Source organism: Microbacterium sp. bgisy203, from assembly GCF_057706945.1.
In genome coordinates, this window is the sequence record NZ_JBYIPF010000006.1 from 1 (window position 1) to 112,776 (window position 112,776).

A 112,776-nucleotide genomic window follows, 5' to 3' on the forward strand; every position below is an offset into this window, starting at 1 on the left:
GCACCCGGCTCATCCGCCGAACGTTCGATCACCTCGTTGTCTGTGCTCACGTCTGTATTGCTCATTCCTCCCGTTCGAGTTCACGATCCACCACCTGGACCCGATCTGATGACACGACGTGCCGGTGCGGACAACGCGACGACAGCCGCCGACGGCGCGAGCACAGCGAGCGGAAGCGAGCGCCCGAGCGGGCACGCCGAGTCGGGGAGGAGACGGAGGGATTCGCGCGCTCGGTCTCACCCTTGAGTAGCCGCAACCATGCGCCGAGCAACTCACAGTGAGCAGAACGCTCAGCAGAATCCCGCAGAACCGCAAGATTGCTCAACGCCAACCACATCGAAAACGTGGCAGAAATGGCAGATTTCGTGGCAGAAGCGGAAGAAAATTGCCTCTGCTCAGGACTTTTCTTGGCGGAGACGGAGGGATTTGAAATCGCGCCGATGGTAACCGAGACCCGGTGAAACCGCGTGATTCCGCGGATTCTGACGCCGCCGGCATCCGCATGGATCAGGTCGATTCGGTTCCATTCGTGGCAGAAACGTGGCAGCGATTAAGAGCCTTCACTCCGCTATCACGCGAGCAGGGTTTCCCCGATGTACCCGCCCTCGGCGCAGCCCGGCGGCACGGCGAACACCGCCGATCCGATGGGAGTTGTCCATTCGTTGAGCAGGTCGAGGTCGTCCAGTCGGCGCTGGATGGGCGTGAACTGCGCATCGACGTCGGCCTGAAACGAGACGAAGACGAGTCCGGAGTCGGAGACTTCGGACCCGGCGGGTCGCTCGTCGTAGTTGTAGGCGCGTCGGAAGATGCGCTGCGTCGTGTCGTCGGGTCGCGCGCGCCGCATGTGGGAGAACTCGGGGATCACCGGGAAGCCGATCGACGTCTTCGCCTCGAAGTCGGGTTCGTCGTGCTCACTGGTGCCGGTGAGCGGCGCACCGTTGGAGAGCGAGCGCCCCACGGACTGCTCGCGGCCGGAGCGGTCGAGCTTGTCCCACTTGTCGAGGTTCATGTGGATGCGGCGCACGACCATCCCGGTCCCACCCGCGAGCCATCCCTCGTCCGCCCAGACGACCGTGTCGAACTCGGTCGTCCCGGGCTTCGGGTTGGATGTCCCGTCGACCTGACCGAACAGGTTCCGCATCGTCGTGCCGGGGGCGACGGATCCGTAGGCGCGGCGGAAGCCCTGCTGCGTCCACCGGACCGTCGCGAAACCGCGCGCATCCTTCAGCAGCATGCGCGTCGCGTGCGCGACGGTGAGTGGATCATCGGCGGCCACCTGAATCAGCAGATCACCGTGGCTGAGCTCTTCCTGCAGCCGGTCCACCGCGAACGCCGGCAGGGGCTGCAGCCAGGCTGGCGCCGTGCCGGCGGCGCGGGCGACGAATGCGGGGCCGAATGCGAACGTGACCGTGAGCCGGGCGGGCGTCAGAGCGAGCTCGGGTTCGGAGTCGGCGAGGGCGCCGCGACCTTGAGTGAGCCGCTCGGCGTCGTCGGTGAGGATGCGCATGAGGCGTCGCAGGCCGTCACGATCGACCTCGTCGCGGAGGTCGAGGGCGACGAAGGTGCCGTGGGCCTGGGCGTCCGTGTCGATGCCCGCCTGCTGGATACCGTGAAACGGCACGATCTCGGCACCGTTCAGCGGGGTGGAGGGCGCGGCGGTCGTGCCGGAGGGCGCGGTGAGGGCGAGGTCGATGCCGACGGCAGCGGCGGCGCCGACACCGGCGACAGCCCCTCCGAAGAGGAACTGCCGCCGGGTCGACCCGGATCGACGTGCGCCCCTGTCGGGCGCGCCCATCAGTTGCTCGGCGTCGGGGTGGGCGACATGTCCATGTCCATGTCGCCGCCCTCGTAGGTCTCGTTGGCGCCCGAGTAGTCCTTGATGGGCGCCGTGAACTCGTAGGTCGAGTCGTCGGAGAAGGTCAGCGTGAAGGTCGCCTCGTCACCCGCCGCCAGCGGCGCGCGCCCACGCGCGCAGATCGCGCGCGAGCTCGAGCAGCACACGGACGGCGCGCTCTCCGTGGTAGAGCGCGACGATGGTGACTGCCGCAGCGATGCCGTGACCGATCCACATCCACGGGTCGGCGCATAGCGCGGCCACCGTGGGATCGGTGGCCGCGGGGATGGTCGTCATGGCGCCGTGCATGTGCTGATGCATCGTCATCGACGTGACCCCCGCGGACGGAGCACCCATCACGAACAGCGCGTGGAAGAACAGCTGACTCGCCCCGACGCTCAACGCCAGCCGCACGCGAGAGAGGTTCCTACCCGCCAGCAGGCTGCTCACTGCTACGGCAAGCACCCACGGCGTGAAGATTCCGGCCCAGCCCGGGACGACACCCCCGGCGACCACGTGCGACAGCAACGCCGTGAAAGTTGCGATGGAAGCGACCGACACCCCGCGCGCGACGCGTTGTGTCCGATCTGCTCGCATACCTTCAGCCTGCCAGCATGTTCACACGGCCGGAACCAGGCCTCTGGCGCGCGCCACACGAGCGGAACGCTAGCGACACCTCCGCAGAGCCGTACGACTGCTCAACGCGGACCACATCGAGAACGTGGCAGAAGTGGCCGACTACGCGGCAGGGATGTGCCGTCCTATTGTGATCACACCCATGGTCCCTTAGCCGGCGACCGTATTGCGCGGCACGTCGAGAATCCAGCGAGGGTTCAGGCCGCGATATCCGCATGGCCCGCCTTCGCGGCGCGACGAAGCCGGGCGGCGCCGAGCAACCCGAGCAGCAGGAAGACCGACGCGACGAGCAGCGACCAGCGGGTCGCGTCCGCGAACCCTGCCGCGAGGGCATCCGCAGCGCCGGCGGCCTGGTCGCCGAACGAGCCGGCGTCACCGCCCGCCCGCAGTTGAGTGATCGTCGTGCCGGCCGACTGACGCGTCGCGGCGGCGAGTTTGTCCGCTGCGTCACCCGTCAGTCCCGCCGCGTTCAGGGCGGCGGGCAGCGTCAGCGCGAGCGCGACGGAGAGCGTCGCGCCCGCGAAAGCGGTGCCGAGCGCCGATCCGATCTGGCGCACCGTGCTCTGCGTAGCCGAGCCCTGCCCCGACACCTCGACGGGCACGTCGCGCAGCACGGTCCCTGTCAGCTGAGCGGACGCGAGCCCGAGGCCCAGTCCGTAGACGACCAGGGGGAGCGCGACGAGCCAGCCTGGCGTTGTGGCGCCCATGAGGAAGGCGAGTGCGACGACGCCGATCACCTCGAGGCCCAGTCCGATGAGCACCGTGCCAGGAGATCCGAACCGTGCGGCCACGTGACGCGCGACGGCACCGGAGAAGAACGCGCCGATCGCCATCGCGGCGAGCACGAGGCCCGCCCCCATGACGTCGAGGCCGAGCGCGTTGACGAGGTACAGCGGCAGCACGAAGATGATCGCGAACTCACCGACGGCGACCATCGCGGCCGTGACGTTCCCCCACGAGAACGTGGGGAGCGTGAACAGGTTGAGGTCGAGGAGCGCCGACCGCCGCACCTTCTCGCGGTGCCTCTCCCAGAACACGAACAGGGTGAGGGCGGTGACGGCGATCGCCATCGCGACCGGCACGACCGAGATCGCGGCATCCGCCGGCCAGGTCCAACCGAGCATCTTGAACGGGCCCTGCGGCTTCCACCACCCGAGGTCGGGCCCCTCGATGACCGCGAAGACCAGTGCGCCGAACCCGATAGCCGACAGAAGCGCCCCGTCGACGTCGGCCCCGGGCCGCCCCTTGGCACCGCGGGTCTCGGGCACGACGAGGATGCCGGCGATGAACACGAGGGCACCGAGCGGAACGTTCACCCAGAAGATCCAGTGCCACGACCCCCATTGAGTGAGCGCACCGCCGGCGAGAGGTCCCACGGCGGCGGCGCCCGAGATGACTGCTCCCCAGACCCCGAAGGCGGCGGCCCGGTAACGGCCACGGAACACCGCGCTCACGGTCGACAGCGTCGAGGGCATGATGAGCGCCGCGCCAACAGCCTGCACGGCGCGCGCGCCGATGAGCGGGCCCGCCGCGTCGGACATGCCTGCGAGGATGCTGCCGCCGACGAACACGACGAGACCGACGAGGAAGAGGAGTCTGCGCCCCCACCGATCGGCGAGCTTGCCCGTGGACAGCAGCAGAGCCGCGAGGAGCACCGCATAGAGGCTGTTGACCCACTGCGCGTCGGTCAGGTCGAGGTGGAGGTCTTTGATGATGTCGGGCAGGGCGACGCCGACGATCGTTCCGTCGAGGACGATCATGCCCAGACCGACCGACAGCACCGCGAGGGCGAGCCACTCGCGACGCGTGGGAGCGGTCACTGCGCTGTCGGCCGCGGCACTCATGAGGCGACGGCGCCCAGGTCGGCGCGGAGCGGGGTGGATGCCGTGCGCGGCGGGTCGGCGACGATCCTGCCGTCGACGAGGGTGACGACGCCGTGCATCTGGGGAAGGTGCACGAGGTCGTGGGTGACGAGCAATGTCGAGGTCTTCAGGTCGCCGGTGAGTCGCAAGATCAGCTCGATGATGCTGGCGCCGCGCTCCTGGTCGAGGGCGCTCGTCGGCTCATCGATCAGCAGGACGCTGGGCTCGTTCATCAGCGCGCGGGCGATGTTGACCCGCTGCCGCTGGCCGCCCGAGAGTTGGTGCGGGCGCTTGTCGGCGTGGGGGGCGAGTCCGACGGCATCCAGCAGTTCGCGCGAACGCTTCGCCACGGCGGTGCGACGCCCGCGAGAGTGCCGCGCGCCGAGCTCGTTCATGACGGTCAGCTGCTCATGCGCCGTCAGCGAGGGGATCAGGTTGGACTGCTGGAACACGATGCCGATCTGGTCCCGCCGCAGCTCGGTCGCCTCACGGGGAGCCAGGGCGGCGGCATCCACGCCGTCGATGAGGACCTGCCCCGAGTCGGGGCGGATCAGTGTCGCCGCGACGGCCAGCAGACTGGACTTGCCCGACCCACTGGGTCCGGTGACCCCGGTGACCGTGCCCGGATGGGCCGTGAGGGAGACGTTGTCGACGGCGGTGATGCGCTCGTCTCCGTCGGGGAAGGTGAGGGTGATGTCGTTCAGGCTGATCATCGGTTGCTCCCGAGTGCGGTGAGGGGGTCGGCGGAGGTGACGGAGCGAAGAGCGAAGGCGGCTCCGGCGAGACCCAGGGCGATCATGATGACGCCGGGCAGCAGGGTCGTGACCGGGCTGAGCAGGAAGGGCAGAGCGGTTCCAGCGAGCGTACCGAAGAGAGCCACCACGCCGATCCCGATGCCGATTCCGAGCACCAACACGACCAGAGCCTGTCCGAGTGCATCGCGCACGAGCGAGGGGGTGCTCGCACCGAGGGCCTTGAGCGTGGCGATATCGCCCTTGCGCTGCATCGTCCAGACGGTGAAGAACGCGCCGATCACGAGCCCCGAGATGCCGAACAGCATGGCGACCATCAGCAGCAGCGACCCGATCTCGGAGCGGAAGGCACTGAGCGCGGTCAGCGAACCGAGGATCGACTCCGAGACGGTCTCGTTCGCGGAGTCGGCGGCGGCCCAGTCGGGACCTCCGGTCACGGCGAGCACCGTGGCGTACGCTTCGGGGTTGCCCGTCGCGGCGGAGTAGGCCTGCCAGTCGGTCAGCGTCATCTTCACGACGGGTGTGTGGCTGTACCATTCGTCGCCTCCGATGGTCTCGACGGTGAAGACAGTGCCGGCGATGGTGACGTCGTCGCCGACGGCGACGTCGAGGTCCTTCGCGGCGGGGGCTGACACCGCCAGGTGGCCGTCCGTGGTCGGCGCGTCGGCGCTATAGCCGCTCTGCACGCCGAACGCGGCGATGGCGATACGCCGGTCGCCGGCCTCGGCGCGCGTCTGCGCGATGCCGATCGGTTGGGAGTCGGTGACGCCGTCTGTGGATGCCCACTCGGCGGCTTGCCGCTCGGTGATGGCGGAGTCCGCGAAGCTGGCGCTGCCTCCAACGGACGGCGTCGAGAAGACGATGCGGTCGCCGGGCATCGCCAGCACGGCGGAGATGTTCTGTGTGGCCAGCCCGCCGGTGAGTCCACTGAGAAACCCGACGAGGATGGTGATGAGGGCGACCACGGAGCCGATGAGGACGAATCGGCCGCGGGCGAAGCGGAGGTCGCGAAGCGCGACGAACATGAGGGTCCTTTCTGGTCGCCGGTTCTGGTGACGCTTCCACTCTCCCCACTTCTCCCTGGCGCGTCATCGGCCGTCGGCACACCATTCCAAGGCCGAACGATGGCGTGCAGGATCCTCCTTTCGGACGATGCTCGCTGACCCACGACGCGTAGGATTCGGACCATGCCGCATACCGCGCTCACGCCCGTCTTCGTGGGCCTGCGCACCGGTCTTCACATGCTGTTCGTTGCACTCACCGTCCTCGTGATCGTCCGGGCGGTGATCGCGCCGACGCAGGCGAGCATCGCCGCCATCTGCCTCGCGGTGATACTGCTCGGCACCTATGCGGTAGGAACGCTCATCACTTGGGCGCCGCGCAGCCGCCGGGTCGCGGGCGCCGTGTGGCTAGGTGTCATCACGCTCGAGTGGATCGCTTTGCTGTGGCTCACCCCTGAGGCGGCCTATCTCGTCTTCCCGCTGTTCTTCCTCTACCTGCATCTCTTGGGCAGGCTGTGGGGATCGGTCGCCATCGTGGTCGCAACGGCGATCGCGATCTGCGCCCTCGGCATCCACGGCGGATGGACGGCCGGGGGCGTTGTCGGGCCGATCGTGGGCGCCGGGGTCGCACTGCTTATCGGGCTCGGCTACGAGGCACTCGCCCGCGAGGCGCAGCAGCGCGAGGCGCTGATGCAGGAGCTGCTCGCGACGCGTGGACAGCTCGCCGCGACGGAGCGCGAGTCGGGGGTGCTCGCCGAGCGCGCCCGGCTCGCGCGAGAGATCCACGACACCGTGGCCCAGGGGCTCTCGAGCATCCAGATGCTGCTGCACGCCGCCGAGCGGGCCGATCCCGATGGTGCCGGGGTCGAACACGTCGCCCTCGCCCGCGAGACGGCGGCCTCCGCGCTCGCCGACGCGCGCCACTTCATCCGTGAGCTCACCCCACCCGACCTCGACGGACGCGGTCTCGGCGGAGCGCTTCGCCGCCTCGCGTCGACGCAGTGGGCCGCGCAGGGGTTGCCGGTGGAAGTGCGGGTGTCGGATGCCGTCGACCTTCCGATGCACGTGCAGACGGCGCTGCTGCGCATCGCGCAGGGAGCGATCGCCAACGTCATTCAGCACGCCGACGCCGACAGCGCGACGATCACTCTGACCGTCGGTGGCGACCGGCTGCAGTTCACGATCGCCGACGACGGCCGGGGGTTCGACCCCGCCCAGTCCCCGGGCGCGCCGACCGGTCGATCCGACTCGTTCGGACTTCGGGCCACCCGAGAGCGTGTCGATCAGCTGGGCGGCACGCTCACCGTGACCTCCGCACCAGGCGAGGGCACCGCGCTGACGATCGATCTCACCCTCGAGGAGGCGGCATGATCCGCATCGTCATCGCCGACGATCACCCCATCGTCCGAACCGGCATCATCGCGCTGTTCGCACCCGAGGACGACATCGACGTCGTCGCGGAGGCGGCGACGCCCGATGAAGCGGTTGCAGCTGCCGAGCGGATGAGTCCCGACGTCGTGCTGATGGACCTGCAGTTCGGGGCATCCGCGAATTCCGGCGGAGCAGATGCCACGCGCCGCATCCGCGCGCTCGATGCCGCTCCGTACGTGCTCGTGCTCACTAACTACGACTCGGACCGCGACATCCTGGGCGCCGTCGAAGCGGGCGCCAGCGGATACCTGCTCAAGGACGCTCCCCCTCACGAGCTCATCACTGCCGTCCGCGCAGCCGCGGCGGGAGAGAGCGCGCTCGCACCCGTCATCGCGACGCGACTGATGGACAGGATGCGCGCGCCGCAAGCCAGCATGAGCGCGCGAGAGCTCCAGGTGCTCGAGCTCGTCGCCGCAGGACGCTCGAACTCCGATATAGCCGCGGAACTGTTCGTGAGCGACACAACCGTGAAGTCGCATCTCGCCCACATCTTCACGAAGCTCGGGGTCTCATCCCGCACGGCCGCGGTCTCGCGCGCGCGCGAGCGCGGCATCCTGCGTTGAATGCGTCCCCCGTACGCGACCGGTACTGCAGGACCGACTCGGGGAGCCTACCCGCGCTCTCGACTCGCCGACGTTTGGCGAACGCTCCATTGCTCGGATCGCACAGGAGACGGAGGGATTCGCACTCTCGGTCTTGCGCCTGAACGCGCGAAACGACGATAGGGCCGAGCTCGGAATCAGCAGACTGCTCAACGGTGCGAGCCCTGGTTGGCGATCTGCCGAACGCGGACTCCGCCGGGACCGTGGCAGGAATGGCAGATCTCGTGGCAGAAGCGGAAAGCAATAGCCCCTGATCAGGCTTTTTTAGAGCGGAGACGGAGGGATTTGAAATCGCGCCGATGGCAATTGGGCTGATCGAAATCGCATGAATGCGCGGAATCTGATGTCGCGATAGGCCCCTCGATCAGGTGAGTTGAGTTCAATTTGTGGCAAAAACGTGGCAGCGGTGGCGCCACCTACGCCCGCGGTCCCTCACGGCCGAGCAGATCTGGTCCCCCGGCATCTGCTAGCTCCTCGAGCACGCTAATGCGCTCGTCGTCCACGTCATGTTCCTCATCTTCAACGACTCGCATATCGATCGGGGCTTCTGCGATCAACTGTGGATACTTCTCGGCGAGGAATCGGCGCCTGTACGCGACGTCCGCCGCGTCGAAGATTCCCTCCAACGTCGCCCAGTTGAATGTACCACCGAGCAGGATGCCCACGACCGGGACGAACTTGCCCAAACTCTTCTTCGTGAGACGAACCCCGAATGCCTTCGCGAACTGTCCACTGACTTTGGAGATCACGCTCTTGTTGAGTGCGTCCCACGTCTTGCCACGCACGAGGGCCTGGGTGAGCCGAGAGACATCCGCCAGGGCTGCAGTCTTGGCGGTCGCAGAAACGGCGGTCCCGGTATTCACAACCGATAGAGCAAAGATTTTCTCGTTCGGGTCTTCGGGGTCGTAGCCATACAGCAGGGCGACGTGTCCGACGGCTCGCGTGGCGAGCGTGAGGACGGCGGCCGCATCGGCGGCAACCGCACCAACGACCGCTCCGGCAGAGGGTGCGGCTCCCGCGCCCGCGGACGCGCCACGGTGACCAGCTGACCACCCGAGATTACGAGTCCGGTGCCCGCGCCTGAGAGCGCCGCGATACCTGGATAGTAGAGGTCCGTACCGTGGCGGCCGACCTTGTCTACCTGCTTCAGATCCAGACGTCGTACATCCGCCAGATCCTCGACCTCGTGCCCCTTGCGCTTGTGGAGATCGACCACTCGCTTTGCCGACAGGCCCGCGCGCGAAGCACGCGCGGCCGTTGTCTTTGCGGAATCGAGCGCCGCCCCAGCCCAATCCGCGACACCATCGGGCACCGCATCGCTCACCCTCGCCGCTGCGGCTCCAACCTTCCTAGCGCCCTTCGCAACGGTCTTCCTGCTGTGAGCAACGGCGCTCGCGACCTTCGGGCGATCCTCAAGGTAGTCGGTCGCCTTGCCCCCGACGGAGATCGCACCCTTCACCACCTTGTCGTTGAAGTCTCGAAGCGTCGCAGACAGCGGCCTCCCCTTACTGGTAGGTCCGATTGTTGAAGAGTGCACTTTTCGCGCCTTTTTCATCGATGATGCGGAGGTCACGCGCGAAGGGTGTTGGCGGCCCCTGCCTGAGCCGGTAGGTGAACATCCGGTGACAAAGCCATCGCGAACTCGCGGATTGATTCGATAGATGTCAATATAGAAGCATGTCGAATCAAGAAGTCGAACTGGTCATCGTCGGGTCCGGTCCCGCCGGATACACGGCGGCGGTCTACGCGGCGCGTGCGGGTCTCGCGCCGGTCGTGATCGCGGGCTCGGTGACCGCGGGCGGTGCGTTGATGACGACGACGGAGGTGGAGAACTTCCCGGGCTTCGTCGATGGCGTGCAGGGACCGGAGCTGATGGAGTCGATGCGGGCGCAGGCCGAGCGATTCGGCGCTCGGATCGTCTACGACGACGCGATCCGCCTCGAGCTCGACGGCGACGTGAAGACCATCGAGACCGGTGCCGGGGCGACGTACCGGGCGCGGGCGGTGGTCCTCACGATGGGTTCCGCGTACCGCAAGCTCGGCCTCTCCGAAGAAGAGCGGCTGTCGGGGCACGGAGTGTCCTGGTGCGCGACGTGCGACGGGTTCTTCTTCCGCGAGCAGGAGATCGTCGTGGTCGGCGGCGGGGACTCCGCGATGGAGGAGGCCCTGTTTCTCACCCGGTTCGCGTCGAAGGTGACCGTCGTGCACCGCCGGGACGAGTTCCGCGCGTCGAGGATCATGGCGCAGCGCGTGCTGGAGGACCCGAAGATCGAGGTCGCCTGGAACAGTGAGGTCGCTGCGATCCTCGGCGATGAGCAGGTCACCGGGCTCACGCTGCGCGACACCGTCACCGGGGCCGAGCGCACGCTCGACGCGACGGGGGTGTTCGTCGCGATCGGGCACGACCCGCGTTCCGAGCTCGTGACCGGGCAGGTCGACACCGACGCGGACGGGTATGTGCGGGTCGCGCACCCGTCGACGCGGACGAACCTGGCCGGGGTGTTCGCGGCCGGGGATCTCGTCGATCACACGTACCGGCAGGCGATCACCGCCGCGGGCACCGGCTGCGCGGCCGCGCAGGACGCCCAGCACTACCTGTCGAACCTCGCACCCGCCACCGTTTCCGAGCTTGCTTTGGAGGTCTCCGCATGAGCACCGTCACCCCTGTCACCGACGCTACTTTCCGGGCTGAGGTGATCGAGTCCGGGCTGCCCGTCGTGGTCGACATCTGGGCGACCTGGTGCGGCCCGTGCAGGGCGATCGCCCCGATCCTGGACCAGCTCGCCGTCGAGTACGCGGGCCGGGTGAAGATCGTGAAGGTCGACGCCGACCAGAACCCCGAGACCGTGGCCGCGGCAGGGGTGACCTCGATCCCGACCCTCGGGTTCTACCGGGACGGGGAACGCGTGGACGTGCTGATCGGCGCGCACCCGAAGCCCGTCTACATCGCGAAGATCGAGGAGCTGCTCGCATGACCGACACCTTGACCCGGACCGCCCCGAAGCGGCTCTCCACCCTCGACAAGTGGCTTCCGCTCTGGATCGGCCTCGCGATGGTCGTCGGCCTCCTGCTCGGCCGTTTCGTGCCCGCGCTCTCGGACGCGCTGTCCGCGATGGAGGTCGGCGGGATCTCGATCCCGATCGGGCTGGGCCTGCTGGTGATGATGTACCCGGTGCTCGCGAAGGTCCGCTACGACAAGATCGCCGCCGTGACCGGAGACAAGAAGCTTCTTGTCTCCTCGCTGCTGCTGAACTGGCTGGTGGGGCCTGCGGTGATGTTCGCGCTCGCGTGGATCTTCCTGCCGGACCTGCCGGAGTACCGGACCGGGCTGATCATCGTGGGTCTCGCCCGCTGCATCGCGATGGTCGTGATCTGGAACGATCTCGCGTGCGGTGACCGGGAGGCGACCGCGGTGCTGGTCGCGATCAACTCGGTCTTCCAGGTCGTGATGTTCTCGGTGCTGGGCTGGTTCTACCTGACCGTGCTGCCGGGCTGGCTGGGCCTGGACGCGCAGGGTCTGGAGATCTCGGTCTGGCAGATCGCCTTGAACGTGCTCGTGTTCCTCGGCATCCCGCTCGTCGCGGGCTTCGCGTCCCGGTTCATCGGCGAGAAGCGCAAGGGGCGCGACTGGTACGAGGAGAAGTTCCTCCCGAGGATCGGGCCGTGGGCGCTCTATGGGCTGCTGTTCACGATCGTGCTGCTGTTCGCCCTGCAGGGCGAACAGGTCACCTCCCACCCGATGGACGTCGCCAGGATCGCGCTGCCGCTGCTGGTCTACTTCGCACTGATGTGGTTCGCCGGCATCCTGCTGGGCAAGGCACTCGGTCTGGGCTACGCGCGCTCCACGACGCTCGCGTTCACCGCCGCGGGCAACAACTTCGAGCTCGCCATCGCGGTCGCGATCGGCACCTTCGGCGCGGCATCCGGCCAGGCCTTGGCCGGGGTCGTCGGCCCGCTCATCGAAGTGCCCGTGCTCGTGGGCCTGGTCTACGTCTCACTCTGGGCCGCGAAGGCCTGGTTCCACACCGATCCCTACGCCACCGAATCGAGGACGTCATGACCGACACGACCGTCATCTCTGACGCCGACGCGTGCGCACCGTCCACGGCGCACGCGATCGGCACCGAGGCCGCCACGACCGTGGCCGGGGCACTGAAAGCGCTCGCTGACCCGCTGCGGCTGCGGATGCTCTCCGCGATCGCGACCGACCCGCGCGGCGAGTCCTGCGTGTGCGACCTCGCGGACCTCGCCGAGGTGTCGCAGCCGACCGTTTCGCACCACTTGAAGGTGTTGAAGGAGACCGGGATGCTGCTGTCCGAGCGGCGCGGCACCTGGGTCTACTACCGCATCGCCCCGGGCAAGCAGCGCGCCGTCGCGGCCCTGCTCGACGCGTTCGCTCCCGCCGCGGCCGTCACCGACGAGCCCGAGGACACCGCAGCACGGGCCGAGGCCCTGCAGCAGATGGACGCCCGCGTGACCCGCCTCGCCAATGAGCTCGCCGACGAGCTGACCGGGCTGAACCGGGATCTCGTGATCGCGATCGTGCGCGAGTCCTACGCCGGCCTGGTGCGTTCGGCGAAGCTGACGGCGCACATGATCCCGCTGACCGAACGGTTCGCCCGGCAGCGCCTCGCCGACCTGACGCGGGACCGCTCGGCCGGGGTGCCGCAGGTGCTGTTCGTCTGCGTGCAGAACGCGGGCCGCTCGCAGCTCGCCGCCGCGATCGTCAACCAGCTCGCAGGTGGCAAGGTCGTCGCGCGGTCCGCTGGGTCGACGCCGGCGGTCGACGTGCATCCGCACGTGAGGTCGCTGCTCGTAGAGATCGAAGGCGAGCAAGACGCCGGGGATGCGTTCCCGAAGCCCCTCACCGACGACGCTGTGCGCGCGGCCGACGTGGTGGTCACCATGGGCTGCGGGGACGTCTGCCCGATCATCCCCGGGGTCCGGTACGAGGACTGGGCCGTCGGCGACCCGGCTCTCGCTTCCCCGGAAGGGGTCGACGCGATCCGCCACGACATCGAGGGCCGCGTCCGCGACCTCCTCGCCACCCTCACCGACTGAAAGAAGCGAACAACAATGACCGACCAGAAGCCCTCCGTCCTCTTCGTCTGCGTCCACAACGCCGGCCGCTCCCAGATGGCCGCCGGTTATCTCCGCGAGCTCGCGGGCGACCGCGTCGAGGTCCGCTCCGCCGGGTCCATGCCCGCCGACCAGATCAACCCCGTCGCGGTCGAGGCGATGCGCGAGGAAGGCATCGACATCACCGCCGAGCAGCCGAAGGTGCTCACCACCGAAGCGGTGCAGGACTCCGACGTCGTGATCACCATGGGTTGCGGCGACGCGTGCCCGTTCTTCCCGGGCAAGCGGTACGAGGACTGGAAGCTCGAGGACCCGGCGGGGCAGGGCATCGAGTCGGTGCGCCCGATCCGCGACGACATCAAGGCCCGCGTCGAGACTCTCCTCGCCGAACTACTCGCCTGACGAGCTGCGAGCACCGGAGGGGCAGAGGCCAATGGCCCTGCCCCTCCGGTGTGTTTCCGGGTCCGCGAACTTTACGGCGAACACCGCTTTGCCGTGAGGTGTGACCCAGTGATCGCGTCACCGGTCGTTCTCGCTCTACCGGGATGCGCCTCGCAGCGCTGCTTCGATCTGCTCCTGCGTGGGCGCTCCGGCGTACCCGCTTCCTGTCGCGTAGACCCGGCACGCCAGCGAGCGAGCCGGGGTCGTCGGGAACAGGTCGACGCCGTCGAGGAGGATCGTGGGCGAGCCTCCGAACTGGGTGTTCGCCGCCTCGGCCTCCGTTCGGATCGTCACCAGCTCTACAGGAACGCCCCCGAGCCCGAGAGCGTCCAGCGCTGCGCGTGCGTTGGTTTCGGCGATGTCCGTGTTCGGGCAGTCGACGATGTGCAGGAGTTCGACCTTCATGCGCTCGGCTCCTTCCGAGTCCCGGCGGCGCGCAGGCCGTTGAGGATGACGACGACCTCGGCGATCTCGTGCACCAGGACCACGGCGGCGAGGCCCAGGACGCCGAACAGGGCCAGCGGGAGCAGCACGGTGATGATCAGCAGCGACAAGATGATGTTCTGGTTGATGATGTGCCGCCCCCGACGGGCATGGGCGAACGCGCGCGGGAGAAGCCGCAGATCGTGACCGGTGAAGGCCACGTCGGCCGACTCGATCGCGGCGTCGGAGCCCGTCGCGCCCATCGCGATCCCGATGTCCGCGGCGGCCAGCGCAGGGGCGTCGTTGATGCCGTCGCCGATCATCGCGACCGGCCCCTTCGCACCGAGCTCTGCGATCGCGGCGGCCTTGTCCTCCGGGCGCAGCTCGGCGCGGACGTCATCGATCCCTGCATGCGCAGCGAGGGCGCGGGCGGTGCGGGCGTTGTCGCCGGTGAGCATGGTCACCCCGATGCCCTGGGTCGCGAGGGTGCGGACCACTTCAGGGACCTCGGGGCGCAGCTCGTCGCGGACGCCGATCGCGGCGACCGGGACGCCGCCGCGGTGGACGATCACGACTGTCATGCCCTGCTCCTCCAGCCCCGCGACCCGGTCGTCGAGCGTGCCGGCGTGCAGCCAGCGGGGACTGCCGACGGTGATCCGCGCGCCATCGAGCTCGCCCTCGATGCCGTGCCCGGCCTGCTCGGTCACGCCCTCCGCCGCAGGCGCATCCGGCGCTGCGGCGGTGATCGCGGCCGCGAGCGGGTGGGTGCTGCGCTGCTCCAGGGCGGCCGTCCACGCCAGCGCCTCCGCCTCGCTCACACCGTCCACGGTGAGGACGGCGGCGACGGCGGGCTCGTTGCGGGTGAGGGTGCCGGTCTTGTCGACGGCAACGTGGCGGATCACGCCGAACCGCTCGAACGCGGCACCCGACTTGATGATCACGCCGAACTTGCTCGCCGCACCAATCGCAGCGACAACAGTGAGAGGCACCGAGATCGCCAGCGCGCACGGCGACGCCGCCACGAGCACCACGAGGGCGCGGGTAATCCACAGCTCCGGGTCACCGAAGAGCGAACCGATCACGGCGACCAGGACGGCGAGGATCAGCACACCCGGCACGAGCGGGCGGGCGATGCGGTCCGCGAGACGAGCGCGGTCCCCCTTCTCCGCCTGTGCCTGCTCCACGAGCTCGACGATGGTGGTCAGCGAGTTGTCGGTGCCCGCCGCGGTCGTCTCGACCTCCAGCGCTCCCGCGGTGTTGATCGCGCCGGCCGACACTGAGTCCCCAGGCTCGACCTCCACCGGGATCGACTCCCCGGTGATCGCGGAGGTGTCCAGGCTGGAGCGGCCCGTGCGGACGATCCCGTCGGTCGCGATCCGCTCGCCCGGGCGCACCAGCATCAGCTGGCCGACGGCGAGGTCCTTCGCGGCGACCTCGACCGAGGCCCCGTCGCGCCGGATGGTCGCGGTCTCGGGGACGAGCTTGAGCAGCGCCCGGAGCCCGCCGCGGGCGCGGTCCATCGCCTTGTCCTCCAGGGCCTCGGCGATCGAGTAGAGGAACGCCAGTGCCGCGGCTTCTTCGACGTAGCCGAGGATGACCGCACCGATCGCGCTGATCGTCATCAGCAGACTGATGCTCAGCTTGCCCGTGAACAGCTTCCGGATCGCGCCCGGCGTGAACGTCGACGCACCCAGCAGCAGGCCGACCCAGAACGCCACCAGCGCCGGGATCTCCATCCCGGACCACTCCAGGACGAGACCGGTCAGGAAGGCGACGCCGGAGAATACCGGGACCATGATCCCGCGGTCCCGCCACCAAGGGCGCTCCGCCTCCTCAGCCTCTTCGGCGACAGTGGCCGCAGGCTCGTCGTGCTCGTAGCCGCACGCCGCGCTCACTCGCCCGCTCCCGTCCCGCAGCAACCGGGCACGGCGCACTCGGCGTCGACGCACGGCGCGTGCTCGTCGACGGCCAGCGTCACGTCCACCAAAGCGGTCAGCGCCGCCGCCAGGTGCGGGTCGGCGATCTCGTAACGCGTCTGCCGCCCCTCGGGCTCCGCGACCACGATCCCGCAGTCGCGCAGGCATGTCAGGTGGTTCGACACGTTCGAGCGCGTCAGCTCCAGCTCGCGCGAGAGCACGGCCGGGTAGCTCGGGCCCACGAGCAGGGTCATCAGGATCCGAGAGCGCGTCGGGTCCGCCATCGCCCGGCCGAGCCGGTTCATGACGTCAAGACGAGAAGCAATAGTCAGCACACACTGACTATACAGCCTACACTGACATGAGCCGAATAGGCAGTGAACCTACGATGCCGAACCCACGCCGAGCTGGATGAGCTGCGAGGCTGGAGCGCAGCACGATCCCGCGCTGGCGGACTCGTCGGGCGCGTCGAAGAGGCCGGAGCCGCCGCACACGCCGGTGTCTGGCAGGGCGAGCTCCACGCGCTCGGCGGCTTCGCTGTCCCCGGCGATCGCGGCGACGACGCTGCGCACCTGCTCGAAGCCGGTCAGGGCGAGGAACGTCGGCGCACGCCCGTAGGACTTCGCTCCCACGATGTAGAACCCCGGCTCGGGCTGCTCGAGGTCGGCCGCGCCGGTGGCCCGGACGGAACCGCAGGAGTGCACGTTCGGGTCGACCTCCGCGGCGATCTTCGATGGGGCCTGCAGGCGCATGTCGAGGTCGAGACGGATCTCGGAGAGGAAGGACAGGTCGGGACGGAAGCCGGTGGTGACGAAGACCCGAGCGGCAGGCTCGAGGCAGCGGCCGTCCTCTGCCACCAGCACCGCCTGGCCGCCGTCGACGACGACCTGCTCGGTGCGGAACCCGGTCACGAGATCGACGAGCCCGTCCTCGACGGCCTTCTTCGCGCGCTGGCCCAGAGCCCCGCGCTCGGGCAGCTCGTCGGCGCTGCCGCCGCCGAAGGTGTTGCCGACCGCGCCGCGGCGCAGCACCCACGTGATCCGCGTCCCCGGCTCGCGCTTGGCCACCCGCGACAGGATCCCGATCGTCGTCGCCGCGGAGTGCCCGTTGCCGACCACCACGACGTGCTGGCCCGCCAGGGCACTGGCGTCCTCGATCGCGGGCATGCGGTGCTCCAGGAGGCCTGCGCCTGTCGCTGCGCTCTCGCCGAGGGCAGGGAGCCCGTCGGCTCCGGCGGGACTGGGCGTCCGCCAGGTGCCCGAGGCGTCGACCACGGCACTCGCTTCGATCCGCTCCTCGGTGCCGTCCGCGCGCTCGACGTGGACGACGAAGGGCTGCTCGGCGCGGCCCGCGTCGACGGAGAGGTCGCGGCCCTTGCGGCCTACGCCGACCACTCGCGCTCCGTAGCGCACGCGGTCGCCGAGGGCCTCTGCGAGGGGCGCGAGGTACTGCTCGATCCACTGCGCACCCGTCGGGTAGCCCTGAGTCGGGGCCGACCATCCGGTGGGCTCCAGCAGGCGTCTCGACGCCGCGTCCGTGAGCTCAGTCCACGGAGAGAACAGGCGCACGTGGCCCCACTCGGCCACCGAGGAGGCAGCCGTGTCGCCGGACTCCAGGACGATTGGGGCGAGCCCCCGCTCGATCAGGTGGGCTGCGGCGGCCAGTCCCTGCGGACCGGCACCGATGACGACGACAGGGTTCACTGCGACCTCCATGCATTGACGTTCTTCGATGTGAGACAAGACGATCCTGACGCTCATATCGACAGATGTCAATATGTCGGGCAGAATAGAGCCATGAACGCACTGCCCGTCACCATCGCCTCTACCACTAGTGCCTGCTGCACCCCCGGCCAGGCGATGGACGACGGCACCGCCCACGACCTCGCGAAGGTCTTCAAGGCCCTCGGCGACCCGACGCGGGTGAAGCTGCTCTCGATGATTGTCGGCAGCAGCGCAGGCGAGATGTGCGTCTGCGACCTCACCGAGCCCGTGGGCCTGTCGCAGCCGACGGTCTCTCACCACATGAAGCTGCTCGTCGAAGCAGGCCTGGTCACCCGCGAGCAGCGCGGGAAATGGGCCTACTACCAGCCGACCACCGGCACGCTCGCCGACGCGGCGAAGGCGCTGCTGGGGTGAGCTTCGTTGTCAGTCGGACACTGCGCGGAGCTTTGGGTAGTCGGACCAGTCCCCACTGGCGAGGCGCGACCACGCGGCGGCCGACGCAGGCGTTATGCCGAGCAAGTCGGACACGATCCGCGGGTGCATCTGCCGGGTGAGTTCGATGAGAGCGGTTGTCCGCGCGCTTTCGGAGCGGAGCCCTTCGGCGCGGAGTCGGCGGCTGATCAGCCCTGGGGTGAGGTGGAGTCCCGGGTTTCTGCCGGGGAATAGCCATCCTTCGGGGTAGCGCATCGACGCGTCGACGAGGTCGACGATCGCGTCTCCGAGGATCTTGGGGAGCTCGATAGGTTCCGCCCCGATAGTGAGCTTCACGGGCGGGGATGTCGCGTCGACCTGATCGCGGGTGAGGGTGATGATGCGGGTGAGCTGGATGCCGTAGAGGAGCACGAGCAGGCCCGCAGCACGGGTCTTCGAGTCCACGTCTGCGTCGGTGAGGAATCGGCGGGCCATAGTAGTGCCCCGTATCGTGGTGTAGCCCGCGGTGGCCCGCCTCGTCGCTATGACGTGAGCGCGGTCACCGTGTGATCCTTCGAGGAAACTCTCACATCTCACTCGAAAGGCATCATCACGATGACCGCACCTCATATTATCGACCCTGCGAGCGTGCTCGCTGAAGCCCTGTCCGACGCGTCGCCGGATCTGATGCGCAGTCTGCTGCAGACCATGATCAACGCGCTGCTGTCCGCTGACGCGGACGCCGTCGTCGGCGCGGAATGGGGCAAGCCCTCACCCGACCGCACCGCGCAACGCAACGGCTACCGGCACCGGGACCTGGACACCCGCGTCGGGACGATCGATGTTCAGATCCCGAAGCTCCGGCAAGGGACGTACTTCCCGGAATGGCTGCTGGAGCGCCGCAAACGGGCCGAGACCGCGCTGATCACCGTTGTCGCGGATTGCTATCTCGCCGGAGTGAGCACCCGCCGGATGGACAAACTGGTGAAGACTCTCGGGATCCACTCGCTGTCGAAGTCGCAGGTTTCACGGATGGCCGCCGACCTCGACGAGCACGTCGACCAGTTCCGGCACCGCCCGCTCGGCGACGTCGGCCCGTTCACGTTCGTCGCCGCCGACGCGCTCACGATGAAGGTCCGCGAGGGCGGCCGGGTGATCAATGCGGTCGTGCTGGTCGCGACCGGCGTCAACGCCGACGTGCGCCACGAGGTCCTCGGCCTGCGGGTGGCGACCAGCGAGACCGGGGCGGCCTGGAACAGCTTCTTCGCCGACCTCGTCGCCCGCGGCCTGGGCGGGGTCCGCCTCGTCACCAGCGACGCCCACGCCGGACTGGTCGAGGCGATTGCTGCGAACCTGCCCGGCGCTGTCTGGCAGCGCTGCCGCACCCATTACGCCGCGAACCTGATGTCGGTGACGCCGAAGACCATGTGGCCGGCGGCGAAGGCGATGCTGCACTCGGTCTACGACCAGCCCGACGCCGATGCCGTCAACGCCCAGTTCGACCGGCTCCTGGACTACGTCGACGGGAAGCTCCCCGACGCGCACGAGCACCTCGACGCCGCGAGGGAGGACATCCTCGCGTTCACCGGGTTCCCAGAGGGGCTCTGGCAGCAGATCTGGTCGAACAACCCCAACGAGCGCCTCAACAGGGAGATCCGCCGCCGCACCGACTCGGTCGGCATCTTCCCCAACCGCGACGCGATCATCCGCCTCGTCGGCGCCGTCCTCGCCGAGATCACCGACGAATGGGCCGAAGGCCGCCGCTACCTCGGGCTCGAGATCCTCACCAAGAGCAGGCTCACCCTCATCGCCGACTCCGACATCGAGGAGGTGACCGACACCGTCCTCGAACTCAGCGCCTAACCCCTCAAATCGAAGGACGCCGCGCTACACCACTACGCGGGACTTGACCGCGACGCTCCGAGCGGTAGCCAGGTCTGCTGTCACCGAGACCTGACCCTTGTACATACGGCTGGTGGTGCCGTGCCACGCGTTTCGATCGCGGAGCACGACAAACGTCTTGGCCGCCTGGACAGCGAGTAGTTCGCTTGCGAGCATTCGCTTGTCATCCTGCGTCGATATCGGCCGCACGGCTGTTCCTTTCAGGCCTGGCTCAGCGCGTATCCCTTTGTGAACGCGAGCCGATGCCACGATACCCAGATGGTCTGACACTCAGAACAATCGTTGGCCGTCGAGGGGGGATCGCGTCCAACCACCGCGTCGGGAGCGAACAACCAATGGGCGAGGGTCAGCGTGGGGCCTCCGCGCCATGTAGTCCATTGTCATGTCTCAGGACTTCGGTGACACTTCGTGGCAGAAACGTGGCAGAAGCGCCCTCGTCGCCTCGCCCGACAAGCAGAAAACCCGCGGAATTCCGCGGGTTTCGAGGCTGGATCTCAGAGCGGAGACGGAGGGATTTGAACCCTCGGTCCCCGTAAGGGGACTCCACCTTAGCAGGGTGGTGCACTAGGCCTGACTATGCGACGTCTCCCGGCATCCGGCGACGAAACCGCACGGAGGCACCCGGCAATCATAGCCGCTCGCGCCCCGCGCACCGAACCGACAGCGGCACCAGGATGCCTCACACCCGCGAGACGGGACGTTCTTGCTGAGACGGGACGCGCGACGTGCCGTCTCAACACAGACGTCTCGTGTCACGGGCAGGCGCGGCGGGGCAGGCGCGTCGGGCCCGATGGGCGGCCAGGCGCGACAGGCGGCCAGGCGCGACGGGCGGCCAGGCGCCCCACCCGGCGCCCCCCGCCGCGGGTCAGCGCTGCTTCTGCGTGCAGGTGACGTCCTTGGCCGTCTGACCGGGGATCGTCGAGGGCAGGGCGACAGACGTGGACGTCGGCTCGGGTGTGGTGGCCGGGTCGGCCGGCGCTTCCGTGGCGCCCGCGTCCGCCGTGGGGGTCGGCGCGGGAGTCCCGACGCCCGGATGCTCGGCCTGGCCGACCACCTCGGTTCCGTACCCGTCGCTCGTCGAGCCCGTGAGCTGCAGCGGCTGGTTGTTGGCAAGCGCCTCGAACAGCACGTCACCATCCGCCGTGAGCGGGACGACGCGATCGCCGCCGTCGGCGTAGGCGGTGGGGTACTGAACGAACACGATGTCCTCGTACGGCACGCTCTTCACAGCCATCGCGATCTGGACCATGCGCTGCGGGTTCGCGAGGGACTGGCTGAGGATGAGCTGCTTCTCGTTGACCTGCGTGACGGCGGTGGTGGCGAGGTTGAAGAGCGTCGCAGGATTGCTGAGCACACCGTCGGACTGGAGCTTGCGCACCATCGAGCTCATGAACTGCTGCTGGTTCGAGATGCGACCGAGGTCCGACCCATCGCCGATCCCGTGCCGGATGCGCAGGAACTGCAGCGCCTCGGCCCCCTCGAGCGTGTGGGTGCCGGCAGTCAGGTTGAGGCCCGTGTGGGTGTCACTGATGTCGTCGGCGACGCACACTTCGACACCCCCGATGGCATCCGACATGTTGATGACGCCGGTCCAGCGGATCGCTCCGGCGAACTGGATGTCGATGCCCGTGAGCTTCTCGACCGTCAGAACGGTGCAGTTCATGCCACCGTACATGTACGACGCGTTGAGCATCTGCGCGCTCATCGCGGAGTACTGCCGCCCGTCCTCCCCCGTGCACGCGGGGATCGGGACGATCATGTCGCGCGGGAACGAGACGACGGTGACGCGGCGCGGCTCGTCACTGATGTGCACGAGCATCGTGACGTCGTTGCGCTCGCCTTCGGTGGTCTTCGCCTGACATGCCCCCGACAGTGCGGCGTTCGCGCCCTCGCACGAGTCCGTACCGATGATGAGCATGTTGACGCCGCCCTCGATCTCGCCGATCGACGGCGGGAGGGTGGAGGCGTCGTCGCCGTCGAGCGCGACCGCATTGTCCTCGACGGCACGCGCGGCATCCCATACGTAGAACGCTCCGACAGCAGTGACGCTGAGCACCACGACGACGACCATCGCACCCAGCACCGTCAGGACCTGGACGAACGGGTTCGGAGACGAAAGAACGCCGTGACGCGCGACGGGTTGCCGCCGTGCGCGATCGGTGCGTGCGCCCACGGGAATCCTTTCGAAAAGCCCCGGATGCGGTTTCGCCACATCCGGCAAAGCGGAGGGTGTGGGATTCGAACCCACGGGACATTGCTGCCCACTGGTTTTCAAGACCAGGTCCATCGGCCGCTCGGACAACCCTCCCTGCGGTGGCGTCGAGTCTAGTCGAGGACGCTCCATCATCCCGCCGACGCCTGAGCACACCCTGTATGGCGCGCCAGGAATGGGTTCGTGGATGGAGCTACAGAGCGCGCAACACGTCGGCGACGCCGCCGGCGTGCACGGATGCCGTGACCTCGCCCGCCTCGCCGCGGACCTCGTCGGGGCCCTGCCCCATCGCGATCGCGCGTCCGCCGTTCTCCCTCGCCCACCGGAACATGCCGACGTCGTTGCGACCGTCGCCCATGACGAGAACGCGCTCGGGCGGAACGCCCAGCCAGGTGCGCACGCGCTCGAGAGCGGTCGACTTGTCGACGCCCTCCGGCGCGATGTCGAGCCACGCCGACCACCCGACGGCGTACGAGACCTCGCTGAGGCCGATGCGCCCGACGAGCGCCAGGAAGTCCTGATCGGTCTCCTCCGGCGAGACGACGACGACGCGGCAGACGGGCTGCGCCGAGAGTCCCTCGAAGGTGACACGGCGGGCGTGGACGAGGTTCCAGTCGTCCATCGGCTCGGTGTAGAGCCGCTGTCCGTCGGCGAGTTCGACGAGGTAGCGGCCGTGCGGAAGGTGGTCGCGGAGCAGCCCCAGCACCTCGGTCGGGTCGAAGGTCTCGACGTGGAAACGTTCGTAGACGCTCTCTTCGCCGAGGTCTCCCCCGACACGCTTCATGATGACGGCGCCGTTGGAGCAGACCGCGTACTCGGGCGCGAGGGCGAGGACGTGTTGGATGCCTCGGGTGCTCTCCCACGACCGGCCGGTGGCGAGCATGACCTCGTGCCCCGCGCGGTGCGCGTGGGCGACGGCCTCGACGACCCCGGGGCTGAGCGTCTCGTCCTCGAGGAGCACGGTGCCGTCGACGTCGAGCGCGATGAGGAGCGGCCCGACTCCGACGGCCGGATCACCGGCATCCTCCGCGATCTCCTCGACGATCGCCGCCGCCTCGCGCTGCGGGACGACCTCGACCGATCCGGTCTCGGGAAGCGATTCGGGGAACTCGTCGGAGGTCACGCGACCGGCTCCGCGACCTCGAGCCCTCCCAGGTACGGCCGCAGCACCTCGGGGATGACGACCGAGCCGTCGGCTCGCTGGTGCGTCTCGAGGAGCGCGACGATCCAGCGGGTCGTCGCGAGCGTGCCGTTGAGGGTCGCGACGGGCGCGGTCTTGGCGTCGGGTGCAGGACGGTAACGCACGTCGAGACGACGTGCCTGGTAGGTCGTGCAGTTCGAGGTCGAGGTGAGCTCGCGGTAGGCATCCTGCGTGGGAACCCACGCCTCGATGTCGTACTTGCGCGCCGCGGATGAGCCGAGGTCGCCGGCGGCGACGTCGATGACGCGGTAGCTGAGTCCGAGGTCCTGCAGCATCTGCTCCTGCAGGGCGACGAGGCGCAGGTGCTCGGCCTCGGCATCCTCGGGCGTCGTGTAGACGAACATCTCGAGCTTGTTGAACTGGTGCACGCGGATGATGCCGCGAGTGTCCTTGCCGTACGACCCCGCCTCGCGCCGGTAGCAGGTCGACCAGCCGGCGTAGCGCTTGGCGCCGGCGGCGAGGTCGATGATCTCGCCCATGTGGTATCCGGCGAGGGGCACCTCGCTCGTTCCGACGAGGTAGAGATCGTCTGCCTCGAGGCGGTAGATCTCGTCGGCGTGCTGGCCGAGGAATCCGGTGCCGCGCATGACCTCGGGGCGGACGAGCGTCGGCGGGATCATCGGGATGAACCCGGCGTCGACCGCGCGCTGGAGCGCGAGCGACATCAGGGCGTACTCGAGGCGTGCGCCGATGCCGGTGAGGAAGTAGAAACGCGAGCCCGACACCTTCGTGCCGCGCTCCATGTCGATGGCGTCGAGCTTCTCGCCGAGGGCGAGATGGTCGAGCGGCTCGAAATCGAACGTCGGGGTCTGCCCGTGGGTGCGGAGCGTGACGAACGCCTCCTCACCGCCGGCGGGAACCCCGTCGATGACGATGTTCTCGATGCGCGAGAGCGCGGCATCCGCTGTCTCTTCCGCCTCGGTGACGGCGAGCTGCGCGGCCTTGACGCGGTCGCTGAGGTCCTTCGCCTGCGCGACGAGCGCCGGCTTCTCGTCCTTCGGCGCCTGCGCGACCTTCTTGCCGTGCGCGTTCTGCTCGGCGCGGAGCTCTTCGTACGCCGTGAGAGCCGCACGGCGGGCGCGGTCGGCGGCGACGGCCTCGTCGACGGTGTCGGGCGACTCGCCGCGTGCCACCTGCGAGCGCTTGACGAGGTCAGGGTTGTCGCGGAGCAGTGCCAGATCGATCACGGGTCAATCCTAGTTAGGTGGATGCCGACGATCGCGGGCGGTCGATCCGGCGTAGACGCCCGGCCATCCGCCTCACGTCGGGTCGGCGTTCATCTCCCAGTGCGTCGGCGAGCGCCACAGCGCGCTCGTGGTCAGCGAGCGCACCCCTTCCATCTCCTTCGGCAGCCGGTTGTACAGCTTCATGAAGAGGGCCTCGACGTCGAGCAGCTCGTCCGACCAGTCGCGCCGGTTGATCGCCATGCACTGGAAGAACTCCTCCTCGGAGAAGTCGAGACCGGTCCAATCGATGTCCTCGTACCGCGGCATCCACCCGATGGGGCTCTCGAGCCCGAGCGCCCGCCCCCGGGAGCGGGCGACCATCCACTGCAGCACGCGCATGTTCTCGCCGAACCCGGGCCAGAGGAAGTTGCCCTCCTCGTCGCGGCGGAACCAGTTGACCTGGAAGATGCGGGGAGGGTTGCGGAGCTTGCGCCCGAACCCGAGCCAGTGGTTGATGTAGTCGCCCATGTGGTAGCCCGCGAACGGCAGCATCGCGAACGGGTCACGGCGGACGACGCCCTGCGCGCCCGCCGCAGCGGCGGTCGTCTCCGAACCCATCGTGGCGGCCATGTACACGCCGTAGGCCCAGTTGAAGCTCTGCACGACGAGCGGGATCGTCCCCGCACGGCGCCCGCCGAAGACGAACGCGCGCACCAGCACGCCCTGCGGGTCGTCCCACGACTCGTCGAGGGCGGGGTTGAGGGTCGCGGGCGAGGTGAACCGCGAGTTCGGGTGCGCCGCCTTGGTGCCCGACTCGGGCGTCCAGTCGTTCCCCTGCCAGTCGATGAGGTGCGCGGGCTTCTCCTTCGTCATCCCCTCCCACCACACGTCGCCGTCGTCGGTGAGGGCGACGTTCGTGAAGATCGTGTCGGAGCGGAACGATTCCATCGCGTTCGGGTTCGTCTCGTAGGACGTCCCCGGAGCGACGCCGAAATACCCGGCCTCGGGGTTGATCGCGTAGAGCCGCCCGTCCTCGCCCGGCTTGATCCAGGCGATGTCGTCGCCGACGGTCGTGACCTTCCATCCGGCATCCGTGAACGCCGGCGGCGGCACGAGCATCGCGAAGTTCGTCTTGCCGCACGCGCTCGGGAACGCCGCCGCGACGTAGGTCTTCTCACCCTCGGGGTCGGTCACGCCGAGGATCAGCATGTGCTCGGCGAGCCACCCCTCATCGCGCGCCATCACGGACGCGATGCGCAAAGCGAGGCACTTCTTTCCGAGGAGCGCGTTGCCGCCATAGCCCGACCCGTACGACCAGATCTCCCGCGTCTCGGGGAAGTGCACGATGTACTTCTCGTCGTTGCACGGCCACGGCACGTCCTCCTGGCCCGGCGCGAGCGGCGCGCCGACGGAATGCACGCAGGGGATGAACTCGCCGTCCGCGCCGAGCACGTCGAGTGCGGGGCGACCCATCCGCGTCATGATCTTCATGCTCACGACGGCGTAGGGCGAGTCGGTGACCTGCACGCCGATCTGGGCGATCGGCGAACCGAGCGGACCCATGCTGAAGGGGACGACGTACATCGTCCGCCCTTCCATGCACCCCTGGAACAGGCCCTTGAGGGTCGCGGCCATCTCCCGCGGGTCCATCCAGTTGTTGGTGGGCCCGGCGTCCTCCTCGCTGCGTGAGCAGATGAACGTCCGCTCCTCGATGCGCGCCACGTCGCCGGGATCGCTGCGCGCGAGGAAGCTCCGAGGCCGCTTCTGCTCGTTCAGGCGGATGAACGTCCCCGCCTCAACCAGCTCCTCGCACAACGCGGCGTACTCCTCGTCGGAGCCGTCGCACCAGTGAATCGCCTTCGGCGTGCACAGGCGCGCCATCGATGCGACCCAGGCGACGAGCTCCTCGTTCTCGACCCAGTCCGGTGTGTCCATGCCTCGAGCATCCCCCCGTAGCGTGCCCGCGCGCCACCGTCAACGGCGGAAAAATCCGGAGTTCTTACCGTTCCGTTCCCGGTAGGGTGGCCGCATGCCCCGCTCCGACACGGACGACACCGCGCCGGGCGCGGTGCGTCACGCGGCACTGATCTACAACCCGATCAAGGTCGACGCCGACGCACTGCGCGCCCTCGTCACGGAGCACGCCGCCGAGGCGGGCTGGGGTGAGCCCCGCTTCTACGAGACGACCGTGGAGGACCTCGGCGACGGCGTGACGCGCGAGGCGTTGGATGCCGGAGCGGAAGCGGTCCTCGTCGCCGGCGGCGACGGCACCGTCCGCGCAGTGAGCGAGGCGATGGTCGACTCCCCTGTGCCGCTGACGATCCTCCCGAGCGGCACCGGTAACCTCCTCGCCCGGAACCTGCACCTCCCCCTCGACGACGTCGCGATCATGGTCGCGGCGACCTTCGCGGGCGACGTGCACGGCATCGACGTCGGGTTCGCCGAGTTCACCCGGCCCGACGGCGAGCGTGAGGAGCGCGCCTTCGTCGTCATGGGCGGCATGGGGCTGGATGCCGCGATGATCGCGAACACCTCGGGGGACCTCAAGAAGAAGGTCGGCTGGGTCGCGTACGTCGACGGGGCGGCGCGATCGCTCGTGAAGGCGAAGCCGTTCACGCTCATGTACCAGGTGGAGGGGCACCGCATGCACCGCGCGAACGTGCAGAGCGTTCTGTTCGCGAATTGCGGGTCGCTGCCGGCGGGGCTCGAGCTGATTCCCGAGGCATCCGTCGCCGACGGCGACCTCGACATCGTCATCTTCCAGCCGAAGACCGCGTTCGGCTGGCTCGCCGTGTGGCGGCGCGTCGCGTGGGACAACAGCGTGCTCCGACGCTTCCGCGCGGGGCGGAGCATCCTGCGCCTGCGCACGAAGGACAACTCGGTGCGCTACGCGAAGGGCCCCGCGGTGCAGGTCGCGACCGGCGAGCCCCAGCCGGTGCAGCTCGACGGCGACGAGTTCGGCGAGGCGACGGCCGTGAACGTGAGGCTCGCGCCGCGCGCCCTGCAGCTCGCGGTACCGTCGGGCCACACGTCGCCGAACCTCTGACGCACCGCCGTCAAGGGGGTGCGGGCGCGTGCGCCGCCCCGGCACGATGAGAGCATGAGCTCCCCCTCGATCGTCTGGTTCCGCGATGACCTGCGCCTCGCCGACCACCCGGCGCTCCGAGCCGCCGCCGACCGCGACGAACCGGTGATCGGCGTGTACATCCTCGACGAACAGTCCCCCGGCATCCGCCCGCTCGGGGGCGCCGCGAAGTGGTGGCTGCATCATTCGCTCACCGAGCTCGGCGAGAGACTCCGTGAGAAGGGCGGGGGGTTCGTCCTCCGCCGCGGCGCCGCCGCCGATGTCCTTCCGGCTCTCGTCCGTGACACGGGCGCGGGAGCGGTCTTCTGGAACCGCCGCTACGGCGGCGCCGAGCGCGATGTCGACGCCGGGCTCAAGGAGTCGCTGCGTCGGGACGGCGTCGAGGTGTCGTCGTTCCAGGCGTCGGTCCTGTTCGAGCCGTGGACCGTCCGCACCGGCGCGGGCACGCCGTACGGCGTTTTCACCCCGTTCTGGAAGGCGTGCCGACAGCTCCCCGCGCCGCGGAACCCGGTGTCCGAGCCGCGCGAACTGGCGCGGCCGCGGAGCCTTCCGGCATCCGACGACCTCGACACATGGCGCCTGCTGCCGACCGATCCCGACTGGGCCGGCGGCCTGCGCGAACGGTGGACGCCGGGCGAGGTCGCCGCGAAGGCACGACTGCGCGAGTTCCTGCGCGAGGATGCCGCAGGCTACGACCGCGCCCGCGACGAGCCGTCCGCCGGCGCCACCTCGCTCCTCTCCCCTCGTCTGCGCTGGGGCGAGCTCAGTCCCTTCGAGGTCTGGCACGCCGCCGTGGCGTCAGAGGAGAGGGTCGGCGGCTTCCTCTCCGAGCTCGGCTGGCGCGAGTTCGCGTGGCACACGCTCTTCCACTTCCCCGACCTCGCGACGAAGAATCTCCGCAGCGCGTTCGACGCGTTCCCGTGGCCGCGCCTGAAGCCCGCGATGCTCCGCGCCTGGCAGAAGGGCGAGACCGGCGTCCCGCTCGTCGACGCCGGGATGCGAGAGCTCTGGAGCTCGGGCTACATGCACAACCGGGTGCGGATGGTGACGGCATCCTTCCTCATCAAGAACCTCCTCATCGACTGGCGGCGCGGCGAGGAATGGTTCTGGGACACGCTCGTGGATGCCGACGAGGCCAGCAACCCGTTCAACTGGCAGTGGGTAGCCGGATCGGGCGCAGACGCGGCGCCGTACTTCCGGATCTTCAACCCCGAGCTGCAGGCGCAGAAGTTCGACCCGCAGGGACTCTACGTGTCGGAGTGGGCGCCGGACTCCGCCGATCGCGAGCCGATCGTCGACCTCGCCGAGACCCGCCGAGCCGCCCTCGACGCCTACGAAGCGGTCAAGCGCGCCGGGTGAAGGCCGGGTGAAGGCCGGGTGAGCGGGGGTGATCCGGCCGAGGCCGGCGGAATTCCTGGGGAGGCGCGCGGGTTGGAATCGGTGATGACCCCCGCACTCTCCGTCCTCGACCTCGTCTCCGTCCGCACCGGGCAGACCAGCGCCCAGGCGATCGCCGCCTCGCTCGCCCTCGCTCAGCGCGCCGATGCGCTCGGCTACACCCGCTACTGGTTCGCGGAGCACCACAACATGCCCGCCGTCGCATCCACGACGCCGCCCGTGCTGGCCGCTGCGGCCGCGAGCCGCACCGAACGGATTCGCGTCGGGTCGGGCGGCGTCATGCTGCCGAACCACTCGCCGCTCATCGTCGCGGAGCAGTTCGCGGCGCTCGAGGCGATCGCCCCCGGCCGCATCGACCTCGGCATCGGGCGCGCGCCCGGCAGCGACCCGGTGATCACGCAGCTCCTCCGGATGTCGGGGACGACGAGCGAGGTCGACCGGTTCCCCGACCACGTCCGCGACATCCTTGCGCTCACGTCCCCCGAGGGGGCCGGGTACCGCATCGGGGGACGCCCCGAGGGGAACGACGAGTATCGCGTGCATGCGACCCCGTCGGCCGAGGGACGCCCCGAGCTCTGGCTGCTCGGATCGTCGGACTACTCGGCGCAGCTCGCCGCGGCGTTCGGCCTGCCGTACGTTTTCGCGAACCACTTCTCCGGCGAGGGCCTCGACCGCGCGCTCGATCTCTACCGCCAGAACTTCCAGCCGTCGGCGCACCTCGACGCGCCCCGCACCTTCCTGACAGCGAACGCCGTCGTCGCGCCGACGCTCGACGAGGCGGAGGAGCGCATGCTTCCGCAGGCGCGGATGATGGCGCGGCTGCGCACCGGCCGGCCGCTCACGGCCCTTGAGGCGGTGGAAGAGGCGCGGGATGCCGAGGCGAGCGACCACCTCGCCGCGCCGGTGCTCGGGGCGATGCGCGAGCGCTGGTTCGTCGGCGAGCCCGCGGAGACCCGCGCCCGTCTGGTCGCGTTCGCCGCGCGTCACGGCGTCGGCGAGATCATGATCTCGCCGGTCGCGGGGGCGTACGCGTCGGAGCCGCTGGATTCCGCCGACGGCCGCGTGCAGACGCTGGAGCTCCTGGCGGGTTAGGGCGTTTCGACGCGCTCCGCTCGCTCGACGACCGGAGGGACGCGGGGCGTCAGTCCTGCGGCGCGCCGGAGATGAGGCCGCGCAGCCAATCCCGCGCCTCGATGAACACCTCGTCGGAGTACCGCTCCGGGTAGTGCACGATCTGCCGGTCGGCGCGCGGGTACGACCCGAGGTAGATGACCTTCGGGCTGAAACGCCGCAGGCCCAGGAGCGCGTCGGCCATCCGCTCGTCCTCGATGTGCCCGTCGGCGTCGATGACGAACCGATAGCGGCCGAGGGCGTCGCCGACGGGGCGCGAGGCGAGGAGCGACAGGTTGATGCCGCGCGTCGCGAACTGCTCGAGCAGCTCCAGCAGCGCGCCCGGGTACTCCTCGGGCAGCTCGACGATGAGCGACGTCTTGTCGGCGCCGGTCGGCGCGGGCGCCGGCACGGTGCGGCTCACGAGCACGAAACGGGTCACGGCGTTCGCGTTGTCGCCGATCTTCTCGGCGAGAAGCTCCAGGTCGTAGTGCTCGAGGATGCCGGGGGGTGCGATCGCGGCATCCGCATCGCTCACACCGTCGACGATCCCGACGGCCGACGCCACGTTGGATGCCGCGGGCAGGTGCGCGTGCTCGGGCAGGTGCTCGGTCAGCCAGTGCAGGCACTGGGCGTAGGCGACGGGGTGCGCGGCGACGAGCTTCACGTCCTCGATGCGCACGCCGGGCCGCGCGACGAGCACGAAGTCGACGGGCACGAGGTACTCCCCCACGATCCGCAGGCCCGGCATGGTCGCGAGGGCGTCCTGCGCCGTCGAGACCCCGCCGTCGACGGAGTTCTCGATCGCGATCATCGCGGCATCCGACCGCCCCTCGACGACGTCCGAGAGCGCCTCGCCGACGTTGCGCACCGGTCGCCAGATCTGGTCGCGCGCCTCGGGCACCTGGCTGAGCGCGGCCTCCGTGAAGGTTCCGGCGGGCCCGAGGTAGCTGTAGGCGCGGCGGGTCGGGACGGATGCCGCGGCATCCACAGGCTCGGGGGTCACCCGCTCAGCCTAGTCAGGGCATCCCGTACTGTGGAGCGCATGACCGGCCGCCTCGCCTCCGCGCTCGCTGTGACCTCCGCCGCCCTCCTCGCGCTCACCCTCGCCGCGTGCGCGCCCGAGGCGTCGCCGAGCCCGAGCGGTTCGGCGTCGGGGACGACGAAGCCCAGCGCGACCGGCTCGGCGAGCGCGAGCGGATCGGCGACTCCCTCGGAGGCTCCCACCTCGGCCCCGCCCGCCGCCGCCGACTGCCTCCCCGGCACGTGGGTCATGGACCAGGCGAGCCTCGACCGCTTCTACGGCGACGTCAATGCCGCCCTCTCGGGCGCCGGCGTGAGCTTCACCCCGAAGGGGTCGGCGGAGCTCACCCTCGGCGCCGACGGCGCCTTCTCGTGGGCTCCCGCGCTCGAGCTCACCGCCGAGGTCGCCGGCACCCCGATCGTCGTCACGGTCGGCGGGTCGACCTCGGGCACGTACACGGCGACCGCCGACCGACTGACGAGCGACACCGTGTCGGCGGACGGACTGGAGGTCTCCGCCACGATCGACGGTGCCCCGACGGATGCCGGTGAGCTCAGCGACCAGGTCGCGAGCGCCCCCGTCGCCGATTCGGCCTACACGTGCGAGGGCGACACCCTCACCCTCGTGTCCGAGATCGGCGGCTCGCCGGCGAACTCGGTGTTCACCCGGCGCTGAACCGGCCGCGCCCGCGAGGTTCGGTCGTGCCCGCGAGCCGCGTCAGTGCCAGACTGAAGCCATGAGCCGCGCAGGACAGCCCGCCGAAGCATCCGACCTCATCGACATCGATGAGCTGATCGCCGCCTACTACGACCGGAAGCCCGACGTGTCGATCCCCGCGCAGCGGGTCGTCTTCGGCACGAGTGGCCACCGCGGCTCGAGCCTGTCGACGAGCTTCAACGAGGACCACATCCTCGCGACGACGCAGGCCATCGTCGACTACCGCACGTCGCAGGGGATCTCCGGCCCCCTCTTCCTCGGGCGCGACACGCACGGCCTCTCCCGTCCCGCGGAGCGGACGGCGATCGAGGTGCTCGTCGCGAACGGCGTCGATGTGCGCGTCGACTCCCGCGATTCGTGGGTACCCACCCCCGCGCTCAGCCACGCGATCCTGACGTACAACGCCGACCACGGCAACCACGATCCGGGGCGCGCCGACGGCATCGTCGTGACGCCGTCGCACAACCCGCCGCGCGACGGCGGGTTCAAGTACAACCCTCCGCACGGCGGCCCCGCCGACACCGACGCGACCGGGTGGATCGCCGACCGCGCCAACGCCCTCATCGCCGCAGGCCTCGGCGGCGTGCACCGCACGCGCTTCGCCGACATCGACACCGAAACGCTCGGCACCTACGACTTCCGCGAGCACTACGTCGCGGCGCTCGGGAGCATCATCGACGTCGCGGCGATCCGGAAGGCGGGCGTCCGCATCGGTGCCGACCCGCTCGGCGGTGCGTCGGTCGAGTACTGGGCGCTGATCGGCGAGCGGTACGGGCTCGACCTCACGGTCGTGAACCCCGAGGTCGACCCGACGTGGCGCTTCATGACGCTCGACTGGGACGAGAAGATCCGCATGGACCCGTCGTCGCCCTCGGCGATGGCATCCCTCATCGCCCACCGGCATGACTACGACATCCTCACCGGCAACGACGCCGACGCCGACCGGCACGGCATCGTGACGCCCGACGCGGGTCTCATGAACCCGAACCACTACCTCGCCGTCGCGATCGACTACCTGTACGGCCACCGGCCGCAGTGGTCGGCGGATGCCGCGGTCGGCAAGACCCTCGTCTCCTCGATGATCATCGACAAGGTGGCGGCGGCCCTCGGGCGGACGCTCCTCGAAGTGCCGGTCGGGTTCAAGTGGTTCGTGCCAGGTCTGCTCGACGGGTCGGTCGCCTTCGGCGGCGAGGAGTCGGCGGGTGCGTCCTTCCTCCGGTTCGACGGCACCGTCTGGACGACCGACAAGGACGGCATCCTGCTGTGCCTGCTCGCCTCGGAGATCCTCGCGGTCACGGGCAAGTCCCCGTCGCAGCGCTATGCGGAGCTCGAGACCGAGTTCGGCGCGTCGGCCTACCAGCGCGTCGATGCGCCCGCGACGCCGGCGCAGAAGGCGCAGCTCGCGCAGCTGTCGCCGGATGCCGTGACCGCGACCGACCTGGCCGGTGAGCCCATCACGGCGAAGCTCTCGCACGCCCCCGGCAACGGCGCACCGATCGGCGGCCTGAAGGTGCAGACCGAGCACGCCTGGTTCGCCGCGCGCCCGTCCGGCACGGAGGACGTCTACAAGCTGTACGCCGAGTCGCTCCGCGGCCCCGAGCACCTCGCCGAGGTGCAGGCCGAGGCGCGCGCCGTGGTCGCCCAGGCACTCGGGGATCAGTGACGCGCGCGTGACCGGCACCGCGGCCGACGCCTGGCGTCGGGTCTGCTTCTGGATCCTCGGCGTCGGCGCCCTCTCCTACTTCGTCTTCGAGGCGGTGACCGCCGCCGCGTGGCCCGCGCCGGGCTACAGCTACCGCGACAACTACGTCTCCGACCTCGGAGTCCCGCCCGCCGCCGTATGTGGCGAGACCGGCGACCGGTTCGTCTGTTCCCCCGCGTACGGCGTGATGAACACCGGATTCTTCGTCGTCGGCGCGGCGACCCTCGTCGGGCTCCTCGCCCTCGGGACGCTCTTCACCGGGGCGCGCCGCGTCGTCACGATGGCGTTCGCGCTCCTGCAGGGTGTCGGCGTCGCAATGGTCGGTTTCGCACCGGGCTCGTTCGCCGAAGACCTCACGAACGACCAGGTGCAGATGGTCGTCCACTCGCTCGGCGCGCTGTTCGGCATCCTGGGTACAGCCGTACACGCGATCGTGTTCGGCGTGTGGGAGCTGAGCCGCCGATCCGCCGCGCGGCGCGGGTTCGGCATCGCGAGCCTGGTGCTCGGGCTCGCGGCACCCGTGGGCCTCGTGCTTCAGGGCGCCAGCGGGGTGGTGAACCTCGGGCTCGGGCGCGGAGGCTTCGAGCGGATCGGCGTCTACAGCGCGATCCTGTGGCTCGCGCTCATGGCGGCGTACGGGCTTACGGCGCTGCGGCGGCGAGTCGCGCACCGGCGACACGCAACCACCTGACGGGGTCGAGCAGGCTCGCCTCCGCCGACCCGGCGAGATCGGTGAGCGAGAGGGATGCCGTGAAGACTCGGGTGTCGGCATCCGCGGCGATCCGCCCGATGACGACGCGGCGCGTGCTCCGGCGATCGGTCATGTGGCGATCCTACGAGGCGCCCCGGCAGGGCGGCCGGCCCCCATCGGGCAGGATGGACACATGAGTTGGCTGGTCACCGGCGGCGCCGGGTACATCGGAGCGCACGTCGTGCGCGCACTTGCGGCGGCGGGGATCGACCCGATCGTCGTCGACGATCTCTCGAGCGGCCACGCGTCGTTCGTGCCCGACGGCGTGCCGTTCGTGCGCGGCACGATTCTCGATCGCGAGCTCCTGGTCGCCACGATGCGCGAGCACGACGTGGAGGGCGTCATCCACGTCGCCGGCTTCAAGTACGCGGGGGTCTCGGTCGAGCGGCCGCTGCATACCTATGAGCAGAATGTCGAGGGCACACGGGTGGTGCTGCAGGCGATGGCGGATGCCGGCGTGCACAACATCGTCTTTTCTTCCTCCGCCGCGGTCTACGGCACCCCCGACTTCCCCCTCGTCACGGAGGACCTGCCCAAGCGCCCCGCGTCGCCGTACGGCGAGTCGAAGCTCATCGGCGAGTGGCTGCTGCGCGATCAGGGCGTCGCCACGGCATCCTCCGCCCACCCCCTCCGCCACACGTCGCTGCGCTACTTCAACGTCGTGGGCTCCGCGGACGAGAGCGTCTACGACACGAGTCCGCACAACCTCTTCCCGATCGTGTTCGAGAAACTGCTGGCCGGGGAGACGCCGCGCATCAACGGCGACGACTACGACACCGCCGACGGCACGAACGTGCGCGACTACGTGCACGTCGGTGACATCGCCGCCGCCCACGTCGTCGCGGCGCAGCGCCTCGCGGCGGGCGAGCCCGTCGAGCCGGCGTACAACCTCGGTTCGCAGAACGGCCTGAGCGTGAAGCAGATCATGGATGCCATGGCGCGGGTCACCGGCATCCCCTTCACCGCGGAGATCGGGCCGCGGCGCGCGGGCGACCCCGACCGGATCGTCGCGACCGGCGAGCTCGCCGCCCGTGACCTGGAGTGGCAGAACCGCTACACCGTCGACGAGATGGTGCGGACTGGCTGGGAGGCCCGGCGCGCAGCGCTCTGACCTCCGCTACGCACTCGCGCGGCGGACCAGGGTGGGCGTCAGGATCACCGGTGACGCGGCCTCGCCGGCGATCCGCGCGACGAGCGCAGCCACGGCCGCAGCCCCCAGCGCGTCGAAGTCCTGACGGACCGTGGTGAGCGGCGGGCGGTAGTCGGCCGCGTCGGCGACATCGTCGAAGCCCACGACGGCGACGTCGTCGGGAACCGCACGGCCCTGCGCGGCGAGCGCACGGAGGGCCCCGAGCGCCATCTGGTCGTTCGCGACGAAGAGGGCGCGGGCATCGGGCGGCAGGGAGAGCGCCGCCGCGTATCCGGAGGCCGCCGTCCAGTCGCCGGGGAGCGGATCGGGGGCGCTCATCCCGGCATCCGCGAGGGCCTCCCGCCACCCGCGCTCGCGCTCGGACGCCGCATACGACCCGTCCGGGCCGGCGAGATGCCACACCGCTCCCCGGCCGAGGGAGAGCAGGTGCGCGGTCGCGGCGCGCGCTCCCGCCGCGTGGTCGGTCTGGACGATCGCGTACCGACCGTCGGGCGGCGAGTCGACGACGACCACCGCGAGCCCACCCGGCACCGCGACTTCGCGAGCCGCGCGCGTCGCCTCGTTGAGGATGATCGCGCCGTCGACCCCCTGTTCGCGCAGACGCGCGAAGCCGTCGGCCACGGCATCCGGGCCTTCCGCCGTCACGACCGTGAGCGCGAACCCGCGCAGGGATGCCGCCGCCGCGATCGCCTGCAGCATGCGCGAATTGCCGACGGTGGCGAGCGTCGACACGAGCAGCCCGATCGTGTCGCTCCGGCCCGTGCGGAGGGCCCGCGCGGCGCGGTGCGGGCGGTAACCCAGGCGCTCCATCGCCGCCGCGACGCGGGCGCGCGTGACGGGGTCGACCCGCGGGCTGTCGTTGACGACCCGTGAGACGGTCTGGCCGGAGACGCCGGCGGCGGCGGCGACGTCGGCCATCGAGACCCGTCGGTTCATCGGTCGCTCCGTTCACAACTCAGGAGAACTGCTCTGTGTTGACGATAACACGGCGAGAATCTACGATGTTGACGTGAACAAGCCTCCGTTGTTTCCGTCGGATGCCGCCGACCCGACCGCCGAGACGACGCCATCCGCGCGGCTCGGTGCCGGTGTCGTCAAGCGCGTGACGCACCTCGCCGACGGCCGCGAGCTGATCTACTACGACGACCCGGACACGACGCTCGGACCTGAGCGTGCCGCCGATACGCGCGTGCTCGATGCGCGGCCCGAGACCGCGACGATGCGGCGCGACGTGCTCACCGGGGATTGGATCTCGATCGCCGCGGCGCGGCAGGGCCGGGCGTTCCTGCCTCCCGCCGAGCTCGACCCGCTCGCCCCGCAGACGCCGTCGAACCCGTCGGAGATCCCGTCGCTCTACGACGTCGCGGTCTTCGAGAACCGCTCCCCCTCCTTCGGTCCGGCGCTCGGCGACCCGGCCGATGCCCGCGACGACGACACCGGCGACACGGCTCTCGGTCTCGCCCGGCCGAGCGTCGGGCGCTGCGAAGTCGTCTGCTTCTCCCACGAGCGCACCGGGTCGTTCGGCACGCAGTCGGTCACCCGCGCCCGCACCGTGATCGAGGCGTGGGCCGACCGCACCCGGGTGCTGTCGGAGGTCCCCGGCATCCGGCAGGTCTTTCCGTTCGAGAACCGCGGCGAGGCGATCGGGGTGACGCTGCAGCACCCGCACGGGCAGATCTACACGTACCCGTACATCACCCCGCGTACGCAGCGCCTGCTCGAGCAGATCGACAGCACCCCGCCCGACCTGTTTCAGCGCATCCTCGAGTTCGAGCAGCGGGGTCCGCGGGTCGTGCTGCGCGGTGAGCACTTCACCGCGTTCGTGCCGTTCGCGGCCCGTTGGCCGATCGAGGTGCATGTCCTCCCTCACCGGCACGTCCCCGACCTCGCGGGTCTCACAGACGCCGAACGCGACGAGCTGGCCCCGTTCTACCTGCGCCTGCTGCGAGGAGTGGATGCCCTGTACGACACCCCGACGCCGTACATCGCTGCCTGGCACCAGGCGCCCGTGCGCGTCGGCCGTGACACCGTGCGGCTGCGGCTGGAGCTCACGAGCCCGCGCCGCGCCGCCGACAGGCTCAAGTTCCTCGCCGGGTCGGAGGCCGCCATGGGCGCCTGGATCGGCGATCTCGTCCCCGAGACCGCGGCCGAGCGCCTCCGCGCGGCCATCGAAGGAGTGACCCTGTGACCGCGACGTCGCCCTCCCCCGCAGTCCCCACCGCCGGCACCTGGTCGGCGCCGGGGCGCGTCAACCTCATCGGTGAGCACACCGACTACAACGACGGGTTCGTGTTCCCCTTCGCGATCGAACACCGCACCCGCGTCGACCTCACCACCGGTCGCGACGGCGTCATCCGCGTGCGGTCCTCGTTCGCGCCGGACCCGGTGGAGCTGCCGCTCGCCGAGCTCGACGCGCTCTTCCCCGCCCGCCGCGACGAGATCACGGAGTGGGCACGCTACCCCCTCGGCGTCGCCTGGGCGCTCCTCGACGAGACGCAGACCGACCCGGCATCCGTCACCGGTGTCGACCTCCTCTTCTCCTCCGACGTGCCCGTCGGAGCGGGGCTCTCATCGTCCGCCGCGATCGAGGGCGCGACCGCCGCGGCCCTGAACGACGTCTGGGATCTCGGCCTCGACTCGGTCGCGCTCGCCCGCATCGGGCGCCGCGCCGAGAACGACGCCGTCGGCGCACCCACCGGCATCATGGACCAGACCGCCGCGATGCGCGGGCGGGCGGATGCCGGCATCTTCCTCGACTGCCGCACGCTGGATGCCGAGATCATCCCCCTCGGGTTCGCCGCGGCGGGCCTCGAGGTGCTCGTCATCGACACGCGGGTGAGTCACGCGCACTCCACCGGCGGGTACCGCGAGCGCCGCGAGGCGTGCGAGCGGGGCGCGGCGCTCCTCGGCGTTCCCGCGCTGCGTGACGTATCCGTCGACGACCTCCCCCGCGCCGAAGAGCTGATGGACGACGTCACCTTCCGCCGCGTCCGCCACGTCGTCACCGAGGATCAGCGGGTGCTGGATGCCGTGCGGACGCTGCAGGGCGACGGCCCCCGTGCGGTCGGGCCCCTCCTCGACGCATCGCACGCGTCGATGCGCGACGACTTCGGGATCTCGACGCCCGAACTCGACCTCGCCGTCACCACCGCCCGCGCCGCGGGGGCCGTCGGGGCACGGATGACCGGCGGCGGATTCGGGGGCGCCGCGATCGCCCTCATCGATCACGAGCTCGTCCCGGCGGCGACGAGCGCGATCGAGACCGCGTTCGCCGACGCCGGTTTCACGGCGCCGCACATCTTCACCGTGCACCCCTCCGACGGGGCACGACGCGACGCCTGACAGGACCATGGGCGCGGCGCGTCAGATGACGCAACCCCCTGGCATCCTCGCGGCGTCGCCCGTAGCGTCGAATCCAGTCGCCGGCATCCGCCCGGCTGTCTCACCACTGCCCGTACACGATCGCCCGCACACCATCACCCGCACACCCCCGAGGGAGCACTGACCATGGCCTACGTCACCGTCGCGACCGAGAACTCGACCGACGTCGAGATCTTCTACACCGATCAGGGCCCCTCGGACGGTCAGCCGGTCGTCCTCATCCACGGGTTCCCGCTGAACGGCGAATCGTGGGACCTGCAGGCGCGCGCGCTCCTCGCGGCGGGCTACCGCGTGATCGCGTACGACCGGCGCGGGTTCGGCGCCTCCTCGAAGACGGCGTCGGGTTCGGACTACGACACGTTCGCGGCGGACCTCCACGCGCTCATCGATGAGCTCGAACTCGAGGATGCCGTGCTGGTGGGGTTCTCGATGGGAACGGGCGAGATCGCCCGCTACCTCCCGCTACGGCGCGGGCCGCATCGCGAAGGTCGCGTTCTTCGGCTCGCTCGAGCCCTACCTGCTCATCACCTCCGACAATCCCGACGGAGCCGGCGATCAGGCGTTCTTCGACGGCACGGCCGCGGCGGTCGCGGAGGACCGGTACGCGTTCCTCACCGGGTTCTTCCGCGACTTCTACAACCTCGACGACCTCCTCGGCGAGCGCATCTCGCAGGAAGCCGTCGACGCGAGCGTGCAGGTCGCGAACCAGGCGGGGAACGCCGCGATCGCCGCCGCTCCCCTCACCTGGCCGACCGACTTCCGCGGCGACATCCCCTCCATCACCGTCCCGACCCTGATCGTGCACGGGACGGCCGACAACATCCTGCCCATCGATGCGACGGCGCGGCGGTTCAAGGACCTCGTGCCCGACGCGACCCCGCTCACCTACGTCGAGATCGAGGGCGCACCGCACGGGCTCCTGCGCACGCACGGCGCCGAGGTGAACGAGGCGCTGCTGGCGTTCCTGCGTTCGTGACGCGCCGCGCGTCCGCGCGTCTGCGGCGGGGGATGCCGTGGTTCGCGGCGGCCGGCCTCGGCGCGGCACTCCTGGGTTTCGGTGAGGCGCAGGCGTTCCGCGCGTCGCGCGCCGACTACCCGACCCCAGCCGACGCGACCACCGGGGCGACCACAGGGCCACGGGACGGGCGGGACGTCGTCCTCGTCCTCGGATTCCGCTCCCGCGAGGACGGGCGCCCGAACGCACTGCAGGCGTGGCGGACGCGCATCGCCGTGCGCTCCGCGCCGCCGGGAGCGCTCTACGTCTTCTCCGGCGGCGCCGTGCGCGGGTCGGCGCCGGAGGCCGAGGTCATGGCACGCTTCGGCGCGGAGCGCCTCGGCATCCGCCCCGCAGACATCGCGATCGAGCCGCACGCGACCTCGACGCACGAGAACCTGACGCTGTCACTGCCGTGGCTGGAGGGCGCGCGGACGATCCGCATCGCGTCGAACACCGCCCACGCGCGACGCGCGCGACAATATCTGCGCGCCCTCGAGCCGCAACTGTGGCGGCGGCTCCGTCCGACGCGCGACTACCGGCCGCTCGAACTCGGCCCTCTCCGCCTCGCGCTGACCTTCTACGACTTCGTCGCGGGGCGGGCGGCCGCGTTGGCCTCGTCGAGGAGCGTCTGAAGGCTCTCAACGGTCACCTCGGGGCCGGTGAAGCCGACGATGCGGCCGACGGGGAAGCCCTCCATCGCCTTCAGCGTGGCCGCGTCGGATGCCTCGTCACCGGAGAGGAACGAGCCCATCGCCTTCCGCGTCGGCGGCCCCGCGACGGGGTCGGCGAGCACGTCGGTGACCGAGGAGTGGAGCGTCAGCGGCACGGAGGTGTCATCGCCGGCGACCGTCACGGTCGTCGTCGCGCGGATGTCGCGGCTCGATGCCCCGACCTCGATCGTGTAGTCGCCGCCCTCGAGCACCCAGCGGCCCTGGCGGACGTCCCACGCGGTCAGGTCGTTCCGGTGAAGCGTGATCTCGACCTGCGCCTCGTCACCGGGCGCGATCTCGACGGTCGCGAAGCCCGAGAGTGCCCGCACCGCGCGCTCGATCGCCGAGCCCGGGAGCGACGTGTAGACCTGCACGATCTCGCGGCCCGGACGATTGCCCCCGTTGCTCACCGGGACCGTGACGACGATGTCGCCGGCATCCGTCACCTCCGCGTGCGCGTCGCCGTAGCGGAACGTCGTGTACGACAGTCCGTGGCCGAACGGATACGCGACCTCGAGCTGCTTCAGGTCGTAGCCGCGGTAACCGACGAAGATGCCCTCGCCGTAGCGGACGTGCCCGGCCTCACCGGGGAAGTTGCCGTACGAGGGGGTGTCCTGGATGCGCAGCGGAATCGTCTCGGTCAGCTTTCCCGACGGGTTCACGGCTCAGAAGAGGACGTCGGCGGTCGCGGAGCCCCCCGCCTGGCCGAGGAGCCAGCCCTCGACGATCGCGGGGACGGCGCCGCGGAAGGGCAGGAGCACGACGCCGCCGTTGGAGAGGACGACGACGGTGCGGGGGTTCGCGGCGGCGACCGCCTCGATCACGGCGAGCTGGTCTGCCGGAAGGTCGATGTCGGTGCGGTCGTAGCCCTCCGATTCCGCCGCGGCCGGCAGTCCCGCGAATACGATCGCAACGTCCGCGGTACCGGCGGCGGCGACCGCCTCTTCGCGCAGGGTGTCGGGGTCGCCGTTCGCGCTGTCGGCGCCCGCGAGCACGAATCCGGGCGCGTAGGTGACGGTGCCCGCGGCGGCCTCCGAGATGGCGTCCCACGCGGTGTCGAGCCGTGTGGGGTTGATGAGGCTGGAACCTGCGCCCTGGTAGCACGGATGCTTCGCGAACGCACCGATGACGGCGAAGGATGCCGCGGCATCCTTCGGGTCGAGCGGCAGCAGATCGCCCTCGTTCTTCAGCAGCACGATCGAGCGGCCGGCCGCCTCACGGGCGAGCGCATGATGGGCGTCGACGTCGATCTCCCCGCCCGCGGCGGGACGTTCCGCCGCGCGGCGCGTCAGCTGGACGGCGCGGCGCGCGGCGGCATCCAGCGCCGATTCGGCGATCTCACCCCGCTCCACCGCCGCGACGATGAGCGCCGGGCTCGCCCCACCCGACGAGGGCATCTCGAGGTCGAGGCCGGCGGGAAGGCCCGCGACGCGGTTGTCGACCGCACCCCAGTCCGACATCACCAATCCGTCGAAGCCCCACTCGTCGCGGAGCACCGTCGTCAACAGCCAGGGATTCTCCGACGAGTAGACGCCGTTGATCCGGTTGTACGAGCACATGACGGTCCAGGGATGCGACAGCTCGATCACCTGCTGGAAGGCGCGCAGGTAGATCTCGCGCAGCGGCCGCTCGTCGATGTCGGCGCTCACGCGCATGCGGTCGGTCTCCTGGTTGTTCGCGGCGAAGTGCTTGACGCAGCCGCCCACCCCCTCCGCCTGGAGACCGCGGATGAACCCCGCCCCCACGACCCCGGCGACGAGCGGGTCTTCGGAGTAGTACTCGAAGTTGCGCCCGCACAGCGGCGAGCGCTTGATGTTGATGCCGGGGCCGAGCACGACCGACACGTCCTGCACGATCGCCTCGTGCGCGATCGCGGCGCCGACGCGGGCGGTGAGGTCGGGGTCGAAGGCGGATCCGATGCCCACCGCGGGCGGGAAGCAGGTCGAGGGCACGCTCGCGCCGAGGCCGAGCGCGTCGCCCGCGCCCTCCTGCTTACGCAGGCCGTGCGGACCGTCGGTCATCATGAGCGACGGGATGCCGACGCGCTCGATCGCTTGGGTGTGCCAGAAATCCGCACCGCTAGTGAGCGAGGCCTTCTCCTCTCGCGTGAGCTGGGCGACGGTGTCGTCGAGGGCGGAGGTGTGCGATGGTGCGGACTGCGAAGCGGTCATGCGGCCATGCTGGCAAAGCTCGGCGCCCAGCGCGAGGGGTGCGATGGGCTGGTCAGCGGACGATCGCGTCCGGCATCCGCCGCCGCATGACCTCGATCGCGTCGGGGTTGTCGTCGACGAGCATCGCGTGGCGCCCGAGCGCCGACGCGACCGCGCCGGTCGTGCCGCTGCCGGCGAACAGGTCGAGGACGCGGTCGCCCGGGCGGCTGGATGCCTGGACGATGCGGCGGAGGATCCCCTCGGGTTTCTGGGTCGGATAGCCGGTCTTCTCTCGCCCGCCGGTCGGTACGATCGTGTGCCACCAGACGTCGGTCGGCAGCTTCCCCCGCGCCGCCTTTTCGGGCGTGACGAGCCCGGGCGCCATGTAGGGCTCGCGGTCGACGGCCTCGGAGTCGAACCAGTAGGCATCCGGATCCTTCACGTACACGAGGATCGTGTCGTGCTTGGTCGGCCAGCGGCGGCGAGACTTCGCGCCGTAGTCGTAGGCCCAGACGAGTTCGTTGAGGAAGCAGTCGCGCCCGAAAAGGGAGTCGAGCAGCACCTTGGCGTAGTGGGCCTCTCGGTAATCGAGGTGGAGGTAGAGCGTGCCGTCGTCGGCGAGCAGGCGCCACGCCTCACGCAGGCGCGGCTCGAGGAAGTCCCAGTAGTCGCCCCACCGGTCGTCGTACGCGCGGAGGTCGCCGCGCAGGCGCGCGTAGCTCGTGCCGCGGAAGCCGGTCTTCACCGGCGCGCGTTCAGAACTCCGGAGATCCGCGTCGCGCGCCGCCGGATCGGGGTCCTGGCCGGGGTCGATCGCGCGATTCTCCGGAGTTATGACCGCGCGCTCGACCGCCCTCCTGCGCGACCGGCCGGTGTTGAACGGCGGATCGAGGTAGATGAGGGTGAACGAGGCGTCGGGCAGACGGCGCGCGACCGCGAGATTGTCGCCGTGGACGATCTCGACCGCCCCGGGCGCGGGCGGGGCGTCGGTCACGGCACGCGGTGCAGCCACGCGTCGGTGGCGAACTTCGAGGCGACCAGCACCTCGGCCTCGGCGTATTCCTCGTCGGTGATCCGTCCGGGCTGGGCGCCGTAGAGGCTCGTGAAGGTCTGCTTCAGCTTCTCGATGATCGCCTCGCGCGGAAGGCCGGTCTGGGCGCGGAGCGGGTCGACGCGCTTCGCGGCCGAGGTCGTGCCCTTGTCGCTCAGCTTCTCGCGACCGATGCGCAGCACCTCGGTCATGACCTGACCGTCCATGTCGTACGACATCGTCGCGTGGTGCAGCACGCCGCCGCCCGCGAGCCGCTTCTGCGCGGCGCCGCCGATCTTGCCCTTCGGCGAGGCGATGTCGTTGAGCGGCTGGTAGGTCGCGTCGACGCCCAGGGCGCGCAGCGCCTGCAGCACCCAGTCGTCGAGGAACGCGTACGAGTCGGCGAAGGTCATGCCGGCGACGAGGGATGCCGGAACGTACAGCGAGTACGTCACGATCGAATCGGCGCCCATCATCATGGCGCCGCCGCCCGAGATGCGGCGGACCACGTCGTAGCCGTGGCGGGCGGCGCCCTCGGGGTCGACCTCGTTGCGGTAGGACTGGAAGGATCCGATGACGACGGCCGACTCGTCCCACTCCCAGATGCGGAGCGTGGGGTTCCGGAGCCCCGCGCCGACGCGCGCGGTGAGCACCTCGTCGAGGGCGAGGTTCATGCGCGGTGAGACCGCCTTCTCGTGGACGATCTCCCACGTGAAGTCCTTCCACCCGGGGGCGGTGACGAGCGCGCGGCGGACGGCGGTGCCGACCGATTCGGGGGTGAAGCCGAGTAGCTGCGCCCCCTCGGGGAGCGCGGCGCGGACGGCGGCGGCGATGGCCGCGGCATCCGATTCCACCGGCAGCCCGGTCACCGCGGCATCGATGTCTGCCAGAGCGTCGTCGGGTTCGAGGAAGAAATCGCCCGCCAGGCGGAAGTCGGCGATGCGGCCGTTCTCGACCTCGAGGTCGACGACGACGAGCTTGCCCCCGGGGACCTTGTACTCACCGTGCATGTCTTCAGCCTAGGTCAGTACACGGTGCGCCTACCGAGCCGCCTCGTCGGTCATCGCCATCACCTCGCGCAGGCGGCGCTCACCGATCACGCCCGCGACGATCATCAGACCCAGCATGACCACCGCGAGCACGCGGGTGGCCCACAGCGCCACGGTCTGCCCCAGCGTGAAATCCGCGGTGTCGGACCAGAACAGGACCTCGACGACGCTCTCGCCGGTGACCCCGATGAGCTGCGGGGCCAGGGAGAGCAGGATGACGTACGACGCCACGGCGGTGAGCATGACAACGAGATAGAGGGTCATGAAGTACCACCACGGGTTGATCGCGCGGCCCGCGCGCCGCGCCGCCCGTGCGCGAACGAGCGTCACGATCGGTATCGCGAGCAGGCCGACCGCGAGGGCGGCGAGGCCGTACGCCATCGACCATACGAAGCCGAAAAGCAGCGGGAGGAACACGATCGCGGACGCGTCCTTCGCGATGACGGCGACCGCGATGCTCACGCCGAGGGTGCCGACGAGCCAGAGGGCGAGGGCCCAGAGGTAATCGCGCAGCACCCCGCGGTATCCCGCCCAGATGGGGGTGTCGTCGAAATCTCCGCCGAGCCGCGGGTCTCCCACATCTCCCCAGGGCAGGAAGAAGAAGCGCAGCCCTCCGGCGATGCCCCCCGCCGCACCGAACGCCAGAACGATCGGCATGACGACGTCGAAGGAGTCCGTCGAAGCGAGCATCGGCAGGAGCCCTGCGAGCGCGCCGACGACCGTCAGGGCGATGATCCACCGCAGCGGCCGCGCCCAGTGGTCCGCGTACCGGGTCGCGAGTGTGCCGGCGCGCTCAGTCACGGACGGGAATCCGCTTGTCGAGCCACGCGAGCAGGTCGTCGCGCACGTCTCCCTGGATCGGCTCGTTGAAGATCTCGTGGCGCGCGCCCGGATAGACGATGACGGTGACGTCGTCGAGCCCGGAGCGGGTGCGGTACACGTCGGCGAGCTTGTTGATGCTTCGCGGTCCGCCGAGCGAGTCGTCCTCGCCGACCATCAGCAGCACCGGGCGCTGGGGGCGGATGTCCCTCGCGGGGCGGCCGAGGATGCGCATCTGGTCGGGCAGGCTGAACAGCCGCTGCATGGGTTCGGTCGTGCCGTACGGGTCGGCGAGAAACGCCTCGCCGACGGCGGGGTCGCTCGCCATCCACTCCGTGCCGTTGGAGGTCTTCGACTCCCACCGCTTGTTGAGGTTGCCGACGTTCATGTAGCCGAGCATGCGGTAGGCGGAGCCGCTGAGCACGACGGCGTCGTAGCTGTCGGTGTGCTTGTCGAACAAACGCTGGGTCATGAACGACCCCCACGAGTGGCCGAGGATGATCAGCGGCAGGTCGGGGTTCTCGGCACGGATCAGCTGGGTGAACTGCCAGAGCGCGTCGACCGTGGCCCGCAGGCCGCCGACGCCGAGGTGCCCGATCTTGTCGGGGTCCCCGCCGTGCTGGCGCTCGCCCGTGCGCCCGTGGCCGCGGTGATCGTCGGCGTAGACGACGTACCCGTCGGCGGTGAGCGCGTCGATGAGGTTGCCGTAGCGACGCGCGTGCTCGCCGATGCCGTGGAGGAGCTGGACGACGGCTCTCGGCTCGGTGGCGGCGGCGTAGTGGTCGAAGACGATCTCGACGCCGCGAGCGTCCGTGTAGGTGCGTTCGGTCGCCTCTGCCATGCTCGCGAGCTTAGAGGAACGGATGCCGTGGCGACGAGCTCGAGCATCCACTTCCGGACGGGAAGATTGCTAGCTAATCTAGCGTTTCGTGAGGGACAAAACATCGCTGCGCTGGTTCGGGCTGGTCTTCATCAGCCTCGCCGTGGCGCTCATCATCGTGGACTCGACGATCGTCAACGTCGCGGTTCCCGCCATCGTCGACGAGCTCGGACTGTCGTCGACCGAGGTCCAGTGGGTGCAAGAGGCGTACACCCTCGTCTTCGCCTCACTACTGCTGCTGTTCGGAAGCCTCGCCGACCGGTTCGGGCGGCGACGACTCCTGCTCATCGGCGTGGTGCTGTTCGCCGCGGCATCCGTCGGCGCTGCGTTCGCGCCGAGCGCCGACCTGCTGATCGGTGCGCGGCTCGTGCAGGGCGTCGGCGGGGCGATGATGCTGCCGAGCACCCTGTCGCTGCTCAACGCGACGTTCCGGGGTCGAGAGCGCGGCATCGCGTTCGCGGTGTGGGGCTCGACGATCGGAGGCATGGCCGCGGTCGGGCCCCTCCTCGGCGGGTGGCTGACGACCGCCTTCTCGTGGCGGTGGGCGTTCGGGATCAACGTGCCGCTCGGCATCCTCATCATCATCGGGGTGCTGTGGGCGGTGAACGAATCGCGCGCGGAGTCGTACGGCCGGATCGACGGGGTCGGCGCGGTGCTGTCGGTGATCCTGTTCGGTTCGCTCGTCTTCGGGCTCATCGAGGGGCGGACCCTCGGCTGGTGGGCGGTGAACGACCCGTTCACGATCGGGGACTGGACGTGGCCGTTCGACGTATCGCCCGTGCCGATCGCGTTCCTCCTCGCGGCGCTCTCGCTCGTCGCGTTCATCGCGTGGTCGCGCAGCCGCGCGAAGGCGGGCAAGCAGACGCTGCTCGACCCCCGGCTGTTCTCGATCGCGACGTTCCGCAGCGGCAACGTGGCGGCGCTCGTCGTGGCGCTCGGGGAGTTCGGGATCATCCTGTCGCTGCCGCTGTGGCTGCAGTTCGTCCTCGGATTCAGCGCGCTGCAGACCGGTCTCGTGCTGCTGGCGCTCGCGATCGGATCGTTCGTGGCGAGCGGCTTCGCCGGCGCGACGAGCGGGAAGGTGAGCCCGGTGCTCGTCGTGCGGATCGGCCTCGTCGCGGAGATCATCGGCGTCGCCGGGGTCGGTGTCGTCGTCGGGTGGGATGCCGGAGCGGGGGATGCCTGGGGCTGGCTCCTGCCGGCGCTGTTCGTCTACGGGTTCGGCGTGGGGCTTGCGACCGCGCAGCTGACGGGAGTCGTCCTGCAGGACGTGCCGGTCGAGCTGTCGGGACAGGGGTCGGGGACGCAGTCGACGGCTCGGCAGGTCGGCTCGGCGCTCGGCATCGCGATCCTCGGGACGGTGCTCTTCTCGAGCACGGCGGGGATCCTGTCGTCGTCGCTGGAGGATCGGGGTCTTCCCGAGGCGCAGCGCGACCAGGTGGTGTCGACCGTGGTCGACAGCGCCGGTGCGGCGATCTCCGGGCTCGCCGACAACCCGCAGACGGCGGAGATCGGCGCCGACGCGAAGCAGGCGTTCTCGGACGGCACCCGCCTCGCGGCGTTCACGGCGGCGGGATTCCTGGTCATCGGTCTCGTCGCGACGATCCCGTTGGGACGCTCGCGGCGCGAGGGAGATGCGGAGGGCGCGGCGAGGACCCGTGGTCAGCCGGGTGCCCGCGGCGCGGGTGCGGGCGCGTCCGAGGCGGGCGCGTCCGATCAGAAGGGCGCGGGGGCTCCGACCGAGTCGTAGGCGGCGTCGAGGAGCCGCCGCCAGGGCGGGTCCTTCACCCTGTTCGTGGCGGCCTGGATCACCGGTGGTGCATTGTTGCGATAGCGCCGCCGGGTCGGGGACGTGAACTCGAGCACCTCGCCGCCGAGGTGCGTGATCGTCCATGGCGAGGCGTGCTTGAGGCGGTGATGCTTCTTGCACAGGATCGCCAGGTTCCCCGCGTGGGTCTTCCCGCCGTCGGAGAACGCGACGGTGTGGTCGGCTTCGCTCCCGACGGCGGGGCGGCGGCATCCTGGCCACCGGCAGCACTGATCCCGCGCATCGAGCAGGCGGCGAAGCCTCGCGCTCGGGCGGTAGGTGTCGAGCCGGAGGGGCTCTTCGGTGAGGGGGTGGATCATCACCCTCTCCCAGCACGACGCGCCCGCGGCCAGGACGCGAGCGGTGTCTGCATCGATGGGCCCATGCCCGTCGAGGAGCGCCGGTTCGTCGCTCTCGCCCATGACGGTCAGGATCGGGACGGTGACCCGCACCGTCGCACGGATCGCGCCTAACGCGCTCCCGTCGTCGTCCGCGTCATTGTGGCCGGTCGGAGCACCGGTCAGCAGGAGATCGAGAGCCACGTCCGCGCGCCGCTGGTCGAGCGTGCGCTCGTCGGGCGTGCAGGCATCCGGCCCGCCGGCATCCGGCCCGCCGGCGTCGCCGTCGGCGTCTGAGTCGCCCCTGTGCTGCCCGTCTCGGCCGCAGGCCTCGTCCCCCTCGCCGTCGCCGGCGCTGTCGTCGCCGGCGAGGGCGGCGGCCAGGTCGGTGACACGCTCGAACACACCCTGGATCAGCGCCGCCGGACCATCGAGCAGCAGTCGGGTGAGCCCGTCGTGCAGAGGGTAGGTCTTCACCTGCCGGGCTGCGAGCGCCTCGCGATGCCGCGCCTCGACGATCTCCGGCTGCAGTCGCGCCGCGATCACCCGGGCGTGCTCCCGCACCGCCGCCGCCGTGTCGACCTCGGCGACCGGCAGGATCAGCTCCTCGAACACGCCACGGTTCCCGGCATCCAATGGGGCACCGGCGTCGATGATCGCCGACGCGTGCCGCTCATCGATCCGCCCCTCCCGGAGCGCCTCTAGCGTGGCCGGGTAGGCGCCTACGAGCGCGGCGCCGTCACCAAGCCACGAGGAGATCGTCCGCTCCCCGATCCGCATCGCCGCGGCGAGCTCCGCCATCACCTCACGCAACGGGATCGAATCACCCACATCGCCGGCGCGCCCCCGACCCGAGCGCGCCGCCTGACGCTGCGCAACCCGCACCGCCACCAGCTCCAGAGCCAGATCGTATTTTTCTTCTATTTTCACCACTCCTCACTCCCGCCCCGCCCTTTACTTAGCAAGGCTAATGAGCTAAGCTAACGAAAAGAATGAGTCCCACTGTCACACCCCCCAGCCCCACTCCTGAGCGCGCCGACACCTCCCCCAACCTCGCCACCGAGGCATCCGACCTGCGCATGGCGACCTTCCGTCTCGCGCGGCGCCTCCGTTCGCAGCGCTCCGTCGACTCGATGAGCGACGGCCAGTTCGCCGTACTCGCCGCCCTCTCCGTGCACGGCCCGCACACCCTCGGCGAGCTCGCCGACCGCGAGCGCGTCTCCGCACCGTCGATGAACCGCACCGTCAACTGCCTCGAAGAGGGCGGCTACCTCAGCCGCACCCCCGACGAGGACGACCGCCGCAAGGTCAACATCGCCCTCACCGACGCCGGCCGCACCGTCGTCGACGAGACCGTGCGTCGCCGCGACGAGTGGCTCGAGGCATCCCTCGCCGCTCTCACGCCGGCCCAGCGCGAGACGCTGCACGACGCCGCCGCGATCATGCGGGAGGTGGCCGCCAGATGAGCGCCATGTTCCGTTCCTTCTCCGTCTTCAACTACCGCGTCTGGTTCATCGGCGCCCTCGTCTCGAACGTCGGCCAGTGGATGCAAGCGACGGCCCTCAGCTGGGTCGTCCTCACCCAGCTGACCGACAACGACGCCGGCGCCATGGGCATCACGATGGCGCTGCAGTTCGCGCCGCCGCTCCTGCTCGTCGGCGTCACCGGGTGGGTCGCCGACCGCTTCGATCGGCGACGGCTGCTGCTCGTCACGCAGTCGCTCCTCATGTCGATCGGCGCCGTGATCGGCGTGCTCGTCCTCACCGGCGTCATGACGCTCCCCCTCATGTACGCGTTCGCGTTCGTGCTCGGCATGGTCGCCGCGTTCGACAACCCGACGCGGCAGGCCTTCGTCTCCGACCTCGTCGCCCGCGAGAACGCGTCGAATGCCGTCGCGCTGAACGCGGCATCCTTCAACACCGCCCGCATGATCGGCCCCGCCGTCGCGGGCATCGTGATCGTCGCGGTCGGCACGGGATGGGTGTTCCTCCTGAACGCCGTCACCTTCCTCGCGATGATCGTCGCGCTCCGCCTGATCCGCACCGACGAGCTCGTCCCGCGCGCGAAGGCGACGGGCTCGAACCGACTCGCCGACGGGTTCCGCTACGTGCGCGGGCGTCCCGACCTCATGGTCACGTTCGCGATGGTGTTCCTGCTCGGCGCGTTCGGCATGAACTTCCCGATCTTCGCGTCGACGATGGCGCTCGAGTTCGGAAAGGATGCCGACGGCTACGGACTCCTCTCGTCGATCCTCGCCATCGGCTCGCTCGCCGGCGCCCTGCTCGCCGCACGGCGCGACCGCGCGCGCATCCGCCTGGTCATCGTCGGGACCGGCCTGTTCGCCCTCGCCGGCGCCGTATCGGCCCTCATGCCCTCCTACTGGCTGTATGCCGTCACGCTCATGTTCACCGGCTTCGCGGTCGTGACGACGATGACCACGGCGAACGGCTACGTGCAGACGACCACCGATCCGGCCCTGCGCGGCCGCGTCCTCGCGCTCTACATGGCGATCCTCATGGGCGGGACGCCCCTCGGAGCCCCCATCGTCGGATGGGTGGCGGATGCCTACGGCCCCCGCGCCGCGATCTGGCTCGGCGCCGGAGCCGCGTTCCTCGCGTGTGCGATCGGATTCGTGTGGCTCGTGGTCTCGGGCCGCCTGCACCGCAGCGAGTCGCGCCGCTTCGCCCTCTCGCTCGACGAGACGCGCCCCCTCACGGTGGTCGCACCCGAGGAGTTCAGCGACGAGGTCGCCGGCACCACACCGATCAGCCTCCCCGAGGTGTCCGTTCCCGAGATCGCACGGGACGAGCGCCGCCGCATGGCCTGACGCTCGGTCGCCGGTCGCGCGGTCGCGCCGGTCGACGATCACCCGATCGCCGCGACCCATCCGATCGGCGGACCGCGCCGAACAGTCTTCATATCCGGCATCCGCCGGGTCAGGACTGAGGAGAGCATCATGCGCACATCACCCAATCGACTGGTCGCCACGATCTTCGGAGCCGTGTACGTCCTCGTCGGACTGCTCGGATTCGCGGTGACCGGCGGGGTAGGCTTCCTCGCGACCGAGGGAGGGCTCCTCCTCGGGATCTTCGCGGTCAACCCGCTCCACAACATCGCGCACCTCCTGATCGGCGGCGCACTTCTGATCGCCGGCCTGACGAGCGTGCGCGCCGCCAAGATCGTGAACATCGTGGTCGGGGCCGCATACCTGCTGCTGGGCATCGTGGGATTCTTCCTCGTCGGGACGAGCGCGAACTTCCTCGCGCTGAACGTGCCGGACCACTTCCTCCACCTCGGGAGCGCGATCGTTCTGCTCGCGGTCGGCCTGGGGGCGGAACGCTCCGACGCCGCCGTCCGCGCGGTCGGCGCGTGACGGACGAGGTGGCGTCGTCCACGGCCCGAGCCGCATGGCGTCGGTCGTGGGCGACTCCGCTCGCCTGGGGCGGCGGCCTCGTCCTCGCCGGGATGGGCGGCGCGAGCGCGGTCCGCGCGTCGACGGCGCTGTCGCTCTCAAGCGGCATCGTCCTCGTCGCGCTCGGGGTCGCCGCGCTCGTCTGGGGCGCCGTCAGCCTCGCGCGCGGGACGCTGATCGCGCCGCGCGCGGCGACCGCTGCGGTGATCACCGCGATCCTCGCGGTCGCCACCACCGTCGCGCTGCAGCCGGCGCGCTCGAGCGTGATCGGCGCGGCGGCAGCAGTCGCGCTGCTGGTCGCGACCGCCGCGCTCGTCGCGATGGAGCAGCGGCATCCGTCCGCGCCGAGCCGCTCCGCCGCTGTCCTCCCGCTCGTCGCGGCCGCTGCGCTGGTCGCCGTCGTCGCAACACCCGCGCTCGGCGCCGTGCAGGATGCCGCATCGGTCCGCGACGACGGTTCCATCGTCGTCATCGACCCGCACGGGCGTCACTGAGCACGCGGCCGCCGAGCGTGCGGCCCCGCATAGGGCCGCCGGGCGTGCGGGCGCCGCAAGGCATAATGGGAGGGCGCCGTTCGGCGCCCGATGATTTGGGGAGAGATGCCTTACCGCAGCAAGGCCACGGTGCAGGGATGGATCGACGACTATCTGGCCGCGCACCCCGCCTACTCGTCGTCGATCACGGTCCTCGAAAAGGACTTCACGCCGGGTCCCGAATCGGGGATGGTGGTCGTATCGCTCAACAACGCGTCGACGGTGACGTACATCCAGGCCGTCGTCGACGACCTGGGACCGCGGTGGCTTGTCACGTTCGAACCGCGGTCGGAGGCGATGGACCTCGATGCCGCAAAGGTAGCGGCTCTCGCCGCCGACCTCGCGGGTCTCGCGGAGTTGTGCGGATACCTGCAGGGACGCACCGAGGAAGCGATGGCGGCCTGACCGGACGCGCCCGACCGGATCAGCGGATGCCGATTCAGCGGGTCATCCTCAGAGCATCGGCAGGGTGAACACCGCCGCGGCGAACGTGCCGATCGCGACGATGCCGCTGAGCGCGGCCGCCGCCTGGAACGCACCCTGGGCGCGACGGGAGAGCACCGGCTGATCCTCGTTGGCCGGGGCCGATTCGACGGCGCGCTGGGCCTCGGCCAGAGAGATGTAGCGGCCGACCGGCGTCGATCGCCCGTCGAAGCCGACGAAGTGGCCGTCGACGGTGCGTTCCGCGTAGCCGACGTACTCGCCGTCCCGCGACGCGACGTGGAAGCCCGGCTCGACGGCCGCCCACGTGACGTGGGACGCCGCGGCCCTCGTGGGCAGCACGCTCGTCACGCGACGACCGCCAGTTCGGGCTTGGTCGCGGCTACCGCGGCGTCGAGGTCGATGACGATGCCCATGGCCGATGCCGCCGCCTGCGCGAGCTCATTGACGTAGGCGGGGTCGAGGCGGATGGGCTCGGCGCTGTCGAAGTCGAATCGGAGAGGGATCGCGCAGTGGACCCACACGGTCGACCGCCCGGCCCGTGCCGACGAGAACGAGACGCTGAAGCCCTCGGACCGGCGGAGCTTGGTCGTCGTCACCATCTTCAGGTGGGCGAGCTCGCGGTCATCGACCTCGATCGCGTCGATGCTGTTGCCGTAGTACAGACGTCCCATGATGATTCCTCGCTCTATGGCCGGTTCGGTCACGAGAAAGGTTATTCCGAAGGAAAGTAGTTAGTCAAGCGAGATATTTTTCGAGCTACGCACCAAGGGAGATATATTGGGTTGACCGGAAGACCATGGGTGAGGACATGACGACATCGAGCGACCCTGCGAGCGTTCTGCACGCCCTGGCGCGTTTCCGGGCCTCCGATGCTCAGATGCACCAGCGCGTACGGACAATCGCGTCTCTGGGCGACAACGAATTGCGCGCACTGCAGTTCCTCCTCCTGCGACGACGCGAAGGCTTCGATGTGAAGCCCAGCGAGATCTCCCGTCATCTCGACATCAGCTCGGCCTCCACGACCGCGCTGCTCGACCGCCTCGAGCGCCAGGGCAGCGTCCAGCGCGTCAGCCATCCGACGGATCGACGCAGCATCCTCATCGCACCGACCGACCGCGCGTTCGACGAGGTCGCCGATCTCGTGGATGCCTATGAGTCGCGCATCGAATCCGCGGTCGACGCCCTCGGCGACGACGGCCGCCGCGCGGTCGTGGCCTTTCTCGACGCCATCACCGCGGCATCCGACGACGTCGCCGCTGCCCCGCTCGCCCGCCGCGACCTCGCGTCCTGACGGGCCTCGCCGCGGCCTGCCCGACGCTACCCGTCGATGAGGTCGACCGCCTCGCGCATCGCGTCGAGGAATCCGATCACCGTCGCGCGCTGGTCGGGGGTCAAGTCGCGGACGACGGACATCATGCGGTCGTGCATCGCGGCGAGCGTGTGACGCACCTCGTCGTCCGACTTCTCGCTCGAAGTGATCACGACGCTGCGACGGTCGCGGGGGTTCGGCGTGCGGACGATGTGGCCGGACTTCTCGAGCCGGTCGAGCAGCGCCGTCGTCGAGGCCGACGTGATGCCGAGGTAGCGACTGAGCGTCACGGGCGTGACCAGCTCGTCGCGGAGGCGCGCGCGTGCCAGGAAGCGGAGGACGAGCAGCTCGTTCTCCCCCATGTCCATCGTCTGCTGGGTGCGGCGACGCATCGCGACCTCGGCGGCGCGGTAGGAGCGCATCGCCTCCATCACCGAGGTCGAGCGCGCGTCGTCGTCGACGTACCAGTAGGACGCGGGTTGTTCGGGGCTCGTGCTCATCCCCTCCATTCTCACCCGAGATCGGCGCGGGAGCCGGCATCCCTTCGAGGGTGGACGGGAGAGCCGCCGCGCGCTACCCTGAGTTCAGTTATCAGTCGATAACCGAAAGAGGATGCCATGTCGATGACGACGAATCCCTCCGCGAATGCGTCCGCCAGTCCGGCGCCGAGCTACCGCGACCTCGTGGACGAGCTCCGCGCACGCCGCGCGCGGGCCGCGGCGGGCGGGCCCGAGGCATCCCGCCTGCGCCACGTCTCTCGCGGGAAGCTCCTCGCGCGCGATCGCATCGACACGCTCCTCGACCGCGGCAGCCCGTTCCTCGAGCTCGCACCGCTCGCCGCCGACGGGCTCTACGACGGCGACGCGCCGTCCGCAGGCGTCGTCGCGGGCATCGGCCTCGTGCACGGACGGCACGTGATGGTCGTCGCGAACGACGCGACCGTCAAGGGTGGCACCTACTATCCGATGACGGTCAAGAAGCACCTGCGCGCGCAGGAGGTCGCCGCCGAGAACCGTCTGCCCTGCATCTATCTCGTCGACTCGGGCGGGGCGTTCCTGCCCCTGCAGGACGAGGTGTTCCCCGACCGCGACCACTTCGGGCGCATCTTCTACAACCAGGCGCGGATGTCGCGCGACGGCATCGCGCAGATCGCGTCGGTCATGGGGTCATCGACCGCGGGCGGCGCGTACGTCCCCGCCATGAGCGACGAGACGGTCATCGTACGCGACCAGGGCACGATCTTCCTGGGCGGTCCGCCCCTCGTGAAGGCGGCGACCGGCGAGGTCGTCACGGCCGAGGAGCTCGGCGGCGGTGTCACCCATTCGCGCATCTCCGGTGTCACCGACCATCTCGCCGAGAACGACGCGCACGCCCTGCAGATCGTCCGCGACATCGTCGCGACCCTCCCGCAGCCCGCACCCCTCCCCTACGACCTCGGCCCGGCCGACGCACCTCGACATGACCCCGAGACGCTCTACGACGTCGTCCCCGTCGACCTCACGACGCCCTACGACGCGCGCGAGGTCATCACCCGGCTCGTCGACGGCAGCCGGTTCGACGAGTTCAAGCGGGAGTATGGCGACACGCTCGTCACCGGCTTCGCGCAGATCCACGGCCATCCCGTCGGCATCCTCGCGAACAACGGCGTCCTGTTCGCCGAGTCGGCACTGAAAGGCGCGCACTTCATCGAGCTGTGCGATCAGCGCGGCATCCCGCTGCTGTTCCTCCAGAACATCACCGGCTTCATGGTGGGCCGCGAGTACGAGCACGGCGGCATCGCGAAGCACGGCGCGAAGATGGTGAACGCGGTCGCCTGCGCGCGAGTGCCGAAGCTCACGGTCGTCGTCGGCGGCTCGTTCGGCGCCGGCACCTACTCGATGTGCGGGCGGGCATATTCCCCGCGATTCCTCTGGCTCTGGCCCGGCGCGCGCGTCTCGGTGATGGGCGGGCCGCAGGCGGCATCCGTCCTCTCCACCGTCCGCGCGGAGCAGTTGGATGCCGCGGGCACCCCGTGGAGCGACGACGACAAGGCGGCGTTCGAGGCCCCCATCCGCGCCCGCTACGACGAGCAGGGCAGCCCCTACTACTCGACCGCGCGCCTGTGGGACGACGGGGTGATCGAGCCGGCGCAGACCCGCGACGTGCTCGGGCTCGCCCTCGACGTCGTCTCCCGCGCCCCGATGCCCGACGCCCGTTACGGCGTCTTCCGGATGTGAGCGTCATGGCGACCTTCGACACCGTCCTCATCGCCAATCGCGGCGAGATCGCCGTCCGGATCATCCGGACCCTGCGCGCGCTCGGCATCCGCTCCGTCGCCGTCTACAGCGACGCGGACGCGGGCGCGCGGCATGTGCGCCTCGCCGACGCGGCCGTACGGCTCGGGCCCGCCGCCGCGGGCGAGAGCTACCTCTCGATCGACCGCGTCCTCGATGCCGCCCGCCAGACGGGCGCGCAGGCGATCCACCCGGGGTTCGGGTTCCTCGCCGAGAATGCCGCGTTCGCTCGGGCGTGCGCCGACGCGGGGATCGTGTTCATCGGACCGTCTCCCGAGGCGATCGAGGTCATGGGCGACAAGATCTCGGCCAAGCAGACCGTCGAACAGCGATCCGTGCCGACCGTTCCCGGACTCGCGCGCCCGGGACTCAGCGACGACGAGCTCATCGCGGGTGCAGAGGGCGTCGGCTACCCCGTGCTGATCAAACCTTCCGCGGGCGGTGGCGGGAAGGGCATGCACGTCGTCGAGGAAGCCTCGGGCCTTGCCGCGGCGGTCGCGGCAGCGCGGCGCGAGGCTGCGGCATCCTTCGGCGACGACACACTGTTCCTCGAGCGCTATGTCACCTCGCCCCGGCACATCGAGGTGCAGATCCTCGCCGATGCGCACGGCAACGTCGTCCATCTCGGCGAGCGCGAGTGCTCGCTGCAGCGCCGGCACCAGAAGGTCGTGGAAGAGGCACCGTCTCCCCTGCTGGATGCTGAAACCCGCGCGCGGATCGGCGAGGCGGCGTGCGAGACGGCACGCAGCGTCGGGTACGTCGGCGCCGGGACGGTGGAGTTCATCGTGCCGGGCGATGAGCCCGACCAGTTCTTCTTCATGGAGATGAACACGCGCCTGCAGGTGGAGCACCCGGTGACCGAGATGGTCACGGGTCTCGACCTCGTCGAGCAGCAGTTGCGGATCGCGGCAGGCGAGCACCTCGCGTTCACGCAGGACGACGTGACGCTCGACGGCCACGCGATCGAAGTGCGCGTCTACGCGGAGGACCCGCGCACGGGATTCCTTCCGACCGGCGGGCGCGTGCTGCGCGTCGTACACCCGCCGGGCGAGGGCATCCGCGTCGACACCGCGCTCGAGGACGGCCTGGACGTCTCGACCGACTACGATCCCATGCTCGCGAAGATCATCGCGTGGGGCCCCGACCGCGACGCGGCGCGGCGCCGGCTCGTGCGGGCGATCGAGGACACCGCGATCTTCGGGTTCGAGACGAACCTCGCGTTCCTGCGCCTGCTCCTTCAGCGGCCGGACGTCGCCGCAGGCGATCTCGACACGGGCCTCATCGCGCGCGTCTTCGACGATCTGCCGTTCCCCGAGGTCTCCGACCGGACCTTCGCCGAAGCCGCGCTCGTGCGGCAGGCGCTGGATGCCTCGGCACACGCCGACGAGGCGCGGGCGGGCGCGAGTCGCGCGCCCGCGACGGGTCCGTGGGTGCGCGCCGACGGCTGGCGCCTCGGTGACAGGGCACCGAGCGTGTACGACCTCGTCAGCGGCACGCAGACCGCGCGCGTGCGGGTGTGGGCCGATCCGCTGCGCGTCGCCGTGGGCGACGGCGACGCGGTGCCGGCATCCGTCCGCGCCGACCCGGGTACGGCTTCGGTCGGGGTGGGCACGGCTTCGGTCGGGGTGGGCGGCCTCGTCCGGACGTTCCCGGTCGCGGCGGAGCCCGGCGGCATCCTGTGGCTGAGCGCCGACGGCGACGCCGTGCGCGTCAGCGAGGCCGTCGCCGAGCACGGCGCGGATGCCGCGGCGGATGCCTCGCCCACCGTCGTCTCGCCCCTCCCCGGCACCGTCGTGATGGTGGCCGTCGCCGACGGCGCGGCCGTCGAGGTGGGCGACCCCGTGGTCGCGGTCGAGGCGATGAAGATGGAGCACGTGCTGCGTGCCGCGGTCGCCGGTATCGTGCGACTCGGGGTCGCGGTCGGCGACCAGGTGAGCCGCGGCGGTGTCGTCGCGACGATCGAGGGGGAGGACGCATGAGCGAGCAGACGCAGGCCTCCACGCCGAGGATCGTCCAGCGCGGGCTCTACTTCGAGGAGTTCGTCGAGGGCGCCGTCTACGCGCACGCTCCCGGGCGGACGGTGACCGAGGCCGACAACGTCCTCTTCACGACGCTCACGATGAACACCCAGTCGCTTCACCTCGATGCCGCGTGGTCGGCGCAGACGGAGTTCGGCGAGCGCCTCGTGAACTCGATGTTCACCCTGTCGACGATGGTCGGGCTCTCGGTGGCGCAGCTGACCCAGGGGACGATCGTGGCGAACCTGGGCTTCGACGCGGTGCGCTTCCCCGCTCCCGTGCGCGTCGGAGATACGCTCTACGCCGAGACCCTCATCGCCGGGAAGCGCCTGTCGTCGTCGCGACCGGGCCAGGGCATCGTCGAGTTCGCCCACACGATGCGCAACCAGGACGGCGTCGTCGTGGCCGAGGCATCCCGCAAGACCCTCATGCTCTGCCTGCCGGGCGCCTGACCCGGGGCGGGAGCCGGGCACTTGTCGCCTGTCCCGGGGCGGGTTCTCGGCACTCGTCGCCTGCCCCGGGGCGGGCTCTCGGCACTCGTCGCCTGCCCGCGAGACCGCCTCCACGCGACGAAACCCTTGGTTACGAACCCGGGTCTCGTCGCGTACCGCGGGTCTCGCGGGGGTCGAGCTCAGCCCCCGAGCGCGCGCTGCGCCATGCCGGCGAGGATGCCGGCGGCATCCGCACCGCTCGCCGCCGCGCTGTGGGGCGTCGAGTTGAGGAGCCCGAAGACACCGAGCAGGCGTGTCTGACGTTCCGCGTCGGAGAGGCCCGGCTGCGCCGCGGCGAGCACCTCGTCCCACGCGTCGACGTAGGACCGCTGCAGGCTCCGCACGCGGTGGCTGGCCTCGGCGCCGAGCCCGGCAAGCTCGCGATCCTGGATGCGGATGATGTCGGGGGCGGCCGTCGCGAAGCCGATGTGGAAGACGATGAGGTCGGCGAGGACGGATGCCGCGGCATCCGCGTCGAGCCCCCGCCCGCCACCGAACCCCCGCGCGGCGAGGATCTCGCGGCATCCCGCCAGCAGGCGTTCGCTCGCGTCGACGAGGAGCTCGGTGAGGATCGCGTCCTTGCTCGAGAAGTGCTTGTAGAGGGCGGGGCCGCTCATGCCGACGGCCTCACCGATCTCGGCGGTCGTGACGGCGGCGAACCCCCGCGCGGCGAAGAGGGCCGCCGCCTCGTCGAGGAGGCGCGCGCGGCGGTTCGCCTTCTGGGTGCTCCGCCACGTCGCCGTCACGATGTCAGCGTACCGAGAGCTCCGCGGGCGCCGGGTCGGCGGCGCACGTCCCGTCCGCGACCGGCGCCGGATCGGCGGCGCAGGCGGGAGGCGTCTCCGCGGACGGATCGGCGGCGCAGGCGGGAGCTTTCCCCTCCGACGTGATCGCGAGCCGGCGGTCGGGGTCGAGTCGGTCGAGCACGGCGTAGGTGAGGCGGGCGAGGTCGTCGACGCCGTCGTCGTCGAGCCCGTCGAGGATCATGTGGCGCACGGCATCCGCATACAGGGGAGCTGCCCCGGCGCGCGCGGCCCGGCCCGCGTCGGTCAGGACGGCGTTCGTCGCACGGCCGTCCTGCTCGCACGGCGCGCGCAGGACATAGCCCTTGCGCTCGAGCCCCGTGACGACGCGCGACAGGCGCGGGAGCGTCGCGTTCGACCGCGATGCGAGCGCCGAGAGGCGCAGGCGCCCGGCATCCGCCTCGGCGAGCGCCTCGAGCAGCGTGTACTCGAAGGAGGTGAGCCCGACGGGTGCGAGCTGCTTGTCGAGCGCCGTCGGCAGAAGCTCCAGGAGGGCATGCAGGCGCGCCACGGCGACCCGTTCGGGGTGGGTCAGAGCCGGGGCCGGCTCCGGATTCAGCGACGTCATAGGAACATTCTACGCCCGAAAGTTGCATCTACAACCAAAGTGTATACAGTGATTGTTGTACCTACAAGCAAACGACTCCGACAGCCCGAGCCGCACAGAAAGGCAGAGCGCATCATGGCTCACATCACGATCATCGGCACCGGCAACATGGCGAACGCGATCGGCGGCGTCCTGGCAGCCGGCGGCAGCACCGTCGACTACATCTCGCAGGACGAGACCGGTACCGCTCCCCTGAACGGCGACATCGTCGTGCTCGCCGTCCCCTACCCCGCACTCGACGCGATCGTCGCCGCCTACGGTTCGCAGTTCGACGGCAAGACGGTCGTCGACATCACCAACCCGCTGAACTTCGAGACCTTCGATGCGCTCGTCGTGCCGGTGGGCTCGTCCGCCGCCGCAGAGCTCCAGGCGAAGCTACCCGCCGCGAAGGTCCTCAAGGCCTTCAACACGACGTTCGCCGCGACCCTCGCCTCGAAGCAGGTCGGCGGCCTCCAGACCACCGTCCTGATCGCGGGCGACGACGCGGCCGCGAAGACCCAGCTCGCCGAGGCGATCACCGCGGGCGGCGTCGGCGCGATCGACGCCGGCGCGCTCACCCGTGCGCACGAGCTCGAGTCCCTCGGCTTCCTGCAGCTCACCCTCGCCGCAAGCGAGAAGATCGGCTGGACCGGCGGCTTCGCCGTCGCCCGCTGACCGCTCGACACGCAGAGGCGTTCACAACTCAGGAAGATCGGCGGCTGGGCCGATGACGACCCGCGGAATTCCGTGGCCGCCCGTGCGCCGCCCCCGCATTCTTCCTGAGTTGTGAACGCGCACCCCGCCCCACACCCGCCCCACCCGAGACCCGAGCCGCCCAGCCGAGCCGCCCACCCGAACCCCGGAGCCACCCATGACCACGCCGCCCACCGCCATGACCGACGACCGCCTCCTCAGCGCCGACACGGCGATGGATGCCGTGACCCTGCGGGTCCGCGACCTCGACCTGATGTCGCGCTACTACGGCGAGGCGTTCGCGCTCGCGCCGATCGAGGAGCGCGCCCGCGGCCGCGAGGTGCACCGCGTGCTCGGGCGGGGCGGCGTGCCCATGATGCGGCTCGTCCACACGCCCGACCTCCCCTCCGTCGACCCGCGCGAGGCCGGGCTCTACCACACGGCCTTCCTCTTCGACGATCAGGCGAGCCTCGCCGCGACCGTTTATCGCGCCGCGCAGGACGGGCGCACCCGCTTCACCGGCTCGAGCGACCACAAGGTGAGCGAGGCGTTCTACTTCACCGACCCGGAGGAGAACGGGATCGAGTTGTACACCGACCGCGCCCGGTCGACGTGGAACCACATCGGCGCCGAGATCGACATGGGCACGATCTATCTCGACCCGAACCAGTACCTCCGCGATCACCTCACGCAAGAAGCGCTGGATGCCGGGCCCGCCCTCGCCGGCCGCGTCGGCCACGTCCACCTGCAGGTCGGCGACCTCGGCGTCGCGCGCGACTTCTACGTCGACACGCTCGGGTTCGAGGCGACCGTCACGAGCTACCCCGGCGCGCTCTTCGCGTCGGCCGGCGGCTACCACCACCACGTCGGCATGAACACCTGGCACTCCCAGGGCGCCGGTCCGCGCGCGACCCGCCTCGGCCTCGGCGACCTCGCCCTGACCGTCCCCGCCCGCGCCGACCTCGACGCCCTGACCGCGCGCCTGCGCGCCCACGGCCTCGCCTTCAGCGACAACGGCACCTCCGTCGTCACCGCCGACCCGTGGGACACGCAGGTCACCGTCGCCGTCGGCGGCACGGACCTCGACGAGCTGATCGAGCGATGAGCCTCTCGTATCGCACGGGTCCAGCTCGCGGCGCGGGTCCGGCTCGCGTCGCGGGTGCGGCCTCGGCCCCGGATGCCGCGGCATCCGCCCCCAGCCTGATCCTGCTGCACGGGTACGGCGCCGACGAGAACGACCTCGCCCGGCTCGCGCCGCTGCTCGCCCCGGACTCCCCGTGGTATTCGGTGCGCGCACCCCAGCGCCTGCCGCACGGCGGGAACGCCTGGTTCCCGATCACGACTCCCGGTCGCCCCGACCCGTCCGCGGTCGACGAGGCGACGGAGACCCTGTGGGACTGGATCGACGGCGCGCTCGACGCGGACACCCCGATCATCCCGGTCGGCTTCTCGCAGGGCGGCCTCATGGCGACGCAGCTTCTGCGCACGCGGCCCGAGCGCATGGCCGCGACCGTCGTCCTCGGCGGCTTCGTGCTCGGCGCACCGCAACCCGCCGACGAGACGCTCGCCGCCAGCCGCCCCGCCGCGTTCTGGGGCCGCGGCGAGGACGACCGCGTCATCGCCGCCGACGCTGTCGCCCGCACCGCCGCATGGATGCCGGAGCACACGACCCTCACGGCGCGGACGTACCCGGGCCTCGGCCACGGCATCTCGCCCGAGGAGATCGCCGACGTGCGGACGTTCCTCGCCGGGTGAGCGCGCGGCACTCAGGGACCGACGGCTGCGAGGATCACGCCTCGCGAGTGATCGTCACCTTCACGTGCAGCTCGCTCTTGAACGGGCCGGCGTACACGCCGCGCAGCGGCGGGACGTCGTTGTAGTCGCGCCCCCGACCGACGAGCACGTGCCGGTCGCCGATCTCGACGTTGTTGGTGGGGTCGAAGCCCTGCCACTCCCCCGTGAACCACTCGACCCACGCGTGCGACTCGCCCGTCACCGGCACGCCGACCTCCGGGTGCGGGCTGGGGTGCAGGTACCCGGACACGTAGCGCGCGGGAATCCCGACCTCGCGCAGCGCCCCGAGGGTGATGTGCGCGATGTCCTGGCACACGCCCTTGCGCTCGACCCACGCCTCGGCGCCGGTCGAGTGGACGCCGGTGATGCCGGGCATGTACTCCACGGCATCCCCGATCGCCGTCGCGATGGCGAGGGCGGCGCGGCCCGGGTCGTCGTGGTGCGCGACGATCGAGCGGGCGATCTCGGCGACCTCCGGGTGCGGCTCGGTGCGGGCGGACTGGCCGAGCATCTCGACCGTCTGGATCGACCGTGCGGCCTCGCGGTGCAGACGCTTCCAGCCGATCTCGGTGAAGTCGATGGGCCGGGGCCGCACCTCGACCAGTGAACGCGCGGTGATGTCGAGCGCGTGGTGCGGCGCGAGCACGTCGAACGCGGCGACGCGGGTGCCGAAGTAGTCCGTGTAGTAGTTGACGCTCGTCGACGGCTCGATGTCGAGCTGCGCGCTCAGGACGAACTGGGCGTCGGTGGAGCTCGGCAGCATGCGCGCCTCGTTGTACGACGCGCCGACGTCACCCTGGTACGAGAACCCGGTCGCGTGCTCGATCCGCAGCCGCATCATGAGGTCTCTCCGATCCAGCTCGGCTCGGCGTGGGTGGGGAAGAACCGCGCGCGGATCGCCTCGGATGCCTGGCGGGTCACCTTCTGCACCTGCTCCATGTGGTCGGGGAGTTCGGCGAGGATCTCGTCGATCGGCCGGTACTCGAGGTCGTTGCGGATGCGCCCGAGCGCGCGCAGCACGCTGTTCGAGTGCCCGACGCGGTCGGCCACGGGGTCGATCGCGCTCATGCACGTCTCGGCGACGGTGATCGAGTGGATGATCGACCGCGGGAAGAGCCGGTCGAGCAGCAGGAACTCGGCCGCGTTGGCGGCGCTCGGCATGCCGCGGTAGGTGCGGAGGTATGCCTCGTAGGCGCCGCACGAGCGCAGGATGGTCGTCCACGACGGGCCGGATGCCTCGGTCAGCGACCTCGTCGCAAGCAGCCGCGCCGTCATGTCGGTGCGCTCGATGGCGCGCCCGAGCGTCAGGAACTGCCACGCCTCGTCGCGGCTCGTCGACGAGTCGGTGATGCCGACGGCGAGCGCCGAGCGCTCACGCACCCACTGGAAGAACTCGTGCGCTTTCTCGTTGTTGATGCGTCGCGGCATCCGGGAGTACGTCGTGTTGAGCGTCTCCCACAGCTCCGTCGAGACGATCTCGCGGGCCCGGCGGGCGTTCTCGCGCGCCGCCTGCACGGCGTAGGCGATGCTCGACGGGTTGGCGCGGTCGACGGCGAGGCTCGTCAACACGTCGCCGCGCGTCACGGCGGCGACGTCGGCGGGCGGAAGCGACCCCATGACGCCCATGAGCGAGCGGCAGGCGGTGTCTTCGTCGATCCACGGGTCTTCGAGGAGCAGCTGCAGGTGGACGTCAAGGATGCGCGCGGTGCCGTCGCTGCGCTCGATGTACCGCCCGATCCAGAACAGGCTCTCGGCGATGCGGCTCAGCACGACGCCACCTCCCCGGCATCCGTCTGCTGCTGCTGTTGCTGCTGCTGTTGTTGCTGCTCCGTGCGGGTGCGCGGGCGGTCCTGCGGGGAGTGGGCTTGCACGTCCTGCGGGTCGTAGATGACGGGGATCGACGCGGTGACGGATGCCTGGTCGGCGACCAGTCCGGCGAGCCCCTCGGGACCGCGGGGGCCGCGCTGCGGCGCGTCGCCGCCGACGATCCAGGTGTCCTTCGACCCGCCGCCCTGCGACGAGTTCACGACGAGCTGCCCCTCGGGGAGCGCGACGCGCGTCAACCCTCCCGGCAGCACCCACACCTCGTCGCCGTTGTTGACGGCGAAGGGGCGCAGGTCCGCGTGGCGCGGGCGCATGCCGTCCTCGACGAGCGTCGGGATGGTCGAGAGCATCACGACCGGCTGCGCGATCCAGCCGCGGGGGTCGGCGATGAGCTTCTTGCGGAGGGTCTCGAGCTCTGCCGGTGAGGCATCCGGGCCCACGACGAGGCCCTTGCCGCCCGATCCGTCGACGGGCTTCACGACGAGCTCGTCGAGCCGGTCGAGCACCTCTTCGAGCGCGGCGGGCTCTTCGAGGCGCCACGTGTCGACGTTCTTCAGGATCGGCTCTTCGGACAGGTAGTACCGGATGAGGTCGGGCACGTAGGTGTAGAGCAGCTTGTCGTCGGCGACACCGTTGCCGACGGCGTTCGCGATCGTGACGTTGCCGAGCCGCGCGGCGAGCATGAGCCCCGGGGCGCCGAGCATCGAGTCGGCGCGGAACTGCAGCGGGTCGAGGAAGTCGTCATCGACGCGGCGGTAGATGACGTCGACGCGCTTGGGTCCGCGCGTCGTCCGCATGAACACCTTGCCGCCCATGCACTGCAGGTCACGGCCCTCGACGAGTTCGATGCCCATGAGGCGGGCGAGCAGCGTGTGCTCGAAGTAGGCCGAGTTGTAGACGCCGGGGGTGAGGACGACGACGTTCGGGTCGTCGACGCCGGGAGGAGCGGCGTTCCGGAGCGCCTGGAGGAGCTTGTTCGGGTAGTCGCCCACCGGCTGCACACGCATCGAGTGGAAGAGCTCCGGCAGGGTCTGCGCCATCACGCGCCGGTTGGAGATGACGTAGCTCACACCCGAGGGCACGCGCACGTTGTCTTCGAGGACCCGCATCTCGCCGTGCTCGTCGCGGATCAGGTCGATGCCGGCGACCTGGATGCGCACGCCGTTGGCGGCGTGGATGCCTGCCGCCTGGCGGTAGAAGTACTGCGAGCTGGCGATGAGCGCCGCGGGCAGCACGCCGTCGCGGACGCAGTACTGGTGGCCGTACGCGTCGTCGAGGAACGCCTCGAGCGCCTTGACGCGCTGCTGCACGCCCTTCTCGACCGTCGACCACTCGCCGTAGTCGATCACGCGCGGCACGGCATCCAGGGGGAACGGACGCTCCTCGCCGGCGAAGTCGAACGTCACGCCCTGCGCGAGATACGAGCTCGCGAGCGACTCGGTGCGTCCGCGCAGCTCCTCCTGCGTCAGCTGCGCGAGCGCCTGATAGAGCTCGCGGTAGGCGGCGCGGGAGGGCGTGGCGATGCCGGCGTCGGCCGGGTGCTCGAACATCTCGTCGAACGCCGGCACTCCCGAGACCGTCTTGCGCGGCGCGAGGGTCGAGCCGTAGCCGTCGAAGAGATCACCCATGCCCCGAGCCTATCCCCGCGCATGTTTCGCGAAGATCACAGGGCCTGAGCCTTGACAGAACAGGGCCTGAGCCTCGACAGCGGCTGTGCATCCGCGCCGGCGTCGCCCGGTCCGCCCCACCGGGGGCGGCGCCGACCTATGATCGGCGGATGGAGACGCCGGATGCCTCCCGCGCGATGCGCGACGAGCCGACGGGATCGCGGGGCGCGGTCCCCGCGGCTCTGGCCGGCGTCGCCTCCGTCGTGTTCGGCGCGGGGGTCGGTGAGCTCGCCGGCGCGCTGTTCGGCGCGAGCCCCGTCGCCGCCGTGGGATCGGCGCTCATCGACATCGCGCCGCCCTGGGGCAAGGACCTCGCGATCGGGCTCTTCGGCACGGGTGACAAGGCCGCACTCATCGTCGGCGTTGCGATCGCGCTGCTGCTCCTGGGTGCGGCCGTGGGACTCCTCGCGCGCCGCTCGCGCGCCGCGGCGCAGACCGTGGTGGTCGTGGCCGGGCTCGCGGGCGTCGCGGCATCCGTCTCGCGGGCCGATGCGTCGGCGCTGTCGGCGGTTCCGGCGGCGCTCGGAGCGGCCGCCACCCTGATGGCCCTCGGCGTCCTGTCCGCCCGAGCCGAACGCGCCCACGACGACGAGGCCGAACTCTTACACGGCGACCTGCCGAGCTCCGGACCGTCGCGGCGCACGTTCCTCGTGTGGGCGGGAGGGGCGACCGTCGTCGGCGCGCTCGCCGCCGTCGGCGGGTGGGCGTTGCAGGCGGGGGCGCGCACGGTCGCGGCCGTGCGCTCGGCGATCACCCTGCCTCCGGCATCCGTTCGCGCGGCGGTGCCCGCGTCTGCCGAGCTGGGCATCTCCGGCCTCGCGCCGGTGATCACCCCGAACGCCGACTTCTACCGCATCGACACGGCGCTCGCCGTGCCGCAGATCGACCCCGCGTCGTGGCGGCTGCGCATCCACGGCCTCGTCGATCGCGAGGTCGAGATCGGCTGGGACGAGCTGCTCGCCCTGCCGCTGGAAGAGAGCGTCACGACGCTGACGTGCGTGTCGAACGAGGTCGGCGGCGACCTGATCGGCACGGCCCTCTGGCTCGGGTACCCGATCCGACACCTGCTGGCGCGGGCCGGCGTGCAGCCCGGCGCCGACATGGTGCTGTCGACGTCGAGCGACGGCTTCACCGCCGGCACGCCGCTGGAGACCCTCACCGATGAGCGGAATGCGATCCTCGCCGTCGGGATGAACGGCGAACCGCTCCCTCCCGAGCACGGCTTCCCCGTGCGGATGGTCGTGCCGGGCCTCTACGGCTACGTCTCCGCGACGAAGTGGGTCGTCGACCTCGAGGTGACGCGCTTCTCCGACGCCGAGGGCTACTGGACGCCGCGCGGCTGGTCGGAGCGCGGGCCCGTGAAGCTCGCGAGCCGCATCGACGTCCCCCGCCGCGGCACCTCGGTCGCTGCGGGCGACACCGTGATCGCGGGGGTCGCGTGGCAGCAGCACGTCGGCGTGCGCGGCGTGCAGGTGCGGGTCGATGACGGTCCGTGGCGGGATGCCTCGCTCGCCACCGCGATCTCGGACGACACCTGGGTGCAGTGGACGCTGCCGTGGGACGCGCCGGCGGGCCGCCACACGATCACCGCGCGCGCGATCGGCGCCGACGGAGAGCCGCAGACCGAGGCCACCGCGCCGCCCGCGCCCGACGGCGCGACCGGCTGGCCGAGCGTCGAGGTGCAGGTCGCCTGACCCCCGGCATCCCGCTCCGCCCTCTGCTCCGGCCGCGTCAGGTGGCGAGCACCAGGCGCAGCTGCTCGACCGCCCAGTCGAGCTCGGTCGCGCGGACCACGAGCGGCGGGGCGATGCGGATCGTCTGGCCGTGCGTGTCCTTGACGAGGACGCCCCGGTGCAGCAGCTTCTCGGCGACCTCGCGGCCCGTGCCGAACGCCGGGTCGATGTCGACGCCGGCCCACAGGCCCGCGATGCGCACCGCCGTGACGCCGTTCCCGACGAGCGGCTCGAGCGCGGCGGCGAGGTGCTCGCCGAGCGCCTGCGCGCGAGTCTGGAACTCGCCCGACGCGAGCATCTCGACGACCTGCAGCCCGACGGCCGCGGCCAGCGGATTTCCCCCGAAGGTCGAGCCGTGCTCGCCCGGCTGGATGACGCCGAGCACATCGGCATCCGCCACCACCGCAGACAGGGGCAGGATGCCTCCGCCGAGCGCCTTGCCGAGCAGGTACATGTCGGGAACGACGCCTTCGCGGTCGCACGCGAACGTCGTGCCGACCCGGGCGAGGCCCGACTGGATCTCGTCGGCGACGAAGAGGACGTTGTTCTCGTCGCAGAGGCGTCGGATCTCGCGCAGATACCCCTCGGGCGGGATCACGACGCCCGCCTCGCCCTGGATGGGCTCGACGAGGACGGCGGCGGTGCTCTCGTCGATCGCGGCGGCGATCGCCGAGGCGTCGCCGTACGGCACCGACACGAAGCCGGGCGTGAACGGCCCGAATCCGTCGCGCGCGGAGGCGTCGTCGCTGAAGCTCACGATCGTGGTCGTGCGGCCGTGGAAGTTGCCGTCAGCGACGATGATCTTCGCCTGGCCGTCGGCGACGCCCTTGACGCGGTACGCCCACGCACGGGCGACCTTGATGCCGGTCTCGACGGCCTCGGCCCCCGTGTTCATGGGGAGGACGAGCTCCTTGCCGCAGAGCTCCGCGAGGGCGCCCGCGAAGGCTCCCAGCCGGTCGTTGTGGAAGGCGCGGCTCGTGAGCGTGACGCGGCCGAGCTGCTCGACGGCGGCCGCCACGAGCGCGGGATGCCGGTGCCCGAAGTTCAGCGCCGAGTAGGCCGACAGCAGGTCGAGGTAGCGCTTGCCCTCGACATCGGTGACCCACGCGCCCTCGCCGCGCGCGACGACGACGGGGAGCGGGTGGTAGTTGTGCGCGACGTGCGCCTCTTCGGCGGCGATGAACTCGCCGGTCAGCGCGTCGGTCGTCGTCATGGGGGTGGTCATCGCTTTCCTCGCAGTTCGAGCGTGCAGCACTTGATGCCCCCACCGCCGAGCAGCAGCTCGGACAGGTCGATGAGCACCGGGTTGTAGCCGCGGGCGCGCAGCTGCTGCTCGAAGCCCGTCGCGCGCGGCGAGATGAAGACGTTGTACCCGTCGGATGCCGAGTTCAGCCCGAACACGGCACCGTCGGCATCCGACACCTCGATCGCGTCGGGGTAGCGCTCGCGGAGCACGGCGAGCGACGGCGCGTCGAACGCGGCCGGGAGGTAGGCGATGTTCGCCCTCTCGACGCCGCCGGGACCCTCGACGGGGTCGAGGACGGAGATCGCGGTGTCGAGGTGGTAGAAGCGCGGGTCGATGAGGCGGAGCGAGATCACCTCGCGGCCGAAGACCTCGGCGACCTCGCGGTGGCTGTCACCGACCGAGCGGAAGCCGGTGCCGGCGAGGATCGTGTCGCCGACCAGCAGGAAGTCGCCCTCGCCCTCCTGCACCTCGACGGGCTCGACGACCTCGAACCCGTGCGCGCCGAACCAGTCCATGAAGGGGCGCTCCTCGCCGCGGCGCTCGTCCACCCGGAAGCGCACGCCCAGGGCGCGCCCGTCGATGATGAACCCGCCGTTGGCGGTGTAGACCATGTCGGGCAGGCCCTCGACGGGGTCGATGAGTTCGACCTCGTGCCCGAGCGCCACATACGTGTCGTACAGGGTCTGCCACTGCGCGACGGCCTTGGCGGTGTCGGTCGGCTTCGCCGGCTCCATCCACGGATTGATGCGGTAGCTCACCGTGAAGTGCTCCGGTCGGCACATGAGGTACCGACGGTGTTGCGCGATGCGGGCGGGGGAAGACGCTGCGGCGGATGACGCCGCGGGTGTGCCGGTACCCAGGGAAGTGGACATTTCGCTCCTCGTAGCTGCGAGTGTCAGAGAGCGGCGGACGCTGTCCAGAGGCCCGGTCACGGGCACGCCGGCATCCATTGTGTCAGACCGGCCGACGCGGGCTCGGTGACACCCCGCCTGGCCGATGTCGGCCCAAGTGAGTAGATTTCTTTTCCATGGTGCGTCGTTCTGGGGACGAGACCCGCGCGCTGCTGTTGCGCGTCGGGATGCAGATGCTGCTCGAACGGGGCGTGTCGGCGGGGGTGCAGCACATCCGCCTGCAGGACGTGCTCCGGCGAGCGGGGCTCACGACGGGTGCCGCCTACCGGCTCTGGGCAGACCAGAACGACTACCAGCGCGATCTCGCGGTGGCGATGGTGCGCCTGCGGCTGAGCAGGCCGACCGATTACGCGCGCGTCGCCGTCGAGGAGCTCATCACGTCGGGAGCCAGCGGCGACGACGTCATCCGCGCCGCCGCCGAGGCGCACGTGCGCACCACCGCCGTCGACACCGACGACCCCGCCGACGCCCTCGACGCACAGCAGTTCCTCATCTGGCTCGCCCTGCGTACGACCGCCCAGACCTGGCCGGAGCTGCGCGAGGCGAGCAACGAGCGGCATCGCGAGTCGATCGCCGCGTTCGCGGAGTTCTACGCCTTCCTCATGGAGTCCTACGGGCTGCGCATGAAATCTCCCCTCACGATCACCGACTTCACCGAGGCGATGGCGGCGATGGGCGAGGGCTTCGCCGTGCGGGCCCTCGAGGGCATCGAGCATCCGCGCGTGCGGGCGCACGACGGGGACGATGTCCCGGCCGGGGAGTGGACGCTGTTCGCCCTCGGAGTGCGTGCGCTGGTCAACGAGTTCATGACGCCCGTGGATGGCGAAGCCGCGGCCCCGGCGGCGGGCGAGGCTCGCGACTTCGTCGATCCGCCCGAGTCCTGACCTCGCGGCAGGCAGGCGGGAGCTCTGGAGCCGAGTGTCCCCCAACTCCAGAGCGACACTCCCCCCGGTGTGTCATTGACGGTCCGACCCGCGGCGTGTGCCGCTCACTGGAACCGGTCTCCGTCGGCGCTCCCCAGATGCGCCACTCATCATCGTGGCCGGTCGCGCCTTCAGGTTCCAGAAAGATAACTTGTTTCTCTTCCGCGCTGACCGGGCGTGGATTGATGGACTCCGTCCACCCTCAGATCACGGCCTCCGACCATGGATCCGGGTTGCCGAAGCGGTGCGCGGTGATGGTGATCGACTGCTCGCGGAGGAACGGCAGAAGCTCCAAACGCCCCGCGGTCGTGACGTCGCCCGCGTAGACGGCCAGGTCAGGGTCGCCGCCGGATGCCTTGGCGAGCGCGGCCTGCAGCGCGCCGACCGACTCGGTGCCGCCGACGAGCCGCGCGCGTCCCGCTCCCCCGTCTGCCTGGCCCGCACGTACGCGGTCGATCCACTCGCCGTCGGTTTCGACGAACACCGGCACGTCGAGGTCGCCGAGCGCGCGGCGGACACCGGCGGGGAGGCCGACGGGCGCACTCAGGGTGAACGCACCGCCGGCGCGGACGCCCGCGACCGCAACGCGGAGGACGGCCTGCCACGCGGCATCCTTCGTAGCGCGCACAGCGACCTCGACGGGGCGGTAGCGGAAGAGGTTCCGCTCGACGCCGAGCTGCGACACGTCGCGCACCTGACCGAACTCGCGGTCCCACGCGAGGGCGTCCGAGAGTGCGGCACGGCGGAGCCACTCGAACTCCTCGTAGCCGAGCGACGGCTGCGCCGCCTCGATGAACGCGCCGATCCGCGAGTCGAGCCCACGCAGGTGCAGCGTCGACGACGGGGCGCCGCCCGACGTCGCCCGCCACGAGCCGAGACCGACGAGGTAGTTCGGGCCGCCGGCCTTCGTCCCCGCCCCGACCGACGAGCGCTTCCACCCGCCGAACGGCTGCCGCTGGACGATCGCGCCCGTGATGCCCCGGTTGACGTAGAGGTTTCCGGCTTCGACGCCGTCCAGCCACGTCGCGAGGTCGCCGGGGTCCTGCGTGTAGAGGCCCGCCGTCAGGCCGTACGCGACGGCGTTCTGCAGCTCGATCGCCTCGGCGAGCGACGAGGCGTGCATGACGCCCATCATGGGGCCGAAGAACTCCTCGAGGTGCGTGCGCGAGCCCGCCCGCACGCCGACGCGGATGCCGGGCCTCCACAGCCTCCCGGCGTACTCCGCCGGCGCGTCCGATACCTCACGCGGCTCGACGAGCCACTGCTCGCCGTCTTCGAGCGTCGTGAGCGCCCACGCGAGTTTGCCGTGCGGGACCTCGACGACCGGCCCGACTTCGCTGCGCGGGTCGGACGGCGGGCCCACGCGCAGCGACTCGGTCGCATCGACGAGCTGGCGGGCGAAACGCTCGGAGCGCGCGACCGGTCCGACGAGGATCGCGAGCGAGGCGGCCGAGCATTTCTGCCCCGCGTGCCCGAAGGCGCTCTTCACGAGGTCGGATGCGGCGAGGTCGAGGTCGGCCGAGGGCATGACGATCATCGCGTTCTTGCCGCTCGTCTCGGCGAGCAGCGGCAGTTCGGGACGCCACGAACGGAACAGCGCCGCGGTCTCCCACGAGCCGGTGAGGATGACCCGGTCGACCGCGTCGTGCGAGATGAGCTGCTGCCCGAGCCCGCCCTCATCGATGTCGACGAGCGCGAGCACGTCGCGCGAGACGCCCGCCTCATCGAACGCCGACCAGATCGCCTCGGCGACGACCGCGGCGCAGCGCCGCGCCTGCGGAGCCGGCTTGAAGACGACGCCGGAGCCCGCGGCGAGCGCGGCGAGCACACCGCCCGCCGGGATCGCGATGGGGAAGTTCCAGGGCGGGGTGACCACTGTGAGCGTCGCGGGCACGAACACGGCGCCCGGCACGCGGTCGAGCTCCTTCGCGGTCGCCGCGTAGTAGTTCGCGAAGTCGACGGCCTCGCTGATCTCGACGTCCGCCTCGGCGAAGACCTTGCCGGTCTCCGAGGCTGCGACCTCGATCAGCTCGCCGCGGCGGGCCTCGAGCGCGCGGGCGGCGGCTTCGAGCACGCGGGCGCGGTCGGCGGCCGGCATCGCACCCCAGGCATCCGCGGCCGTGCGGACGCGCGCGACGGTCTCCTCCAGCGCTTCTTCGCTGTCGAGGCGAGCCGCGGCGATCGTCTCGTCGCCGGTGGTCGAGGTTTCGACGCGGGCGAGGACGTCCGCCGACCAGGCGCGGTTCGCGGGCAGCGCCGGGTCGGAGTCGGGCGTGTTCACGAAGCCCGCAGCGCCGCGCGCGGGCGCGCCCGACTCGCGGCGCGCGAAGACGGCGGTCTCGACGTACCCGTCGGCGAAGACCTGCTCGGCGCCGAGATCGATGTCGTCCTCGTCGCGCGAGGCGGCGCGGGCGATGCCGAGCACGGCCTGGGTCAGGTCGGCCTCGTCGGCCGGCGACGTGCGCAGGCGGCTCGCGGCGTCGCCGCCCTGAGCGTCCTCGGTGCCGCGGTCCTGGCGGCGGTTCGGGCCGACCGGCAGCGCGGGGTCGGCGGCGCGGCGCGTCGAGGCGATGAACCGGTCGCGCTCGCGCGCGAACATCGCGGGGTCGGTGTGCAGCTCGAAGACGGCGGAGAGGAAGTTGTCGCTCGACGCGTTCTCTTCCAGGCGCCGCACGAGGTAGCTGATCGCGACGTCGAACTCGTCGGGGCGGACGACCGGCACGTACAACAAGACGTGTCCCACCTCGCGGGTGACGGCCTCGACCTGCCCCTGCGCCATGCCGAGGAGCATCTCGAACTCGACCGCGTCGCGGACGCCCCGCTCCCCCGCCAGTAGCCACGCGTAGGCGATGTCGAAGAGGTTGTGGCCCGCGACACCGATGCGGACGGCCCGCGTGTGTTCGGGGCGCAGCGCCTCGTCGAGACAGCGGAGGTAGGAGGCATCCGAGTCGAGCTTGGAGCCGTGCGTCGCGAGGTCCCAGCCGTGCATCACGGCATCCACCCGCTCCATCGCGAGGTTCGCGCCCTTGACGAGCCGGATCTTGATGGGGGCGCCGCCGGCATCCACCCGCTCCGTCGCCCACGCGGTGAGTTGCTGGAGCGCCGGGAGCGCGTCGGGGAGGTACGCCTGCAGCACGATGCCGGCTTCGAGGTCCCTCAGGCGCGGGTCTTCGAGGATGCGGGTGAAGACCGCGATCGTGAGGTCGAGGTCGCGGTACTCCTCCATGTCGAGGTTGATGAAGGTGCGATCGGTCGCGGCCGTGAGGTACAGCGGCAGCAGACGCTCGACGACGGTGTCGACCGTCTCATCGAACGCCCACATCGAAATGTGGCTCGCGATCGCCGAGACCTTCACCGAGACGTAGTCGACGTCGGGGCGACGGATGAGGTCGTGGATGCCGTCGAGGCGGCGCAGCGCCTCGTGCTCGCCGAGCACCGCCTCGCCGAGGAGGTTGAGATTGAGGCGCGCACCCGATTCGCGAATGGTCGCGAGCGCCGGGCCGAGCTTGTCGGGGCGGGCGTCGACCACGAGGTGCCCGACCATCTCGCGCAGCACCCGCCGCGCGATCGGCACGACGGGGCTCGGGAGCACGGGCGCGACGGCGCCTCCCGTGCGGACGGCGGCGCGCAGGTACCACGGCAGGAAGTCGGGAACCAGCGGGGCGACGCGCTGCAGGTTGGATGCCGCGGCCGTCAGCGACTCGGGACGCATGACGCCGTCGACGAAGCCGATCGTGAAGGGGAGCCCGTTCGGGTCCTTGAGGACGCCGGCGAGACGCTCGGTAGCGGGGTCGACGGGAACGTCGGCGGACTCGGCGACCCAGCGCTCGGCGAGAGCGACGGCACGGTCGACGAGCGCGGTCGCCTCGTTCAGCTCGGTCAGCTCGGTCGGCTCGGTCGCACCGTCGGCGGGCAGGGAGTCGTCGGTCATCTGACCAGAGTGCACCTCGTTCATCCGATCAGGATGCGGCACGACTATGATTCGAGAAAAGCGATCATCTCCGATCTATACCGTTCGATTCTGTCGATGATTTCGGAGAGCGCGAGACGGATGCCGGTGAGGCCCGCGTGTTCGAGCTGCGCCGCCTGCGCCTGCTGCACGAACTGGCGCTGCGCGGCACGCTCTCGGCCGTCGCCGAAGCCCTCTCCTACAGCCCCTCGACGATCTCGCAGCAGCTCGCGCAGCTCGAGCGAGAAGCGGGGGTCCCGCTTCTCGCGCCCGACGGGCGCCGCGTGCGGCTGACCGAGCACGGCGCCGCCCTCGCCGCGCACGCGGCCCGGGCGCTCGACGCCGACGAGGAGATCCGCGGCGAGCTCGACGAGCTGCAGCCGGGCATCGCCCCCGTGCGGATCGCCGTCCTCCAGACCGCGGCGCGGACGATCGTGCCCGCCGCGCTGTCGTTGCTGGCAGAGCGGGCGCCGACGCTCCGCGTCGAGCTCGCCGAGGTGCCGCCCGAGGAGGGTCTGTTCGAGCTGTCGGCGCGCGGGTTCGATCTCGCGATCGCCGAGCAGTACCCGGGCCTCACGCGCGCGCACCGCCCCGACCTCGTGCGGCACGTGCTCGGCGCCGACCCCATGCGGCTCGCGACGCGCGGGCCGGGAGGATCGCTCCGCGACGTGGCGGACCGCCCGTGGGTCATGGAGCCGGCGGGGACCGCGGCGCGCGAGTGGGCGGTGCAGCAGTGTCGCTCGGCCGGGTTCGAACCCGACGTGCGGTACGAGCTCGCCGACCTCGGTGCCCACGTCTCACTCATCGCCGCGGGCCACGCGGTCGGGCTCCTCCCCGACCTGCTCTGGACCGGTGTCACCCCGCCTGTCACCCTCACGACGCTGCCGGGAGAGCCGGCGCGCGAGATCTTCACCGCCTCACGCCGCGCGAGTGCCGGACGCATCGGCATCCGACTCGCCCGTGAGGCGATCGCCGACGCGTTCGCGGCCTGAGCCGCACGGCACGACGACGCCGCGTCAGCCCGCTTGGCGGCGCAGGCCGTCCAGCAGCAGATCGAGGCCGGCGCGGAACTGGTCGGCGTCGTCGTGCCCGGCGAACTCGTCGACGATCTCGTGGATGAAGGGGAAGGATGCCTCATCCATCGCACGCCACTGATCGGCCGCGCGGGTCAGGTACTCGCTGCGGCTGATCTCTCCCGTGACGACCTCCGCCGGGGGCTCCTGCCCCATGTCCACCGCCGTCCCGAGGACGAACCCCACGACGGCCGATGTCGCGTGGAAGCGCTGGCGCGCCGTGAGCTCGAGCCGCTGCGTCTGCTCGCCGATGCGCTCGTAGAGCGCGAGCCCGTGCGGTTGCGCGCCGGTGTTGCGCAGGGCGTAGGCGCCGAGCCAGGGGCGGTCGACGATCGCGTCGAACAGGGCGACGGCGATCGTGCGCATGTCGTCGATGGGATCGTCGGTGTGCACGTCGGCGACCGCGGCGAGAACGCCCGCGAGCACCGCGTCGGCGGCGAGGTCGAGCAGTTCGTCGCGGCCGGAGACGTACCAGTAGATGCTGGCGGGGCCCCCGCCCAGGCGCGCGGCGAGCGCGCGGATCGTGAGGCCCTGAGCGCCCTGTTCGTCGAGGATCGCCACCGCCTCGGAGAGAACCGAGTCGAGCGAGTGCGAGGCGCGCTCGCGCGTGCGCGCGCTGCGCGCACTCCGGCGGGGGCGGTCGCCGCCGCGCGCGGCATCCGTCGTCGTTGCTTCGGTCACGGTCTCATCCCATCACACGCGGAGCGTCGCTTGCGGAATATCGAACAGTGTTCCAGATTATCGAACGGTGTTCTATTATCGAACAGCGTTCGAGATTTCGACATGACACCGCGGACGCCTCCGCCCGCACGATGAGACGCCCGACGAGAAAGGAAGACCTCATGAGCGCATCACCCCACACCTCCTCCCCGACCGTCACCTCCGGGACCTACGCATCGCTCGGCGCCGCGTGGATCCCCCTCGCGGCGCTCTGCCTCGCGTTCTTCGTGGAGATGATCGACAACACCCTGCTGTCGATCGCGCTGCCGACGATCGGCCGCGATCTCGGCGGGGAGACGACCGCGCTGCAGTGGGTCAGCGGCGCCTACTCGTTGACCTTCGGTGGCCTGCTGTTCACAGCGGGGGCGATCGCCGACCGCTTCGGACGACGCCGCGTGCTGCAGGTGGGGCTCGCGATGTTCGGGCTCGTCAGCCTCGCGGTGCTCGCCGTCAGCTCGATCGGCGAGCTGATCGGCCTGCGCGCCGTGCTCGGCATCGCCGCCGCCGCGATGGCCCCGATCACCAACTCCCTCGCGTTCCGGCTGTTCGACGACGAGAAGCTGCGCATGCGGGGAATCACCCTGATGATGGTCGTCGGGATGTCGGGCTTCGTCCTCGGGCCGCTGCTCGGCGGCACGATGCTCGCGCATCTGCCGTGGCAGTGGCTGCTGCTCATCAACGCCCCGATCGCCCTCATCGCCGCCCTCGGCGTGCACTTCGGCGTGCCCGCCGACTCTCCCGAGGGCCTGACGCACGACCGGCTCGACCTTCCGGGCGCCGTGCTCAGCATCCTGACGATCGGTCTCGCCTGCTACGCGCTCACGAGCGGTGTGCAGTTCGGGTGGTGGTCGCCCGTCACCCTCGGCGTCATCGGCGGCGCCGCGGCATCCCTCACGCTCTTCCTGGTCCACGAGCACCGCGCGGCGGCTCCGATGCTCGATCTGCGCGTGTTCCGCGGAGGCGTCGTCCGCGGCGCCGCGATCGCCCAGTTCGGCACCGCGATCGCGATGGCCGCCGTGATGTTCGCGCTCATCCTGCACTTCCAGTACGCCTGGGGGTGGACGCCTCTGCAGGCGGGCCTGGCGAACCTGCCGCTCATTCTGACGATGATCTTCGCGACTCCGCTGACCGAGTGGCTCGTGAGCCGCTTCGGACATCGCATCGCGTGCCTCATCGGCGCCGCATTCCTCGCCGCCGGGCTCGGCGCGATGGCGTGGGCGGTCTCGCAGGACTACGTCGCGATCGCGGGTGCGATGGTGATCATGACCGTGGGGCTGCGGACAATCATGACGATCTGCGCCGTCGCCCTCGTCGGCGCCATGCCCGAGAACCGCACCTCGATGGGCGCCGCGCTCAACGACACCGCGCAAGAGGTCGGCACGAGCGTCGGCACCGCCGTCGTGGGCACCGTGATCGCCGTGCTCGTCGCGACGGTCCTCCCCGATGGTGCGTGGGCGCCGGAACTGGTCGCACGCTTCTTCTCCGGCGAGCGGGTGCTCTTCGCGATCCTCGCGATCGCCGTCGGCCTCATCACCGCGGCGGGCGCCCTCACGCTCACGAACTCGCGCGACACCGACGAGCACCCGGCGCCGGAGGGCGCTGCTCGGGACGCCTCGGCGTCGGACGTCTCGACGCGCGCCTGAGCCGTCAGTCCCAGCTGCTCGGCGCCGGGGCCTTCGTCGAGGGGAGCGCTGAGCCTTCCGCCCAGGCGGAGATCCACGCCGGCAGCGGCGGCAGGTCGTCGGGGCGGCCGAGCGCGCTGAAGAGCTCCTCATTGCGGACGATGCCGCCGCCGCGCTGCAGGAACCGCGCGCGCACGATCATCTCGGCGTAGACCTCCCCGCCCACGACCGCGCGGTGCACGAGATAGACCGCCTTGTCGTCGTGTCCGTACAAGCGCGACTCGATCGTGAAGCGCTGCCACAGCTGCAGCGACTTCCGGAATGTGATCGTCTCGCTCGCGACGACTGCGTACCACTGGCGCGCGTTCATCGCGTCCCAGATACCGGTGCGCACGAGCAGGTCGAAGCGTCCGAGGTCGAACAGCGAGGCGTACCGGCCGTTGTTCATGTGCATCAGCAGGTCGATGTCGGTGGGGAGGGTCCGCACCCTCACGCGTCCGACCGTCCGCGGCGAGATCGGGCCGTTGCGGCGCAGCAGCACCTTCGCGTGCAGCATCGTCAGGAGGGTCCGCCACCATACGTTCACGCGGGGGATGCTATCGGTTCGACCTCGTCGCACACGAAACTCGTTGTGGACACCCTCCAGCACCGCGGGTTTCTCCCGCCGGCGTCGATTTCGCCTTTCTCGGGCGCAGACGTATATTCAGGCCATGGAAGCCCCCTCCGAGATCCCCACGCAGACCGACATCGTCGTCCGTCCCGTCCGTGACGTGGATGCCGAGGCCCTGGGCCGTGTGCACGCCGCGTGCTGGCACGAGACCTACGACCACCTCATCAGCAAGGCGGCGCTCGAGAACGTGTCGCCCAAGCGCCTCGCCGAACTCTGGACCCACTGGGCCGCACAGGGACCGGATTTTCGGATGTTCGCCGCGCTCGCCGACGGCGAGATCATCGGGTTCTCGGGGTCGGGTCCGGCGCGCGACCGCGACGCCCCGCGCGCCCGTGAGCTGTACTTCATCTACCTGCTGGACGCCTTCCACGGAACCGGCACGGGGCAGCGCCTCTTCGATGCGGTCGTCGAGCCCGAAGAGCCCATCTACCTGTGGGTCGCCGACGACAACCCGCGCGCGCACCGCTTCTACGTCCGCAACGGGTTCACCCTCGACGGCGCGACCCACACCGAGCCGTTCCTCGGCGAGACCCTCACCGAGGTCCGCTTCACCCGCTGACGCCGTCAGCGCCACGTGCCGTCAGCGTCCCGAGACGGTGCCGAACAGGCGCGCGATCGGCGCGATCGTCATGGGCCGCAGAGCCACCCACGCCGCCGCGATGACGACCATCGAGGCTACGAACATCCAGAACCCGGTCCAGTTGTCTGCGTAGGCGTTCGGGTCGACCGAGCCCTGCGCGGCGTACATGTGGTTGAGGTTGCGGAGCGCGCCCGTCGCGAACACGAGGAACACGTGGATCGCGATGAACACCACGAAGTAGAGCATCGTCGGGAAGTGGACCTTCCGCGCCCACTCGATCGGGTACGCCCGGCTGAGCTTCTCGTTCTTCTTCGGCCAGAGCCCGCTCATCCGGAAGCCGGTGATGATCGCGAGCGGCGCCGCGATGAACACGGTCGTGAAGTACGCGATCTGCTGCAGCGCGTTGTAGTTCACCCAGCCGTTCTCGGTCGGCCAGTCGAGCGAGATGTACTGCAGCATCGCGCTGAGGGCGTTCGGGAAGACCTCCCAGCTGGTCGGCACGATGCGCATCCACTGGCCGGTGACGAACAGCAGGACGACGAAGATCACGCCGTTGATGATCCACAGCAGGTCGAGCGACTGGTGGAACCAGATCGTGAGGCTCGTCTTGCCCTTCGGGTCGTTCTTGGGCGTCCAGAAGACGGCGGGCCGCTTCTCGTTCCGGATCGTGAGGCCCGATCGGATGATCAGCACCATCAGGAACACGTTGAAGAAGTGCTGCCACCCGAGCCACGCGGGGAATCCGACCGGCGCCCCTTCGGGCAGGTGGTACTCGCCGGGGTAGGTTGCCAAGAAGTCCTGCAGCGGCTCGAGGCTCAGCAGGAACCGCACGAAGGCCACGGCCATCCCCGCGGCGATCAGCAGGCCGAGGCCGCCGATGATGACGACGCCCGCCCACTGGCCCTTCGTGAAGGGGCCGATGCGGGCAGGTTCCGGTTCGGGCTCGGGGCGATGGCTCGCAGCGCGGCCCGCCCAGACGGTCTTCGGCACGGTGAGCGGCTCGCGCGGCCCCTCGTGCGTCGCGACCGCAGTCGATGCGGCCGGCGCGGATGCGGCGGCCGGCGCTGCGGCTCCGGATGTGGCTGCGGTGGCGGGAACCCCGGCATCCACCGTTCCGGGGGCCGAAACCCCGGCATCCACCGTTGCGGCGCCACTTTCCTGCTCGGGCGCCACAGATTCCTGGAGCCCGGACGCAGACGTGGCGCCCACACGCGACACGGTGCCCGCGGGCGGCCACGGCTCGCCCTCGGCGGTACGCGGCAGTCCGCGGCGGAGGGGCTCGCCCGAGCCGGATGCCGCCGCAGCCGCGACGGAGGCTGCCGACGCCGACCCGACGGGTGTGGCGCCTGCTTCCTGCACGGGCGCCACAGATTCCTGGCGCCCGGACGAAGAAGTGGCGCCCGTCGCAGCGGCGGGCAGGTCGGATGCCGCGGCTGCAGCGGGAGAGGCAGCGGTGACACCGCTCGCGGACGCACCGGCGGGCGGCCACGGGTCGCCCCCGGCCCGACGCGGAAGCCCGCGCCGCAGACTCACGGATGCCGCGGCGGGCGCGGCCGGCACTGCCGGCGCCGACGCGACGGGCGTTACGGGCACGTTCTGCTCCGATACGGCCTCTGCCGCAACGGATTCCGCCCGTGATGCGTCCGGCGCGGCCGCCGCAGCGACCCCGGAATCACTCGGCACCGAACCACCCGGCGCCTCGCCCGCCGGCACGACACCTTCCACCGCCGATCCGGCGGGCGGCCAGCCGTCGCCGCCCTTCGTTCGGGGAAGCCCGCGGCGGAGCGCGGATCCGTAGGTCGCCATGGGGCTTACGCCTTCTTCGCGCGGTCCGCCTGCAGGGCGGCGATCAGCTGCGGCACGACCGTGAACACGTCGCCCACGACGCCGTAGTCGGCGATGTCGAAGATCGGCGCGTCGCCGTCCTTGTTGATCGCGACGATCGTCTTCGCCGTCTGCATACCCGCCTTGTGCTGGATCGCGCCGGAGATGCCGAGCGCGACATACAGCTGCGGCGCGACGGATACGCCCGTCTGGCCGACCTGGTGCGCGTACGGGATGTACCCGGCATCCACCGCCGCGCGCGATGCGCCGACGGCGGCGCCCAGCTCGTCGGCGAGTTCCTCGACGAGCACGAACTTCTCCTTCGAGCCGAGTCCGCGCCCGCCCGAGACGACCTTGCAGGCGCCGCGAAGCTCCGGGCGGCTGGATGCCTCGACCACCGCGTCGACCGATACCACGGTCGCGGCGGGCTTGCCCGAGGGCTCCACCGCCAGTGCGTCGACGACCGGCGCGGCCACCGCCTCGGCGCGGGCGTCGATCGACCCCTGACGCACCGTCACGACGAGCGGACCGAACGTCGGGGCGCTCGTCGCGTTGTACGCGCCGCCGTAAACGGAGTGCTGGGCGAGGACTCCCTCACCGTCGCGGGCGACACCCACCGCGTCGACTGCGAGCGCGAGGCTCTGGCGCGCGGCGAAGCGGCCCGCGACATCGCGACCCTCGATGGAGTTCGACACGAGCACCGCGTCGGGCTGCACGAGCGCGAACGCCGCCGCGAGGGCGTCGGTCGCGGGCACCGTGAGCCCGTCTCCGGCGGGTGCGGTGAGCACCACGGTCGCACCGAGAGCGCCGGCCGCGGCGCCGACGTCGTCGCCTCCGCCCACAACGACGGCGACCGGGGTGCCGACCTGCGAGGCGGCGCCGAGCAGGCCCGCGGCCGACGAGGCGAGCTCGCCCGTCGGAGTGACGTCCAGGAGGACGAGGATGGAATCCGCAGCGAAATCAGTCATGTCCGCGCCCCTTTACGCCAGTCGGTTCTCGATGAGGTAGGCGGCGAGCTTCTCGCCCGCATCGCCCTCGTCGACGATCTTCACGCCCGCACCGCGCGGCGGCTTCTCGCTCACCACCGTCAGGATCGACTGCGGCGCGGATGCCGGATCGACGTCGACGCCGAGGTCTTCGAGCGACACGGTCTCGAACGGCTTCTTCTTCGCCGCCATGATGCCCTTGAAGTTCGGGAAGCGCGCGTCGGGCAGCGCCTCGGTGATCGAGATCACCGCGGGGAGAGCGGCGGTGACCTGCGCGGTTCCGCCGTCGGTCGCCCGCGTGCCGGAGACCTCGGTCTCGCCGATCGTCACCGACGACAGTGCGGTCGCCTGCGGAACACCCAGGTGCTCGGCGAGCATCGCCGGCAGCACACCGCCCGAGCCGTCGGTGGAGAGGTTGCCCGTGATCACGAGGTCGAAACCCGTCCGCTGCGCGGCGGCCGCCAACACGCGAGCGGTGATGCCGAGGTCGGCTCCGACGAGCGCCGGGTCAACGACCTGCAGCGCGGTCGCGGCCCCCATCGCGAGGCCCTTGCGGATCGTCGCCGACGCCTCTTCGGAGGCCATCGAGACGACGGCCACCTCCGTGCCGGGGTTCTTGTCGGCGTAGCTCAGGGCGACTTCGAGCGCCCGCTCGCCGATCTCATCGAGCACCCGCTCGGACGCGCCGCGGTCGGCGAGCCCGGTCTCCAGGCTCAGCTTGCGGTCGCCATAGGTGTCGGGGACTTCTTTGACCAGCACCACGATCTTCATCGGTTCTCCTTCGCGATGGGGACATTCTACGAGATGCGACGCAGTGTCGCGAAACCTGAGACTCAGGTTCACGCCGCGATGCATAACGCGATATGGCGGCAGCGGGATGCCGTGCCGTCCGGCATCCCGACCCGCTCAGCGGTTCGTGAAGGTGGCGGCGCGCTTTTCGCGGAACGCGGCCATGCCTTCCTTCTGATCTTCGGTGTCGAACAGGCCCGCGAACGCTTGACGTTCGAAGCGCAAGCCCTCGGCGAGCGAGCTCTCCAGCGCGGCATCCAGCGCCGCCTTCGCCGCGAACAGCGCCACGAGCGACTTCGCCGCGATCTCCTGCGCGACCTTCTCGGTCTGATCGAGCAGGTCGGATGCCGGGAGGACCCGCGACACCAGCCCCGCCCGCGCGGCCTCATCGGCGGTGATCAGCCGCCCCGTGAGCACGAGGTCGGCGGCGACGTACGGGCCGACCGCGCGCACGAGGCGCTGCGTGCCGCCCATGCCGGGGATGACGCCGAGCGTGATCTCCGGCTGACCGAAGCGTGCGGTGTCGGCGGCGAAGATGATGTCGCACATCATCGCGAGCTCGCACCCGCCGCCGAGCGCATACCCCGACACCGCGGCGATCACCGGCGTGCGGACGGCGGCGAAACGCGCCCACGATCCGAAGTGATCATCCATGAGCATGTCGCGACCCGACTTGCCCTCCATCTCCTTGATGTCGGCGCCTGCGGCGAACGCGCGCTCGCTTCCGGTCACGACGATGGCGCCGATGCCGGGGTCGGCGTCTAACGCCTCAGCGGCGGCGACGACGTCGCGCATCACCTGGGAGTTCAGGGCGTTCAGCGCGTCGGGGCGGTGGAGGGTGATCCAGCCGACGCGTCCTCGCGTCTCGGTCAGGATGGTGGCGTACTCGGTCATGGGTTCACCCTATGACCGAGCGCCCGATGACGACCCGCATGATCTCGTTCGTCCCCTCGAGGATCTGATGCACGCGCAGGTCGCGCACCACCTTCTCGATGCCGTAGTCGTGAAGGTAGCCGTAACCACCGTGCAGCTGTAGCGCCCGATTCGCGACGTCGAACCCGGCATCCGTCGCGAAGCGCTTGGCCATCGCGCACGGGACGGCCACGTCGCGGTCGCCCGCATCGATCGCGCGCGCCGCGTCGCGCACCAGCGCACGGGCGGCGGTGAGGTCGGTGGCCATGTCGGCGAGCGTGAACACGACCGACTGGCGTTCCGAGAGCGCCTCACCGAACGTGAACCGCTCGTGCACGTAGCGCACGGCGCGGTCGAGCGCCCACTGAGCGCCGCCGATCGAGCAGGCCGCGATGTTCAGCCGACCACCGTCCAGACCCTTCATCGCGATGCGGAAGCCGCCACCGACCGATCCGAGCACCGCGGATGCCGGTACCCGCACCTCGTCGAGGATCACCTGCCTGGTCGGTTGCGCCTTCCACCCCATCTTCCGCTCGTGCGACCCGAACGAGAGCCCTTCGGAGTCCGCCGGCACGAGAAACGCCGTGATGCCCTTCGCTCCCAGTTCGCCGGTGCGTGCCATGACGACGTAGACGGCGGCCTCTCCCGCCCCGGAGATGAACTGCTTGACGCCCGTCAGCACGTAGTCGTCGCCGTCTACGATCGCCGAGGTCGCGATGGCGGCGGCATCCGACCCCGCGCCGGGCTCTGTGAGGCAGTAGGCGCCAAGGTCCTGCATGGTCACAAGGCGTGGCAGCCACGCTTCACGCTGGGATGCCGTGCCGAACGCGTCGATCATCCAAGCGACCATGTTGTGAATCGACACGTACGCGGCGATCGTCGGGTCACCCATCGCGAGCGCTTCGAAAATCGCCACGGCGTCTTCGCGGGCGAGGCCAGCCCCGCCGATGTCGTCGCGCACGTAGATGCCACCGAGTCCGAGCTCGCCCGCCGCAGAGAGGACGTCGCGGGGGAACCGTTCTTCGCGATCCCACTCGAGGGAATGAGGCGCGAGGTTCGATTCCGAGAACTCGCGCACAGCGTCGAGGATGGCCGCGCGCTCGTCTGCGGTCAGGGTGGTCGGGGTGGCAGTCATGCTCATGTAGTCACGTCCTCGTGAGACATTTCGACATCATCGTCGGCGCCCGGTAGGGCATGTTGCTCAGACTACGTGACCGCGCGCCGATGCGCGAGGGTCCCGACACCAGCTCGCCGGGCCTTCGGTCAGTCTCCTGGAATCAGTTTCGGAGCACGGTCACCCAACCAGTACTCGATGCCCTCGATCTGCGACTTCTCACGCCCGCCGGGACCATAGAGCTCCTCACGGGACAACTGAAAGTCCAGCTTCCCGCCCTCCACGATGTACTCCAACCGGTACTCCGTTGGCGCCGGAATACCCGCCGCAGTGAACGCATCGGCTGCTGCTTCCATGTCGTCCATCAGGAGGCTCTGCATCTCCCTCACCGTGCCGACACTGGCATCCGTACCGACAAGGTCGCTCGGAAAAACCACAACGCCGTCCTGCTCGAAATAGGCATTGGCCGTCGACGCACCGCGCTCATCCGAACCGTATATGTAGTACGCCGTCACACCCGGCGCGTCCCCCGCGTACTCCGCCGCCAACGACACCCACGACGACGCCAACTCCTGCAGAATCCGCTTCTCTTCGTCCACTCTTGCTCCTACTGTCTAAACCTCAATGTTGGCGTCGGCTTACCGTCGATGAACGAGTTGATCACAAACCTCGTCGGCCGCCCCGTGGCATCACTGACGATGTTGATCTCGACGTCCGTCACGGTACCACCCTTGCTGAGAGCGTCTGCCCACCGGTTCTCGAGCTTCTTGAACGTGCTCAGATTGTGCGTCGATAGCTGGCTGACGATGTTGTCGATCTCGGGCGAACCGCCGAAACGGTCGCCGATCAGATGCCCGGCGTGGTCGCCCGGCAGCTTTCCCGGCGTGTTCCCGTCATGATGCAGACGCTTCTCGCGGCCGGTCAGGTGAAGGTTGTCGGCCTGCACCCGGTCGATGTAGCCGTTCTCGTCGGTGTGGTAGCGGTAGTTGTATTCGCCCGTCGTGTAGGAGTGATTCTTCTTCAGCGTGCCGTCGGCTTCGAAATGATCCATATCGTTCGTACGTCGCCGGTTCTGCTGGCCCTGCCGGCCGGCCTTGACGGGTACCTGCGATATGTCGTCCATTACCCGGGCCGCACTCCGCACAGTGTCGACGATCACCTCGCCGACTTCGTTTAGCACGTCGCGTCCCATGTCAATCACCGCCCAGATTGATCGTCGCGAGGTCGGCGATCAACCGCCCCGTGAGGGTGTCGATGTCGGAAGCATGCTGCTCCAGTTCACCCTCCGCCTGTTCGAGCGCCTCGAGATCGGCGTAGTACTCATCGGGATCACCGACGATCGCCTCGACCATCGGCGCGTCGAGCGCGGCCATGATCACGGCCGGCAGTTCGTTGGCCAGGGGCTCGATCACCGTCGGCAAGATCTGAGCCAGCACCTCCTCGACGGCGGTGTCGACCGCGGCGTTCAAGAGCCGCTTCTTGATGATGAGCATGGGGCCGGCGCCGGCGGCGGTGATCGGATTCGTGAGCATCGCCATCAACGCGATCATCGTCGTCGTCACATCGGCGATGCACTTGATCTTCAACGCGAGGACCGCGCCCGCAGCCACGTCGGTGCCGACCGGAACGGGGCCGAGAATGTCGAGGAGACGTTGCAGGTTCTGCGACCGGTTCACGTTCCAGGCGTTCACGAACGCCGGCCCGGCCTGCCCGCGCATCGACGCGGCGATGTCGCCGTTCACCTTGCGGTCGATCGCCTGGATCCGGCCCTCGAGCTCGCCCGTGAACGTCCCGACGATCCGCCCGACACGGCGAAGCTCATCTTCATCGACGTCAGGCCAATCGAACCCGAGCTTCTCCATCACCCAGATCAGCTCGTTCGGCAACATCATGCCCACGTGGAAACCTCCGCATTCGAACCTATGCGGCGAGACGCGGATTGCGGAAGAGGCAGATCGCGGGGCGTTTCGACTCGCTACGCTCGCTCAACGAACGGGGGGTGCGCTCGCTCAACGACCGGGGGGGTCAGAGACGCTCGATGATCGTCGCGTTCGCCATACCGCCGCCCTCGCACATCGTCTGCAGCCCGTAGCGGCCGCCGGTCGCCTCGAGGGAGGCAAGAAGCGTACCCAGCAGCCGAGTGCCGCTCGATCCGAGCGCATGGCCGAGGGCGATCGCGCCTCCCCACGGGTTGAGCTTCGCGGCATCCGCCCCGACCTCCGCCGCCCACGCGAGCGGCACCGACGCGAACGCCTCGTTCACCTCGTACGCATCGAGATCGTCGATTCGAAGACCGCTGCGCTCGAGGATCCGACGCGTCGCGGGGATGGGCCCGGTGAGCATCATGAGCGGGTCGTCGCCCACCACCGCGAACGCGTGGAACCGCGCGCGCGGCGTGAGCCCCAGCTCGAGCGCTTTCTGCTCGCTCATGATGACGACCGCGGATGCCCCGTCGGTCAGCGGCGAGGAGTTGCCCGGCGTGATCCTCCAGTCGACATCAGGAAAGCGCGTAGCCATCTCTTCCGTGCGGAACGCTGCGGGAAGACCCGCGAGGCCCGCCGTCGTGGTGCCGGGCCGGACGGTCTCATCGACCGCGACCTCTCCGGCATCCGTCACGACCGGCAGCAGCTGCGACAAGAACCTGCCCTGCGCCTGCGCCTCGGCGGCGCGTTCGTGGGACTCGGCCGCGAACGCATCGAGGTCAGCGCGGCTGAGGCCCCAGCGCTCCGCGATCAGCTCCGCCGAGACCCCCTGGTTGACGAGCCCCTCGGGGTAGCGTGCGCGCAGCCCTGGTGAGAAGGGCGACCCGGCGCCCGATGCCGCGAGGGTTGTCGCCGCACCGAGCGGCACCCGGCTCATCGACTCGACGCCGCCGGCGATCACGATGTCGTACTGGCCCGCCATGACCCCCTGCGCCGCGAAGTGCGCGGCCTGCTGGCTCGATCCGCACTGGCGGTCGATCGTCGTCGCGGGAACGCGCTCGTCGAACCCGGCTGCCAGCACCGCCTGCCGGGCGATGTTCATCGCCTGTTCGCCGACCTGGCTCACGCATCCGAGGAGCACGTCGTCGACCTGCGTGGAGTCGAGTCCGTTGCGCTCGAGCACGGCGCGCAGCACGCGGGCTGCGAGATCGACCGGATGGATGCCGCTGAGCGCCCCGCCCGGCTTGCCGCGCCCGGAGGGGGTACGGACGGCGTCCACGATGACAGCGGTGCGGGCGGCGATGCTCATGGCATCCATCATGCCGCGCGCACGGCGGTCGGCGACGCGGACGGGCGCTGAGGTGGGGGCCGGTCAGTAGGCGATGATCGGCAGCACCCCCTTCGCGCGCGCGTCGGCCCATCCGGGCGCGCCGTCGAACGTGACACGCAGAACGTGGATGCCGCGGGACACCTTCGGGACGGTCGCCGAGAATCGTCCGCGGTCACCCTCCCGCAACTCGACCGTCGCGACGACCCGACCGTTGTCGGTGACCGTCACCGTGCCGAGCGGGGCGCTGCGATCATCGGCGAAGACCTTCCCCGACACCCCGACCGAGGCGCCGCTTCGAACGATCAGCCGATCGGGCTGCGCGATCAATCGCGTCGCGACGTCCTGCACCTGGGGCTCGGTGAGGACGGCGACCGAACGGGCGGGCACGGTCAGCGTGCCGGTCGCGGCATCCCACCCGGTCGTCTTCACGACGGCATCCGACCCGTTCGCCTGCGCGGCGGTGAGCGCGAACGGGCGCCCGGTGAGCGTCGGAAGCTGCTGCGTCGTCGCCTCCGGCGACGCATTGAACACGACGAGCGCCCCGGCGAGCTCAGGGTCGACGTCCTCTCCGACGAGGTCGTCGATCAGCATGACGATGACACCGGGAGTCGCTCCTGGCCCGCTCGTCGGGAACGACACCTTCTGCGCGATGCGCTCGGCCGACCCGAGCCGCAGCAACGGCACCTCGTTGCGCACACGCAGCAGGTCGAGGGCGGATGCCTCCGCCGCCGCGATGTCGGCGGCCTGCGGCTTCAGCGCGGGGTCGGCGAGCAGCGGCTGCATGAGAGGCCACTTCTCGCGGTTGTCGGCGGCGGGGGGAAGCCCCGAGCCGAACGTCGAGGACTGCCCGGTCCAGTCGATGCGGTTGAACCAGTCGCCGGAGTCGAAGCTGTTGCGATCGAGCGATTTCGACCGCAGCAGTTCGGTGCCGGCGTGCCAGAACGACGGCGTCTGCGAGAGGGTCACGGTTGCGAGCGAGAGCGTGTTCATGCGCACGCGGTCGGCCATGGAGGTATCCGTCGGCAACTTCAGCACCCCGAGGTCGTACAGGGTCTCGTTGTCGTGCGCGTCGACGTAGGAGATGATCTCGCCGGGCTCTGCGGCGTAGCCCGCCGCCTGCCCGTTGTAGTCGAGCTCCGAGCCCTTCTTCACCGTGCCGTCGGCCGTCGTGAAGGCGAAATCGGCGAGATTGCCGGCGAGGCCGAGTTTGACGAGGTCGGTCTGGTGCGCGAGAGCTGCCAGCGCCTGCTCGGGCGTCCCGTTGACCTCGTTGCCGTTCGAGTCGGTCGCCAGTCCCGTGCCGTACCCCTGACGGAACGTCGATCCGCTGTCGACGGGACTGCCGCCGTGCACGGCATCCCGCAGCCGGTCACTGAACGTGCCGATGCCCGTCCCGCCGAGGTTCCCCTGACGTGCCTGCACGAAGAGGGCGTCGTCGGCGACCTCGCCGAAGTTCCAGCCCTCGCCGTAGAGGTAGACCTTCTTCCCGTCGACACCGTCTTTCTTCAGGGTGAGCTCGTCGAGCGCCGCACGCACGGCGAGCATGTTGTCCTTCGAGTGGTGGCCCATGAGATCGAATCGGAACCCGTCGACCTTGTACTCCCGGGCCCACAGCACGACCGAGTCGACCATGAGCTTCTGCGCCACCTCGTGCTCTGTCGCCACGTTCTGGCAGCAGGTCGAGGTCTGCACCGCCCCGTTCGCGTCGAGCCGCTGATAGTAGCCGGGCACCACCTTGTCGAGCACGGAGGTGTCGCCCTGACCGGCGGCGGAGGTGTGGTTGTACACCTCGTCGAGCACGACCTGCAGGTCCATCGCGTGCAGTGCTCCGACCATCGAGCGGAACTCGCTGACCCGCGCACCGCCCTCGGGGTTCGTCGCGTACGAGCCCTCGGGCGCCTGGTAGTGGTACGGGTCGTAACCCCAGTTGAAGCCGTCGCGCGCAGCCACGGCCGACACGCACGCCTGCTGCTGGTCGGAGTCGGGAGCGAACGAGGCGAGGTCGCAGTCGGGCACCGCCTGCGCCGCACGATCCTCCTCGATCGTCGCGATGTCGAACGAGGGCAGCAGGTGCACCGTGTTGATGCCGGCCGCGGCGAGTTGCTTCAGCTGCGCCGTGCCCGCCGACTCGCGAGTGAAAGCGAGGTAGGTGCCGCGCTCGTTCTCGGGCACCGTCTCGTCGGTGATCGAGAAGTCACGGATGTGCAGCTCGTAGATCGCCCGGTCGACGTCGCGGGTGATCACGGGCGCCTTGGTCCTCGCCCAGGTGGCCGGCTTCCACGCGCGGTCGTCGAGGTCGACCGCGACCGAGCGCGTCGAGTTCGTCGTGAGCGCCACGGAATAGGGATCGGTGACGCGATTCGTCTCGATCTTGCCGGTCGTCGGCGCGTAGACCGCGACCTCCCACAGGTACTCGTCGCCCGTGAGGCGTGTGCCGCCCTTCACCGTCCAGGTGCCGGATGCCGCATCGAAAGCGGCGTCGTGGCGGACGGGTTCGGCCCCGTCGGAACCGGCATCCCACGTCAGAAGCGTCGCGGTCTGAGCCGTCGGAGCCCACACCCGGAACGTCGTCGCGCGCTTCGTGAACGACACACCGAGAGCGTCGTCTTCGACGGCATCTGCATACAGGTCGTCGAGGACACCCGGGATCTGCACGCCGGTGAAGGCGGCGAGCTCTCCGTCGGCGTCGCGCTGGGCGACGGCCAGCTGACCGCGCAGGAGCGCCGCCACGGCATCCCGGTCCTGCCCGTCCACGTGCAGCGCGACGTATCCGGAGAGGGCGGGGAACCGTGCGCGCTGCGCATCGGTAAGGCCCGACTCGATGCGGGTGAGGGCGACGGCGTCGCCGCCGGTCACGGCGCCGTCCGACACCGCCAGCCCGGCGGACGCCGACCCGTACAGCTCCCACGTGGCGCCGGCGGGGTCGGCGCCGAGTTCGCCCGGCCAGGCGAGGGTTTCGGCGTCGATCCAGTGCGCGCGCGACTGACCCGTGCCCTCGAGCGGCGGGTCGGCGGAGATGATCTCGAGCTGGTGCGTCGAGGAGTCGTAGCGGAAGGCGACGCGCTTGCCCTTGGTCGCCGAGAACGCGATGTTGGGCCCGTCTTTCACCCCGCCGGCGCCGTAGTTCTCGTCCCAGCTCAGACCGTGCGCGACCTTCAGCTCGTAGGAACCGGTCGGCAGCTTCGTGGTGGAGAAGTCGTACACGCCGTCGCGATCACCGTCGAGCATGAGCGCCCGCAGGCAGTCGGGAGCCCAGTCTCCCGCGCACCCGAGCTCGGACTGGAACGAGCCGGCAAGCGTGACGACGGGGCCTTCGGCGCTCGACTGCACGACCTTCGTCAGCGGGTCGAACCAGAAGGTGAGCGCGCCGCCAGCGTGGGTGATCGCGATGTTAGGACCGCTGGCGACACCGTTCGCGCCGTAGTTCTCATCCCAGCTGCGCTCCGTCGCGACCTTGTACTCGTACGTACCCGCGGGGAGGTCAACGCTCAGCCGCCACACGCCGTCGACGAGGGTCATCTGCGCCTGGTCGCAGTCGGGAGCCCAATCACCCGCGCACCCCATCTCGGAGTTCAGTGACCCCGCGATGCTGACGGTGTCGTAGAGCGTCGGCTCCTCGGGCTGTTCGGGCTCCGGATCGTCGACGAGGTTCACCCGGTTGCCCACCGACGCATACGTGGATGCCGCGGAGCGGTGGCCGGCGGCATCCGTCGACACCGCGCGATACTCGACGAGGGTGCCGGCGGCGAGACCGGAGACGTGGTGGAAGACGCCGGGGGTCGTGTCTTCCGCCGTGCCCAGCGCCTGCCACTGGTCGTCCCCGACGACCCGCCATGCGAAGCTCGTCTGCCGCCACGACTGGTCGGCGGTCGCCGCGACCGGCGCCTGACCGGAGAGGCCCGCGCCGGCCGCGGGAACGGTCACCTCGATCGGTGCGGCGGCCTCGGGCGCGGTGACCGCGCGATCGGCCTGATAGACCACGGCCGACAGGGCGGGGACGGTGAAGGATGCCGCGGCATCCGCACCCGTCGAGACGGTGCCCTCCGCTCCGTACCGCGCGGCGAACGACCCCTCCGCCGTAAGCGTGGGCACCGTCACCGTCTGCGCACTCGCCGTGTTGTTGAGGGCGACGAGGTACTCGACCTTCTCGTCGGCGTCGACGCGAGAGAACGCGTACACACCGCCATCGGCGTAGCGCTCGATCTGGGCGCCGTCGACGAGGGCGGGGTGGGCCTTCCGGAGCGACGAGAGGCCCGCGACGCGCTCGTACACGGCGGTGTCGGTCGCGTACCGGTCCACGGAGCCGGCGGGCGTCCCGTCGATGAGGGTCTGGTCCCGGTACTCGGCGACCTGGCTCGCGAACAGCGACTGGCGCGCACTCTTGTCGTTTCCGGCACCGACGCCCGTGAAGCCCTGCTCGTCGCCGTAGTAGACGACGGGCTGGCCGCGGCTGAGGAACATCAGATCGTGTGCGAGCAGGTCGCGCTGCTCCGCGTCGGCGGTGTCTTTCAGGAAGTAGCCGATACGGCCCATGTCGTGATTGCCGAGGAAGGTCGGCAGCGCCGTCGCCGACGAGTCGGGTGTCGTATAGCGATCGTCGCCCGCGAACAGCTTCTGCAGCACGGCCGCATTCCCGCCCTTCGCGTAGCTCGTCGCGGCGGACTGGAAGCCGAAGTCGAGCACCGAGTCCATGTCGGTGTCGCGGACGTACGGAGAGAGCACGGCCGGATCGGCGTCGTACACCTCACCGAACATGAAGAAGTCGGGCTTGCCCTGGCTCGCGGCATACGCGCTGATCTTCTCGGTCCACTGCTGCCAGAAGGGGAAGTCGACGTGCTTGGCCGTGTCGATGCGGAAGCCGTCGATGCCGAGGTCGATCCATGCCGTGTAGATGTCGGCGAAGCCGTCGACGACGGCCGGGTTCTCGGTCATCAGGTCGTCGAGGCCCGAGAAGTCGCCGTACGTCGTCGACTCCCCCGAATACGTCGAGTCTCCGCGGTTGTGGTACAGGGTTACGTCGTTCAGCCACGCGGGGACCTTCACGTCGGCCTCGGCCGGGTCGACCACGGGCGTGTAGGGGAAGCTCGTCGCGGCATCCATCGCGGGGAACGTCCCCGTGCCCGCGTAGTCGGCCGGGTCGAAGGGCGTGCCCGCGGCATCCGTGTACGGACGCGTCGCCTGGTCGATGTACCCGTACTCGTTCTGGGCGTAGGAGATGACGTCGGCGGTGTGGTTGGTGATGATGTCGAAGTAGACGTCGATGCCGCGCCCATGCGCCTCGTCGATGAACGCCTTCAGCTCGTCGTTGGTGCCCAGGTGCGGGTCGATGCGCGTGAAGTCGGTGATCCAGTAGCCGTGGTACCCGGCGCTCGCGTTCTCGCCCTCGCCCTGGACGGGCTTGTTCGCGAAGCTCGGGGTGAGCCAGATCGCGGTGGTGCCGAGCCCCGCGATGTAGTCGAGGTTCTGCCGCAGGCCCGCGATGTCGCCGCCGTTGTGAAAGCCGGTCGAGGTCGGATCGAACCCGGTCGCGAGGCGGTCGCCCGCGAGGCCCCCCGCGTCGTTCCCGGCATCCCCATTCGCGAAGCGGTCGGTCATCACGAAGTAGAACTGCTTGCCGTCGCCCTCCTGCCGGACGGGCGGCGCGACGAGCGCGTCGTCGGCGGCGGAGTAGTCGGATGCCAGCGACTCCACCTCGATCGCGAGGCGATGCGATTCGTCGTCGTACACGAAACGGAGAGTGGCCGGCCCTGCGATGGTGAGCGGGATGTTCGCGCCGCCCGCCGCGCCCTCCGCGCCGTAGCTCTCGTCCCAGCCGCCTCCGAGCGCCACCTTGTAGGCGTATGTGCCGGCGGGCACCTCGAAGGTCTGCGCGTACAGGGCGGTGGCGCCGTCGACCGGCACGAGCGCCGTGGCTGCGCAGCCCGGGTCCCAGTCGGCGCCGCAGCCGAGCTCGCTCTGCAGGTCCCCGACGAGCACGGGGCTGCGCTCCGCGGCGAGCGTCGGGGTAGCGGCGAGCGCTACAGCGCCGGCGGCGACGAGGATCGCGCTGGTCGCGAGGGCGAGGGCACGGCGTGCGGCCAGGAAGCGGGTCAACGTCGACGCGGGGTAAGGCACAGTGGGCTCCTGAGGGGTGCGGGCACGGCGATGTGCCCGAGTGCGGTCGCCTCCGAGAATACTGTGACCGGTCACAGGCCGGGATGAGAAACCTCTCATCCCGGGCGGCGACGCGTGGCGCGCCGGGGCTCAGCCCTCGGCTTCCGCAGCGCGCAGCGAGATCGCGGCCGTGCCCGCCTCGTCGACGAAGCCGTCGATGTGGCGCTCGTCGGGTCCGACATACACCGACAGCGGGCGGATGAGCGCGTTCGACGCGGCCTGCTCCATGATGTGCGCCGTCCATCCGACGACCCGCGCCGCCACGAACAGCGGGGTGAAGGTCAGCGTGTCGAAGCCCATCAGGTTGTACGCCGGGCCGGAGGGGTAGTCGAGGTTCGGGTAGATGCCCTTCCGCTCGACGAACTCGCGCTCGAGCGTCGCGTACAGCGCCTCGACGTCGGGCCGGTCGTAGTAGTCGATGAGGGTGTCGAGCGCGGCCTTCATCGTCGGCACCCGCGAGTCACCGCGCTTGTAGACGCGGTGCCCGAAGCCCATGATCTTGCGCTTGTGCGCGAGGGCGTCATCGAGCCAGGGCACGACGTTGTCGGCATCCCCGATCTCATCGAAGATGTGCAGCACGGCCTCGTTCGCCCCGCCGTGCAGCGGACCCTTGAGAGCGCCGATCGCGCCGACGACGGCGGAGTACAGGTCGCTGAGCGTCGAGGTGATGACGCGCGCAGTGAAGGTCGACGCGTTGAAGGAGTGCTCCGCGTAGAGGATCATCGAGCGGTTGAACGCGTCGACGACGATGGGGTCGAACTCCTCGCCGAAGGTCATCCAGAGGAAGTTCGCCGCGTAGTCGAGGTCGTCGCGCGGCGGGATGAGGTCCTCTCCGCGGCGCCGGCGCTGCCCGTACGCGACGATCGCGGGAAGGGCGGCGAACAGGCGGATGCTGCGCTCGAGGTTCTCCTCGGGAGACCCGGTCGCGTCGAGCACCGACCCGGTGCCGGCGAGGTCGCGCGCACCGATGACGCTGACGGCCGAGCGCACCTCGTCCATCGGGTGCGCGTCCAGCGGTGTCAGATCGATCACCGTCTTGACGTCGTCGGTGAGCGCGCGATGGGCGCGCTCGGTCGCGCGCAGGGCCGCGAGCTGCTCGGCATCCGGCAGATCACCGTTCCACAGCAGGTACGCGACGGCTTCGGCGGACTGTGTGCCGGCGAGCTCGTGCACGGGGTAGCCGCGATAGAGCAGCGAGTTCGTCTCGGGGTTGACCTTGCTGATGGCCGTGACGTCGGCGACGACGCCCGCGAGGCCCTTGTGGATCTCCTGGTCGGTCATGCTCACTCCTTCGTGGGGGGGGTTACCGGTCGATGGTGAAGTTGAAGACGTTCGTGTCGAAATGGCTGTACGCCTCGTAGTCCAACAGGTCGTACAGGTCGGCGCGGTGCTGCATCTCGCCGAGGCGGGCGGTGAGGCTGCCCTCGTCGTTCAGCGTATCCAGCGCGCGGCCCGCCGCGCCCATCGCCATCCGCAGGAGCGACACGGGCCAGATGACGATCTGCACCCCGGCATCCCGCAGCTGATCGACGGTGAACAGGTCGCTCTTGCCGAACTCCGTCATGTTGGCCAGGATCGGCACGTCGACAGCCTTCGCGACGGCCTCGAACTCGTCGAGGCCCGTCATCGCCTCGGGGAAGATCGCGTCGGCCCCGGCATCCACCAGCGCCTTCGCGCGGGCGATCGCGGCATCGAGCCCCTCGACGGCGCGGATGTCGGTGCGCGCCATGATGAGGAAGTTCGGGTCGCGGCGGGCGTCGACGGCGGCGCGGATGCGCTTGAGGGCCGTGTCGTCGTCGACGACCTGCTTGCCGTCGAGGTGGCCGCACCGCTTCGGGTTGACCTGGTCTTCGATGTGGGTGCCGGCCAGTCCCGCGTCTTCGAGTGTCTGGATCGTGCGGGCGACGTTCATCGGCTCGCCGAAACCGGTGTCGGCGTCGATGATCGCGGGGAGCTCCGTCATCCGCGCGATCTGCTGGCCGCGGCCGGCGACCTCGGTCAGCGTCGTCAGCCCGATGTCGGGAAGGCCCAGGTCGGCGGAGAGCACGGCGCCCGAGATGTAGACGCCCTCGAACCCCCTCTGCTCGATGAGCCGGGCCGACAGCGGGTTGAACGCTCCCGGGAAGCGCAGGAGCTCTCCTGCCGCGAGGCGTTCGCGCAGGATCCGCCGCTTCTCGGCGGCCGGTGTCTGGCTGTAGAGCATCAGTTCACGTCCCTTTCAAGGCAGGTGCGAGCGGCCCGCTGTTCGTTTCGCAGGAAATCTTGCTCGACAGGACCCGATTCGGGCCCGCCCGCGGCGATTGTCGGCAGAAGTCCTGCGAACCGAACGCGATCGGCGGCGGACGGCATCAGAACAGCCCCTTCGGAGTCGGCACGGAGTCCAGCACGCCGTCCTTGGCGACGATGTTGAGCTCCTGCACCTCGGCGGGGGTCAGCTCCGGCAGGCGCTCGGCGAGGCCGAGGAACCGCTCGATCTCGGCGGGGGTGAGCACCGGCTCGGCGAGCAGGCGGAACTTCGCGACGTAGTCGGCGCGGGCGAAGGGCCGGGCGCCGAGCGGGTGCGCGTCGGCGACGGCGATCTCGTCGACGATCGTCGACCCGTCGGCGAGGGTGATCTCGACCCGCCCGCCGAAAGCCTTCTCGTCGGGGTCCTCGGAGTGGTAACGGCGGGTCCACTCGGCATCCTCCGCCGTCGTGATCTTGTGCCACAGGGCGACGGTGTCCTCTCGGCCCGCGCGCTCGGGCGTGTACGAGTCGACGTGGTGCCAGCCGCCGTCCTGGAGGGCGACCGCGAAGATGTACGGGATCGAGTGGTCGAGAGTCTCGCGGGAGGCGTTCGGGTCGTACTTCTGCGGGTCGTTCGCGCCGGAGCCGATCACGTAGTGGGTGTGGTGGCTCGTGTGAAGGACGATGGATGCCACATTGGCCGGGTCGGCGATCTCGGGGTGCTCGCCGTGGAGCTTCCGGGCGAGGTCGATCCACGCCTGGGCCTGGTACTCGGCGGAGTGCTCCTTCGTGTACGAGTCGAGGATCGCGCGCTTGGCCTCGCCGGGGGCGGGCAGCGGCACGTCATAAGACGCGTCGGGGCCGTCGAGCATCCAGGCGATGACGCCGTCCTCGCCTTCGTAGATGGGCGAGGGCGAGGTCTGCCCGCGCATCGCGCGGTCGACGGCCTCGACCGCCATCTTGCCGGCGAAGGCGGGAGCGTGCGCCTTCCAGGTGGAGATCTCGCCCTTGCGCGACTGGCGGGTCGCGGTCGTCGTGTGCAGCCCCTGGCCGACGGCCTGGTAGATCGTCTCGACGTCGAGGCCGAGGAGGGTTCCGATGCCGGCCGCGGCCGAGGGACCGATGTGCGCGACGTGGTCGATCTTGTGCTTGTGGAGGGAGATCGCGCGGACGAGGTCCATCTGGATCTCGTACCCCGTCGCGATGCCGCGGACGAGCGCCGCACCATCCTTGCCGGTGTGCTGGGCGACGGCGAGGATCGGCGGGATGTTGTCGCCGGGGTGCGAGTACTCCGCGGCGAGGAAGGTGTCGTGGTAGTCGAGCTCGCGCACGGCGACGCCGTTCGCCCAGGCTGCCCATTCGGGGCTCGTGAGGGTCTCGTTCGGCTCGCCGAAGATCGTCGACCCGTGGCCGCCGCGCGAGACGGGGTGATCGAGCGCCTGCGCGCGTGCCGCCGTGACCGGCCCGCGGGTGAGGGATGCCGCGGCGACGGCGGCGTTGTCGATGACGCGGTTGATGATCATGTCGACGACGGCGGGCTCGACCTCGACGGGGTCGGCGGCGACCTCGGCGATCTTGTAGGCGAGCTGGTCCTCACGCGCGAGGTTCTCGTCGGAGCGGTGGACGCGGACGTGGTGGGTGACGGTCATGGGGCTACTTTCCGGTCGTTGAGCGAGCGAAGCGAGTCGAGACATCGCCGCCCTCGAGGGAGGCGAGGATCGAGCTCAGGGCGTTGTGCAGGTGGACGTGGGTGGCGTGGGCGGCGAGATCGCCGTCGCCGGCAGCGATCGCCGCGGCGATGAGGCGGTGCTCCGCGACGGATGCCGCGAGCCGGTCGGGGTTGTCGCGGGCGAGCCGGCGCACGCGCACGAGGTGGGTGCGCACGGTGCGGAGGGCGGAGGTCAGGTAGTCGTTCGACACCGCGGCATCCAGCGCATCGTCGAACCGTGCGATGAGCGCGTAGTACGCGTCGGGGTCGGCGGCGGCGTCGGTCGCCTCAAGGGCCGCGGCGATGTCGGCGAAGACGCCCGTGGTCGAGGTGCGCGCGGCGGCGAGGCGCGCGGCGGTCTCTTCGAGCGCGCGGCGCACTTCGAAGAGGTCCCGGATGTCGTCGGCGTCGAGGTCGCTCACGACGGTGACACGCGGGGATGCCTGGACCACGAGCCCGTCGGCGGCGAGGCGCCCGAGGGCCTCGCGCAGCGGCGTGCGGCTCACTCCGAGGCGGGTCGACTGCTCGACCTCACCGAGCACGGCGCCCGGGGCGAGGACGCCGGACTGGATCTCGTCCAGCAGCGTTGCATAGGCCCGGTCGCTCGCGCGCATGGGATCATTGTATACATAACGCGGAAGAACCAGGGAGAGAAGCGGGTATGCTCCTGCGAGCGTATACAGATCCGCACGGCGTGGTGCGCGCCGACACAGAAGACGCCGTACGCCATGACACGCACCTCGCCGGTCGCCGCCTCAGGACCCGAACAGGTCGCCGTCGTCCACTTCAGATTCTGGTCCGCCCACCTCGACTTCCTCCGACTCCTCGCCAAGAACGGGCTGCTTCACACCTAGAACGCCGTCATCCCCGACGTCGCCGAACGGTCCGGGAGTCCCCACCGGCCGGACGGGGCGCGGAGCGGTTACACGCTCGCCATGATCGCGGGCGCCTACGACAGCCTGCTCGTCGCGTGGCTGCGCCGTGGCGCGCACGAGTCGCCGGAGGAGATGGCTCAGGTCGTCGCCGCCCTGCAGTGGTCGGGGCGGGCGAACCGTCATCGACTACCGTCGAGGGGTGACCTCCTCCCCCGACAGCTACACCGTGGCCACCGACGGAGCCTGCAAGGGCAACCCTGGGCCGACCGGATGGGCGTGGGTCGGCGAAGACGGCCAGTGGGCGGCGGGGGCGATTCCCGTCGGCACGAACAACATCGGCGAGCTCATGGGCCTGCTGAAGGCCATCGAAGACCACGCCGACGTCGCGCACCTCGTCGTGCAGGCCGACTCGAAGTATGCGATCGACTCGTACTCGTCGTGGATGGATGCGCACCGTCGCCGCGGGTGGAAGACCTCGACCGGCGCCCCCACGAAGAACCGCGACCTGCTCGAGCAGCTCATCGCTGCCCGCGACGCCCGGCGCGACGCGGGTCTTCCCGACGTCGTTCTCGAGCACGTGCGCGGGCATCGCGGCCATGTCCTCAACGAATGGGCCGACGAGCGCGCCGTGCGCGGCGCGGAGCACGCGGCGAAGGGCACCGCGAGCGCGTGGTCGTCACTCGGCGGCCTGCACCCGGTGCTCAACGTGAGCGCGGCGCCGGCGAAGAAGCGCTGACGCCCGGCGCCGGCGGCGCGCAGGGTCGGCCGCGCCGGGAGGCGTGGCGTTCGGCGCGCGTCACGTTCCGAAAGACGCGCGTCCCGTTCCGAAAGGCGCGCGTCGCGCTCCGAAAGGCGCGCGTCCCGTTCCGAAAGACGCGCGTCACGTTCCGAAAGCAGGGCCGATCGCGCCCGACGAGGCGCGGCGCACCCCCGGGTGCCGGTTGGCCCTGCTTTCGGGACGCTTCGTCCCGCTGCGAACGCGATCGCGGCGGCGCGGGTCAGGCGACGCGGGTCAGGCGACGCGCGTCTTCGGCGAGACGGTGTAGGTCTCCTCGGGATCGGTCACGGCGACGGATGCGAGCGCGTCGTTGACGGCGGCGTAGGTCGCATCGTCGAGCGTGATGTCCGAGGCCTTGACGGTGTCTTCGAGCTGCTCGGGGCGCGAGGCGCCGACGAGCGCGGCCGAGATGTTCGGGTTGTGCAGCACCCACGCAAGCGAGAGCTGCGGCACCGTGATGCCCGCTTCCTCCGCGATCGGGGTGAGCTTCTGCACCGCTTCGAGCACGTCGTCGGTGAGGAACCGCTTGATGAAGTTCGCGCCGCTCTTCTCGTCGGTCGCACGCGAGCCCGCCGGCACGGGCTGACCGGGCAGGTACTTGCCGGTGAGCACGCCCTGCGCCATCGGCGACCACACGATCTGCGAGATCCCGAGCTCCTCGGAGGTCGGGATGACCTTCCCCTCGATGACGCGCCACAGCGCCGAGTACTGCGGCTGATTCGAGACCAGCTGGAACCCGAGTTCGGTGGCGAGGGCGTGGCCGTCGCGCAGCTGCTCGGCGGTCCACTCGCTCACACCGATGTAGAGGGCCTTGCCCTGACGCACGATGTCGGCGAACGCCTGCATCGTCTCTTCGAGCGGCGTCTCGTAGTCGTAGCGGTGCGCCTGGTACAGGTCGACGTAGTCGACGCCCAGGCGGCGGAGCGAACCATGGATGCCGTCGAAGAGGTGCTTGCGCGACAGCCCGGTGTCGTTCGGGCCCTTGCGTCCGATCGGCCAGTACACCTTCGTGAAGATCTCGAGGTTCTCGCGCGGCTGCCCGGCGAGCGCCTTGGCGAGGACGACCTCGGCGGCCGTGTTGGCGTAGGCATCCGCCGTGTCGAACGACGTGATGCCGAGGTCGAGCGCCTTGTGCACCGTCGCGATCGCGGCCTCGTCGCCCACCTGCGAGGCGTGCGTCACCCAGTTGCCGTAGGTGATCTCCGAGATCTTGAAGCCGCTGTTGCCGAGGTACCGATAGTTGACCATCCCCCCAAGCTAGCGGGCCTCAGCGATACGGAGGGCGAGATCGTCGAGCGCGGGGCGCTGCCCGGCGACCAGGCGCGGACGGGCCTCATCCAGCGGCATCCATTCGGCGCGGTCTACTTCGGGGAAGCTCTTCCTGCGGCCCGACCGGGGCGGCCACTCCATCTCGAACCGTCCGAACTCCTCCGAAACGAAGGGGGATGCCGGAAATCCCGCGCCGTCCCCGATGAACACCGTGACCCGCTTGCCGGACGCATACGCGTAGGTGCCGAGCTCGCCCTCATCGAGGGGCGGCGGCTCGACGCCGAGCTCCTCCCGGAACTCGCGCACCGCGGCATCCCGTGCCGACTCCGCCTCAGGGTCGTATTCCCCTTTCGGAATGGACCACGCCGCCGCGTCCTTCCGCGCCCAGAACGGGCCTCCCATGTGCGCGACGAGCGCCGACACCCCGCCCTCCGGTGCGACCCGGTACAGCAGGATGCCGGCGCTCGTCGTCCTCATTCGCGCGGCATTCTCACGCCCACTCCATCACGCGATCGCGTCGTCGTGACGCGGGCGCGCCTTCGTGTCGCCGTGCTCCGGGAAGAGCCCGAAGTCCGTGGCGAGCTGACCCATCTGGGTGTTGTCGAGCTTGTCGAGGAGCTTGCCCTTGATGAAGTTCGGCCCGGGGATGTTGACCGAGTCGCCGTCGGCGAGGCGCGTCGTCGCCTTCATCAGGTAGCGGATGTCGTAGGTCGAGTTGAAGACCTCCGGCACGCCCCGCTCGATGTCGAGCAGCTGGTACGTCGCCTCCATGGCGGTGCGCACCGAGTACTCCGTCGTGAAGATGCAGTCGCGGGTCGTCTCGGCGAACTGGCCGATGAACGCGAAGTTCACCGACCCCTCGGGCACGACCTGCGGGCGGTCGCCCGCCTGGCGCGGCATGAAGAACGACGTCACGTACGGCATCATGACCGGCACCGTCTTGGCCGCGTTCTTCGCGAGCTCGGGGATCTCGTCCACGGGAACGCCGATGTGGTACAGCCACTCCTGCGCGATCTCCTCACCGGTGCACTCCTGCATCGGCTTCTTGACGAAGTCTCCCTCCTCCTCGACGAACAGGCCGTAGACCCACACGACGACCTCGTTCGGCTTCTGGGCCTTGAAGTGGGGCTGGCGGTTGATCGTCCAGCTCATGAGCCACGACGAGTCCTTGGCGGTGACGATGCCGCCCGTGACGACCTTGCCGGTGAAGGGGCTGCGCTGCGTGATCTTCTCGATGTGCGCGGGGATGCGCTCATCGAGCGTCGTGACCGTCGCCGACTCCCACTTCGTCTTCTGGATGTCGCCGCAGAAGACCTCGGGGCGACCGAAGTCGGGAGACTTCTTGGCGATCTTCTTCCAGAGGTCCCACGCGGGCGCCGGGCCGTCCTTGATGACCGCCGGGGTCTCCTGGTCGCCGTCGTCGGAGTTCTCGGTGAGCGATCCGATCGTCACGAGGCAGAGGTCGTTCTCGGTCAGGTCGACCCCGCCCACCTCGCCGTCGCGGGTCACCCAGTCGATGCGCGTCGCCTGCTTGCGACCTTCGGAGATGTCGAACTGGATGTCGGTGACCTCGTGCTCGAACAGGAAGGTCACGCCCTGGTCGAGCAGCCACCGGTACATCGGCAGCACGAGCGACTCGTACTGGTTGTACTTCGTGAACTTCAGCGCCGACAGGTCGGGCAGTCCGCCGATGTGGTGCAGGAAGCGGTGCAGGTACAGCTTCATCTCGAGCGCCGAATGCCACGGCTCGAACGCGAACATCGTGCGCCAGTACAGCCAGAAGTTCGAGTTGAAGAACTCGTCGGTGAAGACCTCCTCGATCGTCTTGTTCTCCATCTGCTCACGGGTCGCCATGATGATGTTGACGATCTCCTTCTGCCCCTTCTCCGACAGGGTGAAGAGCTTGTTGGAGTGGGCATCCTGCCCCTGCTTCTCCGTGACGCGGCACAGCGAGTAGTTCGGGTCGTCCTTATTGAGCCAGTAGAACTCGTCGAGCACGCTGGCACCCTCGATCTCGAGCGAGGGGACCGAGCGGAAGAGGTCCCACAGACACTCCATGTGGTCTTCGAGTTCACGCCCGCCACGGATGACGAAGCCCTTCTTCGGGTACTTGATGCCGTCGAGCGCGCCACCGGGGAGCTTCAGCTCCTCGAGGATCGTGATGCGGTCTCCCTTCATCTGCCCGTCGCGGATCATGAAGATGGCGGCGGCCATGTTGCCGAGGCCCGCGCCCACGAACCACGCCGACTTGTCGTCGACTCCCGCAGGCTTGCGGGGCCGGGCGAACGCTTCGTAATTCCCACTGCTGTAGTACATCGGTTTCCCTTCGTGGTGGAGCCCTCTCGGGCTCGCGTGGAGCGGTGGCGATCAGGCGGGAGTGCTCGATCGTCGGATGGACAGGCCGGAAGTGATGAGGTCGAATTGGGCGTGCAGGTCGGCGACGCCGCGCGACTGGGTGACGTCGGTGACCGCAAGGCTGAGCGCCGCGAACGCCGTCTCCGCGGCGAGCCGCGGCATCGGGTCGCCGGCGGCGACGTCGAGCGTGCGCGCCAAGACGCCGGCGGCGGCGTCGCGCCACGCGCCGACGAGCGCGCGACCGCGGTCGCGGTGCGGCTCGCCACTCGGGCCGTAGAGGAGCGCCCGCTGGTAGTGCGCCGTGTTCTCGCCCTGCGCCGCGGCGAACGCGATCACCGGGTCGGCGAGCGCCGCAAGAGCGGCGGCGGGATCATCGAGGGCGGCGGCGGCGCGGATGCCGTCGTCGATCGCCTCGGCGAAGCGGTCGTTCAGCACGAGGAGCAGCAGCTCGCTCTTGGTACCGGCGTAGCGGAAGAGCGTCCCGGCGGCGATGCCGGCCTCGCGCGAGATGCGCTGCGTCGTGACGGCGTCGTAGCCGTCGGAGGCGAAAAGACGCGCGGCGACCTCGATGATGCGCGCACGGGTGGCCTCGGACTTACCGCCCACCTTCGGGTCGATATCCCGAACACCACTCATCACGCACCCCCTGCGCTCGATATGAGGTCTCGCTTGTGAGCGTACTCATCTACAGCGCGCGCGGACAGGCCCCCGCCGGACCCATAGGCGAACGAACGGGAACGGTCAGGTGAGCGTCAGGCGTCGCCCTCGTCGAGCGCGGCGCCCTCGGCCGCACCCTCGTCGTAGCCGTCGGCGTAGCCCTGGGCGTAGGCCTCGTCGGTACCGAGACGGAACATGTCGTCGGCGGCGGGGCGCGCGATCGACCGGGCGCCGGGCAGGTCCAGGTCGCCGACGACGTCCGGCATCCCCCGGACGATCGCGACGGGTCGGCCGCGGAGCTTGCCCTTCGCGAGGTCCCCCGCACCGGCCAACTCGTCGGCGAGGCACGGGCGTGTGACGTGGAGGGGGCGCCCCGAGGAGTCGAGTTGCCCGGCGAGTTCGTCGAACACGCGGACGCCCGCCGCACCGATCGCGATGTCGGTCTGCCCGTCGCGCCACGCGCGGCCGAGGGTGTCGGAGATGATCACGCCGACGACCGCGCCGGTCGCGGCGCGGAGCGCGGCAGCGAGCGCGCGGGCCGAGGCATCCGGGTCTTCGGGGAGGAGGAGCACCGTGCCGGGAACGGTGTTCGAAGCGTCGATGCCGGCGGCAGCGCCCACGATCCCGAGACGGTTCTCGACGATGCGGGTGACCGCGCCGCTCTCGCGAACGCGGGTCGCGACGACGCGCACGGTCTCGGCTTCGAGCGCGCGCTCGCGCTCTTCCTCGGGGAGCACGCGCCCCTCGGTCTTGGAGACGATCTTCGAGGTCACGACGACGACGTCGCCGCTCTCGAGCAGCGTGCCCTCGCGTGCGCACGCGTCGAGGACGAGCGCCGCCAGGTCGTCACCTTCCCGCACCTCGCCGATGCCGCCGGGAGCCCAGATCGAGATCATGTTGGCACTCTCTCACAGCCACCGCTCCCCCGGTCACCGTGTGCTGAACACCTGCTTGTCACGCGATCCGTGTTCGGTTCGCAGGAGATCCGTCGCCGAACACCCCGTCGCACCGATTCGATGGGGCCTCGCGCGACGATTGTCCTGCGAACCGAACGCCCGCGCGCGGAAACGGCGCGCGGAATCACAGCGCGGAAAGGGGGCGCGGAGCGGGGGCGCGGAGACCGCCAGCGTCAGTCGATCGGGACGGCCGCGGCGACCTCGCGGTCCTCCTCAGTCGCGACGAGCTGGCCGCACGCCCCGTCGATCTCCTTGCCGCGCGTGTCGCGGAGGGTCGTCGGGATGCCGGCCTCGTTCAGGCGCCGCACGAACTCGCGTTGCACGTCCTTCTCGGACGCCGTCCACACCGAACCGGGCGTCGGGTTCAACGGGATGGGATTCACGTGCACCCAGCCGCGCCCGCGCTCGTTGAGCTTCTGGGCGAGGAGGTCCGCACGCCAGGCGTGGTCGTTCATGTCCTTGATGAGCGCGTACTCGATGGAGACGCGCCGCCCGGTCTTCTCGAAGTAACGGCGCGCGGCGTCGAGGGCCTCGTCGACCTTCCAGCGCGAGTTGATCGGGATCATCTCGTCGCGCAGGTGATCGTCGGGGGCGTGCAGCGACAGGGCGAAGGTGACGGGGATCTCCTCGTCGGCGAGCTTGTTGATCGCCGGCACGAGACCAACAGTCGACACCGTCACCCCGCGAGCGCTCATGCCGAGCCCGTGGTCCTTGTCGACCATCGTGCGGACGGCCTGCATGACGCGGTTGTAGTTGGCGAGGGGCTCGCCCATGCCCATGAAGACGATGTTCGTCACGCGCTCACCCTCGTGCTCGGCGGGCCCGAGCTCGCTGGCGCGGATCGCGGCGTTCGCACGCACGACCTGCTCGATGATCTCTCCCGCGGACATGTTGCGCGTGAGCCCCGCCTGCCCCGTCGCGCAGAACGGACAGTTCATGCCGCACCCGGCCTGGCTCGACACGCACAGCGTGATGCGGCCCGGGTAGCGCATGAGCACGGATTCGACGAGCGCGCCGTCGTGCAGCTTCCAGAGGAACTTGATCGTGTCGCCACGGTCGGTCTGCAGGCGCCGCACCTCGGTGAGCAGGTGCGGCAGCATGCCGGTGACGAGTTCGTCGCGGCCGGATGCCGGAAGGTCGGTCATCTGCGCGGGATCGGACGTGTAGTGCTGGAAGTAGTGCTTCTCGATCTGCTTCGCCCGGAACCTCGGGAGCCCCAGCTCCTTCGCCTTTTCGACGCGCTGCGCGGGCGTGAGGTCGGCGAGGTGCACGGGAGGCATCCCTCGCTTGGGAGCCGCGAATTGCAACAGCGGCTTGCCGTCGGCATCCGTCTTCTGGGTCCAGCCCTCTGTGCGCGGGCGCACCTGGCGTGGGGTGGTCGCGCGGATCGGGGTGGAGTCTTCCATGCTCTCAGGGTACCGGCGGCATCTGGACGGATGCCGGTGATGGATGCCGGTGCCACCGCGCGACCATAGACTCGTCGCCATGAGCAGCGCCGACGCGGGTGGGGGCACACCGTGCACAAGGTGCTCAACAACAACGTCGTGATCCAGATCGACGAGTCGTGCCGCGAGCGGGTGCTGATGGGCCGGGGGCTCGGTTTCGGCTTGAAGCCGTCGGATGCCGTGGATCCCGCGAAAGTCGAGAAGACGTTCATCCTCGACGACGGCGAGGCGGGCGCCCGCGAACTCCGCCTGCTCGACGACACCCCGTACCCGGTGATCCAGGCGGTGGCACGCGCGATCGACGGCGCCGAACGGCGCCTCGGGCGCTCACTGGGGCGCGGATTCACGATCGCGGTGCTGGACCACGTGTCGTACGTGCTCGAGCGGCTCGACGCCGGTGTCCGCATCCCCTCGACGTCGATGCCGGAGCTGCGGCACCCCGGCGTCGGGCCCCATCGCGCACGGCGACCCGCTGTTCTACGCGGTCGCGGTGGAGTCGCTCGCCACGGTCTCCGGCAAGTGAGCCCGTCGGGGGCCCGCGACGCCGGGCCCCCGACCCTCACCCCGACGCACACGCACACGCACACGCACACGCAACGACGCACACACGCAAGAGAAGAGACATCATCATGAGCACCACGACCCCGACCTTCCCCGAGGGCTTCCTCTGGGGCGGCGCGACCGCCGCCAACCAGCTCGAGGGCGCCTACGACGAAGACGGCAAGGGCCTCTCGGTCCAGGACGTCCTGCCCCACGGCGGCATCGGCCAGGCGCGCACCGACGGCCCCACCCCCGACAACCTGAAGCTCGTCGGCATCGACCACTACCACCGCTATGCGGAGGACATCGCCCTCTTCGCCGAGATGGGTTTCAAGACCTACCGCTTCTCCATCGCGTGGAGTCGGATCTTCCCGCAGGGCGACGAAGAGACCCCGAACGAGGCCGGCCTCGCGTTCTACGACCGTCTGCTCGACGAGCTCGAGAAGTACGGCATCGAGCCGCTCGTCACGATCTCGCACTACGAGACGCCGCTGCACCTCGCCGAGACCTACAACGGGTGGGCCGACCGGCGCATGATCGGGTTCTACGAGCGGTACGCTCGCACGCTCTTCGAGCGGTTCGGCTCGCGCGTGAAGTACTGGCTGACCTTCAACGAGATCAACTCGCTCCTGCACGCCCCGTTCATGTCGGGCGGCATCAGCACCCCGAAGGAGGAGCTGAGCGCGCAGACCCTGTACCAGGCGATGCACCACGAGCTCGTCGCCTCGGCGCGCGCGACGCGCATCGCGCGCGAGGTCGCCTCGAACGCGCAGATCGGCTGCATGGTCCTGTCGATGCCCACCTATCCCCTGAGTCCGTCGCCGGCCGACGCGCTCGCGGTGATGGACTTCGACCACTCGAACCTCGTCTACGGCGACGTGCACACGCGCGGCACCTACCCGGGCTACTTCCTGCGGACCCTCCGTGAGAAGGGCATCGAGCTGGAGATCACCGACCAGGACCGCGAGGACCTGCAGAACACGGTCGACTTCGTCTCGTTCAGCTACTACATGTCGGTCGCCGCGACCGCCGAGCCCGAGAGGTACACGTCGGGCCAGGGGAACATCATGGGCGGCATCCCCAACCCCACCCTCGAGGCGAGCGAGTGGGGCTGGCAGATCGACCCGGTGGGCCTGCGGATCGTCTTGAACCAGTTCTGGGACCGCTGGCAGAAGCCGCTGTTCATCGTGGAGAACGGGCTCGGCGCGAAGGACCAGCTGGTCGAGGTCGACGGCGTCAAGACCGTCGTCGACGACTACCGCATCTCGTACATGAACGACCACCTCGTGCAGGTCGGCGAGGCGATCGCCGACGGCGTGGACGTCCTCGGCTACACCTCCTGGGGCTGCATCGACCTCGTCTCGGCATCCACCGCGCAGATGTCGAAGCGGTACGGCTTCATCTACGTCGACCGCAACGACGATGGCTCGGGCACTCTCGAGCGCTTCCGGAAGAAGTCGTTCGGCTGGTACGCCGAGGTGATCCGCACGAACGGCGCGTCGCTGGAGGCGTGATGGATGCCGCAGACAGCGCCGCCGTGACGGGCGTGGGGGCCGGGGAACCGGCCTCCGCGCCGCCCTTCCACCGGAAGGCGATCTTCCTCGACGTCGACGGCACGATCATGCAGGACGGCGTCCACATTCCGCCGTCGGCGGCCGAGGCGATCCGCGCGGCCCGCGCGAGAGGGCACCTGGTGTTCCTCTCGACGGGCCGCGGGATGGCGGAGCTGCAGGGCGAGCTGATGGACATCGACTTCGACGGCGCCGTCTCGAACGGCGGCGCCTTCGCGAGCGTCGGCGACGAGATCGTCGCCGGGTCGCTCCTCACCGCCGACGAGGTCGCGCGGCTGAAGGAGTACCTGACCGAGCGCGGCATCCACGGTTACTTCCAGTCCTACGACCAGATGTTCGCCTCCGCGGGGCTCCCCGAGCTCATCGCGGAGCGGTTCGGGGCGTATGGGCTGCCGCCGAAAGTGTTCCACGCGGACGAGGACTTCGACCCCGCCGAGATGGCGAAGCTCGTCTTCGTCACCGACGACGTGGCCGCCGCCGAGCAGGCGCTGACCGAGCTCGGCGAGGACTTCGCCGTCGTCGGCGGGACGATCCCGCTGGCGTTCGCCGCCTCGGGCGAGGTCGCGCCGAAGGGGGTGCACAAGGGGGCCGCGATCGAGGCGATCCTCGACCGGCTCGGCATCGACCGGGCCGACGCGATCGGCATCGGCGACAACTGGAACGACGCCGAGATGTTCGAGGTGTGCGGCACGTCGATCGCGATGGGCAACGCCGTCGACGGCGTGAAGGCCCTCGCCGATCAGGTCACCACGGCGATCGACGACGACGGCGTCCGCAACGCGTTCGCCGCCAACGACCTCCTCTGACCCGGCTGCCCGCTCTCGCCCTTGTTCGCGAGGGGTCGGCGGGTTAGCTGCCCGTGCGCGGCCAGCGGGCGTTCATCCGAGTGCGCGAGGATGGGAGCGTGACCGGCACCGAGACCCCCTCCCGCACCGTGTTCGTCGACGTCGACGGGACGATCCTCGAACACGGGTCCGTCATCGCACCCTCGACGATCGCCGCGATCCGCGCCGCGCGCGCGAACGGCCACCTCGTGTACCTGTGCACCGGGCGCGCCGAGGGCGACATCCACCCGACGGTCCGCGCGATCGGCTTCGACGGGGCGATCACCAACGGCGGCGCGTTCGCGACCATCGGCACGGACCTCGTCGTGTCGCACACGATGTCACGCCCCGACCTCGACCGGCTCGTCGCGTACTTCGTCGCGCACGGCATCCACTACTTCCTGCAGGCGCACGACCACATCTACGCGAGCCCCGGCGTCTTCGCGATGATGAACGAGTTCGTCCGGCTGCGCGCCGAGCGCCGCGCGGAAGACCTCCGTCACCTCGGTCACGGCGACACCGCAGACCTGCTGGATGCCGTCATGACCGACGCCGCGGAGCGGTACAGCCCCCTCGACGAGGCCGACCTCGACGAGATTGCGAAGGCGGTGTTCGTGAGCGAGGCATCCGACACGGTCTCGCGTGCGCAGGAGGATCTCGGCGACCGGTTCCACGTCATCCCCGGATCGATGCCGCTGCCGGGCGGTTCGAACGGCGAGATCGGGCCGCTCGGGGTCAACAAGGGCGCCGCGATCGTCGAGGTGCTCGGTCACCTCGGGCGGTCGGCGGAGGAGGCCGTGGGCATCGGCGACAGCTGGAACGACGTCGAGATGTTCGAGGTCTGCGGCGTCTCGGTCGCGATGGGCAACGCCGACCCCGAACTGCAGGCGAAGGCCGACCGGGTGACGACCGGCGTGCTCGACGACGGCGTCTGGAACGCCTTCGTCGCGCTCGGCTTGATCTAGCTTGCGCGGCGCTTCGCCGTTTCGACTCGGCGCTCCGCGCCTCGCTCACCGAATCGAAACGCCGCCGCTCAGAGGAAGATGTCGGGGAACAGCTCCGAGTCGGGGGTGCCGGGAACCGCGGCGTAACGCGAGAAGTCGGTGACCCCGGCATCCCGCAGCACGTCCTCCACGATCAGCGTCTGACCGGTGTACTCACGCGCGGGCTTGTTCAGCACCTCGTACGCGGCGTCGGCGTAGACCTCGGGCGTGCGGCTGACCTTCATCATCCGGTCTCCGCCGAGCGAGTACTGCACCGCGGCGGTCGCGATCGTCGTCTCGGGCCACAGGGTGTTCGCGGCGATCCCGGCGTCGGCGAACTCGGCGGCGAAGCCGAGCGTCGCCATCGTCATGCCGTACTTCGCGAGCGTGTAGCCGGTGTGCGCGCCGAGCCAGCGCGGCGTGATGTTGAGGGGCGGCGAGAGCGAGAGGATGTGCGGGTTCGGGGCATCCTTCAGCACGGGGATCGCGGCGCGCGAGAGCATGAACGTCCCCCGCACGTTGACGTCCTGCATGAGGTCGTACTTCTTCGCCGCGAGATCGAGCGAGCCCGACAGATCGATGACCGACGCGTTGTTGATGACGATGTCGATGCCGCCGAACTCGCCCTGCGTCTTCAGGACCGCCTCGGTGATGTCGTCGTCGTTGCGGACGTCGCCGACGATCGGGAGCGCGTGCCCGCCGGCCTCCTCGATGGCCGCCGCCGCCGTGTGCACGGTGCCCTCAAGCTTCGGGTGCGGGGTGTCGGTCTTCGCGATCATCGCGATGTTCGCGCCGTCCTGGGCGGCGCGCAGGGCGATCGCGAGGCCGATGCCGCGGCTGCCGCCCGACATCAGGATGGTCTTGCCGGCGAGGCTCATGCGTTCTCCTTGGGGGTGGCAGGTGCGGCCGGGGTGGCGGGTGCGGCCGGGCGGCTCCTGGTGGATGCCGCGGCGAACGCGGCGACCCGGACGGCGGACTCGGGGGTGTCGAAGCGCGCCCCGATCGAGGCGGCCTCGTCGTCGAGGTTCTCCGCGAACGAGCGACCCGCGCCCGTGCGGATGAGGCGCTTGGCGGTGCCGAAGGCGGCCGTCGCGTTGCCGAGCCAGAATGCCGCGATCTCCGCCGCGCGGGTACCCGGGTCATCGGCGACCTCGGTGACGAGGCCCCAGTCGAGGGCGGTGTCGGCGTCGATGGTCTCGTCCTGCAGCAGCAGGCGCAGCGCTCGGGTCTGCCCGATCGCCGCCGGCAGCAGCGTCGAGACGCCGAGATCGGGGCTCAGGCCGATGTTCGCGTAGCGGCTGACGAACTTGGCGCGGGGGCTCGCGACGATGTAGTCGGCCGTCAGCATGAGGCCGAGGCCTCCCCCGGCGACCGCGCCCTGCACCGCCGCGACGATCGGCGTCGAGGATTCGACGAAGGTGCGGATGCCGTCGTGGATGACGTGCGCCATCGCGGTGACGTCGCTGCCCTTCGAGCCCGAGGTCGACATCTCGATGACGTCGCCGCCCGCGCAGAACGCCGGGCCGACGGCATCCAGCACGATCGCGCCGACCGTGTCGTCGGAGGTGACCTCGTGGGCGAGGTCGCGCCAGCG

Annotated in this window: 104 protein-coding genes, 2 tRNA genes and 1 pseudogene (1 of these 107 only partly in view); 44 read left to right on the plus strand and 63 right to left on the minus strand. The window is 70.1% G+C overall.

The window, feature by feature from the left end; translation table 11 throughout:
- Positions 1–571: 571 nt before the first annotated feature.
- The 6 genes from AC3ENQ_RS10325 to AC3ENQ_RS10350 all read right to left on the minus strand — a co-directional run bounded on the left by AC3ENQ_RS10325 (position 572) and on the right by AC3ENQ_RS10350 (position 6,109).
- Positions 572–1,795, minus strand: a complete 1,224-nt coding sequence (locus AC3ENQ_RS10325) for a Dyp-type peroxidase (RefSeq protein WP_431804300.1) — start codon at positions 1,793–1,795, stop codon at positions 572–574.
- Complete coding sequence (locus AC3ENQ_RS10330) at positions 1,795–2,001, minus strand: copper chaperone PCu(A)C (RefSeq protein ID WP_431804302.1); 207 nt, start codon at positions 1,999–2,001, stop codon at positions 1,795–1,797. Before AC3ENQ_RS10330 ends, AC3ENQ_RS10325 begins: the two co-directional genes overlap by 1 nt.
- The gene (locus AC3ENQ_RS10335; RefSeq protein WP_431804304.1) at positions 1,940–2,395 is read right to left on the minus strand and encodes a hypothetical protein; all 456 of its coding nucleotides are present in this window, start codon (positions 2,393–2,395) and stop codon (positions 1,940–1,942) included. Before AC3ENQ_RS10335 ends, AC3ENQ_RS10330 begins: the two co-directional genes overlap by 62 nt.
- Before the next feature lie 272 nt (positions 2,396–2,667).
- Positions 2,668–4,314: an MFS transporter gene (locus AC3ENQ_RS10340; RefSeq protein ID WP_431804305.1), complete on the minus strand. Its 1,647-nt coding sequence runs from the start codon at positions 4,312–4,314 to the stop codon at positions 2,668–2,670.
- Positions 4,311–5,045 carry an ABC transporter ATP-binding protein gene (locus tag AC3ENQ_RS10345; RefSeq protein ID WP_294981125.1) on the minus strand — a complete coding sequence of 245 codons (735 nt, stop codon included), beginning with the start codon at positions 5,043–5,045 and terminating at the stop codon, positions 4,311–4,313. Before AC3ENQ_RS10345 ends, AC3ENQ_RS10340 begins: the two co-directional genes overlap by 4 nt.
- Positions 5,042–6,109, minus strand: a complete 1,068-nt coding sequence (locus AC3ENQ_RS10350) for an ABC transporter permease (protein ID WP_431804307.1) — start codon at positions 6,107–6,109, stop codon at positions 5,042–5,044. Before AC3ENQ_RS10350 ends, AC3ENQ_RS10345 begins: the two co-directional genes overlap by 4 nt.
- 162 nt (positions 6,110–6,271) lie before the next feature.
- Here AC3ENQ_RS10350 and AC3ENQ_RS10355 point away from each other — a divergent pair, with 162 nt between their 5' ends.
- Both AC3ENQ_RS10355 and AC3ENQ_RS10360 read left to right on the plus strand, forming a co-directional pair.
- Positions 6,272–7,456, plus strand: a complete 1,185-nt coding sequence (locus AC3ENQ_RS10355) for a sensor histidine kinase (protein WP_431804309.1) — start codon at positions 6,272–6,274, stop codon at positions 7,454–7,456.
- The gene (locus AC3ENQ_RS10360; protein WP_294981117.1) at positions 7,453–8,079 is read left to right on the plus strand and encodes a response regulator; all 627 of its coding nucleotides are present in this window, start codon (positions 7,453–7,455) and stop codon (positions 8,077–8,079) included. Before AC3ENQ_RS10355 ends, AC3ENQ_RS10360 begins: the two co-directional genes overlap by 4 nt.
- Positions 8,080–8,534: 455 nt before the next feature.
- Here AC3ENQ_RS10360 and AC3ENQ_RS10365 read toward each other — a convergent pair whose 3' ends face one another.
- The gene (locus AC3ENQ_RS10365) at positions 8,535–9,410 is read right to left on the minus strand and encodes an EcsC family protein (RefSeq protein WP_431804311.1); all 876 of its coding nucleotides are present in this window, start codon (positions 9,408–9,410) and stop codon (positions 8,535–8,537) included.
- A gap of 385 nt (positions 9,411–9,795) precedes the next feature.
- On the opposite strand from AC3ENQ_RS10365, the gene trxB reads away from it, so the two are divergent.
- From trxB to AC3ENQ_RS10390, 5 genes are read left to right on the plus strand one after another with little or no spacing between them, the layout of a single operon-like run.
- A complete protein-coding gene (gene trxB / locus AC3ENQ_RS10370; RefSeq protein ID WP_431804313.1) occupies positions 9,796–10,770 on the plus strand; it encodes a thioredoxin-disulfide reductase in 975 nt (324 codons plus the stop codon).
- Positions 10,767–11,093, plus strand: a complete 327-nt coding sequence (gene trxA / locus AC3ENQ_RS10375) for a thioredoxin (RefSeq protein ID WP_336626332.1) — start codon at positions 10,767–10,769, stop codon at positions 11,091–11,093. Before trxB ends, trxA begins: the two co-directional genes overlap by 4 nt.
- Complete coding sequence (gene arsB / locus AC3ENQ_RS10380; RefSeq protein WP_431804316.1) at positions 11,090–12,178, plus strand: ACR3 family arsenite efflux transporter; 1,089 nt, start codon at positions 11,090–11,092, stop codon at positions 12,176–12,178. Before trxA ends, arsB begins: the two co-directional genes overlap by 4 nt.
- Positions 12,175–13,179, plus strand: coding sequence for a metalloregulator ArsR/SmtB family transcription factor (locus tag AC3ENQ_RS10385; RefSeq protein WP_431804318.1), 1,005 nt, complete (start codon positions 12,175–12,177; stop codon positions 13,177–13,179). Before arsB ends, AC3ENQ_RS10385 begins: the two co-directional genes overlap by 4 nt.
- A gap of 15 nt (positions 13,180–13,194) precedes the next feature.
- Entirely contained in the window at positions 13,195–13,599 is a 405-nt protein-coding gene (locus tag AC3ENQ_RS10390) for an arsenate reductase ArsC (RefSeq protein ID WP_336626335.1), read from the plus strand.
- A 135-nt stretch (positions 13,600–13,734) separates the two neighbouring features.
- Here the strand turns inward: AC3ENQ_RS10390 and AC3ENQ_RS10395 are convergent, their stop codons facing one another.
- The 4 genes from AC3ENQ_RS10395 to AC3ENQ_RS10410 are packed head-to-tail and all read right to left on the minus strand — an operon-like array spanning position 13,735 to position 17,692.
- Complete coding sequence (locus AC3ENQ_RS10395) at positions 13,735–14,043, minus strand: hypothetical protein (RefSeq protein WP_336626336.1); 309 nt, start codon at positions 14,041–14,043, stop codon at positions 13,735–13,737.
- Positions 14,040–15,956, minus strand: coding sequence for a heavy metal translocating P-type ATPase (locus AC3ENQ_RS10400; protein WP_431804320.1), 1,917 nt, complete (start codon positions 15,954–15,956; stop codon positions 14,040–14,042). The genes AC3ENQ_RS10395 and AC3ENQ_RS10400 overlap by 4 nt, the downstream gene beginning before the upstream one ends.
- Positions 15,953–16,312, minus strand: a complete 360-nt coding sequence (gene cmtR, locus AC3ENQ_RS10405; protein WP_431804322.1) for a Cd(II)/Pb(II)-sensing metalloregulatory transcriptional regulator CmtR — start codon at positions 16,310–16,312, stop codon at positions 15,953–15,955. Before cmtR ends, AC3ENQ_RS10400 begins: the two co-directional genes overlap by 4 nt.
- Positions 16,313–16,360: 48 nt before the next feature.
- Positions 16,361–17,692, minus strand: a complete 1,332-nt coding sequence (locus tag AC3ENQ_RS10410) for an NAD(P)-binding domain-containing protein (RefSeq protein ID WP_431804324.1) — start codon at positions 17,690–17,692, stop codon at positions 16,361–16,363.
- 81 nt (positions 17,693–17,773) lie between these two features.
- On the opposite strand from AC3ENQ_RS10410, the gene AC3ENQ_RS10415 reads away from it, so the two are divergent.
- Positions 17,774–18,115 (plus strand): ArsR/SmtB family transcription factor, encoded by a 342-nt coding sequence (locus AC3ENQ_RS10415; protein ID WP_431804326.1) that lies wholly within the window; start codon positions 17,774–17,776, stop codon positions 18,113–18,115.
- Positions 18,116–18,124: 9 nt separating this feature from the next.
- On the opposite strand, the gene AC3ENQ_RS10420 is transcribed toward AC3ENQ_RS10415, so the two are convergent.
- A complete protein-coding gene (locus AC3ENQ_RS10420; RefSeq protein ID WP_488185854.1) occupies positions 18,125–18,577 on the minus strand; it encodes a hypothetical protein in 453 nt (150 codons plus the stop codon).
- A gap of 150 nt (positions 18,578–18,727) precedes the next feature.
- On the opposite strand from AC3ENQ_RS10420, the gene AC3ENQ_RS10425 reads away from it, so the two are divergent.
- Entirely contained in the window at positions 18,728–19,975 is a 1,248-nt protein-coding gene (locus AC3ENQ_RS10425; protein ID WP_431804330.1) for an IS256 family transposase, read from the plus strand.
- A gap of 539 nt (positions 19,976–20,514) precedes the next feature.
- On the opposite strand, the gene AC3ENQ_RS10430 is transcribed toward AC3ENQ_RS10425, so the two are convergent.
- The 6 genes from AC3ENQ_RS10430 to AC3ENQ_RS10455 form a co-directional block, all read right to left on the minus strand.
- Positions 20,515–20,603 (minus strand) — tRNA-Ser (locus tag AC3ENQ_RS10430).
- 276 nt (positions 20,604–20,879) lie between these two features.
- Positions 20,880–22,187, minus strand: coding sequence for an LCP family protein (locus AC3ENQ_RS10435; RefSeq protein ID WP_431804331.1), 1,308 nt, complete (start codon positions 22,185–22,187; stop codon positions 20,880–20,882).
- Between the two features lie 50 nt (positions 22,188–22,237).
- A tRNA-Ser gene (locus tag AC3ENQ_RS10440) sits at positions 22,238–22,322 on the minus strand.
- 97 nt (positions 22,323–22,419) lie between these two features.
- Positions 22,420–23,349: an HAD family hydrolase gene (locus AC3ENQ_RS10445; protein ID WP_431804333.1), complete on the minus strand. Its 930-nt coding sequence runs from the start codon at positions 23,347–23,349 to the stop codon at positions 22,420–22,422.
- On the minus strand, positions 23,346–24,614 hold the full coding sequence (gene serS, locus AC3ENQ_RS10450) for a serine--tRNA ligase (protein ID WP_431804335.1): 1,269 nt from the start codon (positions 24,612–24,614) through the stop codon (positions 23,346–23,348). Before serS ends, AC3ENQ_RS10445 begins: the two co-directional genes overlap by 4 nt.
- A gap of 72 nt (positions 24,615–24,686) precedes the next feature.
- Positions 24,687–26,528 carry a phosphoenolpyruvate carboxykinase (GTP) gene (locus tag AC3ENQ_RS10455; protein ID WP_431804337.1) on the minus strand — a complete coding sequence of 614 codons (1,842 nt, stop codon included), beginning with the start codon at positions 26,526–26,528 and terminating at the stop codon, positions 24,687–24,689.
- A 94-nt stretch (positions 26,529–26,622) separates the two neighbouring features.
- Between AC3ENQ_RS10455 and AC3ENQ_RS10460 the strand changes: the two genes are divergently transcribed.
- The 3 genes from AC3ENQ_RS10460 to AC3ENQ_RS10470 all read left to right on the plus strand — a co-directional run bounded on the left by AC3ENQ_RS10460 (position 26,623) and on the right by AC3ENQ_RS10470 (position 30,168).
- On the plus strand, positions 26,623–27,639 hold the full coding sequence (locus AC3ENQ_RS10460; RefSeq protein ID WP_431804338.1) for a diacylglycerol/lipid kinase family protein: 1,017 nt from the start codon (positions 26,623–26,625) through the stop codon (positions 27,637–27,639).
- A 54-nt stretch (positions 27,640–27,693) separates the two neighbouring features.
- Complete coding sequence (locus tag AC3ENQ_RS10465; RefSeq protein WP_431804340.1) at positions 27,694–29,037, plus strand: cryptochrome/photolyase family protein; 1,344 nt, start codon at positions 27,694–27,696, stop codon at positions 29,035–29,037.
- Between the two features lie 84 nt (positions 29,038–29,121).
- Complete coding sequence (locus tag AC3ENQ_RS10470) at positions 29,122–30,168, plus strand: LLM class flavin-dependent oxidoreductase (RefSeq protein WP_431804342.1); 1,047 nt, start codon at positions 29,122–29,124, stop codon at positions 30,166–30,168.
- Between the two features lie 49 nt (positions 30,169–30,217).
- On the opposite strand, the gene pheA is transcribed toward AC3ENQ_RS10470, so the two are convergent.
- Complete coding sequence (gene pheA / locus AC3ENQ_RS10475; protein WP_431804344.1) at positions 30,218–31,192, minus strand: prephenate dehydratase; 975 nt, start codon at positions 31,190–31,192, stop codon at positions 30,218–30,220.
- 39 nt (positions 31,193–31,231) lie between these two features.
- Between pheA and AC3ENQ_RS10480 the strand changes: the two genes are divergently transcribed.
- The 3 genes from AC3ENQ_RS10480 to AC3ENQ_RS10490 all read left to right on the plus strand — a co-directional run bounded on the left by AC3ENQ_RS10480 (position 31,232) and on the right by AC3ENQ_RS10490 (position 34,320).
- Positions 31,232–31,885: a hypothetical protein gene (locus AC3ENQ_RS10480; RefSeq protein WP_431804346.1), complete on the plus strand. Its 654-nt coding sequence runs from the start codon at positions 31,232–31,234 to the stop codon at positions 31,883–31,885.
- Between the two features lie 61 nt (positions 31,886–31,946).
- Entirely contained in the window at positions 31,947–33,590 is a 1,644-nt protein-coding gene (gene pgm / locus AC3ENQ_RS10485; protein WP_431804348.1) for a phosphoglucomutase (alpha-D-glucose-1,6-bisphosphate-dependent), read from the plus strand.
- A gap of 7 nt (positions 33,591–33,597) precedes the next feature.
- Positions 33,598–34,320 (plus strand): DUF998 domain-containing protein, encoded by a 723-nt coding sequence (locus AC3ENQ_RS10490; RefSeq protein ID WP_431804350.1) that lies wholly within the window; start codon positions 33,598–33,600, stop codon positions 34,318–34,320.
- Here AC3ENQ_RS10490 and AC3ENQ_RS10495 read toward each other — a convergent pair.
- Entirely contained in the window at positions 34,271–34,453 is a 183-nt protein-coding gene (locus AC3ENQ_RS10495; protein WP_431804352.1) for a hypothetical protein, read from the minus strand. The two genes, AC3ENQ_RS10490 and AC3ENQ_RS10495, sit on opposite strands and share 50 nt — an antisense overlap.
- A gap of 60 nt (positions 34,454–34,513) precedes the next feature.
- On the opposite strand from AC3ENQ_RS10495, the gene galE reads away from it, so the two are divergent.
- Positions 34,514–35,491 carry a UDP-glucose 4-epimerase GalE gene (galE, locus tag AC3ENQ_RS10500; RefSeq protein ID WP_431804354.1) on the plus strand — a complete coding sequence of 326 codons (978 nt, stop codon included), beginning with the start codon at positions 34,514–34,516 and terminating at the stop codon, positions 35,489–35,491.
- A gap of 6 nt (positions 35,492–35,497) precedes the next feature.
- Here galE and AC3ENQ_RS10505 read toward each other — a convergent pair whose 3' ends face one another.
- Positions 35,498–36,448: a LacI family DNA-binding transcriptional regulator gene (locus tag AC3ENQ_RS10505; protein ID WP_431804507.1), complete on the minus strand. Its 951-nt coding sequence runs from the start codon at positions 36,446–36,448 to the stop codon at positions 35,498–35,500.
- Positions 36,449–36,554: 106 nt separating this feature from the next.
- On the opposite strand from AC3ENQ_RS10505, the gene galT reads away from it, so the two are divergent.
- The 4 genes and pseudogenes from galT to AC3ENQ_RS10525 all read left to right on the plus strand — a co-directional run bounded on the left by galT (position 36,555) and on the right by AC3ENQ_RS10525 (position 40,540).
- The gene (gene galT / locus AC3ENQ_RS10510) at positions 36,555–37,718 is read left to right on the plus strand and encodes a galactose-1-phosphate uridylyltransferase (protein ID WP_431804509.1); all 1,164 of its coding nucleotides are present in this window, start codon (positions 36,555–36,557) and stop codon (positions 37,716–37,718) included.
- Entirely contained in the window at positions 37,715–38,872 is a 1,158-nt protein-coding gene (galK, locus tag AC3ENQ_RS10515; RefSeq protein WP_431804356.1) for a galactokinase, read from the plus strand. Before galT ends, galK begins: the two co-directional genes overlap by 4 nt.
- Before the next feature lie 165 nt (positions 38,873–39,037).
- Positions 39,038–39,887, plus strand: a pseudogene (locus tag AC3ENQ_RS10520) (alpha/beta fold hydrolase).
- Positions 39,884–40,540 (plus strand): YdcF family protein, encoded by a 657-nt coding sequence (locus AC3ENQ_RS10525; RefSeq protein ID WP_431804357.1) that lies wholly within the window; start codon positions 39,884–39,886, stop codon positions 40,538–40,540. The pseudogene AC3ENQ_RS10520 and the gene AC3ENQ_RS10525 overlap by 4 nt, the downstream one beginning before the upstream one ends.
- On the opposite strand, the gene AC3ENQ_RS10530 is transcribed toward AC3ENQ_RS10525, so the two are convergent.
- From AC3ENQ_RS10530 to AC3ENQ_RS10555, 6 genes are read right to left on the minus strand one after another with little or no spacing between them, the layout of a single operon-like run.
- On the minus strand, positions 40,486–41,280 hold the full coding sequence (locus tag AC3ENQ_RS10530; RefSeq protein WP_431804359.1) for a fibronectin type III-like domain-contianing protein: 795 nt from the start codon (positions 41,278–41,280) through the stop codon (positions 40,486–40,488). The genes AC3ENQ_RS10525 and AC3ENQ_RS10530 overlap by 55 nt on opposite strands.
- A 3-nt stretch (positions 41,281–41,283) precedes the next feature.
- Positions 41,284–42,789 carry a glycoside hydrolase family 3 C-terminal domain-containing protein gene (locus AC3ENQ_RS10535; RefSeq protein ID WP_431804361.1) on the minus strand — a complete coding sequence of 502 codons (1,506 nt, stop codon included), beginning with the start codon at positions 42,787–42,789 and terminating at the stop codon, positions 41,284–41,286.
- 52 nt (positions 42,790–42,841) lie between these two features.
- Positions 42,842–43,780, minus strand: coding sequence for a DNA-methyltransferase (locus tag AC3ENQ_RS10540; protein ID WP_431804363.1), 939 nt, complete (start codon positions 43,778–43,780; stop codon positions 42,842–42,844).
- Positions 43,759–44,808, minus strand: coding sequence for a lipoate-protein ligase LplAB (gene lplAB / locus AC3ENQ_RS10545; protein ID WP_431804365.1), 1,050 nt, complete (start codon positions 44,806–44,808; stop codon positions 43,759–43,761). The genes AC3ENQ_RS10540 and lplAB overlap by 22 nt, the downstream gene beginning before the upstream one ends.
- 30 nt (positions 44,809–44,838) lie before the next feature.
- Positions 44,839–45,648, minus strand: coding sequence for a hypothetical protein (locus tag AC3ENQ_RS10550; RefSeq protein WP_431804367.1), 810 nt, complete (start codon positions 45,646–45,648; stop codon positions 44,839–44,841).
- Complete coding sequence (locus AC3ENQ_RS10555) at positions 45,641–46,507, minus strand: alpha/beta hydrolase (RefSeq protein WP_431804369.1); 867 nt, start codon at positions 46,505–46,507, stop codon at positions 45,641–45,643. Before AC3ENQ_RS10555 ends, AC3ENQ_RS10550 begins: the two co-directional genes overlap by 8 nt.
- A gap of 88 nt (positions 46,508–46,595) precedes the next feature.
- Here AC3ENQ_RS10555 and AC3ENQ_RS10560 point away from each other — a divergent pair, with 88 nt between their 5' ends.
- The gene (locus tag AC3ENQ_RS10560; protein ID WP_431804370.1) at positions 46,596–48,296 is read left to right on the plus strand and encodes a DHA2 family efflux MFS transporter permease subunit; all 1,701 of its coding nucleotides are present in this window, start codon (positions 46,596–46,598) and stop codon (positions 48,294–48,296) included.
- On the opposite strand, the gene AC3ENQ_RS10565 is transcribed toward AC3ENQ_RS10560, so the two are convergent.
- Entirely contained in the window at positions 48,263–49,624 is a 1,362-nt protein-coding gene (locus AC3ENQ_RS10565) for an HNH endonuclease signature motif containing protein (RefSeq protein WP_431804372.1), read from the minus strand. The two genes, AC3ENQ_RS10560 and AC3ENQ_RS10565, sit on opposite strands and share 34 nt — an antisense overlap.
- 59 nt (positions 49,625–49,683) lie before the next feature.
- Here AC3ENQ_RS10565 and AC3ENQ_RS10570 point away from each other — a divergent pair, with 59 nt between their 5' ends.
- From AC3ENQ_RS10570 to AC3ENQ_RS10590, 5 genes are all read left to right on the plus strand, one after another.
- A complete protein-coding gene (locus tag AC3ENQ_RS10570) occupies positions 49,684–50,157 on the plus strand; it encodes a MarR family winged helix-turn-helix transcriptional regulator (RefSeq protein ID WP_431804374.1) in 474 nt (157 codons plus the stop codon).
- A complete protein-coding gene (locus tag AC3ENQ_RS10575) occupies positions 50,154–51,518 on the plus strand; it encodes an MFS transporter (protein ID WP_431804376.1) in 1,365 nt (454 codons plus the stop codon). The genes AC3ENQ_RS10570 and AC3ENQ_RS10575 overlap by 4 nt, the downstream gene beginning before the upstream one ends.
- A 129-nt stretch (positions 51,519–51,647) precedes the next feature.
- The gene (locus tag AC3ENQ_RS10580; RefSeq protein ID WP_431804378.1) at positions 51,648–52,064 is read left to right on the plus strand and encodes a DUF4383 domain-containing protein; all 417 of its coding nucleotides are present in this window, start codon (positions 51,648–51,650) and stop codon (positions 52,062–52,064) included.
- Positions 52,061–52,597 (plus strand): hypothetical protein, encoded by a 537-nt coding sequence (locus AC3ENQ_RS10585; RefSeq protein WP_431804380.1) that lies wholly within the window; start codon positions 52,061–52,063, stop codon positions 52,595–52,597. The genes AC3ENQ_RS10580 and AC3ENQ_RS10585 overlap by 4 nt, the downstream gene beginning before the upstream one ends.
- Positions 52,598–52,702: 105 nt before the next feature.
- Complete coding sequence (locus tag AC3ENQ_RS10590) at positions 52,703–53,041, plus strand: protein-L-isoaspartate carboxylmethyltransferase (RefSeq protein ID WP_431804382.1); 339 nt, start codon at positions 52,703–52,705, stop codon at positions 53,039–53,041.
- Between the two features lie 48 nt (positions 53,042–53,089).
- On the opposite strand, the gene AC3ENQ_RS10595 is transcribed toward AC3ENQ_RS10590, so the two are convergent.
- Positions 53,090–53,419, minus strand: a complete 330-nt coding sequence (locus AC3ENQ_RS10595) for a peptide ABC transporter permease (protein ID WP_431804383.1) — start codon at positions 53,417–53,419, stop codon at positions 53,090–53,092.
- Between the two features lie 5 nt (positions 53,420–53,424).
- Positions 53,425–53,751: a DUF7882 family protein gene (locus AC3ENQ_RS10600; protein WP_431804385.1), complete on the minus strand. Its 327-nt coding sequence runs from the start codon at positions 53,749–53,751 to the stop codon at positions 53,425–53,427.
- Positions 53,752–53,888: 137 nt separating this feature from the next.
- On the opposite strand from AC3ENQ_RS10600, the gene AC3ENQ_RS10605 reads away from it, so the two are divergent.
- On the plus strand, positions 53,889–54,371 hold the full coding sequence (locus AC3ENQ_RS10605) for a MarR family winged helix-turn-helix transcriptional regulator (protein WP_431804387.1): 483 nt from the start codon (positions 53,889–53,891) through the stop codon (positions 54,369–54,371).
- A 26-nt stretch (positions 54,372–54,397) separates the two neighbouring features.
- Here the strand turns inward: AC3ENQ_RS10605 and AC3ENQ_RS10610 are convergent, their stop codons facing one another.
- On the minus strand, positions 54,398–54,889 hold the full coding sequence (locus AC3ENQ_RS10610) for a MarR family winged helix-turn-helix transcriptional regulator (protein ID WP_431804389.1): 492 nt from the start codon (positions 54,887–54,889) through the stop codon (positions 54,398–54,400).
- 123 nt (positions 54,890–55,012) lie between these two features.
- Here AC3ENQ_RS10610 and AC3ENQ_RS10615 point away from each other — a divergent pair, with 123 nt between their 5' ends.
- Genes AC3ENQ_RS10615 through AC3ENQ_RS10625 form a run of 3 tightly spaced genes read left to right on the plus strand, consistent with a single transcriptional unit; the run spans position 55,013 to position 59,132 of the window.
- The gene (locus AC3ENQ_RS10615; protein WP_431804511.1) at positions 55,013–56,605 is read left to right on the plus strand and encodes a carboxyl transferase domain-containing protein; all 1,593 of its coding nucleotides are present in this window, start codon (positions 55,013–55,015) and stop codon (positions 56,603–56,605) included.
- A gap of 5 nt (positions 56,606–56,610) precedes the next feature.
- Positions 56,611–58,641 carry an acetyl/propionyl/methylcrotonyl-CoA carboxylase subunit alpha gene (locus tag AC3ENQ_RS10620; RefSeq protein WP_431804391.1) on the plus strand — a complete coding sequence of 677 codons (2,031 nt, stop codon included), beginning with the start codon at positions 56,611–56,613 and terminating at the stop codon, positions 58,639–58,641.
- A complete protein-coding gene (locus tag AC3ENQ_RS10625; RefSeq protein ID WP_431804393.1) occupies positions 58,638–59,132 on the plus strand; it encodes a MaoC family dehydratase in 495 nt (164 codons plus the stop codon). The genes AC3ENQ_RS10620 and AC3ENQ_RS10625 overlap by 4 nt, the downstream gene beginning before the upstream one ends.
- A gap of 179 nt (positions 59,133–59,311) precedes the next feature.
- Here AC3ENQ_RS10625 and AC3ENQ_RS10630 read toward each other — a convergent pair whose 3' ends face one another.
- Entirely contained in the window at positions 59,312–59,917 is a 606-nt protein-coding gene (locus tag AC3ENQ_RS10630; protein ID WP_431804394.1) for a TetR/AcrR family transcriptional regulator, read from the minus strand.
- A 4-nt stretch (positions 59,918–59,921) separates the two neighbouring features.
- A complete protein-coding gene (locus AC3ENQ_RS10635) occupies positions 59,922–60,542 on the minus strand; it encodes a MarR family winged helix-turn-helix transcriptional regulator (RefSeq protein ID WP_431804396.1) in 621 nt (206 codons plus the stop codon).
- A gap of 114 nt (positions 60,543–60,656) precedes the next feature.
- Here AC3ENQ_RS10635 and AC3ENQ_RS10640 point away from each other — a divergent pair, with 114 nt between their 5' ends.
- The 3 genes from AC3ENQ_RS10640 to AC3ENQ_RS10650 all read left to right on the plus strand — a co-directional run bounded on the left by AC3ENQ_RS10640 (position 60,657) and on the right by AC3ENQ_RS10650 (position 63,008).
- Positions 60,657–61,235, plus strand: coding sequence for an NADPH-dependent F420 reductase (locus AC3ENQ_RS10640; RefSeq protein ID WP_431804397.1), 579 nt, complete (start codon positions 60,657–60,659; stop codon positions 61,233–61,235).
- Between the two features lie 196 nt (positions 61,236–61,431).
- On the plus strand, positions 61,432–62,358 hold the full coding sequence (locus AC3ENQ_RS10645; RefSeq protein WP_431804398.1) for a VOC family protein: 927 nt from the start codon (positions 61,432–61,434) through the stop codon (positions 62,356–62,358).
- Entirely contained in the window at positions 62,355–63,008 is a 654-nt protein-coding gene (locus tag AC3ENQ_RS10650; RefSeq protein ID WP_431804400.1) for an alpha/beta hydrolase, read from the plus strand. The genes AC3ENQ_RS10645 and AC3ENQ_RS10650 overlap by 4 nt, the downstream gene beginning before the upstream one ends.
- Before the next feature lie 34 nt (positions 63,009–63,042).
- On the opposite strand, the gene AC3ENQ_RS10655 is transcribed toward AC3ENQ_RS10650, so the two are convergent.
- The 3 genes from AC3ENQ_RS10655 to AC3ENQ_RS10665 are packed head-to-tail and all read right to left on the minus strand — an operon-like array spanning position 63,043 to position 66,499.
- Positions 63,043–63,888 carry a transglutaminase family protein gene (locus AC3ENQ_RS10655; protein WP_431804402.1) on the minus strand — a complete coding sequence of 282 codons (846 nt, stop codon included), beginning with the start codon at positions 63,886–63,888 and terminating at the stop codon, positions 63,043–63,045.
- Entirely contained in the window at positions 63,885–64,817 is a 933-nt protein-coding gene (locus tag AC3ENQ_RS10660; RefSeq protein ID WP_431804404.1) for an alpha-E domain-containing protein, read from the minus strand. The genes AC3ENQ_RS10655 and AC3ENQ_RS10660 overlap by 4 nt, the downstream gene beginning before the upstream one ends.
- Positions 64,811–66,499 (minus strand): circularly permuted type 2 ATP-grasp protein, encoded by a 1,689-nt coding sequence (locus AC3ENQ_RS10665; protein ID WP_431804405.1) that lies wholly within the window; start codon positions 66,497–66,499, stop codon positions 64,811–64,813. Before AC3ENQ_RS10665 ends, AC3ENQ_RS10660 begins: the two co-directional genes overlap by 7 nt.
- 149 nt (positions 66,500–66,648) lie before the next feature.
- Here AC3ENQ_RS10665 and AC3ENQ_RS10670 point away from each other — a divergent pair, with 149 nt between their 5' ends.
- Positions 66,649–68,232: a molybdopterin-dependent oxidoreductase gene (locus AC3ENQ_RS10670; RefSeq protein WP_431804407.1), complete on the plus strand. Its 1,584-nt coding sequence runs from the start codon at positions 66,649–66,651 to the stop codon at positions 68,230–68,232.
- 37 nt (positions 68,233–68,269) lie between these two features.
- Here the strand turns inward: AC3ENQ_RS10670 and rocD are convergent, their stop codons facing one another.
- Complete coding sequence (rocD, locus tag AC3ENQ_RS10675) at positions 68,270–69,496, minus strand: ornithine--oxo-acid transaminase (RefSeq protein WP_431804409.1); 1,227 nt, start codon at positions 69,494–69,496, stop codon at positions 68,270–68,272.
- Entirely contained in the window at positions 69,493–70,389 is an 897-nt protein-coding gene (gene ddaH / locus AC3ENQ_RS10680) for a dimethylargininase (RefSeq protein WP_431804410.1), read from the minus strand. The genes rocD and ddaH overlap by 4 nt, the downstream gene beginning before the upstream one ends.
- A 155-nt stretch (positions 70,390–70,544) precedes the next feature.
- Here ddaH and AC3ENQ_RS10685 point away from each other — a divergent pair, with 155 nt between their 5' ends.
- The gene (locus AC3ENQ_RS10685) at positions 70,545–71,312 is read left to right on the plus strand and encodes a hypothetical protein (protein WP_431804412.1); all 768 of its coding nucleotides are present in this window, start codon (positions 70,545–70,547) and stop codon (positions 71,310–71,312) included.
- A gap of 241 nt (positions 71,313–71,553) precedes the next feature.
- On the opposite strand, the gene AC3ENQ_RS10690 is transcribed toward AC3ENQ_RS10685, so the two are convergent.
- The gene (locus AC3ENQ_RS10690; RefSeq protein WP_431804413.1) at positions 71,554–75,306 is read right to left on the minus strand and encodes a proline dehydrogenase family protein; all 3,753 of its coding nucleotides are present in this window, start codon (positions 75,304–75,306) and stop codon (positions 71,554–71,556) included.
- A gap of 113 nt (positions 75,307–75,419) precedes the next feature.
- Here AC3ENQ_RS10690 and AC3ENQ_RS10695 point away from each other — a divergent pair, with 113 nt between their 5' ends.
- Positions 75,420–76,292: a LysR family transcriptional regulator gene (locus AC3ENQ_RS10695; RefSeq protein WP_431804415.1), complete on the plus strand. Its 873-nt coding sequence runs from the start codon at positions 75,420–75,422 to the stop codon at positions 76,290–76,292.
- Positions 76,293–76,316: 24 nt separating this feature from the next.
- Here the strand turns inward: AC3ENQ_RS10695 and AC3ENQ_RS10700 are convergent, their stop codons facing one another.
- Positions 76,317–77,054 carry a TetR/AcrR family transcriptional regulator gene (locus AC3ENQ_RS10700; protein WP_431804417.1) on the minus strand — a complete coding sequence of 246 codons (738 nt, stop codon included), beginning with the start codon at positions 77,052–77,054 and terminating at the stop codon, positions 76,317–76,319.
- Positions 77,055–77,215: 161 nt separating this feature from the next.
- Between AC3ENQ_RS10700 and AC3ENQ_RS10705 the strand changes: the two genes are divergently transcribed.
- A complete protein-coding gene (locus tag AC3ENQ_RS10705; protein WP_431804419.1) occupies positions 77,216–78,736 on the plus strand; it encodes an MFS transporter in 1,521 nt (506 codons plus the stop codon).
- Positions 78,737–78,740: 4 nt separating this feature from the next.
- Here AC3ENQ_RS10705 and AC3ENQ_RS10710 read toward each other — a convergent pair whose 3' ends face one another.
- Entirely contained in the window at positions 78,741–79,301 is a 561-nt protein-coding gene (locus tag AC3ENQ_RS10710; RefSeq protein ID WP_431804421.1) for a thioesterase family protein, read from the minus strand.
- A gap of 124 nt (positions 79,302–79,425) precedes the next feature.
- Here AC3ENQ_RS10710 and AC3ENQ_RS10715 point away from each other — a divergent pair, with 124 nt between their 5' ends.
- The gene (locus tag AC3ENQ_RS10715) at positions 79,426–79,944 is read left to right on the plus strand and encodes a GNAT family N-acetyltransferase (RefSeq protein WP_431804423.1); all 519 of its coding nucleotides are present in this window, start codon (positions 79,426–79,428) and stop codon (positions 79,942–79,944) included.
- Between the two features lie 21 nt (positions 79,945–79,965).
- On the opposite strand, the gene AC3ENQ_RS10720 is transcribed toward AC3ENQ_RS10715, so the two are convergent.
- The 14 genes from AC3ENQ_RS10720 to AC3ENQ_RS10785 form a co-directional block, all read right to left on the minus strand.
- On the minus strand, positions 79,966–81,771 hold the full coding sequence (locus AC3ENQ_RS10720) for a cytochrome b/b6 domain-containing protein (protein ID WP_431804425.1): 1,806 nt from the start codon (positions 81,769–81,771) through the stop codon (positions 79,966–79,968).
- Positions 81,772–81,776: 5 nt separating this feature from the next.
- Positions 81,777–82,757, minus strand: a complete 981-nt coding sequence (locus AC3ENQ_RS10725) for an electron transfer flavoprotein subunit alpha/FixB family protein (protein ID WP_431804427.1) — start codon at positions 82,755–82,757, stop codon at positions 81,777–81,779.
- Positions 82,758–82,769: 12 nt separating this feature from the next.
- Positions 82,770–83,546, minus strand: coding sequence for an electron transfer flavoprotein subunit beta/FixA family protein (locus tag AC3ENQ_RS10730; protein ID WP_431804429.1), 777 nt, complete (start codon positions 83,544–83,546; stop codon positions 82,770–82,772).
- A 135-nt stretch (positions 83,547–83,681) separates the two neighbouring features.
- Positions 83,682–84,458 carry an enoyl-CoA hydratase-related protein gene (locus tag AC3ENQ_RS10735; protein ID WP_431804431.1) on the minus strand — a complete coding sequence of 259 codons (777 nt, stop codon included), beginning with the start codon at positions 84,456–84,458 and terminating at the stop codon, positions 83,682–83,684.
- 4 nt (positions 84,459–84,462) lie between these two features.
- A complete protein-coding gene (locus AC3ENQ_RS10740) occupies positions 84,463–85,617 on the minus strand; it encodes an acyl-CoA dehydrogenase family protein (protein WP_431804433.1) in 1,155 nt (384 codons plus the stop codon).
- 122 nt (positions 85,618–85,739) lie between these two features.
- A complete protein-coding gene (locus AC3ENQ_RS10745; protein ID WP_431804435.1) occupies positions 85,740–86,189 on the minus strand; it encodes a hypothetical protein in 450 nt (149 codons plus the stop codon).
- 8 nt (positions 86,190–86,197) lie between these two features.
- Positions 86,198–86,782 (minus strand): DNA/RNA non-specific endonuclease, encoded by a 585-nt coding sequence (locus tag AC3ENQ_RS10750; protein ID WP_431804513.1) that lies wholly within the window; start codon positions 86,780–86,782, stop codon positions 86,198–86,200.
- 1 nt (position 86,783) lies between these two features.
- A complete protein-coding gene (locus AC3ENQ_RS10755; protein ID WP_488185855.1) occupies positions 86,784–87,482 on the minus strand; it encodes a WXG100-like domain-containing protein in 699 nt (232 codons plus the stop codon).
- Positions 87,483–87,615: 133 nt separating this feature from the next.
- On the minus strand, positions 87,616–88,821 hold the full coding sequence (locus AC3ENQ_RS10760; protein WP_431804439.1) for a thiolase family protein: 1,206 nt from the start codon (positions 88,819–88,821) through the stop codon (positions 87,616–87,618).
- Positions 88,822–88,884: 63 nt separating this feature from the next.
- On the minus strand, positions 88,885–94,956 hold the full coding sequence (pulA, locus tag AC3ENQ_RS10765) for a pullulanase-type alpha-1,6-glucosidase (RefSeq protein WP_431804441.1): 6,072 nt from the start codon (positions 94,954–94,956) through the stop codon (positions 88,885–88,887).
- A 129-nt stretch (positions 94,957–95,085) separates the two neighbouring features.
- On the minus strand, positions 95,086–96,276 hold the full coding sequence (locus AC3ENQ_RS10770; RefSeq protein WP_431804443.1) for a bifunctional 2-methylcitrate synthase/citrate synthase: 1,191 nt from the start codon (positions 96,274–96,276) through the stop codon (positions 95,086–95,088).
- 22 nt (positions 96,277–96,298) lie between these two features.
- Positions 96,299–97,198, minus strand: a complete 900-nt coding sequence (prpB, locus tag AC3ENQ_RS10775) for a methylisocitrate lyase (protein WP_431804445.1) — start codon at positions 97,196–97,198, stop codon at positions 96,299–96,301.
- A 145-nt stretch (positions 97,199–97,343) separates the two neighbouring features.
- The gene (locus AC3ENQ_RS10780; RefSeq protein WP_431804446.1) at positions 97,344–98,870 is read right to left on the minus strand and encodes an MmgE/PrpD family protein; all 1,527 of its coding nucleotides are present in this window, start codon (positions 98,868–98,870) and stop codon (positions 97,344–97,346) included.
- Between the two features lie 4 nt (positions 98,871–98,874).
- A complete protein-coding gene (locus AC3ENQ_RS10785) occupies positions 98,875–99,543 on the minus strand; it encodes a GntR family transcriptional regulator (RefSeq protein WP_431804448.1) in 669 nt (222 codons plus the stop codon).
- Between the two features lie 114 nt (positions 99,544–99,657).
- Here AC3ENQ_RS10785 and AC3ENQ_RS10790 point away from each other — a divergent pair, with 114 nt between their 5' ends.
- Both AC3ENQ_RS10790 and AC3ENQ_RS10795 read left to right on the plus strand, forming a co-directional pair.
- Positions 99,658–99,783 (plus strand): hypothetical protein, encoded by a 126-nt coding sequence (locus AC3ENQ_RS10790; protein ID WP_431804450.1) that lies wholly within the window; start codon positions 99,658–99,660, stop codon positions 99,781–99,783.
- 220 nt (positions 99,784–100,003) lie between these two features.
- Positions 100,004–100,540 (plus strand): ribonuclease H family protein, encoded by a 537-nt coding sequence (locus AC3ENQ_RS10795; protein ID WP_431804452.1) that lies wholly within the window; start codon positions 100,004–100,006, stop codon positions 100,538–100,540.
- Positions 100,541–100,816: 276 nt separating this feature from the next.
- Here the strand turns inward: AC3ENQ_RS10795 and AC3ENQ_RS10800 are convergent, their stop codons facing one another.
- The 6 genes from AC3ENQ_RS10800 to rlmN form a co-directional block, all read right to left on the minus strand.
- Positions 100,817–101,830 (minus strand): aldo/keto reductase family protein, encoded by a 1,014-nt coding sequence (locus AC3ENQ_RS10800; protein WP_431804454.1) that lies wholly within the window; start codon positions 101,828–101,830, stop codon positions 100,817–100,819.
- 9 nt (positions 101,831–101,839) lie between these two features.
- Positions 101,840–102,328 (minus strand): NUDIX hydrolase, encoded by a 489-nt coding sequence (locus tag AC3ENQ_RS10805; protein WP_431804456.1) that lies wholly within the window; start codon positions 102,326–102,328, stop codon positions 101,840–101,842.
- Between the two features lie 27 nt (positions 102,329–102,355).
- Positions 102,356–104,167: an oleate hydratase gene (locus AC3ENQ_RS10810; protein WP_431804458.1), complete on the minus strand. Its 1,812-nt coding sequence runs from the start codon at positions 104,165–104,167 to the stop codon at positions 102,356–102,358.
- Between the two features lie 51 nt (positions 104,168–104,218).
- Positions 104,219–104,812, minus strand: coding sequence for a TetR/AcrR family transcriptional regulator (locus AC3ENQ_RS10815; protein WP_431804459.1), 594 nt, complete (start codon positions 104,810–104,812; stop codon positions 104,219–104,221).
- A gap of 146 nt (positions 104,813–104,958) precedes the next feature.
- Entirely contained in the window at positions 104,959–105,759 is an 801-nt protein-coding gene (gene cofE, locus AC3ENQ_RS10820; protein WP_431804461.1) for a coenzyme F420-0:L-glutamate ligase, read from the minus strand.
- Positions 105,760–105,992: 233 nt separating this feature from the next.
- On the minus strand, positions 105,993–107,225 hold the full coding sequence (gene rlmN, locus AC3ENQ_RS10825) for a dual-specificity RNA methyltransferase RlmN (RefSeq protein WP_431804463.1): 1,233 nt from the start codon (positions 107,223–107,225) through the stop codon (positions 105,993–105,995).
- Between the two features lie 111 nt (positions 107,226–107,336).
- Between rlmN and AC3ENQ_RS10830 the strand changes: the two genes are divergently transcribed.
- The 4 genes from AC3ENQ_RS10830 to AC3ENQ_RS10845 all read left to right on the plus strand — a co-directional run bounded on the left by AC3ENQ_RS10830 (position 107,337) and on the right by AC3ENQ_RS10845 (position 111,164).
- Positions 107,337–107,897 carry a CAT RNA binding domain-containing protein gene (locus tag AC3ENQ_RS10830; protein WP_431804465.1) on the plus strand — a complete coding sequence of 187 codons (561 nt, stop codon included), beginning with the start codon at positions 107,337–107,339 and terminating at the stop codon, positions 107,895–107,897.
- Entirely contained in the window at positions 107,894–109,318 is a 1,425-nt protein-coding gene (locus tag AC3ENQ_RS10835) for a glycoside hydrolase family 1 protein (RefSeq protein ID WP_431804467.1), read from the plus strand. Before AC3ENQ_RS10830 ends, AC3ENQ_RS10835 begins: the two co-directional genes overlap by 4 nt.
- Positions 109,318–110,181, plus strand: coding sequence for a Cof-type HAD-IIB family hydrolase (locus AC3ENQ_RS10840; protein WP_431804515.1), 864 nt, complete (start codon positions 109,318–109,320; stop codon positions 110,179–110,181). Before AC3ENQ_RS10835 ends, AC3ENQ_RS10840 begins: the two co-directional genes overlap by 1 nt.
- Before the next feature lie 98 nt (positions 110,182–110,279).
- A complete protein-coding gene (locus AC3ENQ_RS10845) occupies positions 110,280–111,164 on the plus strand; it encodes a Cof-type HAD-IIB family hydrolase (RefSeq protein ID WP_431804469.1) in 885 nt (294 codons plus the stop codon).
- Between the two features lie 68 nt (positions 111,165–111,232).
- Here the strand turns inward: AC3ENQ_RS10845 and AC3ENQ_RS10850 are convergent, their stop codons facing one another.
- Together AC3ENQ_RS10850 and AC3ENQ_RS10855 are read right to left on the minus strand one after the other, a co-directional pair.
- Entirely contained in the window at positions 111,233–112,060 is an 828-nt protein-coding gene (locus AC3ENQ_RS10850) for an SDR family oxidoreductase (RefSeq protein WP_431804471.1), read from the minus strand.
- Positions 112,057–112,776, minus strand: partial view of an enoyl-CoA hydratase/isomerase family protein gene (locus AC3ENQ_RS10855; protein WP_431804473.1) — the 3' portion only. The gene runs 99 nt beyond the window's last position; 720 of the gene's 819 nt are visible here — the last part of the coding sequence; the start codon falls outside the window, past its right edge; its stop codon occupies positions 112,057–112,059. Before AC3ENQ_RS10855 ends, AC3ENQ_RS10850 begins: the two co-directional genes overlap by 4 nt.

Bases quoted from the DNA above. Each gene is read 5' to 3' on its own strand.
- AC3ENQ_RS10325 (WP_431804300.1), bottom strand. From the start codon at position 1,795: ATGGGCGCGCCCGACAGGGGCGCACGTCGATCCGGGTCGACCCGGCGG.
- AC3ENQ_RS10340 (WP_431804305.1), bottom strand. From the start codon at position 4,314: ATGAGTGCCGCGGCCGACAGCGCAGTGACCGCTCCCACGCGTCGCGAG.
- AC3ENQ_RS10345 (WP_294981125.1), bottom strand. From the start codon at position 5,045: ATGATCAGCCTGAACGACATCACCCTCACCTTCCCCGACGGAGACGAG.
- AC3ENQ_RS10350 (WP_431804307.1), bottom strand. From the start codon at position 6,109: ATGTTCGTCGCGCTTCGCGACCTCCGCTTCGCCCGCGGCCGATTCGTC.
- AC3ENQ_RS10355 (WP_431804309.1), top strand. From the start codon at position 6,272: ATGCCGCATACCGCGCTCACGCCCGTCTTCGTGGGCCTGCGCACCGGT.
- AC3ENQ_RS10360 (WP_294981117.1), top strand. From the start codon at position 7,453: ATGATCCGCATCGTCATCGCCGACGATCACCCCATCGTCCGAACCGGC.
- trxB (WP_431804313.1), top strand. From the start codon at position 9,796: ATGTCGAATCAAGAAGTCGAACTGGTCATCGTCGGGTCCGGTCCCGCC.
- trxA (WP_336626332.1), top strand. From the start codon at position 10,767: ATGAGCACCGTCACCCCTGTCACCGACGCTACTTTCCGGGCTGAGGTG.
- arsB (WP_431804316.1), top strand. From the start codon at position 11,090: ATGACCGACACCTTGACCCGGACCGCCCCGAAGCGGCTCTCCACCCTC.
- AC3ENQ_RS10385 (WP_431804318.1), top strand. From the start codon at position 12,175: ATGACCGACACGACCGTCATCTCTGACGCCGACGCGTGCGCACCGTCC.
- AC3ENQ_RS10390 (WP_336626335.1), top strand. From the start codon at position 13,195: ATGACCGACCAGAAGCCCTCCGTCCTCTTCGTCTGCGTCCACAACGCC.
- AC3ENQ_RS10395 (WP_336626336.1), bottom strand. From the start codon at position 14,043: ATGAAGGTCGAACTCCTGCACATCGTCGACTGCCCGAACACGGACATC.
- AC3ENQ_RS10410 (WP_431804324.1), bottom strand. From the start codon at position 17,692: ATGGAGGTCGCAGTGAACCCTGTCGTCGTCATCGGTGCCGGTCCGCAG.
- AC3ENQ_RS10415 (WP_431804326.1), top strand. From the start codon at position 17,774: ATGAACGCACTGCCCGTCACCATCGCCTCTACCACTAGTGCCTGCTGC.
- AC3ENQ_RS10425 (WP_431804330.1), top strand. From the start codon at position 18,728: ATGACCGCACCTCATATTATCGACCCTGCGAGCGTGCTCGCTGAAGCC.
- AC3ENQ_RS10455 (WP_431804337.1), bottom strand. From the start codon at position 26,528: ATGGACACACCGGACTGGGTCGAGAACGAGGAGCTCGTCGCCTGGGTC.
- AC3ENQ_RS10460 (WP_431804338.1), top strand. From the start codon at position 26,623: ATGCCCCGCTCCGACACGGACGACACCGCGCCGGGCGCGGTGCGTCAC.
- AC3ENQ_RS10465 (WP_431804340.1), top strand. From the start codon at position 27,694: ATGAGCTCCCCCTCGATCGTCTGGTTCCGCGATGACCTGCGCCTCGCC.
- AC3ENQ_RS10470 (WP_431804342.1), top strand. From the start codon at position 29,122: ATGACCCCCGCACTCTCCGTCCTCGACCTCGTCTCCGTCCGCACCGGG.
- AC3ENQ_RS10480 (WP_431804346.1), top strand. From the start codon at position 31,232: ATGACCGGCCGCCTCGCCTCCGCGCTCGCTGTGACCTCCGCCGCCCTC.
- pgm (WP_431804348.1), top strand. From the start codon at position 31,947: ATGAGCCGCGCAGGACAGCCCGCCGAAGCATCCGACCTCATCGACATC.
- AC3ENQ_RS10495 (WP_431804352.1), bottom strand. From the start codon at position 34,453: ATGACCGATCGCCGGAGCACGCGCCGCGTCGTCATCGGGCGGATCGCC.
- galE (WP_431804354.1), top strand. From the start codon at position 34,514: ATGAGTTGGCTGGTCACCGGCGGCGCCGGGTACATCGGAGCGCACGTC.
- AC3ENQ_RS10505 (WP_431804507.1), bottom strand. From the start codon at position 36,448: ATGGCCGACGTCGCCGCCGCCGCCGGCGTCTCCGGCCAGACCGTCTCA.
- AC3ENQ_RS10535 (WP_431804361.1), bottom strand. From the start codon at position 42,789: ATGACCGCTTCGCAGTCCGCACCATCGCACACCTCCGCCCTCGACGAC.
- lplAB (WP_431804365.1), bottom strand. From the start codon at position 44,808: ATGCACGGTGAGTACAAGGTCCCCGGGGGCAAGCTCGTCGTCGTCGAC.
- AC3ENQ_RS10555 (WP_431804369.1), bottom strand. From the start codon at position 46,507: ATGGCAGAGGCGACCGAACGCACCTACACGGACGCTCGCGGCGTCGAG.
- AC3ENQ_RS10570 (WP_431804374.1), top strand. From the start codon at position 49,684: ATGAGTCCCACTGTCACACCCCCCAGCCCCACTCCTGAGCGCGCCGAC.
- AC3ENQ_RS10575 (WP_431804376.1), top strand. From the start codon at position 50,154: ATGAGCGCCATGTTCCGTTCCTTCTCCGTCTTCAACTACCGCGTCTGG.
- AC3ENQ_RS10580 (WP_431804378.1), top strand. From the start codon at position 51,648: ATGCGCACATCACCCAATCGACTGGTCGCCACGATCTTCGGAGCCGTG.
- AC3ENQ_RS10590 (WP_431804382.1), top strand. From the start codon at position 52,703: ATGCCTTACCGCAGCAAGGCCACGGTGCAGGGATGGATCGACGACTAT.
- AC3ENQ_RS10600 (WP_431804385.1), bottom strand. From the start codon at position 53,751: ATGGGACGTCTGTACTACGGCAACAGCATCGACGCGATCGAGGTCGAT.
- AC3ENQ_RS10605 (WP_431804387.1), top strand. From the start codon at position 53,889: ATGACGACATCGAGCGACCCTGCGAGCGTTCTGCACGCCCTGGCGCGT.
- AC3ENQ_RS10610 (WP_431804389.1), bottom strand. From the start codon at position 54,889: ATGAGCACGAGCCCCGAACAACCCGCGTCCTACTGGTACGTCGACGAC.
- AC3ENQ_RS10615 (WP_431804511.1), top strand. From the start codon at position 55,013: ATGACGACGAATCCCTCCGCGAATGCGTCCGCCAGTCCGGCGCCGAGC.
- AC3ENQ_RS10620 (WP_431804391.1), top strand. From the start codon at position 56,611: ATGGCGACCTTCGACACCGTCCTCATCGCCAATCGCGGCGAGATCGCC.
- AC3ENQ_RS10625 (WP_431804393.1), top strand. From the start codon at position 58,638: ATGAGCGAGCAGACGCAGGCCTCCACGCCGAGGATCGTCCAGCGCGGG.
- AC3ENQ_RS10635 (WP_431804396.1), bottom strand. From the start codon at position 60,542: ATGACGTCGCTGAATCCGGAGCCGGCCCCGGCTCTGACCCACCCCGAA.
- AC3ENQ_RS10640 (WP_431804397.1), top strand. From the start codon at position 60,657: ATGGCTCACATCACGATCATCGGCACCGGCAACATGGCGAACGCGATC.
- AC3ENQ_RS10645 (WP_431804398.1), top strand. From the start codon at position 61,432: ATGACCACGCCGCCCACCGCCATGACCGACGACCGCCTCCTCAGCGCC.
- AC3ENQ_RS10650 (WP_431804400.1), top strand. From the start codon at position 62,355: ATGAGCCTCTCGTATCGCACGGGTCCAGCTCGCGGCGCGGGTCCGGCT.
- AC3ENQ_RS10655 (WP_431804402.1), bottom strand. From the start codon at position 63,888: ATGATGCGGCTGCGGATCGAGCACGCGACCGGGTTCTCGTACCAGGGT.
- AC3ENQ_RS10665 (WP_431804405.1), bottom strand. From the start codon at position 66,499: ATGGGTGATCTCTTCGACGGCTACGGCTCGACCCTCGCGCCGCGCAAG.
- AC3ENQ_RS10670 (WP_431804407.1), top strand. From the start codon at position 66,649: ATGGAGACGCCGGATGCCTCCCGCGCGATGCGCGACGAGCCGACGGGA.
- rocD (WP_431804409.1), bottom strand. From the start codon at position 69,496: ATGACCACCCCCATGACGACGACCGACGCGCTGACCGGCGAGTTCATC.
- ddaH (WP_431804410.1), bottom strand. From the start codon at position 70,389: ATGTCCACTTCCCTGGGTACCGGCACACCCGCGGCGTCATCCGCCGCA.
- AC3ENQ_RS10685 (WP_431804412.1), top strand. From the start codon at position 70,545: ATGGTGCGTCGTTCTGGGGACGAGACCCGCGCGCTGCTGTTGCGCGTC.
- AC3ENQ_RS10690 (WP_431804413.1), bottom strand. From the start codon at position 75,306: ATGAACGAGGTGCACTCTGGTCAGATGACCGACGACTCCCTGCCCGCC.
- AC3ENQ_RS10705 (WP_431804419.1), top strand. From the start codon at position 77,216: ATGAGCGCATCACCCCACACCTCCTCCCCGACCGTCACCTCCGGGACC.
- AC3ENQ_RS10715 (WP_431804423.1), top strand. From the start codon at position 79,426: ATGGAAGCCCCCTCCGAGATCCCCACGCAGACCGACATCGTCGTCCGT.
- AC3ENQ_RS10720 (WP_431804425.1), bottom strand. From the start codon at position 81,771: ATGGCGACCTACGGATCCGCGCTCCGCCGCGGGCTTCCCCGAACGAAG.
- AC3ENQ_RS10725 (WP_431804427.1), bottom strand. From the start codon at position 82,757: ATGACTGATTTCGCTGCGGATTCCATCCTCGTCCTCCTGGACGTCACT.
- AC3ENQ_RS10730 (WP_431804429.1), bottom strand. From the start codon at position 83,546: ATGAAGATCGTGGTGCTGGTCAAAGAAGTCCCCGACACCTATGGCGAC.
- AC3ENQ_RS10735 (WP_431804431.1), bottom strand. From the start codon at position 84,458: ATGACCGAGTACGCCACCATCCTGACCGAGACGCGAGGACGCGTCGGC.
- AC3ENQ_RS10740 (WP_431804433.1), bottom strand. From the start codon at position 85,617: ATGAGCATGACTGCCACCCCGACCACCCTGACCGCAGACGAGCGCGCG.
- AC3ENQ_RS10750 (WP_431804513.1), bottom strand. From the start codon at position 86,782: ATGGGACGCGACGTGCTAAACGAAGTCGGCGAGGTGATCGTCGACACT.
- AC3ENQ_RS10755 (WP_488185855.1), bottom strand. From the start codon at position 87,482: ATGATGTTGCCGAACGAGCTGATCTGGGTGATGGAGAAGCTCGGGTTC.
- AC3ENQ_RS10760 (WP_431804439.1), bottom strand. From the start codon at position 88,821: ATGAGCATCGCCGCCCGCACCGCTGTCATCGTGGACGCCGTCCGTACC.
- AC3ENQ_RS10770 (WP_431804443.1), bottom strand. From the start codon at position 96,276: ATGACCGACCAGGAGATCCACAAGGGCCTCGCGGGCGTCGTCGCCGAC.
- prpB (WP_431804445.1), bottom strand. From the start codon at position 97,198: ATGCTCTACAGCCAGACACCGGCCGCCGAGAAGCGGCGGATCCTGCGC.
- AC3ENQ_RS10780 (WP_431804446.1), bottom strand. From the start codon at position 98,870: ATGACCGTCACCCACCACGTCCGCGTCCACCGCTCCGACGAGAACCTC.
- AC3ENQ_RS10785 (WP_431804448.1), bottom strand. From the start codon at position 99,543: ATGCGCGCGAGCGACCGGGCCTATGCAACGCTGCTGGACGAGATCCAG.
- AC3ENQ_RS10790 (WP_431804450.1), top strand. From the start codon at position 99,658: ATGACACGCACCTCGCCGGTCGCCGCCTCAGGACCCGAACAGGTCGCC.
- AC3ENQ_RS10800 (WP_431804454.1), bottom strand. From the start codon at position 101,830: ATGGTCAACTATCGGTACCTCGGCAACAGCGGCTTCAAGATCTCGGAG.
- AC3ENQ_RS10805 (WP_431804456.1), bottom strand. From the start codon at position 102,328: ATGAGGACGACGAGCGCCGGCATCCTGCTGTACCGGGTCGCACCGGAG.
- AC3ENQ_RS10810 (WP_431804458.1), bottom strand. From the start codon at position 104,167: ATGTACTACAGCAGTGGGAATTACGAAGCGTTCGCCCGGCCCCGCAAG.
- cofE (WP_431804461.1), bottom strand. From the start codon at position 105,759: ATGATCTCGATCTGGGCTCCCGGCGGCATCGGCGAGGTGCGGGAAGGT.
- rlmN (WP_431804463.1), bottom strand. From the start codon at position 107,225: ATGGAAGACTCCACCCCGATCCGCGCGACCACCCCACGCCAGGTGCGC.
- AC3ENQ_RS10835 (WP_431804467.1), top strand. From the start codon at position 107,894: ATGAGCACCACGACCCCGACCTTCCCCGAGGGCTTCCTCTGGGGCGGC.
- AC3ENQ_RS10840 (WP_431804515.1), top strand. From the start codon at position 109,318: ATGGATGCCGCAGACAGCGCCGCCGTGACGGGCGTGGGGGCCGGGGAA.
- AC3ENQ_RS10850 (WP_431804471.1), bottom strand. From the start codon at position 112,060: ATGAGCCTCGCCGGCAAGACCATCCTGATGTCGGGCGGCAGCCGCGGC.